The following is a 115,343-nucleotide window of genomic DNA, read 5'->3' on the forward strand; positions in this document are numbered from 1 at the left end:
CGGCCCCCAGCACGTCCCCTCCGCGGTGCGCGCGCAGCTCGCGATGCTGCACTTCACGGACTCCGCGCTGCCCACCGGTGGCTTCAGCCACTCCTACGGCATGGAGACCTACCTGCAGCGCGATGATGTCCACGACCCGGAGACCTTCGCGACCTGGTTGCGGGCCTACCTCCGCCAGGCCGCGTATAACGACGGCCTGATCTGCCGCTACGCCGCAGAGGTCGGCGCGCAGGTCAAGACCAAGGACATCGACGAGGACACCGCCTACGCGCGCCTGGCTGAGCTGGACCAGCTCGCGCACGTCTCCCTCGTGCCACGCCAGGTCCGCGACGCGAACTCCTCGATGGGCACGCGCATGGCCAAGATCGGCCCCGTCGCGGTGCCGGAGTCCCCGATCCTGCAGCGCTACTGCAAGGACGTCCGCGAGGGTGAGCTGCACGGCAGTCCCGCCACCGTGCACGGGCTTGCGCTCGGTGTACTGGGTCTGGACATCGTCGAGGCGGTGCGCAGCTACCTCATGCAGCTGACCGTCTCGCTGACGCAGAACGGCATCCGTGGCATCCCGATCGGTCAGGACGCCGGCCAGCGCGTGCTCTCCGCGATGTACCCGGTGATCAACCGCACTGCGGAGAAGATCCAGACCCTGGGGATGATCGACCTGGGTATGTCCTCCCCCGGGCTGGAGATCGCGCAGATCCAGCACGAGACGCACCGTTCCCGCATGTTTATGTCCTAGCCCTTGGGGCACGTGCCCGCCGGTCGTCCAAGGGCCCTCTGGCGGGACACAAGGGCACCGCGCCCCGCTGCTCCCCTAGCTGGGGAATACCCAAGACCAGCGGCGCGCTGAAAATATTAGAGAAGAAAAGAAGACAAGAAAGAAGGCCTAGACAGTCATGGCACCTATCAAGATTGGTATCGGCGGCCCGGTCGGCTCCGGCAAGACCGAACTCATCGAGCGCATCACCCGCGCCCTCGACGGCGAGATCGAGATGGCCGCGATCACGAACGATATTTACACCCTCGAGGATGCGAAGATCCTGGCCCGCAACTCCGTGCTGGACGAGGACCGCATCATCGGTGTCGAGACCGGTGGCTGCCCACACACCGCTATCCGTGAGGACACGTCCATGAACGACGCGGCCTACGAGGAGATCGTCAAGCGCCACCCGAACCTGGACATCGTCTTCGTCGAGTCCGGCGGCGATAACCTCTCCGCAACCTTCTCCCCGGAGCTCGTCGACTTCTCCATCTACATCATCGACGTCGCGCAGGGCGAGAAGATCCCGCGCAAGGCTGGTCAGGGCATGATCAAGTCCGACCTCTTCGTCATCAACAAGACGGACCTGGCACCCTACGTCGGCGCCGACCTGTCCGTCATGGAGGCCGACTCCAAGAACTTCCGCGGCGAGAAGCCTTTCGTCATGACCAACCTGAAGACCGACGAGGGCCTGGACGGCGTTCTGCGCTGGATCCGCGAAGACGTCCTGATGAGCGACCTGGCGGAGAGCTAATCCGTGAAAGCCTCCCCGTTCATCGACACCCCACCAAAGCGGTATCACTCGCTGCGCGACCCCATCGGCAGGCTCGACCTGCACATCGCACAGCGGGACGGTAAGTCCTACTCGAAGCGGCAGTACTACCACAACGCCCTGCGCGTCATCCGCCCCCACTACCTCGACGATTCCGGCCAGGTCTACTACCAGATCGTCAACCCGGGTGGCGGCTACCTGCGCGGCGATGACTACCACATCACCGTCCGCGTGGACGAGGGCGCGAGCCTGCTGCTGAGCGACCAGTCCGCGACGAAGATCTACAAGACGCCGGAAGACCGCTCCCTGCAGGACGTCCACGTCGTGCTGGGCGAGGACGCCGTCTTCGAGTACCTGCCCGACCAGCTGATCGCCTACGAGGACGCCTCCTATGCGCAGTTCATGAACGTGCAGATGGACTCCAGCGCCTCCCTGGTCACCGCGGAGATCGTCACACCGGGCTGGTCCCCGGACGGCACCCGTTTTAAGTTCCAGGACGTGCGCCTGCACACCACCGTCGAGGTGGATGGCAAGCTGGCAGTGCTGGATAACCTGCTGATCCTGCCGGGCTCCAGCGAGTTCACCGAGGACTCCATCCTCTACATGGAGGATCAGACCCACGTGGGCTCCCTACTGGCCGTGGACCGTCGCATCGACGCCGCGCTGCTCGACGAGCTGCGGGAATACCTCACGGGCGTGGAGTTCAAGGAGACCGTGCGCTTCGGGATCACCCTCATCGACGGGCCGGGGCTCGCGCTGCGCTCCCTCGGCACGCTCACGGAGGATCTGTACCTGCTGAACACGGAGGTCGCTAACTTCCTCCGCGCGAAGTTCCGCAACCAGCCGCGGCTGCACCTGCGCAAGTACTAGTTAGAGCAGCCGCCGGGCAAACTGCATCTAGAGCACACAAGGCTCTTTGCAATTCAAGTTCCGGCTGCTATCAACGGATTCACAGAGGACTCCACGCCAATGCCGGGGCATTTTGCCCCGGCATTGTGCCATGCTGGACACGTTCCATCACCCACTCAGTTGAAGAACGAGGTCCGCGTTAAACGTGCGCAAAACCCAGCTCCCCTTCCTCCTCGCTGCCGTAACACTCGGGCTCGCCGGATGTGCTTCCAGTGGCGACCCGTCGACTGATACTGCGACGAGCGCCGTCGAAACCCAGAGCCAGGAAAACTCCCAGATGACCCCTGCGGACATCCTCGCCCCATATTCCTTGGAGGATCGCAACGTCGACGATGTGGTCGATGCCCTGGATCAGATGCCGGTAAACGAACGGCCGAAGGACCTCATAGCCTCCGTACGCATCGATCAGCTGGAACTGAGCACCAACGAGGGCAGCGCCGCTATGGATATGCCCAAAGACAAGACGTACGTGTCCTTCGCGCCCTACGTTGATAGCACTCACCCCTGCACGTTCCACAGCCTGACAACGTGCCAGGGGGAAATGCGTAACACACCGATCCACATCAAAATTACGGAATCAGGCTCGAACCGAGTACTGGTCGACGAGCGCGTAAAGACCTTCGATAACGGTTTCTACGGCGTATGGCTGCCGCGGAATATCGAAGGCAAGATTGAGGTCACCCACGAGGGCAAAACCGGCAGCGCCGATTTTTCAACCAAGGCAAACGGCGCCACGTGTGTCACTGATCTCAAGCTGAGCTAACTAGAGCAGCCGCCGGGCGAGCTGCGTGGCCTCATCCGGGGTCAGCACGGCACCGGCGGCCTTACCCATGGCGGGTCGAGTCGATTCATCGGCGCTGACCCGCCATTTTTGCTGCCCGGAATCGGTGCCTGTGGCGGGGTCAGTGGCGGCGTCGGTCGCGACGGGATCCGCGGCATCGGTGGCGCCGTCGGTGACGGTCGCGGCGTCCGTGCCGTCCATGGCGTCGAAGGCCACGTAGACGTGCGTTTCTACCGCGTGCTGCACTTGGATCCACTCCAGGCAGGCCGCCGGGGGCGCCTGAAGCGCGGCAGCCAGCAGCTGGTGCAGCTCCTCGGGATCCCCCACCCGGTGGGCGAAGCCATTAGAGGCGGCGAAGACCCAGTCGGTCTCCCGGCTGGGATTGCCGACGGGCTCGCCGCCGCGTTCTCCCGTAGGAGCCTCTCCCAGCGCGCTGCCCGACCCCTCGCCCGGCTCGTGCTCTCCGTTAGTCCTTGAGGATGTCATTGATCACGATGGTCTGATCGCGACCCGGGCCCACACCGATGTAGGACATACGGCAGCCCGAGAGCTCCTCCAGGCGCTTGACGTAGTCCTGCGCCTTCTCCGGCAGCTCCTCGAAGGTGCGGCAGCCGGTGATGTCCTCGTCCCACGCCGGCATCGTCTCGTAGATCGGGGTGGCGTGGTGGAACTCGGTCTGGGTCATCGGCATCTCGTCGTGGCGGACACCGTCGACGTCGTAGGCCACGCAGATCGGGATCTCACCGATGCCGGTCAGGACGTCCAGCTTCGTCAGGAAGTAGTCCGTGAAGCCGTTGACGCGGGAGGCGTAGCGCGCGATGACGGAGTCGTACCAACCGCAACGGCGCGGGCGGCCGGTGTTCACGCCGACCTCGCCACCGGTGGTCTGCAGGTACTCGCCCCACTTGTCGAAGAGCTCCGTCGGGAACGGGCCGGCACCAACGCGGGTGGTGTAGGCCTTGATGATGCCCAGGGAGCTGGTGATGCGGGTCGGCCCCACGCCCGAGCCCACGCAGGCGCCACCGGTGGTCGGGTTGGAGGAGGTCACGAACGGGTAGGTGCCGTGGTCCACGTCCAGCATGGTGGCCTGGCCACCCTCCATCAGCACGCGCTCGCCGCGATCCAGGGCCTCGTTGAGGACCTTCGAAGAATCGATGAGCATCGGAGCCAGGCGGTCCGCGTAGGACAGGAAGTACTGCACGACCTCCTCCGGCTCAATCGCGCGGCGGTTGTACATCTTCACCAGCATCTGGTTCTTCTTATCCAGCGCGGATTCGATCTTCTGGCGCAGGATGGACTCGTCCAGCAGGTCCTGGGCGCGGATGCCGACGCGGCCGACCTTGTCCTGGTAGGTCGGGCCGATGCCGCGGCCGGTGGTGCCGATGGCGCGCTTGCCGAGGAAACGCTCGGAGACGCGGTCGATCGCCACGTGGTACGGGGCGACGAGCTGAGCGTTGGCGGAAACACGCAGGTGAGAGGTGTCCGCACCGCGGGCCTGAAGGCCGTCGATCTCCTCGAACAGGGCCTCCAGGTTCACCACGCAGCCATTGCCAATGATGGAGGTCGCATTGTCGGAGAGGATGCCGGCTGGCAGGAGCTTCAGCTCATACTTCTCCCCTCCCACGACGACGGTGTGGCCGGCGTTGTTACCGCCGTTGGGCTTCACGACGTAATCGACCTGGCCACCCAGGATGTCCGTCGCCTTACCCTTGCCCTCATCGCCCCACTGGGCACCGACAACGATGATTGCTGCCATTTGACTTCTCTTGTCCTCGCTTATTGGGGGTAGTCCAACTTAAAGATCATACTACGAGGTCGCAGCCCGACTCTTCTTCAGCGCGATGATCGGCGGGATCAGCATCACCAGCCCGGCGATGAGGGCGACTCCGCCGAAGAGCCACACCAGCCCCGCGATGATCGCGATGGGTGCGAGGATCGCCGCAGCGATCTCGAAGGGGGCGAAGCCCACGTAGGCCATACCGAACTCTTCGAGGGTTCCGGAGCGCATCTCCGGGTCGACGATCTTCAGCACGGCAATACCCGTGGCCACCGAGGCGGTGGCCCAGCCCCAGCCGAACACCGCGCGTTCGAACCAGCCGTGGTCGAAGGTGCGGGGTGCAATGTAGAAGAAGAGGAACAGGCAGAACGCCAGCCCCACCAGGAACAGGATGATCAGCGGGACGATGTAGCTCGCAACCACCGCCGGGATGATGGACGCGATACCCACCGCCACCAGGAAGTCCGTCGACGCACCCGAGACTGAGCCCATCAGCTTCGTGTCCAGATAGTGTGGAGCCTTGAGCAGGTGCAGCGCACCCACTCCGGCCAGGCCCACGAGGAAGGCCATCGCGAACAGCGGGAAGCTCAAGGCCGGGAAGGTCTCGTTGACCCAGTTGGTCAGGATATTCGCCAGGAAGATCGTCACGGTCAGCACCGCGATGTGCAGCGCGATCGGCTCAATCGAGGATGGGCTCGTGGTCGCCCGCCCCACGCTCGGTCGCTGACCGGGCAGGGAAATAATGCCGGTGCGCATATCCTCCGGCAGCTGGTCCAGGCGAGGCAGCTCATTGGTGTGGCCCCGCTTCGAACCCCACCGGGCGAAGATCACACCACCAATGATCGCGGAGAACATGCCCACCGCAGCGGCGGTGAAGCCCAGGCTCGTGGCCTCAGTCATGCCCGCGGAGTCCAGCGCGCCACCAACCGCGGCCGCGACGCCGAAACCACCGACGAAGCCGACGGGCAGCATGATGCCGAACCAGTCTGGCGTCCCAAACAGTGGGGCGAACAGCAGCACACCCAACAGTGCGAAGAAGCCCCACTGCGCCAGGTACATGCCCACGGAGTAGGACCACATCGTGCGCGCGCCCTGGCGCACCTTGGCGTCGAAATTCATCGTGAACGGCAGCGCACCGAAGACGACGGCGATGAGGATGGTCGCATAGTCCCCGAAGTGCTCGCTGAACTGGATCAGCCCCAACCCGTTGGGCCCCAGCAGCAGACCCAGCAGACCCGCTGTGATCGGGGCGGGGATCAAGAGTTTCTGGAACCAGGGAATGAAGCGCCGCATGAGGTTGCCTACGATGAGCAGCACCGAAATCCAGCCGATATCCATCACGACGTCGAAGGGTGTGAAGCCATCCACGTGAATAAATCACCTTTCTTCTCTTACGGGTTCTCACGGGCGGCTGTCATCGCGTTTGGCTCACTCTCTCGCGGTGGTGGCCACCCGGGTTAAGCTAAACGCCATGATAGTCGTGTTGCTCACTCCAGAATCCAACTTCACGGACCAGGACGTCCGCGCTGCCGTCGGCGAGAGCCCGGAGAAGCTGGAGTTTCACGAGGTCTCCACGATCCCGACCCGCCGCGAGCTGAAGGTTCTGAACCCGCTGCCGAGCCTGGTCACCGAGCCCACCCCCACGCTCGACGAGATCGCGGCCCAACCGGACGTGCCCCACCAGGGCGAGCCGCAGCCCGCCCCGCACGTGACCAGTGAGCCGGTGCGGGTGGTCGTCATCGGTGAGGACGCCACCGTGGCCGCCGTGGCCTCCAAGCTCATGCGCATCGACGCGCTGTGGGCCCAACTGGCCTTCGTCCCCACCGGCGGGGAGAGCGACATCGCACACAGCTGGGGACTGCCCGAGGAACCGGGCGCAGCACTGGAGTTCGCGCTCACCGCCCCGCCGGTCCCCACGCCCGTCATCCGCGACGACCACTCCATCGTGGTGCTGGGCAGCGCGGAGCTGACCGGGCCGGAGGGCGGGGAGCTTTTCGGGGAGGTCATCGTGGACTCCGACACGCTCTACCACCACGACCGCGGGGCACGCGGGGACTTCACCCACGGGGTCCGGCTGGTGCCGACCCCGTCGGCGCCGGGGATCGCCGCAGTGCAGCTGCCGAGCCCGGAGCAGGTCAAGCACCTGGAAAAGGCCCGTTCGGGTGGCTGGTGGGCGAGGTTTACCGCGGGCTTCCGACCGCCGGCCGAGCCCACGATCTTGAAGGGCCGGGCGCTGCAGGCCGGCGCCCGGGAGATGACGGTCACCCGCGATACGGTCACGCACCCGCGGCCACTGAAGGCCGTGACCTTCTACCGGCACCTGCGCGACGGGCAGTTCATCCGCCGCTAGCAGCGGTGGCGATCAGTCCTCGTCGAAATCTGGGTCCTCGCCCCAGACCTCCGGCGGGTGCCACGGATTCTTCACCGTGGGCGCCAGAGAGGCCATCGCGGAGGGGCGGGAGTAGCCGCAGACCATCAGCGCATCCACGATCGCGGAGCGCACCTGCGCCACGATCACCAGACCTGAGAGCCCCTGGTTTGGAATGATCTCCGGCTTGGCCTCCGAAGCGAGCTTCTGCAGCGCACGGATCACTTCCGGGATCTCCACCAGCTCCTGGCGGCTGCCACGGGTGCCACCCATCGTGTACAGCGCGCCCAGGTGGCCGAGTGCGTCGGAGAGGTCACGGACGACCTCCACGAGCTCCTCCGACACCGGCTCGCCATCCTCCACCATGATCTCCGCCCGGCGGGCGAGAACCCGGATGTTGCGGACCAGGTTATCCACCGGCAGGAGCGCCCGCTGCATGGAGCGGGAGTGGCGCCGGGCGGACCAGTAGAGCGGAGAGATGGTGACGATCTCGTCTCCACCCTTAGACTCCGCCATCAGGGAGTTCACCGTGGATTGGGTGCCGCGCGCGGTCTCTAGCGCCTCAGCGAGGGCGTCGCCGTCGCCGAGCTCCATCGCCGCCGCAACCTCATCGAGGACGAGCGCGGACTTGGAGATCAGGGAGGACAGGTCACGGCGGGCGGCGCGCAGCGGAGAGCGGGGAACGATAGCCATGACGAGCATGCCGATCACCCCGCCGATCAGGGCGTCGACCATGCGGTCGGTAGAACCCCCGGAGCCGGGAGGCAACAAGGTGGCGATCAGCACCCCGGTATTGGCAGCCTGCATCGCGACCATCGGACTGCGGTCGACGAAGCTAGCGATAACGATGCCGGTGAAGACCACCACGGCGATCTGCCAATAACCAGCACCAATCTCCCGGATCACGAGGTCGCCGATGCCCACGCCGAGGCTGACCCCCAGCACCAGTTCGAAGGCGCGGCGCAGGCGCTTGCCCCCGTTGACCCCCAGGGTGATGATGCCCGCCATCGGGGCGAAGAACGGGTTGTGGTGGCCGAAAACCTCGATCGCAATGAAATACGCCAGCGCGGCGGCGAGCGCGCACTGGAAGGCGAAGATGATGGAGACCTGCACGCGCGCTAGGCGCTGCTTCGGTGCAATGTCTCGGATGCTGCGCGCCGCGGCCGCGATGCCCGGCCGGCGGCGGATCAGGGCACGCAGCCGGGCTCGCGCGGGGCGGGACTGGGCCTCCTCTTTATCGAGGATTTCGCCCAGGTCCTCCCCCAGCGGGATATCTTTCGGCCGATGCGTGCTCATGCCCTTCAGTGTGCCACGTCCGCCTGTGGCCCCGGGCACGAAGGGCTGAGAGCTAGAGGGCCCGCCTTACAGCTTGTCGACGTCCTCGAGGTTCATCGCCGGCACGGCTGCGGGGTCGCAGTCGTTGAGCAGGTTGAGGCAGCGGATGACCTCGTCGTCCTCGTTGATGCGCTTCGCGGCGACGACGAGCGCGCCGATCGCGCGGAGAACGCCCTGGTTGGGGACGTGATTCCACGGCACTGGGCCGGTGCCCCGCCAGCCGTTGCCGCGCAGCGCATCCAGGCCCCGGTGGTAGCCGGTGCGGGCGCAGGCGTAGGCGGTGACCGGCTCGTCGGCCTCGATCAGGCGGAAGGCCAGCGCGGCCCACGCACCGGAGTCCTTCGGGTTGGCTTTCGCGATCTTCGCCAGCGAGTCCAGGTCCGCGCCCGCGTCATCGGCGGTGACGGCGCTGGTCAGTTCCTCCGGCAGGCGAACCTCGGGGTGCTCGGCACCGAAGAGATCACGGCCGGTACGCAGTTGTTCAGCCATTGGTCGTTCCTCCTGATCAGTTATTGCATCGGCGCGGGAGCATTCACTACCCGCGCCACCTGAAGCGGGTGTTACTTGCCCAGCGTGTTGCCTGCGGAGCGCAGGTCCTGGCAGGCCTCGACGACGCGCTCGGACATCGCCTGCTCGGCCTTGCGCAGGTAGGAGCGCGGGTCGAAGACCTTCTTGTTGCCGACCTCGCCGTCGATCTTGAACACGCCGTCGTAGTTTTCGAACATGTGGCGCGCGACCGGGTTGGTGAAGGAGTACTGCGTGTCGGTGTCGATGTTCATCTTGATGACGCCGTAGCGCAGGGACTCCTCGATCTTCTCCTTCTCGGAGCCGGAGCCACCGTGGAAGACGAAGTCGAATGGGTTGGCCCCCTCAGCCAGGCCCAGCTTCTTCTCCGCGACCTTCTGGCCCATGTCCAGGACCTCCGGGCGCAGCTTCACGTTGCCCGGCTTGTAGATGCCGTGGACGTTGCCGAAGGTTGCGGCCAGCAGGTAGCGGCCCTTATCCCCCAGGCCGAGGACGTCGATGGTCTTCTCGAAGTCCTCTTCGGTGGTGTAGAGGTTTGCGTTCGGGTCGGCGGAGACACCGTCCTCCTCGCCACCGACGACGCCGATCTCAACCTCGAGGACGATGTTTGCGGCGACGGACTTGTCGAGCAGGTCCTTGGCGATCTGCAGGTTCTCGTCAATCGGGGTGGCAGAGCCGTCCCACATGTGGGACTGGAACAGCGGGTTCTCACCGGCCTCGACGCGCTTGCGGGAGATCTCCAGCAGCGGCAGGACGAAGGTGTCCAGCTTCTCCTTCTGGCAGTGGTCGGTGTGCAGGGCGACGTTCACGCCGTAGTGCTTGGCGGCCTCGTGGGTGAATGCCGCGAGAGCCTCCGCACCGGCCACCATGTTCTTCACATTCAGGCCGGAACCGAACTCCGCGCCACCGATGGAGAACTGGATGATGCCGTCGGACTCGGCATCCGCGAAGCCCTTCAGGGCTGCGTTGATGGTCTCGGAGGAGGTGCAGTTAATCGCCGGGTACGCGAAGCCACCCTCCTTAGCCTTGTCCAGCATGTCGCGGTAGACGTCCGGGGTTGCAATTGCCATTGATGCCTCCTAAGTGCCGCTTCGGGGCGGCATGGGCCACCCGCTCAGCATGATTTACTCACCTGAATTATGCCTGCACTTCATTCTACGCGTCGGCAGCCCCGCCGGTCCCCGCCCGTTTGAGGGGGCAAGCAGCACGGGCAGGTGGCAAAGAACCCTTGCGACCAGGGATTCCCGAAAAGGTGGCGCGCTAGTTCCCCTGCTCGCGCTGGGCGGCCTCCAACCCCGTGATGCGCGCGGCAGCCTCCATCAGCTTCCACCCGGAAAGCTGCACCGAAAGATCGCGCTCGGCGATGTCTGAACTAGCCACCGCCCCGGCGATCGTCGCGCCAACCAGGCCACCGGAATGCGGCAACGTCGCGTCCCGATCCCACCGCGACGGGAACACCGGCAGACCATCGACTTCCAGGCGGTAGCGCCAGGCGGACTCCGCGGAGTGCAGCACGATCCGGCGCGCCTGGGAGCGGGCCTTGCGCGTGCGCGGCCCCAGCTCCGGCAGCTTCTCCGCCGCGAGCGCCAGGTAACGGACGAGGATGCCGTTGAACAGGCCACCGTCGCCACCAGCGGTGGGCGCGGTGATGACGTAGTTGGAGTTGGTCAGGTGCTCGGAGATCGCGTCGATGAGTCCGCAAGCGCGGTAGATATAGTCCATCCCGGCCTCGGAGACCTCATCGTCCCCAACGCGGGCCTGCTCGCGCTCAGCGACCGCCAGCTCGACGCAGGCGCCGAGGGCAACGCCCTGGCAGTAGCTGTGGATCGTGGGCTCCGGGACAGGGCCGTTCATGCGCATCCACAGCCCGTCCATGACCAGGCCGTCCTCGTTGATCATGTTCTCCCAGATCCAGTCGACCAGCTGGCGAGCCAGGTCGAGACGCCCGGTGCGGGCCGCCATGATCGCGACCGGCCCGTTGGTGGGGACGTTGTAGAAAGTCTCGTTGCTGCGCCACGGCAGCACCCCCGTGAGCGAATCCACGCCCTCCAGGATGTTCTCCTCCAAGTCCTTGCGGGCAGAGACGCGCTTGACCTTGGTGTACTGCTCCGCACGCCACAAGGCCAGCGCAAGCCAGGCCTTGTCGTCGTAGTAGTTATTCCGCGTCAGCGGCGCGAGGTTACGCAGCCGCATGCCACGCAGCGTGGCCCGCAGTTCGCGCTGGCGGGCCTTGGATGGGCGACGGCGCGTGGCGTCCACCTGGCAGTCCACGTAGTGGGCCTGCCACCAGTAGTGCCACCGGTAAAAGGCCTTATCCCGCGCCAGGGGCGGCCAGGCGATCACGGCAAGATTGGTCCGCGGCACACCCCATACTTTCGAGGCGTGGCGGTCCGTGATTGCTTGCTGGGCCAGATCGGCCCGGTGATCCCAACGTTCATGCACGCCTTTAAGTCTGCCCAATCCGGGCGATTTTCGCGAAGTTTTGCAGCTTTTACCAGGCCTGGGAGAGGTCCGCGTGCTGCCGGACCCAGGCGTGCATCGCGATCCCCGCCGCCACGCCCGCGTTGATCGAGCGGGTGGATCCGAATTGCGCGATGGAGACGGTCATCCGCGCCCCGCGCTGCGCCTCCTCCGTCACGCCGGGCCCTTCTTGGCCAAACAGCAGCAGGCAGCGGCGCGGTAGCTCGGCAGTTTCCAGGGGCACGGAACCGGGGGTGTTGTCCACGGCGACGACCGCCAGGTCCCGCTCCGCCGCATACTCCAGCACCTCGGCGACGGTCTTGTGGTGTTCGAGGTGCTGGTAGCGGTCGGTGACCATCGCTCCCCGTCGGTTCCAGCGCTTGCGCCCGACGATGTGGACCGTATCCACCGCGAAGGCGTTGGCGGTGCGGACGACGGTGCCGATGTTGGCGTCGTTCTCGAAGTTTTCGATGGCGATGTGCAGCTCGTGGCGGCGGGAGTCGATGTCCGCGACGATGGCGTCCATCGTCCAGTAGCGGTAGGCGTCGACGACGTTGCGGCGGTCACCGTGTGCGAGCAGTTCCGGGTCGAAGTGTTCTTCCGTAGGCAGCGGCACCCCCGGATACTCCTGCTCCCAGGGGCCGACGCCGACGCGGGCCTCGAACCACTCGGTCGGTCCCTTTCCGGAGTGTCCGTTGGTTTCCGATTGCTGGGCCGGCTGATGGCCTGGGTGCATGGTGTCCGGCTTTTCTTCGTGGCTCACTACGCGGTCTTTTCTTTCTTCTGACGCAGGGTGCCATTGATCCCGTCGACGAGCAGCAGCTGCGCAATGACGTAGGTCGCCATGACCGCGCCGTCGGTAAGCGCGTCGATAATCTTGAGGGCCGTTGGCGCGGTGGGGCGCTGCGCGTGCTTCAACAGGGTGAGGCGGTTGAGGATCAGGGCGTCGGAGAGTAGGAAGAGCGTTCCGCCGAGGGCGTGGCCGTAGTCCTCCGGGGTTTCCTCTGGCGTGCTGCGAAGGAGAGACGGGTCCTGGGCCAGCACGTTGGTTGCCCCCAGGAGGGAGCCGTAGCCGCCAGCAGCGGGCAATGCCTTCGGCAGCTTCCAGCTGGCCAGCCCCAGCCCCGTTGCCAGCGCCGGTAGGTGGGCTGCAGCGACCATTGGGGAGGGCCGGGCGCCCCGCTTGGCGAGCAGCCAGATATAGGCCAGCTGGTTGGCGCTGAACCACGCCGCACCCCGGTTGAGGTTTGTGGCCCGCTCACCTGGCTCCGAGCTGCGAGACTGGGTATTCATCAGGGTGATATCCCCCAGCCAACCGCCCACAAGACCTGCGAGTAGAAGCGCCTGGTCCGCGTTGGGTGTGCGGATGGTGCGCCAGGAGCGCGGGCTATCTGCGGTGGCGCCAGGCACGAGCACAGTGCTCGCCAGCAGGGGCATGAGTGTTGGCTTCACGGCACGCGTGATGCGATCCGAGCGCGTGGCCGCGGCGGCGACGGAGACGGCACCGGCCGCCAGGTAGGCAATGCGCCCTGGGTGTGGGTGGCGGGCGGCGGCGCGCAGGGCGTGGGCGCCTTCGGCCGCTCGCTCCAGCACGTGGCTCAGGATTCGGTTCTGTGTCAGGGTGCTGCGCATCGGGGTCTCCTTGTGGGTTCGCGGCGCGGCCATCGCTTCACCGCGGCGGCGGGCAGGCCTAGTTCAGGCCGAGATCAGCCAGGCCGAGCAGCGGGCGGTATTCCAGGCCTTCTGCCTCGATGACGTCGCGGGCGCCGGTGTCGCGGTCCACGACCGTGGCCACGCCGACGACGTTCGCCCCGGCATCGCGGGCGGCAGCCACGGCGGTGAGTGGGGAGTTGCCGGTGGTCGTGGTGTCCTCGACGATGAGCACGTTCTTGCCTGCGATGTCCGGGCCTTCGATGCGGCGCTGCATGCCATGCTTCTTAGCTTCCTTGCGGACGACGAAGGAATCGACCCCCTCGCCGGCGTGCATGATCGCGGTGGCGACCGGATCGGCGCCGAGGGTCAGCCCGCCGACGTTGGTGTACTCCCAGTCGCTGGTCAGCTGGCGCAGGAGCTGGCCGATGAGTTTCGAGGCCTCCGCGTGAAGGGTGGCGCGGCGCAGGTCGACGTAGTAGTCAGCCTCCTTGCCGGAGGAGAGGGTGACTTTACCGTGGACGACGGCGAGCTCCTTGACGAGCTCTGCGAGTCGCGCAGCGGCGGCGCGGTCGACGGAGGGGGTTTCCTGTGCCATGGGATGCGTTCCTTCCGAAGGAGGGGATGAAAGCTTTGCTGTTCTTTAAGTTACCGCAGGAAAAACAAAACCCACCCAGTGGGCCTCGCGTTCAGCGAGGGCTCATTGGGTGGGTTGCCGCGTGGAAGGGTCAGACCACGCTAGCTTTTCGTGGTCACACTTCCGATTGAAGCGGAATCACAGTCTTCTTTTAGTCCCGGGAGGGGCTTGTTTTAGTCCCGCAGGGGCTTGGCCTCATCTGGATCGTGCCCCGGAGCGAGGCCTTCTCGAACGAGTTCATCTTCGATTGTGTCCTCCGGGTTACCGACATCGCCTGTCTTTTGTTTCTTTCCTAGCCACTTATCGAAGAGGCCATTTTGGTACATCACCGTTCCCAGAATCATGATAATACCCAGGAACTGCAGCAGGGATGGAACCTCACCGAACAGCGGCCAAGCGATGACCACCGAGGAGACCGGGGAGAGCAGCAGGATACCGGCGGACAGCGTCGGATCCAGCCAGACGGAACCCCACTGGACAAAGGTCCACGCGATTGCCTGGCCAAGGGTGGCCAGCATGATCAGCCAGATCCAGTTCATGGTGGTCAGTTCGTCACCCAGAGCGGACTCAGGGTTCACGGCAGGCAGGTGACCATCGACCAGGACACCGTGAGTGAAGTCAAAGCCACCGCGCGGGGAGCCAGTGTATGCCCACAGAGCCGGGGCAACCAGCTGGGAGATAGCCGTGTACATCATGGGCTGGACGTACAGATCCTTACGCGGGGCGGTGGTACCAGCCTTGCGGGAGAAGTACAGGTAGAAGGAGTAGCAGATACCAGAGGTCAGGCCGAGCAGGGTGCCCAGGGTTGCGGTATTGATGCCAGCGATCTGCTCCGGGCCGGTGGACTCGCCACTGCCCTCGAAGACACCACCGGTGAGCATGACACCGACGATCATGATCGGCACGAGCACCAGGAAGACCGGCGGGATCTTGTACTTATCGAAGATCGCCGTCAGCATCGGAACGACGATCACCTGCAGGTTCAGCAGGATGGCCGCGATGCCGGCGCCAACGTAGAAGATCGAGTAGTTCCAACAGGTGAAGTCAACACCCAAGAACAGGCCTGCAACGAGGGACATGATAATGCCCGCCTTGGGCAGGGAGCCCTTACGCTTGATCTCCCAGAAGCCGAATGGCAGCAGAACGAGCAAGCCAATCAACACACGCAGGAATGCCTGCGTTGCGGGATCCATGTTGGAGGCCTTCACCCAGATAGGAGTGAAAGCGAGGAATGCGGTACCCAGTCCGAGAATGAGCACGGCCTTGCCGTGGGACACAGGCTTGACTGGAAGCATGCGTCCGGACGCCGTAGCGCCTTGACCCTTAACAGTGTTCATGGTGTCCATTTTTACATTTCCCGTTAAGGCAATTGCAATGATTTATGCCCAATATCACAAATAACCCAATATGCCCGTATTGTTTCCGCAATTGATCAATCACCTATTTTAGTGGGCATAACGGGAGTTATGTTCTAAAGGGAAGTGAATTCCTTATGCCGAGATATCTCTTTCAACAATTCAGGCTCGAATAATTCGATCATTGTCCTCGCCGTCAGGAAGTTCCGGACACCACCTCGACCTAAAGAATTTAACGCCCCTCCGAACGCCAATCTTCGTCATCACCCGGCTCGACGATTTCCGCTTCTACCAGCTCAATCTCCGCCTCTACTGGCTCAATCGGGGAAGGGAGCGCATGGCGCGCATCCGGGGCGCGGTGACGCCCGCTACGGCGGCGCTGCCCCCGTCGCTCTGCAGCAGTGGCGGACAGCTCGTCGCTAAAGATTGTGGGCGCCCTCTCAATATCCGCACGAATAACTTGGGGGCGCTGGCCGACTGATGCAGATATATGGTCGGGATCCTCCCCAATAAGGGGGATATTCTCTGAATCCATTTCGAGCACCGAGTCACTGAAATCATCAGCCGGGTCCGCCTCACGACCCCGGTCGAAACGGCTCGGGAATTCCACCGGATTAGCCGGCCGCTCAATATGCGGACGATCCGAGAAGGTTGATTCGTCACTTTCTTGGCCGGCATAAACCTCCGCGGCGTCCGATACCGAGCTCGGCGGCACGGCAGCCTCCCCTGATTCCCCCGCCTCCACGGGCGCGGCGGGGGTCTGCCCCACGGGACGCAGGTAGCCCGGCCGTGACTTCCTCTCCCCCGCCGGGCTCGCGTTTTCCTCGCCACGCCCCCGACCGATCTTCTCCTGCAACGCCCCCTCGCCCTGCTGGCAATCAGCAGATTCCGCACCGGCGGGGCTGAGGGAGACCGCAGTACCCGGCAGCGCCCGCGTCTGGTCCGCGTTCTCCAGCTCCAGGACCACACTCATCGTGCGCGGCGGAAGAACCATCGCCGCATGCGCCAGGGAAAGCAGCTCCGGCAGAATCCGCAGCCAGATGCTGAAGTCCAGCTTCCGGCTAATGCTCAAGATGACCCAGTCGCCGCCCCAGATAACGTCGGAGGCGACCTGGCTCAGCGCTGCGAGGCTATCCTCCACCCGGACATCCAGCATGCGGTCGAGCGCCCGCACATCGGAGGTGTAGGCAGCATAAGGCGGCTGATCCAGCAGCTCGGAACGGCGCAGCCCCTCCGTCACCCCCTGCTCGCGGGAGTAGTGCACCGTCACCGGGGACGCGGCCGCCCGGCGCATCGCCATGAGCGTGCCCTCCCCCAGGTCTGCCACGTGGTACTCGTGCCCCTCCCAAAAGCCACTGACCACATCCTTGGCCAGGGCCCGAATGGGAGAAACGCTCACCGCGTGCAGTGCGGCAATCGGCCACTCCTGCGGCAAATCGAGATCCTCACGGGTGAACTCCGCCCCGTTGGCGGCAGCCCACTGGCGGCGCCGGCGGCGGATCGAGACAAACAGCCCACCCTGGGCAGTCTCGGCGGCCACCATATCCGGCCCCTCCTCCGGGGCCTGTGCGTCCTCCGGGGGCAGCTCCGGCGCGTCCTCTGGCTGGGCTTGCTCCCCAACCGGGCTTGCGACAGCACCCTCGCCCGCACGGTCGGCCCGCTCGTCGGCCGACCCGCCGCCATCGGCAGCGCCAGGAACCGCCCCAGCGGTCGACGCCGCGCCGTTCGCGTCACCGTCGTCGTCGGTGGAGTCGGGGTCCGGGAGGGAAGAAGCGGGAGGAACCGACTGCCTAGCTGCCGCAGCACCGCCAGACTCCCCCTGGGAGCTCGCGTGCTTCAGCAACCACACCGCCACAACGAGCAAAATCAGCCCGATGAGCAGGGCAACAATCGATCCACTCATGTCGTTCAGCCTAGTCCGCCTCCCCGTACAGCAACAGAAAGCGGGGAGCGAGCCTGGCAGCCAGCCTCACTCCCCGCCCGATAGGCGCGTCAGCGCCTCTTACTCGTTGGCAGCAGCGTAGTCGGCGCTGTCCATCAGCTCGCCCGGCTCGGAGACGCGGACGTCATAGAGCCAGCCCTCGCCGTACGGATCCTCGTTGATGATCCCGGCGTTATCCTCGAGCTCTTCGTTCACGGCGACGATCTCGCCGGAGACCGGTGCGTAGATGTCGGACACGGACTTGGTGGACTCGACCTCGCCGAATGGCTCACCGGCCTCAACCTCGTCGCCGACCTCCGGGAGCTCGACGAACACGATCTCGCCGAGAGCCTCTGCAGCAATGTGGGTGATGCCGACGCGAACGACCTCACCCTCCGTGATGTCGGTGGTGTTAACCCACTCGTGCTCTTCGGAGTACAGGAAGTCAGTAGGCAAAGCAGTCATGGTCGCTCCTCACGATCATCTTCAAAAACAGTGGGCGTGACATGGGCCTAGGGTGTAATCCCCACCACATCGAACACGGCAAACTGTACTACACAGCCAGCCCGCTGCGACGAATATCACGGGGATACCTTGGCCCGGGGCCGGCTGGGCCACCCCCATTTCATGTTTTGCAGAGTTTGATGCCGCTTTTCTCGGGTTTTCCGACGTCAAACTCTGCAAAACGTGAAATAAACCTGAAATAGGGGTAGGGCGGGGCGGTGAGGCCCCGGCTGCCCTACTTTTCGCGCTGGTAGAAGGGCATCTCCACGACCTGGTACGGGTACTGCTTGCCGCGGATATCGACCTGCACGGTCTGCCCCACGGCCGCTGCCCCGCCTTCCTCGGTCGCGGCCTTATCCACGTAGGCCATCGCGACCGGGTAACCCAGGGTCGGCGAGAGCGCGCCCGAGGTGACCTCTCCGATCGGCTGGGCATCCTCGCCCGCGCCGGCCAGGACCGCGTAGCCACTGCGGGCTGCGCGGCGACCCTCACCCTGCAGGCCGATGAGCACCCGCGCCGCGCCCTTCTCCTTCGCCGTCACGATCGCATCGCGCCCCACGAAGGAATCCTTGGACTTCGTCGCAGCGAGAATGCCCAGGCCCGCGTCGACCGGGGTGAGCTCGTCGTTGAGCTCATTGCCGTAGAGCGGCATGCCCGCCTCCAGGCGCAGGGTGTCGCGGGCAGCCAGACCACAGGGCAGGCCGTCCAGCTCCGTGGCCTTGCCCAGCGCGACGTTCCACACCTGCTCGGCGGCATCGTTGTCCACGATGATCTCGAAGCCGTCCTCGCCGGTGTAGCCCGTGCGAGCGATCAGCGCCGGCTGACCGGCGACGATGCCCTTGAATGCGGCGTAGTAGCCCAGGCCGTCGACCGCGCCCTTGACGTCCTCGGTCGCGCCGGAAGCCTCCGGGGCGTCGGTGACGTTCTCGACGATCGCGTGCATGACCTCGGCAGCCTTCGGACCCTGGATCGCGACGAGGGACTTGTCCGCAGTCTGGTCCACGACGGTGACGTCGAACCCTTCGGCGCGCTGCGCCAGGGCCTCGGCGACGCGCGGGGCGTTGCCGGCATTCGGGACGACGAGGAAGTCGTCCTCCGCGAGACGGTAGGTGATCAGGTCATCCACGATGCCGCCGTCCTCGGTGCACAGCATGGAGTACTTCGCCTTGCCGACCTTGACGGCGGACAGGCGGGAGATCAGGGCGTAGTCGAGGAACTCCGCGGCCTGCGGGCCGGAGACCTCCACCTCACCCATGTGGGAGAGGTCGAAGACGCCGATGGTCTCGCGGACGGCGCGGTGCTCGTCGAGTTCCTTGCCGTACTTCAGGGGCATGTCCCAGCCACCGAAGTCGGTGAAGCGGGCACCGAGCTGCTCGTGCACGTGGTGCAGGGCGGTGTGCTTCGGGATGCTTGCAGAATCAGTCATTGCAAAACCTTCCTTCAAACGTGCTGGGTCTTAGTCCTCGATAGCGAAAGCTTCGAGCGGCGGGCAGGAGCACATGAGGTTGCGGTCGCCGTAGGCGTTGTCGATGCGACGCACCGGCGGGAAGTACTTCGTGTGGCGCAGGCCATCCACCGGGAAGGCAGCCTGCTGACGGGAGAACTTGCCGCCGGAGACGGCCTCCTCGAAGTCGTCGCGGGTCACGCTGAACGCGGTGAACGGCGCGTGGCGCAGCACGGATTCCTCGACGGTGACCTTGCCGTCGATGATCTCCTGGATCTCACCGCGGATGGTGATCATCGCTTCGATGAAGCGGTCCAGCTCCCCCTTGTCCTCAGACTCGGTCGGCTCGACCATCAGGGTGCCCGGCACCGGGAAGGCCAGGGTCGGGGCGTGGAAACCGAAGTCCATCAGGCGCTTGGAGACGTCCTCGGCGGTCACGCCGGAGGCCTTGGTCAGGGCATTGAGGTCCAGGATGCACTCGTGGGCGACCAGGTCGTTCTTGCCCGTGTAGAGCGTCGGGAAGTGGTCGGCGAGCTTGCGGGAGATGTAGTTCGCGTTGACCAGGGCCATGCGGGAGGCCTCGGTCAGCCCCTCGTCACCCATCATCGCGATGTAGGACCAGGTGATCGGCAGGACACCGGCGGAGCCGTAGCGTGCGCCGGACACCGGCAGGCCGGTGTTCGGATCCTCGGACTGTTCGACAGTCGCGTCGGTCGGCAGGAACGGGATGAGGTGCTCGGCCACACAGACCGGCCCCACGCCCGGGCCACCACCGCCGTGCGGGATGGTGAAGGTCTTGTGCAGGTTCAGGTGGGACACATCGCCGCCGAACTGCCCCGGCTGGCCCAGGCCGACCAGCGCGTTGAGGTTCGCGCCGTCGATGTACACCTGGCCGCCCGCGGCGTGGACCTTGTCGCAGACCTCGCGGACGTGCTCCTCGAACACGCCGTGGGTGGACGGGTAGGTGATCATGATGCCGGCGACCTCTGGGCCGTACTTCTCGAGCTTGGCGTCCAGATCATCCAGCAGGATCGAGCCGTCTTCGGCGGACTTCACGGCCACGACCTTCAGGCCGGCCAGTGCCGCGGAGGCGGCGTTGGTGCCGTGCGCGGAGGTCGGGATCAGCACCTTGTCACGCTGGTCATCGCCGCGGGACAGGTGGTAGCGGTGGATCGCCAGCAGACCGGCGAACTCGCCCTGGGAGCCGGCATTCGGCTGAACGGAGACTTTCGCGTAGCCGGTGATCTTGGCCAGGCGCTCCTCCAGGTCATCGATGAGCTCCAGCCAGCCCGCTGCCTGATCGGCCGGGACGTGCGGGTGAATACCCGCGAACTCTGGCCAGGTGATCGGCTCCATGGAGACGGCGGCGTTGAGTTTCATAGTGCAGGAGCCCAGCGGGATCATCGTGCGGTCCAGCGCCAGGTCGCGGTCCGCCAGCTTGCGCATGTAGCGCATCATCTGGGTCTCGGAGGTGATGGCGGTGAAGATCGGGTGGGTCAGGATCTCGTCTTCGCGCAGCACACCGAGGTCGGCGAGCGGGCCGGCGGAAAGCTCGAAGCCGGCGGTATCCGCGGTCGCGCCCTTCTTCTCCGCGACGACGGCCAGCAGCTCGGCGACGTCCTCGTCAGTGGTGGACTCGCCGACGGAAATTCCGACGTGGTCCTCGTCGACCTTCCGCAGGTTGAAGCCCGCGTCCAACGCACGCTGCAGGACGGCGTCCGCGCCACCGACGCTGGACACATCCACGGTCACGGTATCGAAGAAGGAGTCGTGAGCCAGGGTCAGGCCGGCCTCGGACAGACCCACACCCAGAGCGACGGCGCGGCCGTGCACCTGGGTTGCGATCTGGCGCAGGCCAGCCGGGCCGTGCCAGACGGCGTAGAAGCCCGCCACGACGGCCAGCAGGGCCTGGGCGGTACAGATGTTCGAGGTCGCCTTGTCGCGACGAATGTGCTGCTCGCGGGTCTGCAGAGCCAGGCGGTACGCCGGGGTGCCCTCGGCGTCCTTGGACACGCCCACGAGGCGGCCCGGCATCTTGCGCTGCAGGGAATCGACGCAGGCCATGAAGCCGGCGTGCGGGCCGCCGAAGAACAGCGGCACACCGAAACGCTGGGCAGAGCCCACCGCGATGTCCGCACCCAGGGAGCCCGGGGAGGTCACCAGGACCTGGGCCAGCAGGTCGGCGGCGACGGTGACCAGCGCGCCGGCCTCCTTCGCAGCGGAGATCAGACCGCTCAGGTCGCGGATCCGGCCGGTGGACCCCGGGTTGGAGACCACAACACCGACCAGCGGGGTGTCTCCCGCGGCGGCGGCGAAATCAGCGGCGGTGGCGTCCTTAAAATCGACGACCTTGACCGGGATGTCCGCAGCCTCGGCGCGGGCCTCAGTCACGGTGATGGACTGCTGATGGAGGGAGGAGTCCAGCAGCACCACACCACCCTGCTTGGCGGCCTTGGCATTGCCGCGAGCCATGAGCTGCACGGCCTCGGCGACGGCGGTGGCTTCGTCCAGCAGGGATGCGCCCGCAATCGGCAGGCCGGTGAGGTCCTGCACCATGGTCTGGAAGTTCAGCAGCGCCTCCAGGCGACCCTGGGAAATCTCCGGCTGGTACGGGGTGTAGGCGGTGTACCAGCCCGGGTTCTCGACCACGTTGCGGCGGATCACCGCGGGGGTGATCGTGTCGTAGTAACCGTTACCGATGAGCTGCTTCATCGGCTTATTCTTCGACGCCATCGCCTTGAGCGCGGCGAGAGTATCAGTTTCGGTCAGCGCGTCAGGCAGGCCGATCGGCCCCTCCTGAACGATGGAGGAAGGAAGGGCGGCCTCCGCGAGCGCAGCGGAGGAATCATAGCCCAGGAAGTCGAGAATCTCCTGGGTATCGCTGCCGTTGGGCCCGATGTGGCGGTGGACAAAAGCTGCGTGATCAGTAGCCATCAAGCTCAAACTTTCCGGTTTGTGGTGTGCTTATTCCGCCTAAATCCTATCGGAGGCTAAAGACAATAGTGGCCGGGGTCACGTTTTCAGGGGTAAGGTTCCTTTTGTGCCTAAAAAGACTTCTGTGAATTCCCTCAGCTCGTGGCTCCTGCCCCCAGCCCTGCCCCAGGTCCCGGACGGCCGCCTCGCCGTCGTGACCGGGGCGAGCAGCGGGATCGGCAAGGCGGTCGCAGCCCGCTTCGTGGCTTCCGGATTCCGGGTGGTCGGAACCACACGTAACCCGGCCACGCTCACCGACCCGGTACCGAATGTGGAGTACCTAGCCTTAGACCTCGCAGATCCGGCCTCTATTGAGACCTTCGCCGAGGACGTCCTGGCACTTGGCGCGCCGGGTGTGCTCGTTAACAATGCAGGTGAGAGCCAGAACGGCCCATTGGAGGAACTACCCCGGGAGGCGCTGGAGCGGCTGTTCCAGGTCAATGTCATCGGGCACGTGGAGCTCACCCAGAAGTTCCTGCCGGCGATGCGCGAGCAGGGTTTCGGCCGCATCGTCATGATCGGCTCCATGCTGGGCAGTTTCCCGCTGAGCTACCGGGGTAGCTACGTGGCCTCGAAGGCAGCGATCCGCAGCTTCGCCGACTCTGCCCGCAGCGAGCTTTCGCCGTTCGGGGTCGGCATTTCCACCGTGGAGCCCGGCGCGATCGCCACGGGGCTCAGTTCGCGGCGCACCATCTACGTCGACGACGCCGGCCCGTACTCGCGGGACTTCCACCGGATGCTCGACACCCTCAACGACAACGAAGCCAAGGGCATCAGCGCTGAGGACGTCGCGGAGCTGGTGGGCACCGTGGTGGCAGAAGCGCGCCCGCGTGCGGTGTACGCCCGGGGCTCCCTGGCGCCGGTGCCGTATATCCTGCAGCGACTCGTGCCGCGGGAGACGATGTTGCGCATCATGCGCGCCAAACACGGCCTCTAAAAGCGGCAGACTAATCTCGGGCCGGCAGGTTAGTCCTCCTCGCCGGGTATCCTGCCGCCTTCGCCCCCAGCGGCCTTCTCCCCAAAAGCCCGCTCCCCAAAATCCCGCTCCCCAAAGGCCCTCTCCCCAAAGGCAGAGTGCAGCTCGGAGCGTGCCTCCGCGCGCACGTCTAAGCGGTGATTCATCCGCTCCAGATATTCGCTCTCACGCTGCTTAAAGGCCCAGTCGCGCCACGGCTGGGCAAAGAGTGCGAGCACCGTCGCGCCCACAACCCCCATGAACAGTAGCGCGCCCGCGAGAATGGTAACCGCCGGGCCGCCGTGCACCACGAACACGATCGCCAGCATCACGCTGCCGACCAGCCCGAGTGAGGCCAGCGCCATATAGGCCACGTTGATCGGGTGGAGCCGGTGGCCGAAGCTGCCGTTGTAGGTCATCACCAACGGGATGATCTGCAGCGCAAACAGCCCCAGGAAGTAATAGGTCGCCACCCGGCGCAGCACGTCGGTGTCCAGCAACTGCGGAAAGCCCGTCAACGCGGTAAGCATCCACAGCATCGCGACGAGATTCAATAGGCGCCGTGCCATGCGTCTAGACCCTAAACAGCTCGTCTTGCGCCGCGCACGGGCCGCTCAGCGCGACGGGAAACTCGATCTCTTCCGCCCCGTGGGACAGCGCCAACACCAGCACGATCGGGTCGTAGCCGAGGCGGCCGACCTCTTTGGGCGCGTAGGTGACCACCGGGGCTCCCGCCTGCACGGTCGAGCCCTCAACCCAGCGGGTAGCGAAGCCCTGCCCGTTGAGCTGATCAGTATCGATGCCCATCTGCACCAACACGCGGGCGCTACCGTCTTCCAGCTCCACGACGAACATGTGGGGCTGCATCCGCACGAGGGTTCCCGCGACCGGGGACTGCACTTCCACAATCTCCTTGTCGGGGTCCGGAATCACGGCAACGCCCGCACCTGCGGAGCCGGAGGCGAACACGGGGTGCGGCACCGCATTCAGCGGCGCGGTCGTTCCGGCGAGTGGCGCGCCCACCGGAGTGCGCTCGGCACCCGGAGCTCCTCCGCGGCCTGTAGCGACGGCATCCACGTCGGCAGCGCCGAAGCCTGCAGCGCCTACATCCCCCTCGCTGCCGAGGTCTTCAAAATCGTGCCCGTCTGTCATGCTTCCCCAGCTTAACCGCGCGCGATCTTGCGGGAGGAGGAGGCGGACCATTGTGACCAACCACCCACGAAGTGCCGCCCGACGGGGAGGCCCGCCTCCTCCATCGCGGCCAGGAACAAGGCGGAGTCCAGCCCGGATCCGGAGTGCACGGTCAGCTCGGTGTCCTCGTCGATGCCGTGGCTGGCGAAAATCTCACGCAGCTGGGCGCCACCCAGGACCTTGCCCTCCTCATCCAGCAGCGAGGCCACGGGGATGTTCACCGCGCTCGGAATGTGACCTGCCTGGTGGTCGAAGGGCTCGCGAACGCCGCGGAAGCGCTCCGGGTCACGGCAGTCGACCAGCATTCGGTCGCGGCACCAGACGTCGATCTCGTCGATATATAGCTCCGGCATGGAGCGGGGTCGGATCTTGAAGTCCCCGCGTCCGCGGAGAGCACCGATTCCGCCAGCGACGTCGCCGCCCGCCTTCTCCCATTGGGAGGTGCCACCGTTCAGGATCTTCACGTTCTCGACGCCAGCCCAGCGCAGGATCCACCAGGCGCGAGCAGCATAAATATTGCGCCCGGCGTCATAGATGACGACGGGGCGGCCCTCCGTGATGCCCCAGTTGTAGAAACTGCGTTGCAGGGCGGCCAGGCCCGGCATGGGGTTGCGGCCCCGTGCGCGGGAGGGGGTGCCGGCCAGGTGTTGGAGGGGGTTGCAGAACATCGCCCCTGGCAGGTGCTGGCCCACGTAGGCTTCCCACGCGCTGTTCTCGGTTTTGGCCCAGTGGGAGTCGATGATGGTCATGCGCTCGCCGAGGCGATAGGCCTCATAAAGATGCTCACCGCTGATGAATGGGCCCGGAATTTTGGAGAAGGTGTCGTGCACGCGCCGGGAAGTTGCTTGGCTCATGGTCACCATCCTAGAGATTGTGCGCGCCGGAGGTTTCCATTGCTCAGCCTCGCCCACACAGGACCCCGTGGAAGCATCTTCTATCGGGGTCTACGCCCCGCTCAGGCGCGCTTTCTTATATGCTTTTTAGGTTAGCTTTCTACCCCTCAAAGACTGGAGCAGTGGATGTCTGAAAACCCGTGGGAGAAGAAGCCGTCTGGTTCCGGCGACGGCCAGCCGGAGAACCCATGGAATCAGCCCTCGGATAATCCGTGGGCGCAGAGCCAACCAGGCACCAACCAGCCGAGCGGCAACCAACCGAGTGCTGGTCAGCCCACGCCGGCGTCCCCCAACGCGCCGCGGGACTCGGGCAAGGAGAGCACCGACCCGGACCTGCGTTCGTCGCACCCGGAGGAGGACTGGGCTGGGCTGGTAAACTCGCCGCAGCCACCGAACTACCAGCGGGGCGCGACCTCGGCAGGGGCGGCGGGCTACGGTCAGGGCTTCCAGCAGGGGCCGCATCAGCAGGGCCCCTATCAGCAAGGTTTCCAGCAGGGGCCGCCGAATGGTCAGGGCTATCAGCAAGCCCCTTACCAGCAAGGTCCTTATCAGCAGGGTGGATACCAGCAGAATTACGCCCAGGGGCCACAACAGCAGGCCCCTTATCAGCAAGCCCCGGAAAAGAAATCGGGCAAGGGCTGGCTGATCGCGCTCATCCTCCTCCTCATCCTCGCGCTGATCGGCGGTGGCCTGTGGTGGTTCCTCGCGGGCTCCAAGGAGGGTGGCTCCAACGATGAGCCCGTCACCGTCTACGAGACGGAGTACGAGGACGAACCCTCCTCGGAGAAGACGACCACAAAGGAGGACGACGAGGACGAAGACGAGGACACCGAGACCTCCGAGCCGGAAGATTCCAACGGCCCGAAGGCGGTCTCGTCGCCGTCCGACTACCCCTCCGGGCTGCGTTCCAACGGCTGGGAGGTCAGCAGTAACGCCCGCTGCAACTCCACCGACGAGTGGGTATACGCGGCGACCAACGGCTCCACCTACGTCTCGATCTGCGAAAACCCGGATAACGGCCGCTACTACTACCGTGGCTACAGCGACGGCATGGGCTACGAGGAGGACGTCGACATGGCCTCCGCGGACGTGGCCCGCGGCAAGTTCCGCGTCCCCGCCGCACCGAACACCATCGTGATCGACGGCAAGACCCTGCGCGTGATCGGGGCTGACGGCGGCGAGCTGGATTCCCAGCGCCTGCCGAAGGCCGTCTATAACCCGAACTACTAAGCCGCTGCGCCCTGCATTAACGCAGCGAGCAGAGGAAAGGCCCGGCGGTACTCAGTAGATGCTGAGTGCCGCCGGGCCTTGGGCTTTGCCGGGGCGAGGATCCCCGCCCACCCCAGGCGAGAGCGCTTACTCGCCGCGGTGGATCCAGAGGCTGTCCACGCCATCGACCTCGTGCGGGTCCACGTCCACGCGGACGGTATCGCCATCCCGGATCGCGCCGGAGAGCAGCTCCTTGGCCAGGGCATCGCCGATGGCCTTCTGGATCAGCCTGCGCAGCGGGCGGGCACCATAGGCCGGGTCGTAGCCGCGCTTGGCGAGCCAGGCCTTCGCCTCCGGGGAGACATCCAGGGTGAGGCGGCGGGAGGCCAGGCGATCCGCCAGCCCGCCGATCTGGATATCCACGATGTGCTCCAGCTGCTCCTCAGACAGCGGGTCGAAGATCAGCACGTCGTCCAGGCGGTTGATGAACTCTGGCTTGAAGTGGGCCTTCACCGCGTCCATGATCTGCTCGTGGTTACCGCCAGCACCCAGGTTGGACGTCAGGATCAGCATCGTATTGCGGAAGTCCACCGTCCGTCCCTGGCCATCAGTCAGGCGGCCCTCGTCGAGAACCTGCAGCAGGATGTCGAAGACGTCCGGGTGGGCCTTCTCCACCTCGTCGAAAAGCACGACCGTGTACGGGCGACGGCGCACCGCCTCGGTCAGCTGACCGCCCTGGTCGTAGCCGACGTATCCCGGAGGGGCACCGACCAGGCGGGCGACGGAGTGCTTCTCGCCGAACTCGGACATGTCGATTCGGACCATCGCGTGCTCGTCGTCGAAGAGGAACTCCGCCAGCGCCTTGGCCAGCTCCGTCTTACCCACGCCCGTGGGGCCGAGGAAGAGGAAGGAGCCGGTCGGACGGTTCGGGTCGGCCACGCCGGCACGCGCGCGGCGCACGGCGTCGGAGACCGCGTTGACTGCATCCTTCTGGCCGACGACGCGACCTGCCAGGACGCTCTCCATCTCCAGCAGCTTCTCGGTTTCTCCCTGCAGCATCTTGCCGGCCGGGATGCCGGTCCACGCGGAGACGACCTCGGCGATGGTGTCCGGGGTGACTTCCTCGGTGAGCATCATCTCCTGATTGCCGGCCTGCGCCTTGGCCTGGGCCTGCTCGGCCTCCTCCAGGCGGCGCTCGACATCCGGGATGCGGCCGTAGCGCAGCTCAGCGACCTTGGCGTAGTCCCCGTCGCGCTCCGCGATCTCGGAGTCTCGGCGCAGGGCGTCGAGCTCCTCCTTGATTCCGCGCAGCGAGTCGATGCTGGACTTCTCGTTCTCCCAGCGGGCGGTCAGGCCGGCGAGCTTTTCCTTCTCATCGGCCAGCTCCGAGCGCAGGCGCTCGAGGCGGTCCTTGGAGGCGGCGTCAGTCTCCTTTGCCAGGGCCATCTCCTCGATCTCGAGGCGACGGACGATGCGCTCGGCGTTGTCGATCTCCTCCGGGCGGGAGTCGATCTCCATGCGCAGGCGCGAGGCGGCCTCGTCGACCAGGTCGATGGCCTTATCCGGCAGGAAGCGGCTGGTGATGTAGCGATCCGAGAGGCTGGCGGCGGCGACCAGGGCGGAGTCCTGGATGCGCACGCCGTGGTGCACCTCGTAGCGCTCCTTGAGCCCGCGGAGGATACCGATGGTGTCCTCCGGGGTCGGCTCGCCGACGTAGACCTGCTGGAAGCGGCGCTCCAGGGCCGGGTCCTTCTCGATGTGCTGGCGGTACTCGTCCAGGGTGGTCGCACCGACGAGGCGCAGCTCACCGCGGGCGAGCAGCGGCTTGATCATGTTGCCGGCATCCATCGCGGAGTCGCCACCGGCACCGGCGCCGACGATGGTGTGCAGCTCGTCGATGAAGGTGACGATCTCGCCGTCGGCTTCCTTGATCTCGTCGAGGACGGCCTTGAGGCGCTCCTCGAACTCGCCGCGGTACTTCGCACCGGCGAGCATCGCGCCCAGGTCCAGGGAGACCAGCTTCTTACCCTTCAGGGACTCGGGGACGTCACCCGCGACGATGCGGCGGGCCAGCCCCTCGACGATCGCGGTCTTACCCACGCCCGGTTCACCGATGAGCACGGGGTTGTTTTTCGTGCGCCTCGATAGCACTTGGACCACGCGGCGAATCTCTTGGTCGCGGCCGATGACCGGGTCGATCTTCCCGGCGCGGGCGGCGGCGGTGAGGTCGGTGGAGTACTTCTCCAGGGCCTGGAACTGGCCTTCCGGCTCTTCGGTGGTGACCTTGCGGTTGCCACGCACGCTTTCGAAAGCACCACGCAGGGCGTCAAAAGTGCCACCCAGGTTGTGCAGGATCGTGGCGGCGTCCGAGCTGCCCTTGGCGATGCCGGCGAGCAGCACCTCGGTGGAGACGTAGGTGTCGCCGAGTTCCCCGGCGAGTTCCTGGGCGGCCGTCATGGCGTTTAGGGCGTCGCGGTTGAACTGCGGATTGGCCATGCCGGAGCCCTGTGCGGTGGGGTAGCCCTCCACGAGGGACTTCGCCTGGGTCCGCACGGCGTCGGCGTTGACGCCAGCTGCGGTGAGGATCGGCTGGGTAATGGAGTCCTGCTGCTCGAGCAGGGCCACCAGCAGGTGGCCGGGACGGATGTCCGGGTTCCCGCGGTTCGAGGCGTCCTGCAGGGCGGTCTGCATTGCTTCGCGGGTCATGGTGGTTGGAGTAAAGGAGCTCATGATGTCGTGACCTTTCTGTGGTGAGGTTTGTTGCTACCTATCCTAATTGAGTTCACTAGACTCAACCACGCCAGCCTTGAGTCTATTCCACTCAACCTAAAATATTTTTTGATCCCCGGCCCACTCTTACCCTTCCCTGCCCCGGCCACGCCGCGCAGCCCCCGATGATGGCCTTGGGCTAAAGAATTATGGGACAATGAGCCCGCATCACAGCTGGCCGCTGCCTCCGCGGCAGCTGCCCAGGAAGGGAGCCCAACACAATGTCACATCACGCAGCACCCAGCGACCGCGGCTCCATTGACCTGCTCTCCCCCATCCTCAACCACCTCGGGCCCCTGAGCGCACGCGTCCGGGACATCCTCGATACCCAGGGCCCCGCGCTCGCTCCCACCGCCCAGCCAGTGCGCACCGGGGGTTTCCCAGACGCTTCCCCGAGCACGTGGTCGGATCTGAAACCAGACCAGTCCCTCCTGGCACGGAGCATCCGGGCACTACTCACCAGCCTCGGGCTAGCTCAGGACCCGGGGGATTACACCGGCGAATACCCCCACCAGGAAGCCGATTTCCTTCTTGCCCTCGGCCACGACCTGCGCAAGCACGGGCTGGAGGCCGAGCACTACGGTGCGCTCGCCCGGGCGCTCGGCCAGGCGGGGGTCGACGTCCTGACCCTGGATGAGCAAGCACAGGCCACGCTGGAGGATGCCGCAGACCTGACCTGCCACCTGCTCGCCCTCGGCGCCCAGCGCAGCACCGCGACCGCGACGCGCACCGCCGAGGTCCTCGACGTAGCGGAAGCCTACCCCGGCGACGACGCCGCCGGACGGCCCGCGATCGGCGTCATTCGCGTGCAGGAAAACTCACCGCAACCCTGGTGGACCGGGCAGTACCTGGACATCCGCACCCCCTACGGCGACACCCAGTGGCAATACCTGCACCCCGCCACGCCCGCGAACCCGGACGGGCTGATCGAGTTCCACGTGCGCGGGGACACCGAGGCCCGGCGCGCAATCCTCGCGCAGGCCCAGGTCGGTGATCAATGGGCGCTCGGGGCGAGCTACGGCTTCCTCAGTGTGGATGCGGAGGACGAGCGCCCGGTGTGCATGATTGCGCAGGACACAGGCCTGGCTCCACTGCGGGCCCTGCTGTTGGAGCTCGCGCAGCGGCCCGAACCACCGGAGACCGCGCTGTATGTCGGAGCGGGTAGCGTCGCCGAATTCTACGAGCTTCCCAGCCTGCTGGGCTTTGCGCGCGCCTGGGACTGGCTGCGGGTGGTGCCCGTGGCGGCGGAGGCGGCTGGGATCGAGGAGCTGACGGGGGCGTCGGCAGAGCTCGACGGACTGCTGCGGGTCGGCCATGCCGTGAACGCCGCCATCCGGGACGGCGCGTGGCAGAGCGCCCGGGTGCTCGTCGCCGGGAGTCACGCGCAGGCCACCGCGAGCGTGGATGCGCTGCTGGCAGCGGGCGCGGATTCCGAGCAGCTCAGCGTGGATAAGGCTTAGCTAGTCCTCTGGCTCGATGTGGATCGTCTCGGTGATCTCGCGGTCGAGGTTGTGGCCGCCGAGGATCGGCAGCCCCTTGCGGACGTGATCCACGGAATTCGGATCGATATCCACCGTCACCACCTGGGCGGCATAACCGGTCTCCGCGAGCTTGGCTCCCTGCGGGCTCACCACCACGGAGTGCCCAATACCGGTGGGACCCTCCGGCTTGCCATAATCCTCGGGGCTTCCGGGGCGAGCCATTCCCGCGGCCACGAGGTAGGAGCTGGAGTCCAGGGCGCGGGCGGAGGTCAGCGCGCGCCACTGATCGAGCTTGCCCGGCCCATCGGCCCAGCTGGTGGGCACGACGATGACCTTCGCACCGGACTGCGCCAGGGCGATGAAGTGGCCAGGGAAGCGGATGTCGTAGCAGGTGGCCAGACCGATCTTCACGCCGTTGAGCTCAAAAGTCACGCGACGGTTGCCAGGGCGCACGGTGGCGGATTCCTGGTGGCCGAAGGCGTCGAAGCAGTGGATCTTGTCGTAGCCCGCGAAGATTCCTGGCCCCGCGACCAGCAGGGTGTTGGTCACGCGGCGGAACTCCTGGATGCCACCGCTATCGTCCGGACGCTCGGTGGATAGCTCCCCATTGGGCAGCCGGAAAACCGTATCCGCCGGGGTGAACATACCAACGACGGCGACGATCCCATGCTCCTCAGCAGTGGCCTTGATGGCCCGGCCGAAGGGACCGTCGAGGGGTTGGGCGACCGTGTCGAGGCGCCCGGAATCGAAGGGGAACATCGCAGCCTCGGGGAAAACCACGAGGTCAGCACCGTTCTGCGCGGAGCCAGCGATGTACTTCCGGATGAGGGCGAGGTTCGCCTCAACATCCGGCTGGGCGCTCATCTGGATCACGGAGATTCGCATGCCACCAGGGTAACGAGAAACCAGCCCCCGCGCTGCCGCTCGGAGGGAATAGGTCTGGGGTACTTCCGCGGCCACTGTGGATATCCCCGACGTGACTATCCACAGAAATCTCTCTTGGGGCCGCAACCCCTATGACTTCCCCGCCGGCGGTGTTTTCCTAAACGCACCGGCCACAGGCGGCAAAGCAGACCCGCCACCAGGCCACCGAACACGAAGGGGGAACAATGCCAGAGACCACCACGCTCGCACCGGGGATCGAGCAGATCCTCGGCCGCATCGGAGACACAGTATCCAGCACGGCAAACCAGACTGCCGAAGATGTTGTGCAGGCGGGGGCCGAACGCGCCCGGTTGGGGCTCACCAACCATGCAGAACTCACGGACCAGGTGGAGGGCAGCCTGCGCGGGCTCACCTCCCCCGACCCCGGTGGCCAGTCCGGCGAGCCACGCGAAGCAGGAAACAACAAGACAGAGCTGAACTACGGCGACGTCCTCAACCTCGACCCCATCGCCCTGGAGCACGTCCTCATGGCTAGCGAGAAACTCCACGCGCAGACTTCCGAGCAGGCCGGAAGGCTCAGCCCAGGGCTGATTCCCGGTCCCGGGCCACGCATGGGCACGGCAGTGGAACTCGCCAACGCCGCCGTCCCCGCCGCCCTGCGTTCCCAGCTGGATCAGTGGCAGCGGATGTGCGCCGATATCTCGTCTTTTAAGGACGCCAACACCGCGGCCGATTCGGTGGCTGCACGGTGCCTAGCTCCCACCGGTGGAGATGAGCTGCCATGAGCGGGGTGACGGTTCCCGCGGTGGAGCACGCCGCCACCGGCGAGATTCTTGAGCAGGCACGTACCTGGTCGGATGCCGGCAATCACATCTCCGAACTCGCCGCGGAGTGCCGGGGTCTGGGGATGACCGAACCGGATGTGTGGCAGGGCGCGGCGGCGGACGCGGCACACCACCGGCTGAGCACCGCGCTCACACAGGCGGACTCCACGGGCTGGGCAGCCGGCCTGTGCGGCACCTCGACCAGCGGCTACGCCCGGACACTGCAGATCGCTCAGGGCATCCTCAAAGCGCTGCGCTGGGTTGAGCCCATGATCCGCATCGACAGTGCTGGTGTGGCACGCACGGAGGTGCCCGCACTTCAGCCCCTGACCGGCGTGCTCACCAGTATCGCGCAGTCCGCGCTCACACTGGTGCGGGCGGTCGACGCTGCGACCGGATCCGCCGTCGATGCACTCGCCTCCCATGTCCACCCGGTACCCGTGGTCGGCTGGGGTGGGGCCGAACCAGGTGGGGCGGCCGTGATGCCCGCCCAGAGCATCAACCTGCCCTACGGCACCGCAACCGTGGTCGGCGATGTGGCCAGCGCAGATCGAGTCATCACCCTCGTCGGCGGGGTGGGGTCCCGCGGGGACGCCGCCAAAGCGAAGCAGGTGCGCTTCGCCCAGCAACTCGCCGGGGAAAAGGTCGCGGTGGTGTCCTGGAACGGCTACCACGCCCCCAGCAATCTGATCAGCGGTGCCAGTGGGGAGCTCGCCACGACGGGTGGCGCCCGGCTGCGGGCCTTCCAGGACAGCCTGCGCCGGATTAACCCCGACGCCACGCTGCACGTCAGTGGCTATAGCTACGGCTCCGTCGTCGTCGGTCAGGGCGCGGCCGACGGCCACCTCGACGCCGACCGCATCACCTTCCTCGGCAGCCCCGGCGTCCCCGTCAACCACGCCAGCGAGCTGCGGCTCAACCCCGGCGCTCGGGTCGAGGCCTACACCGAACCCGGCGACCTCATCGAAAACATCAGCTCCGCCGCCACCGTCGGGAAGCTGGCGTCCGACCCCGCCGCCGTCCTCCCGAAGAACCAGGGCATCCACGGAGCCGATCCCACCTCCCCACTTTTCGGGGCCGATGACCTCCTGAACCCGGGCGGCAACGACGAGCGTGCTGGCATTTCTCAGCTTCTGGAGTACGGGATCGACCGAGTCGACGACGCGCGGCTCGCCCTTAGTGGAGAGACGAGTTCCCACAGCGCTTATTACAACGATCCGGCGGTGGTGGCAGCCCTCCGCGAATAGGCTTCTCACCAGGTAATACCCCCTTTTCGGTTTTATTCGCATCGGTGCTTTCTTCGCTGTAGCCTACGAAAGATGAAGACTAACGCTCAGCCGTCCACCCCGGAGGTCTTGGTCGCCGACGACCCGCGCACCGTCCGGCTTGGCACCCTTGTCAGTTTGATCATTGGCAGCGCTGTGGGCGCCGGCATCTTCGCTATGCCGCAGAACATCGCGCTGGTGGCCTCCCCAGGCGCGGCGATGATCGGCTGGATCATCACCGGCCTCGGCATGCTCTGTGTGGCCTATGTCTTCCAGGCTCTCGCGCAGCGCAAGCCGCACCTCGACTCGGGCGTGTACAGCTACGTGCGCGCCGGGCTGGGCGATTTTATTGGTTTCGCCTCGGCCTGGGGTTATTGGCTGGGCACAATCATCGCGCAGGTGGGGTACGCCACGCTGTTCTTCAGTTCGCTGGGCTTCTTCTTCCCGATCTTCAGTGGCGATCACCCCCTGGTTCAGTCTCTCGCGGTCTCCGCGCTGACCTGGATGATCTTCCTGGTGCTCTCGCGTGGCGTGCGCCAGGCAGCGATCATGAACGTGGTCGCCACGGTCGCGAAGATCCTGCCGATCATCGCCTTCCTCGTGCTGGTGGCCTTCGTGGGCTTCAAGCCGGAGGTCCTCACTGCGGATTTCTGGGGCCAGGCCGCCACCTTCGGTGAGGACGGCAACCAGGTCAGCAGCCTGGCCGACCAGGTCAAGGGCATGATGCTCTTCACCGTCTGGGCGTTCATCGGTGTGGAGGGTGCGTCCACCTATTCCAAGCGGGCGCGCCACCGCAAGGACGTCTCCCTGGCCACCCTGCTGGGCTTCCTCGTTGTCTTCCTGCTGTTGGTGCTCGTCAGCTTCCTATCCTTCGGTGTGGCCAGCCGCGAGGAGCTCGCCGCGATGGGTGATAACTCGATGGCAGAGGTCCTGGAGCTCGTCGTCGGACCGTGGGGCGCGGGCCTGATCTCCATCGGCCTATGCATCAGCGTGCTGGGCGCCTACGTCTCCTGGCAGATGCTGTGCGCCGAGCCGATCATGCTGATGGCCCAGGACGGCCTGCTGCCGAAGTTCGTTGGTAAGACGAACCCGAAGGGCGCCCCGGTCACCGCCCAGCTATTCTCCGCGGTGATCATCCAGGTGTTCATCGTGATCTTCTACCTCAACGAGTCCACCTACTCCACGATGGTGCAGCTGGCGACCTCACTCTACCTGCTACCTTACGTCTTCAGCTCGCTGTACCTGCTGTTCCTGGCCACCCGCGGCGCAGGCATCGCCCACCCAGATGCCGGCCGCCTGTTCAACCTCTCCGGCCCGGAGATCCCGAAGTCCACCAACCGGGTTCACCTGCTGCTCGGCGGGGTGGCCTTCATCTACTCGCTGTGGCTGCTCTACGCCGCCGACCTGCGCTTCGTGCTGCTGGGCACGCTGCTGGTGATGCCGGGCATGATCATCTACATCTTCACCCGGATCTCCGCGAACGAGCGGATCTTCAATGCCTTCGAATGGCTCATCGCTGCCATTGTGACTGTTTCCTCCATCGCGGGGCTCTGGCTCATCCTCACCGGAGAGATCACGCTCTAAACCGCCAATAATGCGCTTCAGGCCCGCTGCCCCAAGCTAGGGAGCGGGCCTGAATAGTCTCACAGGCAGGCTGGCTGGCCACACCGCTAGCGCTTGCGCCGCTGTTCCCACAGCACCACCGCGGTGGAGCGTGGCACGTGCACAATCTCGCCGCGGCTGCGCCCTCGCGATTCGCCACCACGGGCATTGGCGAGCTGCTGGCGCAGCACCGCGTTTTCCTGCTGTACGGCCTGCAGCCGTTCCTCCAGCTCGATGATGCGCTGGATGCCCGCGAGGTTCACGCCCTCCTCGTGGGAGAGCCGCTGGATCTCCAGCAGCTGGGCGATATCCTCCCGGGAGTAGCGCCGCCCGCCGCCGCGGGTCCGCTGTGGGGTGACCAACCCCATGCGGTCGTAGGTGCGCAGGGTTTGGGCGTGCATGCCGGTGATCTCGGCGGCCACGGAGATCACGAAGACCTCCTGCTCCTCCCCCTTGCTTCTGGACCCGGCAGCGCCGGACTCCGGCCCGGCCTGCTCTTTAGGCTCCTGCTTCTTGCTTGCCTCGGACATTGGCTTTCACCTCCACTTCTTCGCTCTTAGTCCCGACCGGCCCAATTGGCGCGAGGGTCGAAGCCGGAACGCTTCTCCTCCTCGGCGTAGCTGCGCAGGGCGCTCATCGCGCCTTCGTCGAGCTTGCTCGGGATCTCGACCTTCACGGTGACCAGCAGGTCGCCGCTGTTGCCGTTGCGCTTGTGGACGCCGCGTCCCCGCACCCGGAGGGTCGTGCCGTCCGCGGTACCCTGTGGGATGCGCACGCGCACCTTCGAGTCCAGGGTCGGGACGGTGACCGCCCCACCGAGGACGAGTTCGGTGTAGCTGACCGGGACGGTGAGCTGCAGGTCGTCGCCGCTGCGGGTGAAGACCTTGTCCGGCTTAACGTGGACGGTGACGAAGAGGTCGCCGGAGGGCTTGCCGCGTTCGCCTGCGGCACCCTGCCCTGCCAGGCGGACCTTCTGCCCGTCGACCACGCCGGCCGGGACGCGGACGGTGATGGTGCGGGGACGGTGCTGCTGGCCGGTGCCGGAGCAGTCCGGGCACGGATCCTCGATGCGGGTGCCGGTGCCGGAGCAGTCCGGGCACGGCCGGGAGAAGCCGAAGGCGCCCCGGTCCTCGGAGACCAGTCCGTTGCCGCTACAGGTCCCGCAGGTGCGCGGGCTGGTGCCGGGCTTCGCGCCGGAGCCGTGGCAGTTGGTGCAGGGGGCCGCGCTGGTGAGCCGGATGGGCACGGTCACGCCCTTGGTGGCTTCCCGGAATTCGAGGGTGATCTCGGTTTCTACGTCCGCGCCCCGGCTGCGCTTGCGTTGGCGCCGTCCGCCACCGCCGCTGAAGCCGCTAAAGCCGCTGCCTCCGCTACTTGCACCGCCGAAGACGTCGCCGAAGATGTCCGAGATATTGAATTCCTCGCCCATCCCGGTGCCACCGCTAAAGCCGCCGAATCGGCCGCCAGCACCGCCGCCGAAGCCGCTAAAGCCACCTGGGGCACCACTAAAGCCGCCACCCATGCCGCCGGAGGCGACCATGGACTTCAGCTCGTCGTATTCCTTGCGCTTCTCCTTATCACCCACGACGGAGTAGGCCTCGGAAGCAGCCTTAAAGCGGTTCTCGGCCGCGGTATCCCCGGGGTGCTTATCCGGGTGATTGTCCCGCGCGATCTTGCGGTAGGCCTTCTTAATCTCCTCAGCGCTGGCGCTGTCGCTCACACCGAGGTCTTTGTAATAATCCTTGTCTATCCATTCACGGTTCATTGTCTTCTGCCTTCGCTCTCATCTGCTGTTTTTCTAAATTTTTTGCGCTATTGCGCGCTGCCGTTCGGCGCTGCTCAGGGCACGCCCCGCAACTCAACCTTGAGTCTACCGCGCTGAACTTTGCGCTTCCATTCTGCCTTAACGCTTCTGCGGGCAAAGTATTCCTTCTTCTGGGGTTTTCCGCCCGAACGGTTAGGCTGGAGGCTATGACCTCTCGGAAGCCCAATTGGTTTGAACGGCTCTTCGGCCAACCCACCGCCGCCAGCGGTGCGGAAAGCGCCCCGGTCCAGCAGCCCGACGCTGCTGCTTTTCCGGACGCCGCGAGCCCGAACGGCGAGGCGGACGGCTCCCCCGCGGCACCGCAGGACGTCACCCCGCAGGCCCCCACCGAGGTCCCGGTCTCCCAGATGCGCGATGCGGATTTTTATGCCGCGATGCGCGTGCGCCTGGCGCCGGTAAAGAAGGAGCTGGGTGTGGCGCCGAAGGGCTCCTTCCAGTTCGATAAGGACTCCCCCGTCCGCCCCTACGCCGATGACCTCATCGTGCGCCTCTGCCTGGACCGCCCCAGCGGGATTCGAGCGCTCACGGAGCGCGACCTCGACGACCGCGGCCTGGTGGAGCACCTCTACCGGATGGGATACCGCAACTTGTGGCAGGACCTCATCGAGTCCGACCTGCGTTTCCGGGAGGTGCGCTCGGATTCGGGCGTTCTGCCCCACGATGGCGAGCAGGACCCGGAGATGGTGTGGTCCATCGAGTCCAGCTCCTATTACGCCGGCTCTTCCCCGCTGTTCTTGGAGGAGCTTTTCGCCCGTCATCGCCCCGATGTGGACTTGAGCTCGGGCATCATTTTCGCCAGCCCGCACCGCCACCTGACCCTGGCGCGCGAGGTCACCAATGGCAACGACCTCATGGGTTCGATTGGGCTGATGGCAACGATGGCGGCGGAGCAATACAGCTCGCAGCCAGGCCAGATCAGCCCACGGCTGCACCTGCTGCACATGGGTGAGGTCACCACGTTCACGGACGTCGTGTGGGGCGATAAGGATCGCCAGGTGGAGATCCAGGTCAAGCCCACCCCGTACCTGATGGGACGCATCAGCGATGGCCTGGACGGCGATGGTGGCTTCGGCGGCTTCGAGAACCCGGGTGGACCGCGCTAGCACCAACCCCACCTTCAGCTCCGCTCGGTTTAGCGCTGCCACGTTCGCATAGCGCCTCGCCCCCGGCTTACGACCCAGGGACCGCACCGACCCGGAGTAGCAAGAAGCCCCAGCACCTGAACTAGCCCCCGAAAGTTGGACTGGTTTAATCCTAGGCCGTGAGGGGTTCAAGGGTCAGCTCCCAAGCCAACCAGCCTTACCCCCGCATTCGGGGCTAGCACTGCTCAGATATGTTCCACCCCATGAAGATCTAAGTGCCAGACATTCTACGAGACACCCCCTAACAGGGGCGTTTTTGCATCTAGAGCCACTGTTTACCCACCCCTTCGCTAAGGTGTATCTAAGTTTTCACTCCGAAATAAATTCGGTTTTCCCTCAAGGAGCAAGGTTGAAGAAAGCCCTCATCGCCACCACGGCAGCTCTCGCCGTGGGACTCTCGAGTGTTGCTGGCATCCCGGAAGCTGTAGCCCAGGATAAGCCTGCAATTTCCGATCTCTATGACCCGATAAGCCCATACACTTATCACAATGTTGGCTTGACTTTCAGCAAAGCCTATATCCCTCTCAAGCTAAGTACGTTTAAGCATCTCGATCCAGAACTAGTAAGACACGTACGGTTTGAGAGCCTCACTCCCGAAGTTGAAGGCCTAAAGTGGAAGCCGATTCAGCAAGATATTTTCGGCAACTACTACACGGAGCTTTCACTTGAGTCACGGTATGGCTACCCGAGGGATTTCAAGGCCGATTATCAGCTGAGGGTTACTTATGTCGATGGGAGCTTCGACCTGATTGATGGCAAAATGACGATCTATACAGGTAGACTCGCAAATCTGAAGGATCCGAACGAGAGCCCCACTGAACCATCCCCCACTGAACCATCTACGTTCGGAGACATCATCGCTGGCATCATTGGAGCCTTAGTCACTTTCGGGGTACTTGGAGGGGTCGCCGCTTTCCTCCTGGGGCTCATTCCAGGTGTCAAGCCTCCATTCCAGAGGTAATTCAGGAAAATTTGCCCCGACACCCAAAGGCTGCTTGCCCTCCTTGGGGCAACAAGAAACCCCAGCACCGTGCGGTGCTGGGGTTTCTTGTGTCTATCTAGCGGTCACGCCGTCGCCCCGGGGGCTAAGTCCCAGAGCCAGCTCCGCTGGCCGGTGCGCCGACCTGCCCGGTTCGGCACTACTTTGCGCCGCTACTGCGGATCCGCGATAACAACCATCGCGTGGCGGAGCACTCGCTCCCCCATGCGGTAACCCTTGCGGAGCACAGTACCGACAGCCTTCTCGTCGCCAGAGGACATGTCCTGCACGGCCTCGTGAAGCTCCGGATCGAAGGCATCGCCCTCGGCGCCGAAGACCTCCACCTTAGCCCCGCGCAGAACCGTGTTCAGCTTGTCGGACATCGCCTTGAGCGGCCCGGTCAGGTCGCCGTGCTCGGCGGCCAGATCCAGGTCGTCCAGGATCGGCAGGAGGTCCGTGGCCAGGCTGGCCTTGGCTGCCTCCACTGCTGCCACCCGGTCGCGCTCAGCGCGGCGACGGTAGTTGGCGTACTCGGCGGTGACCCGCTTCAGATCCTCGGTGAGCTCGGCCAGCTCGGCCTCAGCCGGGCTAGCCGCCGCCTCCGGGTCCACCGAAGGGTCAACCGTGTCGTCGCCGTCGGCCAGGTCGGCCGCAGCGTCGTCGGCTGCCGCCTCGGCGGCGTCGCGCTGGGCGTCCTCCTGGGCCTTCACGGCCGCTTCGGGGGACTCGCCCGGCGCCTCGCCGGCATTGTCGACGGCCGCATCCGCCTCTGGGTCAGTGACCGCCGGATCACCTGGGTTATCCGGCATCTCGCCGGAGGTGTGTGCGTTCGTCATTACTTCTTCTCATCCTCGCTGTCGTCCTCGTCGACAACCTCAGCGTCGACGACGTTCGGATCCTCGGAGCCTGCGTCCTCAGCGTCGCCTGCCTCGCCGGCCTGGGCTGCCTCGGACTCGTAGATGGCCTTGCCCATCTCCTGGGACTCCGCGGAGAGCTTCTCCATGGCGTCCTTGATGGCCTCGATGTCCTCACCCTTCAGGGCCTCGTCGACAGCCTTGGCCGCCTCCTCGACCTTATTCTGGATGTCCTCGGAGACCTTGTCCTTGTTGTCCTCGACGAACTTGCGGGTCTGGTAGACGGTGGACTCTGCGGAGTTGCGGACCTCCTGCTCCTCGCGGCGCTTCTTGTCCTCCTCAGCGTGAGCCTCGGCGTCCTTGATCATCTGGTCGATCTCGTCCTGGGAGAGGCCGGAGCCGTCCTGGATCTTGATCGTGTTCTCCTTGCCGGTGCCCTTGTCCTTCGCGGTGACGTGCACGATGCCGTTGGCGTCGATGTCGAAAGTCACCTCGATCTGCGGGACCCCGCGCGGTGCCGGAGCGATACCACCGAGCTCGAAGGAACCGAGCAGCTTGTTGTGCTGCGCCATCTCGCGCTCACCCTGGAAGACCTGGATCTGCACGGAAGGCTGGTTGTCCTCAGCCGTGGTGAAGGTCTCGGAACGCTTCGTCGGGATGGTGGTGTTGCGCTCGATGAGCTTGGTCATCACGCCACCCTTGGTCTCGATACCGAGGGACAGCGGGGTGACGTCGAGCAGGAGGACGTCCTTAACCTCACCGCGCAGAACACCAGCCTGCAGCGCCGCACCGACAGCGACAACCTCGTCCGGATTCACGCCCTTGTTCGGCTCCTTGCCGCCGGTCAGCTCCTTGACCAGGTCGGTCACGGCTGGCATGCGGGTGGAACCACCGACCAGGACGACGTGCTCGATCTCGTTGATATCGACGTCAGCGTCCTTGAGGACGGCCTGGAAAGGCTTCTTGGTGCGGTCCAGCAGGTCCTGGGTGATGCGCTGGAACTCAGTGCGGGTCAGCGTCTCGTCCAGGAACAGCGGGTTCTTGTCGCCGTCGACGGTGATGTACGGCAGGTTGATGCTTGCCTGCTGGGAGCTGGAGAGCTCGATCTTCGCCTTCTCAGCAGCCTCGCGGAGGCGCTGCAGGGCCATCTTGTCCTTGGTCAGGTCGATGCCGTTGGCGGACTTGAACTTCTCGACCAACCAATCGACGATCGCCTGATCCCAGTCGTCACCGCCGAGCTTGTTGTCACCGGAGGTTGCACGGACCTCGACGACACCGTCGCCGATCTCCAGGAGGGAGACGTCGAAGGTACCGCCACCGAGGTCGAAGACCAGGATGGTCTGTTCCTTGTCGCCCTTCTCCAGGCCGTATGCCAGCGCTGCGGCGGTCGGCTCGTTGACGATGCGCAGGACGTTCAGGCCTGCGATCTGGCCGGCATCCTTGGTTGCCTGGCGCTGGGAGTCGTTGAAGTAAGCCGGCACGGTGATGACCGCGTCGGTGACATCCTCGCCCAGGTAGGACTCGGCGTCGCGCTTCAGCTTCATCAGCGTGCGTGCGGAGATCTCCTGTGCGGTGTACTTCTTGTCGTCGATTTCGACGTTCCAGCTGTCATCGCCGATGTGGCGCTTGACGGAGCTGATGGTGCGGTCAACGTTGGTGACCGCCTGGTTCTTTGCGGACTGACCGACCAGAACCTCGCCGTTCTTAGCGAAGGCTACGACGGAAGGCGTGGTGCGTGCGCCCTCGGAGTTGGCGATAACGGTTGCTTCGCCGCCCTCGAGCACCGACACCACAGAGTTCGTGGTTCCCAGGTCAATACCTACTGCGCGTCCCATTGTCTTTTCTCCTTTTTGTTGTGGGTTTTATGTGCTGGCCCTTGCGAGCCTCTCACTAAGCCTTAGCGCCCTAGACTCAAGTTTTATTCCCAGCGTTCGGAAAATCTTTTAACCATCTCCGAAAGCCAGCGATTTTCAGTTGTTTTGAGCCCTTCGGCAGCCTCGGAGGCCCTTGCATGAGTGCCAGCGCCTCAACTTCTGTAACCAAGTATCCAGAGATTTCATTCCCGGTCAAGCCAAATTGAGTGCAATGCGCTCAGCTTCCACGATTTCCGCAGCGCAGACTAGGCTAAACAGCCATGAGCCTGTCGATGCACATCGCCGCACTCTTTCCGGACCCGCGCGTTCAGCGCGCCAAGAAGCAAACCGGCATTGCCCGGAAGACTGCCATCGTGCCGGATCCACCCCACGAGGTGCGCCAGCACTATGCCGTCTTCGAGCACTGGCACTCAGGCTTTCCCATTTACTCCATCACCCAGATGATCTTCGGAGACTCTCAATCCGCCGAGGCGCAGGAGTATGACCCGAACGCACCAGCCCTCGACGAGCTCACGCCCCAGCAGACCGCCAAACGCGCCGTCCTCTACATTCCGGGCGGCGACTTCTCCGACTACATGCCCACCGCCGCCTGGCGCTTCGTCACCGACCTGGTGGACGCAGGCCTGCGCGTTGACATCCCCCTCTCCGGCCGACTGCCGGACTACACCGCCCGGGAAGCCGTGCCGTTGGTACGCCGGGCCTACCAGGATCTCCTGAAGGAGCACGGGGCGGAGAACATCACGGTCATCGCCGATGGCTCCGGAGCAGCGCTCGCCCTCGGCAGCCTGCTGGCATTCCTGCCGGACGCCAGCCCCGCCAACGTCATCCTCGTCGACCCCTGGTACGACCTCGTCGCGAGCGGCTGGCAGCAGGAACACACGGGAAGGGTGGCGTCCTACTTAAAGGAGGTCTCCCACCGCTGGGCCGGCGGCCAGCTGAATAACGCGAAGGTCAACCCCGGCGTCATGGAACGCCAGGAGTGGCGCCAGTGGGCGGGTTCCGCCTTCCACGTCTTCGTCGGTGGGCACAGCCAGCCGATGCGGGATGCGCGGCGACTCGAGAAGGACCTAAAGAACGCGGAGGTGGCGGTGGAGGTCACACGCGTCGAAGGAACCGTCTACATGTACCACCTGCACCGGACCAGCGAGGGGCGCCGCGACCGCCGTCAGATGATCCGCATCGCACAAGGGCAGGGGAACTAAAGCGCGACCCCGATGGCGATGTGTTCCGCATCACTAGTGGTAGAGCGCCGATTCGTGAGCCAGCACACAATTTAAGCAACATTTCTATTGCTTATTTCGCCCCCGGGGCGAGGCCGAAAAAGTGTATATACCTGCGGTTAAGCTGCTAACGTACCCATGAAGTAACGGAATTATAGGTATCCAGCTCATCCGAGACTGGCTTATAAAGGAGTACTCCATGTACCTGCTTGCAGCAGGGCAGGCGACAAGCACTGACATTCCGTGGAATGTCACGGTCCCCCTGGGGATCATTGGCGCGCTGCTCTCCATCCCAGCCTGGATTTTCTTCATCCGCGGTGCCCTGCAGATCTTCAAGACGATCCGCCTGGGCCAGCCGGCGCTGAAGCGCACGGATAACCCCGGCGCCCGCCTCGGCAACCTGATCAAGGAAATCCTGGGCCACACGAAGATGGCCAAGAAGCCTGGGGTTGCGATCGCCCACTGGTTCGTCATGGTGGGCTTCCTCCTGGGCTCACTGGTCTGGTTCGAGGCCTACATTCAGACTTTCAACCCGGAGGGTGGCTGGCCGATCATCGGCAACTGGGCCGTCTACCACTTCGTTGACGAGATCCTGGGTATCGGCACCACGCTGGGCATCATCGCCCTGATCATCATCCGCCAGAACATCGGCGATAAGGAGCGCAAGGCCCGCTTCTACGGCTCCAACGCCAAGGCCGCGTACTTCGTCGAGATCGTGGTCCTGCTTGAGGGCTTGGGCATGATGTTCGTGAAGGCCGGCAAGATCGCCACCTTCGCCAGCTACGAGGGCGGCCACGCCGCCACCGACTTCCTGACGATGCAGATCGCGAAGATCCTGCCGGAGTCCCCGCTGATGGTCTCCATCTTCGCGCTGATCAAGCTGCTCTCCGGCATGGTCTGGCTGTTCATCGTGGGTCAGAACATCACCTGGGGTGTCGCATGGCACCGCTTCATGGCGTTCTTCAACATCTTCCTGAAGCGCAACTCCGACGGCCGTAACGCGCTCGGCGCGGCGAAGCCGATGACTTCCCAGGGGCGCATCCTGACCATGGAAAACGCCGATCCGGACACGGATAACATCGGCGCGGGCTCCATCGAGGACTTCACCTGGAAGGGCTGGATGGACTTCACCTCCTGTACCGAGTGTGGCCGCTGCCAGGAGCAGTGCCCGGCGTGGAACACGGAGAAGCCGCTGAGCCCGAAGAAGCTCATCATGGACCTGCGCGACCACGCGGTCGCTTCTGCCCCGTACCTGCTGGAGAAGGCCTCCGCCCCTGCCGGTGGCGGCCTGTTCACCGGGGATGCCACCGAGGTGGACCCGGCAGCCGAGGCACACTCCGACATGCCGCTGCTGCAGCTGGTCGCCGAGGGCGAGATGGGTGTTATCGACCCGGACGTCCTGTGGTCCTGCACCAACTGTGGTGCCTGTGTCGAGCAGTGCCCGGTGGACATCGAGCACATCGACCACATCGTCGACATGCGCCGCTACAAGGTGCTGGCTGAGTCCGAGTTCCCGACCGAGCTGGGTGGCCTGTTCAAGAACATGGAGACCAAGGGCAACCCTTGGGGCCAGAACAACAGCCAGCGTTCCGACTGGATCGAGAAGGCAAAGGCCGACGGCATCGAGGTCCCGGTCTTCGGCGAGGACATCGAGAACTTCGACGACACCGAGTACCTGTTCTGGGTCGGTTGCGCCGGTGTCTACGACGACAACGCCACCAAGACGACCCGCGCGGTCGCGGAGCTGCTGTACACCGCTGGTGTGAAGTTCGCCGTCCTGGGTGAGAACGAGGGCTGCACGGGTGACTCCGCCCGCCGCGCCGGTAACGAATTCCTCTTCCAGATGCTGGCTGAGCAGAATATCGAGACCTTGGACAACGCCTTCGAGGGCGTGCCGCCGAAGCAGCGCAAGATCGTTGTTACCTGTGCTCACTGCTTCAACTCCCTGCGCAATGAGTACCCGGAGATGGGCGGTAACTACGAGGTCATCCACCACACCCAGCTGCTGAACAAGCTGGTCCAGAAGGGCTACCTGGAGCCGGTGAACACGCCGAACTCCAGCCGTACCGTGACCTACCACGACCCGTGCTTCCTGGGCCGTCACAACAAGGTCTTCGACGCCCCGCGTGAGCTGATCGGCGCCTCCGGTGCTGAGCTCACCGAGATGCCGCGCAACCGCAACACCGGCTTCTGCTGTGGTGCCGGTGGCGCCCGCATGTGGATGGAAGAGGACCTCGGTTCCCGCATCAACCTGAACCGCACGGACGAGGCGCTGGCCACCGGCGCGGACGCCATCGCGATTGGTTGCCCGTTCTGTAAGACGATGATCAACGACGGCGTGAACAACCGTCAGGCAGACATCGAGGACAAGAGCGAGCGCACCCAGGTTCTGGACATCGCCCAGATGTTCCGCGAGTCCATCCTGGTCGACGGCGAGCTGCCGGCACCACGCTCCCCTGAGTTCCTGGCCGCCCCTGAGCGTGGCTGGGTCGACGAGGAGAAGCTGGCCCGCGAGGAGGCCGAGCGTAAGGCCGCTGAGGAAGAGAAGCGCCGCGCTGAAGAGGAGAAGAAGCGCAAGGCGGAGGCCAAGGCTGCCGAGGACAAGAAGAAGAAGGAGGCTGCCGCTGCCGCCGGTGGTGCCGCAGCAGCTGGCGCCGCGGGTGCCGCTGCCGCCGCTCCGGGCGCGCCTGGTGGCGCTCCGGCTGCTCCTTCTGCTCCAGGTGCTCCTGCTGCTCCGGCCGCACCAGGTGCCCCAGCAGCTCCTGCTGCGGGCGCCCCGGCTGCCCCAGCGGCACCAGGTGCTCCGGCGGCACCGGGTGCTCCGGCGGCGCCGTCTGCAGGCGCTCCAGCAGCTCCGGGTGCCCCAGCGGCTCCGGGTGCTTCCGCCCCGGCTGCACCGAAGGCTCCTGCTGCTCCGGGTGCTCCGGCAGCTCCAGGTGCCCCAGCCGCTCCTGCTGCACCGTCTGCAGGTGCCCCGTCGGCCCCAGCAGCTCCTGCTGCACCGGGCGCTCCTGGTGCTCCAGGCGCCCCGGGTGCTCCGGCGGCTCCGGGCGCTTCCGCCCCAGCTGCGCCAAAGGCTCCTGCCGCTCCGGGTGCTCCAGGCGCACCGGCAGCCCCGGGTGCCTCCGCTCCAGCGGCTCCGGCTGCTCCAGCAGCTCCGGCAAGCGAGGGCTCCGCTGCAGCTGAGAAGCCAGCAGCAGCACCGGCTGCGGAGAAGACCGAGTCCGGCGCTATCAAGCTGGGCAGCACCACTCCGGGCGCACCAGGAGCTCCGGGTGCACCGGCTGCGCCGGCAGCTGCCCCTGCAGCAGCTCCAGCGGCTGAACCAGCTGAGGCTCCGACCGCCCCAGCAGCCGAGCAGAGCGAGCAGGCAGAGGCGCCAGCCGAGGCTCCTGCCGCACCGGCAGCTGAGGCACCGCAGTCTGCTACACCAGCATCGGGCGCAACCGAAGAGGGTGGCGTGATTAAGCTCGCTGCCTCCACCCCGGGCGCTCCGGGTGCACCGGGCGCTCCCGCGGCTCCTGCCGCACCGGCTGCTGCCCCGCAGTCTGCTGCACCAGCTGCCCCGGCGGAGCCAGCAGCGCCACAGGCCCCGGCCGAAGAGCAGGCCGAGGCTCCAGCCGAGGAGGCTGGCGCTGAAGAGACCCCAGCCGAGGAAGCACCGAAGGCCGCTGAGGCTCCCGCCACTCCGGCGGCGGATAAGCCGGCCGGTGGCGCGACCACCGAGGGTGGGGTCATCAAGCTGACCCGCAACACCCCGGGCGCGCCGGGCGCCCCAGGCACTCCTAACGCCTAAGGGCCGGGCCAAGAGGCACCGCCTCTGAACTGAAGAACCGCACCTGCTACCGAAGCAGGTGCGGTTCTTTTTATACGGCACCCCGCAGCAATCCCCTTCGATAAATAGCGCCCCATCACATTGCACGCCCCTGCCGCCGTTTCCAACCACTATCCTCGGGTTGACCTAGCCGGATACACCCGGTGCGAAACTCCCATTTCGCCATCTCCACAGTGTCGGAAAATGTAATATCTACGGCGCAAGCAGGAAGCCTGAAACATGTGATCCGCGGGTAATCACATGACTATATGGAGGAGCACCATTGGAACCTTCCAACCCCTGGGCCGAAGAAAACCCATGGAAGCAACCGAGCCCGTCCCCCAATCAAGGCACCAGCTCTTGGGGTAACAACCCGCCCCCGACGCCCGGCGGATCCGACGGCCCTGAAACACCACAAGGTTCCTCGAAGAAGCCGGTCATCATTACTCTCATCGTGCTCCTCGCCCTCGCGGTCGTCGGCGGGGGTGGCTGGTACCTCAAGCAACGCAGCTCATCGGAGGAAACTTCGACGGCACAGGAAGCACCGTCCTCCACTGCGTCGACGGAGGCCACCGCAACGCCCACCACCGAAACATCGGAGTCACCGACCAGCACCCCAGAGGACACCACCCCGAGCAAGGGCTCCTGCGATGAAGCAATCTCTGGATCCGGAATGCGCCGCCCGACCAGCTCCTTTTGCGATGGCACATGGGCCCTCGTTGGTGACACCGGCACCGACCACACCAAGCTGTTCTATTGGACGGGCGATGCCTGGCGCACCTACGAAAACCATGGCCGCCACTCTAGCGGAGCCCTCAGCCCGTGCTACGAGCGCGACACCCTGGTTGAGGACAAGGTGCCGCCGCGGCTGGTGAACAAGATGTATCAGGGACACCTGCTGTGCGATGACACTCCGTCATCTTCCAGCGACGATTCCGCCTCCGGCTCCCAGCACAACAGCGCGCTGCCCTCGGACGACCTCCCGCCGGGCGGTGACTGGCTGCCGTACCCGCCCTGCGACGGTAGCTACGCGCTGATCGTCGATTCCGTCGTGGTGCCCCCGGGCCAGGATCCAAAGCCATTGGTCCGCAAGAGCCTCGCGGCCCATCCCGGCGCAGAGGCTACTTACCCCGACCAATGCGCGGCTTTCCGTGGCCGCGTCGACGGCGCGTACGTCTATCCCGTCTACATCAAATACGGCAACGACCTGGCTGGCGTGTGTGCCGCCGAAAACCGCGGCGAGGGCAACGCCCGCAAGCTCCAGCGCGTCGCGGACTACTCCAGCCCCTGCTAGAAACCTTGTTCGCAGCCCAGCGCCCCACCCAGCGGTAAAGCGCTGGACTAACGCCGCGGCCGGCCGCGCGGGGAGGTGACCGTCCGATCCCCCGGGATCCAGAAGCGCAGCGGGGCGGCCACATTCTTCGAAATCCCGATACGCGGCCCAGCGACAAACTCCGCCCGCTCCGCCGGCGGTTGCAGGTACAGCACCCCCTCCTCGGGGTCAGCCACGCCCAGCGCGTCGTCGACCTGGATCACCCGCGAACCGTCGAGGTGCAGGTCGAAGCCCATAGCCTGGCCGAGGTTTCCGGGGCCGCGGGCCAGGTTCTCCTCGGCATGCTTCTCCCCGCGCCGCTGCCGCACCAGCTCCCTGCCCGCAATCACCTCACCGGCGCGCAGCAGGATTCCGCCCGCCTCGCCTTCCGGGTGACACACCAAGTTCCCGGCGCGGTGGATCCCGTAGCTGGCGTAGACGTAGAGCCGCTGCGGTGGGCCGAACATCGTTTCACACCGGGGCGTGGGGCCGTTGTAGGCGTGCGATGCGGGATCATTGCGCCCCACGTAGGCCTCCACCTCGGTGAGGCGTACGGCCACTTGCCCAAAACGAAGCACCCCTCCCAACAGGAGGGGTGCGGTGCGTTCGGCAGATTGATGGAAGTCGAGGCGGAAGGTCATGCCCACCACCCTAGGCGGGCGTCTTCCGGCTCGCCCCCCCCGGTCGCTGACCTAGAGGCGCTGGCGCTTCAGGAAGTTCCAGACTTCCTGGCTGGCATCCGGAACGCGGTTCCAGGTGTGGTTCTGCGGGTTGGTGATCAGCTGCGTCTCAGCGCGGGCGCAGCGGTAGACGTGGCGCTTGCCGCCCGGGACGTTGTGGATCGCTGGCTGCGGTGCGCAACCATTGCGGGCCTTGTAGCTGTTCATCAGGCGCGGGACGCTCAGGTACGGGCGCCCGCCGTGGCGGGTGCCGCCGTGGTAGCGCATCATCGTGTCGCCGGTACCGTGCATCACGAGGATCGGGATCGGCAGGTTCTTGCAGCCGGAGTTCACCGGGTTGTAGTAGGCACCGCCCACGGACGCGACACCCGCGAAGACGTGAGGCAGGTGGCACGCGACGACGGCGGTCATGCCGCCACCGTTGGAGTGACCGGTCGCGTAGATGCGGCGACGGTCGACGTTGTAGGTGCGGTCAACCTCGTCGATGATCTGGGTGACGAAGCGCAGGTCCTCGCCGCCACGGACGGTGGCGTACGGTGCGCCTTCCCAGCCGTGGTTGATGGACTCCGGGTAAATGCGGATCGCCTCGCGGGCCGCACCCGTCTCGTGCAGGCGGGAGTAGCGGCGGAAGTTCTCCGGGCTATCGCGCCAGCCGTCGAAGCCGAAGATCACCGGGGTGGGGCGGCTCGGGTTGTAGTGAGTCGGGACGTGCATGATATACCGGCGGTTGCGGCCGGTGGACTTGGTGTACACGTTGATGGATTTGCCATTGCCGATGCGCGGCGCTGGCTTCGCGTTATTCGGGCGACCCTTCGGCGCCGGTGCTGGCGCGCCCGGCAGGCTGGAGCCCGGTGGGAGGGCGTCCTGCACCCGCTGGCCGTTCGGCAGGCGGATGTCCCCGAGGTTCGGCAGCTGAACCTGCGGGAGCTGGAAGTCGGAAGACTGTGGGACGGCTGGCAGCGGTGGCAGCTGCGCCTCAGCCTTTGGTGTGGTGGGCAGTTCCCCCAGGCCCAAGCCCAGCGCCAGCAGTCCGCTGAAAGCCACGGCGGCGGCACGCTTGAACCCACGGCGATTTTTAAGGTTTTTCAGCATTCTCGCATCTTACATCAAGCAGGAAAGAAGTCACACGAGTAACACCAGTAACATTTGGAATTTTTCGCCAGCCCTCCGATAAGCGACCTACCTGCACGATTGTCGGCACTGAATCGAAGAACATAAACTTCAGTCCTAACCCCCGCCGCCCCCCCCACGTAAGAAGGCGAGCTAATGACGACCCCCGGCAACTCTGAGCGAGACGTCGCACGGTCAAGCACGCCCGCAACCGACGCGGAGATGTCCGAGGCCACGACCGACGGCGCCACCCCAGCACCGCATGAGCCAACGGAAAACACCCCGCAGGACAGCACGCAGGGCGATGCCGACACCGACCCGAACAACGGCACCACTGTCGAGCGCGAGGACGCGAACGCCGATACCGCAGCCTCCCCCGACGCAGGCGACTCCCCCGAGGCAACGGACGAGGATGGCACCGAGGCCGACCAGAACCCCGAGGAACTGGATGAGGACGACCGCCCCTGGCGCGAAAACCTCGCCTCGGACATGAAGTCCCCCATGGGCAAGCTCCCCACCTGGGGCTGGATGGCAATCATCCTGACCGTGGCGGTGATCGCTGCCATCGCCTTCGGGATCCTCTTCATGGGCAAGGCGAAGACCACCGCGGAGGCTAACGAGTCCCCCACCGGCGCGATCACCCCGTCCCGCCCAGCGGCGACCACCACCAGCAAGTACGAGCGCGACCCGAACGCCGGCGCACCCAACGGTGGCTACGTGGACCCGGGGTATGTCGACCCCGGTTACTACGAGCCCGCCCCGGAGCCGGAGGAGACCACCACGGAACCCTCCGAGGAAACCACGAGCAAAGCCCCAAGCTCGAAGCGCAAGCCCTCCTCGAACACACCAAAGCCACCAGCCCAGGGAAATAACGGCAACACCGAGCCGAAACCGAACCCCGGCACCGGCAACAACGGCGGGGACGAGGGCATCATCCCTAACCCCGGCGACGTCATCGACCGACTCACGGGCGGCGACGGCGGCACCGGCGGCGGTCACCGCGGTGGCGGGAACAACGGCGGCGCGGAAACCGGAAACGGCGGACGGAACTAGCCGAAATTCTGGCGAAACGCTTGCCACCCTGGCAAGGTTTGAAGAATGAGTAAGCCCCTACGCCCCAGCCAATTGCGCCACCTGAACCAGTCCTCGAAGCTGGCTAACGTTCTCTACGAGATCCGCGGCCCAGTCAACGCGGAGGCCGAGCGCATGGCCGCCGACGGCCACCGGATCCTCAAGCTGAACACCGGAAACCCCGCCGAGTTCGGCTTCGAGGCCCCGGATGTGATCATGCGCGACATGATCTCCGCTCTGCCGCACGCGCAGGGTTACTCCACCTCCAAGGGCATCATCTCCGCCCGCCGCGCGATCGTCGCCCGCTACGAGGTCATCCCGGGCTTCCCGGAGTTCGACGTCGAGGACGTCTTCCTGGGTAACGGTGTGTCCGAGCTGATCACGATGACGATGCAGGCCCTGCTCGACGACGGCGACGAGGTCCTCATCCCGTCCCCGGACTACCCGCTGTGGACGGCGTCGACGTCCCTGTCCGGCGGTAAGCCGGTGCACTACCTGTGCGACGAGGAGGACAACTGGAACCCCTCCATCGAGGACATCCGTTCCAAGGTCACCGAGCGCACCAAGGCCATCGTGGTGATCAACCCGAATAACCCGACCGGCGCGGTGTACTCCAAGGAGATCCTGCAGCAGATCGTGGACGTGGCCCGCGAGCACTCCCTGCTCATCCTGGCTGACGAGATCTACGACAAGATCCTTTACGACGACGCCGAGCACATCAACATCGCGAGCCTGTGCCCGGACCTGCTGTGCCTGACCTTCAACGGCCTCTCCAAGGCCTACCGGGTCGCTGGCTACCGCTCCGGTTGGCTGGTCATCACCGGCCCGAAGGGGCATGCGGAGGGCTTCCTGGAAGGCCTGACGCTGCTCGCCGGGACGCGGCTATGCCCGAATGTTCCGGCCCAGCACGCCATCCAGGTGGCGATCTCCGGCCGCCAGTCCATCGACGACCTCGTGCTGCCGGGTGGCCGCCTGCTGGAGCAGCGCAACATGGCGTGGGAGAAGCTCAACGAGATCCCCGGCGTGAGCTGCGTGAAGCCGATGGGCGCACTGTACGCCTTCCCGAAGCTGGACCCGAACGTCCACGAGATCCACGACGACGAGAAGCTGATGTTCGACCTGCTCCGCGCGGAGAAGATCCACCTGGTGCAGGGCACGGGCTTCAACTGGCCGACCCCGGATCACTTCCGCATGGTCACGCTGCCGTGGGCCCGCGATATCGAGAACGCCATCGAGCGGCTGGGGAACTTCCTGGCCAGCTACCGCCAGTAGCACCCTGGGGCCGCCCGCGCCCCGCTGCGGCTCTAGGCGAGCGTGCGGCTGCGGCCGAGCGCCAGCACCCGCCAGCCGGCGTCCTCCCAGGCCTGCTGGTCCAGGCAATTGCGCCCATCGATGACGGTGGGCGCCTTCTTTTTCTTCTTCTCCCCCGGCGCTACTCCCGCCCCGGGGGCGGGGCCGGCCTGCACGGCGGCCAGCGCCTCGGCCGGCTTCAACCGGCGGAACTTCGGCCACTCGGTGGCCACGATCACCAGCTCCGTGCCCTGCAGAGCCTCGGGCAGCGTGGGGGCGTGCTGCAGCTCGGGGGCCGCCAGGCGGGCAGTCTTCTTCGCCTTCGGGTCGTAGATGCGCACGTGCGCCCCGGCCTGGTAGAGCCGCATCGCGATATCCACTCCCGGCGCCTCGCGCACATCATCACTGCGGGGTTTAAAGGCTGCGCCCAGCACGGTGATGCTCCGGCCGGTGACGTCCCCGCCGAAGACCTCGTGGGCCATGTGCTCCACCTTGTCGCGACGGGAGTTGTTGATCGCGTCCACCTGGCTCAGCAGGCCGCTGGCCCCGGTCGCGCCGAGCTCCTCGGCGGTGGTCATGAACGCACGAACGTCCTTGGGGAGGCAACCACCGCCGAATCCGAGACCAGCGTGGAGGAAGGACTTTCCGATGCGACGGTCGGCCCCCAGGGCGGCGGCGAGCGCCGTGACGTCCCCGCCGGAGGCATCGCAGAGATCGGCGACCGCATTGATGAAACTGATCTTGGTGGCGAGGAAGGAGTTCGCGCTCGTCTTCACCAGCTCCACCGTGGCGGGGTCCATCATCATCAGTGGCGCCCCTTCGGCCAGGGGTTCGGCATAGATCTCCCGGACGAGCTTTTCGACCTTCCCGCGGTCCTCGTCCCGCGCCCCGACGACGATGCGGTCGGGGTGCAGGGTGTCGTCCACCGCCGTGGATTCCCGGAGGAACTCGGGGTTCCACGCGACGGTGCAGCTCGCGGCCGGGGCGGGATTCTTCTTTCCCTTCGAGCCCTTCTTGCTGCCTGCTTTCTTGGCTGCTGCCTGCGCCGCCGCGCCCTGGATGAGCCGGTCCATCCGTTCCTGCAGCACCGGGGTGGTCCCGACGGGGACGGTGGACTTACCCAGAAGGACGTGATCGCCGCGCAGCAGCGGGGCCAGGGCGTCGACGACGGCGTAGATCTGGCTCAGATCAGCACCCGCACCGCCGGCCTGCTGCGGGGTTCCGACGCAGAGGAAGTGAGTCTTCGCGAACTCGGCGGCTTCCGCCGGGTCGGTGGTGAAGCGCAGTTTTCCTGCGCTGACCCCCCGTTTCAAAAGTTTCTTTAATCCCGGTTCATAGAACGGGGATTTGCCAGCGTTGAGCCTTTCGACTTTCGCTGGATCGGTATCCACCCCCAGCACGTCATGGCCGAGCTCGGCCATGCACGCTGCGTGTGTTGCTCCCAAGTAGCCGGTGCCGACAACAGTCATCCGCATGCCCCACACAATACGCACGGATTCGGTTGCGTGACGGGCAGCGCGTCAGCGACGCCGGATCGGGGCCGCTACTTGCGGAAGTTCAGATAAGCCTTCGACGGGGTCGGACCACGCTGGCCCTGGTACTTCGAGCCCACCGCACCCGAACCATAGGGGTTCTCGGCGGGGCTGGAGAGCTTGAAAATCGCCAGCTGACCGACCTTCATCCCCGGATACAGGGCGATCGGCAGGTTCGAGGTATTGGAAAGCTCCAGGGTGATGTGACCGGAGAAACCCGGGTCGATGAAGCCCGCCGTGGAGTGGGTCAGCAGCCCCAGGCGCCCCAGCGAGGACTTGCCCTCCAGGCGGCCGGCCAGGTGATTGGGGATCGTGAACTTCTCAAGCGTCGCGCCGAGCACGAACTCCCCCGGGTGCAGGATGAAGGGTTCCTCGCCTTCCACCTCCACGAGGGTGGTGAGCTCCTCCTGCGGCAGCTTCGGGTCGATGTGGGTGTACCGGGAGTTATTGAACACCCGGAACAGGCTATCCAGCCGCACATCCACAGAGGAGGGCTGCACCATCGAGGCATCAAAAGGCTCGATGCCGAGCTGACCGGCGGCGATTTCTGAACGGAGGTCACGATCTGAAAGAAGCACGTCTCCCAGTCTAACCGAGCAACCCGCGCCGAACCCCCACACCACTGAGCGGGGCTCTGATTGGGCCACCGCGTGACACTCGACATTGACCACCGTGCAGCGACGGACGCGACGCTAACGGCCTGGCCTTTTGGCTGCTCCCCGGCGCGTGCCCTATACTTAATCGCTAGTGTCCAGGACACATTTGCCGATGTAATTCAATGGTAGAATGTCAGCTTCCCAAGCTGAATACGCGGGTTCGATTCCCGTCATCGGCTCATTTCCCCCGGTGCGCGCGCAAGCGCACCGGGGTTTTCGCTATCCCGAACCGGATAATCCACCCCTCCCCGCTACACTCATATCCACCATCACCCTGCCGAATCCCTACCGGCAGGCCGGGCGCCAGGGCGAGGTTGACGTCCTAAAACTAAGAGCGCCCCGGGGACAGAAGGAAGGACCACAAAGATGGCGCAGCAGCAGGCCAGCCAGCAGGAAAAAGAGCAGGCAGGCGAGCAAAAGCTGACGCGGATCAGCGACCAGGAGAACCCCTACCCGGTACCGGAGGAGTACCCGGAGTATCAGCCGAAAAACGATACGACGAAGGGGCAGCGCAAACTCTCCGTCTACACCGCCATCGACGCTTTCTTCATTATCGTCACCCTAGCCCTGACCGCCTGGTACCTGGCGCTGATGATCCTCAACGGCTTCAACATGGAAACCAAGAGCCTGATCTGGGTGATCTGGTGGTTCCTCGTGCTCGCGTACCTTTCGCTGCCGCGCATGCACCAGCTATTCACCTTCGTCTACGTGCCGGACTACTTCGTCGCCCGCGCCCGCACCTCGGATGGGCTGCTCGGTGATCCGGTGAATATTGCGCTGCACGGCTCGGAGGAGGATATCCACGCGGTGCTGCTCGCCGCCGGTTGGACGAAGGCGGACAAGATCACGCTGCGCTCCAGTTGGAAGATTGCCGTATCCAGCGTGTTCCGGAAGTCCTACCCGGCAGCCCCGGTCAGCCCGCTGGTGATCTTCAAGCGCTCGCAGGCCTTCGCCTATCAGCAGGAGGACTCCGGCAGCGCGTCCAAGCGCCACCACGTGCGGCTGTGGCGCACCCCGGATGATTGGGCGCTGCCGGGCGGCGAGAAGGTCGCTTGGATGGCCGGCGCGACTTACGACCGGGGCGTGGGGCTGTCCAGCTTCACCGGGCAAGTCACCCACAAGATCGACGAGGACACGGACGCCGAGCGCGACTACCTCATCGGCACCCTGCAGTACGTCGACCCGGAGATCACGGTGAATATCCTTCCCGACTTCTCCTCCCCGTACATCTGCCACAACGGCGGCGGGGACAAGATCGTCACGGATGGTGACCTTCCGATTGTCGACGTCACCGGCGCGGCCGAAAGGCTTGCTGACGTTCCCGAGGTGCGCGACGGCGTGCAGGCGCGCAAGGAGGAGGCAGAGGCCAACCGTAAGCGGGACAAGGAGTTGCCTCCGGCCGAGATGAATATCGTCGGTGCACTGACTGCCATCGTGGCGATCTTCACCGCGTGGCGCTCCGGCACCCAGCTGGCGAACATCGGCTGGGTGACTGGCTCGCTGAAGCAGACCTGGGTGCTCTACGGGCACTTCGTCGGGTCGCTAGCGGCACTGCTGCTCCTGGTCCTGACCTTCATGCGCATCCGGTGGGCGCGTGTGCTGCTGATGGTCACGATCACGCTGATCTCCATCGGCGACCTCTTGGCCGCCGCAACCTCCGAGCACCACGTGGCCAGCAACCTCTTCATGGTGGCCGTTGCGCTGGTGCTGGTGATGAGCATCTCCTCCGAGAGCTCCAGGCGCTGGGTCAGCGGCGGCCGGGAGGACAAGGTGGTCAGTTACAACCTGCGCCACCCCAACCGCGGGCTATCCGTGGAGTAGGAAGCGCCACCCGCGCTCGACATTCGAGCAGGAACGCGCCCGGGGAACGCCCCGCACCGGAACGTCTCCGCGACAGAACGCCTCCGCAACGAAGAAAGGTTCAGCATGGCAGACGCACCGTCCCCCGGTTCCCGGGGTGTCCGGAGCACCCAGGGTGCCCGAGCTTCCCAGAGCCCCCGCACGCCGGACGAGACGAACCGGAACTTCGTGGGCTCCCGCCTGCGCCAGCTGCGCAAGGAGCGGGATATCTCGCAGGCCCAGCTCGCCACGACCCTGGGGCTGTCCGCGAGTTACGTGAACCAGATCGAGCACGATCAGCGCCCCCTGACCCTGGCGGTGCTGCAGAAGATCACCAGGGCTTTCGGTGTGGACGCCACCTTCTTCGCCAACGAGGACTCCCTCCGCCTGCTCGCCGAGGTTCAGGATGTCATGGCCGATCGCGATATCTGGCCCACTCCGGTGGACGTCACCGAATTGGCCGAGCTGGTGCGCCACCACCCCGCGATCGCCCGCGCCATGGTGGACATGCACAGCCGCTACCGGAACGTCTCTGACAAGCTCACGCTGGCCACCGAGGAGCGCCTGCAGGGTTCTGCGGTGCTGTCCATTACCCCTCGTGGCGAGCTCTTCGGGCGCGCCTCCGGGCCGGAGGCCTTCTCCATGCCGCACGAGGAGGTCCGGGACTACTTCTACGCCCGGCAGAACTACGTGGACGTCCTGGACGTACAGGCCGAGAAGCTCGCGAAAAAGCTGAACCTCGGGGCCACGCAGATCCGCCACGCGGAAGCGATCCTCGTCGACCGACTCACGGATAAGCACAACGTGACGGTCACCTACTCCCGGGACATGGGCGACACGCAGCACAGCTTCGACCCAGAGACGAAGCGGCTGTACGTCTCCGCCATGATGCGGCCAGGGCAGATCGCGTTCCGCCTGGCCACCGAGCTGGCCTACCTGGAGGCCGGCCCGACCATCCGCTCCCTGGTAGAGCTGGGCAACTTCACCTCTGATGCCTCCCGCAGGCTGGCCTCCCGTGGCTTGGCCACTTACTGGGCTGCGGCCCTGCTGATGCCCTATGGGCAGTTCCACGCCTCCGCGGAGGAATCCCGCTATGACCTGGAATTCCTCATGCGCGAGTACGGGGTGGGCTACGAGACGGTCTGCCACCGCCTGTCCACCCTGCAGCGCCCCAGCCTGCGCGGTGTGCCTTTTACCTTCGTGCGGGTGGACCGGGCTGGGAATATGTCCAAGCGGCAGAGCGCCTCGGGCCTGCACCTCTCCGGCTCGGGCGGTACGTGCCCGCTGTGGAATGTCTATGAGACTTTCAGCTACCCGGGCAAGATTATGCGGCAGATCGCCCAGATGCCCGACGGTCGCACCTACCTGTGGGTCGCCCGGACGGTGAATCACCACCGCTCGGCGTGGGGGAATCCGGGCAAGATGTTCGCTATCGGCCTGGGCTGCGAGCTGCGGCACGCGCAGCGCACCGTGTACGCCGATGGCTTGGACCTGGAGGACACCTCCGCGGCCACCCCGATCGGTTCCGGCTGCCGCCTGTGCCCGAGGATGACCTGCCCGCAGCGCGCGTTCCCGCCGATCGACCGGCAGGTGGATATCGACGCCCACCGTTCCTCGGTCTCGCCGTACTAGCGGTGTTCGGGCGCGAGGGGCGGATGTCGTTGTGCCCAGGACGTTGCCGGAGCAACGCTCGCGCCGCCGCGTGGCTAGTGGCGTCGCTAATGGTGTGACTAGTGGCGCGGTGGCGTGATGTCGAGCGAGGTATCGGTGTTGTAGTAGCCGAAGCCCGGCTCCTCGCGGTCGAACAGCCCGATCTGCGCGCGGCGTTCCAGCTCGCGGCGGTTATAGGTGGCCTGCTGGATCGCCTCCTCCGAGTCGAAGCCGGAGCCAAGTGCACCGGCGATCATGCCGAGCGAGGCGGCGAACCACGCCAAGAGCAGGTAGTTCCACGGCTGAACCGGGTGGCCAATCTGCAGGCTGAAATACTTCACCGGCACGATCGCTGCCGCCAGCATGAGCAGCACCCCGATGAGGAGCAGGTACATCAGCAGCGAGGAGATCGCCACGGTGACAAGGGTGGCGTAGTTATCCCACCGGGCGCGCCACCACCCCACCGAGTCGTAGTGCAACTTCGAGGAGCGGGGGTTCCACAGGCTGTTGTTGTAGATCAGCCAGAAGGTCATCCCACAGATCGCGAGCATGCTGATGAGGATCAGCCGCCAGATCGGCATCAGAGAGCTCATCAGCCAGATCGAACCGAAGAACACGCCGAAGGCGCCACTGGCCACGCCCAGGGCGATGGACCCGGAGAGCGCCCGCAGCAGGGCCACCGGCCGGTTGCAGCGGATCATGCCGAGCAGCAGGCGGAGGGTGCGGCCGCGGCCCTCCAGCACGCGGGTGGTATCCGCTCGGACGTCGCCGCCCGCGATGTCCTCGTATCCGTCGATGTTCTCTTCGGGCACGCCCGCACCGGCCATTTTGCCCTGCACCAGTCGGGTCATCTCTTGCTTCAGGCCGAGCTTCGCGCGCAGCAGTCCGAAGGCGGGGAGGCAGAGCATGGTGGCTTTGCCGTTCTGGATGCACTGGCTGATCACCGGCCGGCGGGTGCTGAGTGGCAGGTCGGTGAGGTAGATCAGCCGGTCCCACTGGTACTTCTCGAGCACGTCGAGGGTGTTGTCGTGCAGCTCCACGGTTCCACGGGAGCTCATCGGGAAGGAGCCGATGCGCAAGTAGAGTTCGGCGGGCTCCCCGGTGCGGTGGTCCTTGGCTGCTGCTTGGAGATCGGCGAAGAGCGCTTTAGCGCGCCGTTCGGGCAGACCGGGGTCTGCCACGATGCCGATGCGGGTGGTCATGGGTGATTCGTTTTTCCTTGTCTCAGGGGGGGATTGTGGACTGCCCGCAGCGCGTCCGGGCTGTGCCAGATCACCGGTATTTGCGCTGGGTGGGGTGGATTTTACGGTCAATGGTCTAAGCACGGCAAAGCGCGCCCCCGAACCGGCGAAAATGACCGGTTCGGGGGCGCGCTGCAGAGATTCTCGGCGGGCGCTGTGGCCCGCCGGTTAGGGCGCGTTCGCGCCCCAGGGACCTGTTAGAGGTTGATCATGTGGCCGCCGATACCGTGGGCGGCTTCCTTCATGGCCTCAGACAGGGTCGGGTGCGTGTGCACGTTGCGGGAGATCTCGTCCGCGGTCAGGTCGAAGCGCTGCGCCAGGGTGAGCTCCGGCAGGAGCTCGGAGACGTCCGGGCCGACCATGTGGCCGCCGAGCAGCTCGCCGAACTCTGCGTCCGCGATGAGCTTCACGAAGCCCACTGCGTTGCCGAGACCCTGCGCCTTGCCGTTGGCGGTGTACGGGAAGGTCGCGACCTTGATTTCACGGCCGTCTTCCTCTGCCTTCTTGCGGGCTGCTTCCTCGGTGTAGCCGAAGGATGCGACCTGCGGGTTGCAGAAGGTGGCGCGCGGCATCATCTGGTAGTCGCCCAGCTCCTGGGTCTCCGCACCAGCGATGGTCTCTGCTGCGACGACGCCCTGCGCCTCAGCGACGTGGGCCAACTGCAGCTTCGCGGTGACGTCGCCGATGGCGTAGATGTTCTTCGCGGAGGTGCGCATGCGCTCGTCGATGACGATCTCGCCGCGCTCGCCCAGCTCGACGCCGGCCTTGTCCAGGCCGAGGCCCTCGGTGCGCGGTGCGAAGCCGATGGAGACCATGACGCGGTCTGCCTTGATGGTCTCGGACTTCTTGCCGTCGGCGGACTCGATGTCCACCTCGACGCCCTTGCCCTCGCCCAGGTCGCGAACCTCGGTGGTCTTGTGACCGGTCTTGAGGTTCACGCCGAGGCGCTTGTACTGCTTCGCGATTTCGCGGGAGACGTCCTTGTCCTCGTTCGGCAGGACGCGGTCCATGAACTCGACGACGGTGATATCCACACCGAAGTTGGAGAGCACGTAGGCGAACTCCATGCCGATGGCGCCGGCGCCAATGATGACCATGGACTTCGGGGCGTTCTCGTCGAGGATCTGCTCCTCGTAGGAGACGATGTTGCCGCCGATCTCCACGCCCGGCAGGGACTTCACGACCGAGCCGGTGGCGATGATGGCGTTATCGAAGGTGATCTTCTTGCCCTCGTCATCCCCCTCGACGATGGAGATCTCCTTGTCGGAGACGAACTCGCCGCGGCCGTGGATCTCCTGGATCTTGTTCTTCTTCATCAGGTAGTGAACACCCTTGACGATGGAAGAAGAGACCTTGCGGGAACGCTTGTGCGCTGCACCGAAGTCCATGGAGATGTTATCGCCGGTAATTCCGTACGTCTTCGCTTCCTTGGTGATGGTGTGCGCCAGCTCTGCGTTACGGATCAGAGCCTTCGAGGGGATACAACCCACGTTGAGGCACACGCCGCCCCAGTACTGCTTCTCGACAACTGCGGTCTTGAGGCCCAGCTGCGCCGCGCGAATTGCGGCGACGTAACCGCCAGGGCCTGCACCGATTACTACTACGTCATAATGTTCAGCCACGGCCCCCACCTTATATTTAAATCGAGCCCAGAGCCAGCTTCAGGCTGGAGAAAGCATCCGCGCTGCCGTGGGCGAATCCGCCCAGGAAGTCGGTGATGATGAGGATGATCTGGTCGATGAACTGCATGTCGGGTTGTCCTTAAAATATCCGAGGGAAAGATCCGAAATTTTTGGCCTTCACGTGCTGCGATGCCAGGGGAATGGGAACAGCCTGTCCACTTCCTGCATTAGTTCTAGCAGCTTTATGGGCAAAAATACTAAGAAAAGCTGGCATTTGCTTTCCCTTAGCTCATAATCATGGCTACTATCTAGCTGGTAGATTCCCAGCCGCTGGTCGGAGTAGGGACAGAGAAACCGCCGATCACCACAGCTGATACGCAAAGGAAATTCGATGAAGAAGTACCTCGCCCGTGGCCTCGCCGCATCCCTCGCGGCTCTCATGCCACTGTCCATGGCCGCCCACACCGCATCCTCTGCCTCGGCTGCGCCGGTGAGCGCCCAGGCCGTCGCTGGCAACGCGAAGGCCGCGGATCTGTACTGGGATGAGCTGCCGGGTACCGTGAACCCGAGCACCAACGGTCGCTGGGTCAACAAGGTTAAGGAGCTGAAGCGCGCGGGCCACAACGTCAGCTATGCCACCGCGACCTCCCCGGCCATGGGTGGCCTGGAGATCCCGCTGGTCGTCATCGGCCCGAAGGGTAAGAAGCTGCGCGAAACCGCTGGCCTGCCAACCCTGTACATGCTCAATGGCGCCGACGGCGGCGAGGGCCGGGCGAACTGGATCAACCAGTCGGACATCATCGATTTCTACGGCAAGAACCTCAACGCCAACATCGTCATCCCGATGTCTGGCGCGTTCAGCTACTACACCGACTGGGTGAACAAGTACAGCAAGGTTGGCTACAAGCCGATGTGGGAGACCTTCCTGACCAAGGAGCTGCCGCAGACCATTGAGAAGGAGCTGAAGGCCAACGGCAAGCGCGCCATCGCGGGCATGTCCATGTCCGCCACCTCCTCGCTGAACCTGGCCGCGCACAACCAGGGTTTCTATGACTCCGTCGGTTCCTTCTCCGGCTGCGCGTCGACCACCAAGGGTCTGGCCCCGGCCTTCATCGGCATCACCCTGGCCCGCGGCGGGACCAACGTCAACGAGATGTGGAACGGCGCCCACTCCCCGGCCGCTCGCCACAACGACGCCCTGATCAATGCGAAGAAGCTGGTCGGCCAGCCGAACCTGTACGTCTCCAACGCCTCTGGGTTGGTTGGCAAGCACGACGTGCTGAGCTCCGAGCGCGTGAACGGCGACCTGTCCGCGGCCACGACCGTGGCTGTTGAGGGTGGCGTCATCGAGGCCGCCACCAATAACTGCACCCACGACCTGGATGTGAAGCTGCGCTCCCTGGGCAAGAAGGACGCCATCTTCAACTTCCGCAACACCGGCACCCACCAGTGGGGCTACTGGCAGGACGACCTGCGTGGCTACCTGCCGGTCCTGAAGAAGGCTTTCGGGAACTAACGCTTTCGGGAACTAAAACCCCACACCGCCCGGCCCTGTTGAGGGGCGGGCTTAACGCGCGGCGGGAGGTGCGGCCATCATGCGCGCACTGAGCATCGCCACCGTTGTTGTCGCCGCCGCGGGCTACCTGGTCATCTGGATCGCCTCCAAGGCCCTTCCGCCCGCAGGCTATGTGGACTTCATGGTCTTCTGGGGGCTATTCTTCGCCCTCACCGGGCTGATCGACGGCCTCATGCAGGAGACCGCCCGCGGTGTGACCGCCGCCCGGCACAACCGCGAGGGCACCGAACCGCAGGAGACGGTCACCGATCGCGGATCTGCCCGCCCCTTTGCTCTGGCGGGCGGCTTCGCCCTCGCCTTCGGGCTACTTTCCCTGGTTTCTGCCCCGCTGTGGGCCACCAGCGTGAGCCCCGCCCACCCCCTGTGGGCTGCCATTCTCACCGCCACGGGGCTCGCGAGCTTCGCCTTCCAGGCCATCCTCTGCGGGCTGATCTCCGCGGCCTCCCGATGGCGCGAATTTGCCTGGCTCATCGGCATCGACTCCGGGATCCGCCTACTACTCGCAGCGCTCGCCTGGTGGCTGGGCTGGGGCGTGGTCTCCTTCTTCATCATCACGGTCATCGGCGCGGGCACCTGGGCCGCATTCGCACTGCTCCCCAGGGTTCGGCCGCTGCTGGGCCACCGCGCGGACATCCCCTCCCGAGCCTTCGTGCAACGCGGGTTGAAGGCCATGCTGGCCTCCGGCGCCAATGCCGTACTCATCACCGGCTTCCCCGTCCTGCTGCGCGCCACCACCGACCTGGACTTCGCTGGCGCCAGCGGCACCGGCGAGGAGCTCAGCTCCGCTGGCGGAGCCGCCGGGGCGGGCGCAGTGCTCGCCGGAACGATCACAGCCGTCACTCTCACCCGCGCCCCGCTGCTGGTCCCCCTGCAGCGCTTCCAGCCGGCACTGATCGTGCACTTCACCAAACGCCGCGAGCAGGTGTTGCGCGCCGCGGCCGCTCCCGCGTTGGCGATCATCGCCATCGGTGCGGTGGGCGGGGTGGCCGCCTACCTCGTGGGCCGACCGATCATGGCGCTGCTCTTCGACGAGGCCTACCTGGTCTCCCCCGCGGCCCTCGGCCTGCTGACCTTCGCCTCCACCGGCACCGCACTGCTCATGGTCACGGGTTCCGCGGCCCTCGCCGCTGGCCGCCACGACCTGTACTGGTTCGGCTGGGCCATCGCCACCGTCGCGGCGGTGGGCCTGCTACTGGTGGACACGACCCCGGAGCTCCGCTCGGTGCTCGCACTCGGGATCGGCCCGCTGGCCGGCGTTGCCCTCCAGCTCTGGCGACTCCAGCACCTACCGACCCGGCCCAGCCGAGCCGAGGCCGGCGAGGGCGACGTCGTGAAAGAAAAGGCCTAGCTCTCCGCCGGGATGAACTTCCGGGAGAACACCGTGATCAGGGCCAGGTTTAGGACCGCAGCCACCACGCCCGCGAGAAGCATGACCGGGTAGCTGAACCACTCGGACAGACGGGTCAGGATCATCGGGAAGAAGAAGCCCACGTAGGTGAACACGTAGTAGATCGCGGTCAGACCACCCAGCTCGTCCGGGCTGGCCAGCCGCTGCACTTCCGTCAGGCCCGTCAGCAGCGTGATGCCGTAGCCCAGCCCCAGGACGACCGCGACGATCAACGCGCCCGCCAGGGAGACGGTCTTTGCGGTCCAGGCAGCGACGAGCATGCCGATGATCACGATGACCAGACCGATCTGCTGGCCGAACGCGGAATTATTACGCCAGTACAGGTCCGGGAACTGCTGAATACCAAAGCCGAAAGCCAGCGCCAGGGCGGTGATACCCGCGGTGATGGCGATCGGATTGCCATAAGAATTCTGGATCAGAGCAGGCATGATCGCATAGGCCACGCCGGTGCAGCCGAAGACCCACGGCGCCAGCGGCAGCACGACCAGCAGGAAGCGCGGGTGCTTCGCGGAGGGGGACGCCAGGTCGCTCAGGAACGAGCCCTTGACCTTCAGGTGTGCGCTCTGGCGGGTCTCCGGCACCGTCATCAGGCCCACGATCGTCACGATCGAGAGGACAACGTGAATCATGTAGGGCAGCTGGCCGGGGATCGGGCCCCACTCGCCGAGCAGGCCGGCGATCAATGCACCCACCGCGAAACCGCCGGTCATGGCCATCGCGGAACGCTTCGCCCCGGAGTTCGGCTTCGCCGTGGGGTCGAAGGCCGGGCTGGAAAGCTCCTTAATCCAGGAGCCACCCGCGGTCATCGCCATGCCCAGCGCCAGGCCGGAAAGCATGCGGCCAGCAAAGATGATCGGCTCGCTGGTCTCGCCCATCGCGATGAGGATGGAACCAATCAGCGCGACGATCGGGGCGGGCAGCATGACGACGCGGCGTCCATAACGGTCAGACAGCGGCCCGGCGACCAGCAGGCCGACCGCGATGCCCACCGCGTAGAACGCCAGCAGGGCGTCCACGAACACCGGGGAGAAGACGTCCTCCCCGCGGTAGAAGACCATCATCGGGGTGAACTCGTTGCCGCCCCACGCGACGATAAATACCGCCAACGCAACCATGAACCACGCTCGCGAGCCCTTGTACTTCGAGCTTCGCGAGTCGATGTTGAGATTGGTTGGGGTATCAGAGCTTTGCGACATGGCTACCCATGGTAATCCTCCGGAGAGTGCGGCCTGACAGGAATGGGGGGTTTAGAAAGTTATCGCGAAATAGCTGTGACGCCCGCCACTTTGCGTAACCTTGGGTCATGGCACAGAACTCACCAAAGACCAAGCAGCTTGGAGCCGACATCGCCCGTCGCTCCAAGGCCCCCAACACCCTGCCGACCACCCCGAACCCGGCGATCCTCCCGGAGCTCACGCGGGCTCTCGACGGTCAGTTCGGCGAGGCACGCGACGCCATCCGCGAGATGCTCAAGGACGATCAGTTCCGGCCCGCGGTGGGGCTGAGCCTGGAAGAAGCCCGCGCCCGCACTACCGCCCAGCTGCAGTCGGTGCTGGACTCCGGCCTGCCGCATGGCGCATTCCGCGAGGAGCAGGGCGGTACCGGGGAGACCGGCGCTACCCTGGCCAGCATCGAGATGCTCGGCATGGCAGATCTCTCGCTGATGGTGAAGTCCGGCGTGCAGTGGGGGCTGTTCGGCGGCGCGGTCGGCAACCTCGGCACCGAACGCCACCACGAGCTGGTCAAGGATCTGATCGAGCTGCGGGCGCTGGGCTGCTTCGCGATGACGGAGCGCGGCCACGGCTCCGACGTCCAGAACCTCGAGACCACCGCGACCTACGACCCGGAGACCCAGGAGTTCGTCATCAACTCCCCCACCGCGTCTTCGGAGAAGTGGTACATCGGCAACGCCGCCCGCGACGGCCGTTTCGCCGCGGTCTTCGCGCAGCTCTACACCCCGGGTGTGGAGGAGTCGCACGGCGTGCACTGCCTCGTCGCCCGCATCCGCGAGGACGACGGCTCCCCGGTCGAGGGCGTGCGCCTGGGCGATCACGGCTACAAGGGCGGGCTGCCTGGCGTGGACAACGGAACCCTGGTCTTCGAGAACTACCGCGTGCCGCGCGAGAATCTGCTCAACCGCTTCGCCGACGTGGACGAGGAAGGCAACTACAGCTCCCCAATCGAGAACCCGAACCGCCGTTTCTTCACGATGCTCGGCGCGCTGGTCCGCGGGCGCGTGACGGTGGGCGCCGCCGCCGGCGCTGCGGCGCGAACCGCCCTGGATATCGGGGTGCGCTACGCCAACCTGCGCAAGCAGTTCGCGCCCAGCGATGAGCTGCCGGAAAATACCCTCATCCAGCACCGCAAGCACCGGCTGCGCCTCATCCCTCGGGTGGCGCGCGCCTACGCACTGCAGCTGGCGACGAACGAGCTGATTTCCGGGCTGCACGACCTCGAGGCACGCGGCGTCGACCCCGTGAACGCCACGAAGGAGGAACAAGCCGACCAGCGCGAGATCGAGGCGCACGCTGCCGCCCTGAAGGCCGCGAATACCGCGCACGCCACCGACACCATCCAGGAGATGCGCGAGGCCTGCGGCGGCTACGGCTACATGGCCGAGAACCTGCTGACCAGTCTGAAGGCAGACTCGGATATCTTCACCACCTTCGAGGGCGACAACGTGGTGATGATGCAGCTGGCTGGGAAGGAGCTGATGACCGGCTTCTCCAAGGAGATCGGCAGCTTCAACCCGCTGGAGATGGTCCGCTTCGGGCTGGATAATTTCTCCACCCTGCTGCGCCGCCGCACCGCCGCGGATGCCCTGGTCCAGAACCTGAAGGACACCTTCTCCGACAGCGAAGAGGCCACCCTCTTCGACCCGGGTAGCCAGCTGCGCTTGGTGTCGGAGCGGGAGCGCCGCCTCATGGTATCCCTGGGCCGCCGCCTGCGCGTGGCCAAGGACATGCCGGTGGAGAAGGCCGCGAAGGTCGTCGACCGGGCACAGGACCACCTGCTGGAGGTCGCGTGGGCCCACGTGGACCGCATCCTCCTCGAGGCCATGCTGGAGGCGGAAGCGACGCTGACCAGTGACACGGCCCGCGATGTGATGGAGCAGGTCCGCGACGTTTACTTCCTGGACCTCATCGTCCGCAACGGCAGCTGGTACCTGGAGCAGAACCTGCTCACAGGCACCCGCACCAAGGCGGCACGTGCCGCGCTCAACGACCTGGTGGACTCCCTGGGCCCCTGGTCGGAACTGCTGGTGGACGCCTTCGGGGTGCCATCGGAGATCACCTCCGTAAACCTCATGCAGCGCTATGAGGACATGGTGACCAAGGCCGAGTCCGACCCGGCGGTCGGCCAGCCAGGCCGCTGGCGGGAGGACTAACCCCAGTGCTGCGGGGAGGCCGCGCGGCTGGGTTCGCACAGCAGGAAAATCGCCCCAGCGGGTAGAAAATACTGGTCGCGCGGCCGCATCCACCCTGCAAACTTCGCGCACAACCCGCGCGCTAGACTCGACTGAGTGACAGTTTCGGGAGATCAGAATAGGCAGGACCCGCCAGCAGCGGGCAAAAGTTCAGTCGACCGTATCTTCGGCACGGATGCCGATTCCTTCGGCGTCCGCGCCCTCCCCGACGCCCCCTCCCCGCCCTCGATGCGGGCGATGCTGCTGACTTTCAACTCCTTCCGCCACCACATTCCCCGCGCCACCCGCGCGGCGCTGGCGATCCTGATCCCGGGCATCATCGGCTACCTTTTGGGTTTCGGCTCCGAGCTACTGCTCGTCTCCGCGGGTGCTGTGCTCCTCATCAACGGTGAGAACAAGCCCTACCGCGAACGCTGGAAGTCCCTGCTGCGCTATGGGCTGCTTTTCACCAGCCTGACCTTGGGCTTCCGCCTGCTCGGCATCTGGAGCCACTCCCACGGCCAGATGGACTTCTCCGAGGGGATCGGCGGGGTCATCGCCAACCCGCGCGGCGCGCTCATCGCCTACCTACCGCTGATGCTCTTCCTCGCCGTCTGCGTGGTCTGCGTCTACGTGACGATGTGTCTACGGCTCACCCCGCCGGGGCCGTATCTGATGCTCTTCGTCACCGGCGGGCTGATGGTCAACAAGATTTCCATCTCCCTCTCCGCCACCCTGATCTGGTCGATCATCGGCGCGGTCTCCGGGTTCATCATCAGCATGTCCGGCTGGCTGGTCGATAAGCACGGCCCGGAACGCAAGGCGGTGGAGGACGCCGAGGCTGCCGTCGCCGACTACCTGGAGGCCCGGACCAAGGAAGCACCAGCCGAGTACGAATCGCTCAAGCTCACCGCCGCCGGCGCGATCCACCGCGCCTGGTCAATGCTCGCCCACGCGGGAGCCATCCACGGCGGCACGATCACCCCGGAAGCTCGGGGCACCAAGAGCGAGGAGCTCGTGCACCGCATGCTCAGCGCACAACACCGCTGGGCCACCGCCGACCCGGACGCCCAGGCGCAGCGCCACTCCCCTTCCGACCGGCGCACCATCCCGCTCGCCTCCCCCGGCGCGTGGGCCAAGCTGAAGCGGCAGTGGCACCGCGACTCCCACCCGATGGTCACCGCCCAGCGCGTCGCGCTCGCGGGCCTGGGCGTGTCCATCCTCTCCACGGTGCTAGGTCTGGGTCGGCCGGACTGGGCGATCACCTCCGTGATGCTGCTGCTCGGCCAGGGCCCCTACCGCATGGCGGGTACGGTGCGTTGCATCCACCGCATCGCGGGCTCCGTCATCGGCATCCTGCTGTACCTGGCCTTCTACCAGCTGCACCCAGGCATCCTGATGGACCTCATCGGCCTGGCGGTGGCCATGGCCTGCACGGAGCTTTTCATCGCCGCGAACTACGGACTGGCGATGGTCTTCACCGCCCCGCTGGGACTCATGATGGCTGGCCTGGGCAGTGCCCCCATCGGCCAGACGGCGATGGACCGCGGTGCGGAGCTGGTGATCGCCTCCCTGCTCTCCGTCCTGGCCATCTGGCTCTTCCGCCCCAATAACCTCCAGAAGACCGCCGAGCTCAACTACGCCTACCTGCTGACGTCGATAAAAAAGATGATCGCCAGCCTACGGACCAGCCCGATCGACGACGCCATCCTGGACCGCCGCGAGCTGCGCTACGAGCTCAACGAGTCGCGTGCCGTGACGAATGCGTGCGCCAACGAGTCCTATGAGTGGCGGCAGGAACAGTGGGATCACCACGCCGCCGCGCAACTGGTCGCCCACGAGGTGCTGCGGGTGGGGGCCACGGCCGCGCACTCCGACCTGGACAAGGTCCCGGGCGGCGACGTCGAGAAGCTGGCCGCGCTGTACGGCAAACTCGCCCCGGCTAGCGTGTAGCGCGCGCCTTCATAATGGCCGTGAGGGTCGCGATCGTGCAGAAGGTCCAGGTGCAGCACAACGCGATGAGGCTGCCGGTGCTCACCACCTGCGGGATCACCTGCCACGGACCGGACATGGTCTCCGCCATCATGGCCGCGCCCAGCGCCACGGTGCCGATCGGGAAGGTCAAGGCCCACCAGCCCGGGGTGAAGTTCATGCGCTCCCGGAAACCGTAGATCGTGCGGATCACCGCGAAAGCCACCACGGGAATGCCGATGACCAGCGCCACCCAGCCATAGGCGTGGGCGAGCCAGGTGACCGCGGGGGTCGCCGAAGGCAGCATCACGAACTCCGCCTGGGCGGCGATGGACTGGGCTGCGGCGATAGACTGGCCGACCACGCCCAGCGGAATCCAGGTGGAGATGGAGGCGTCCACCGGCAGCGGGTGATAGAAGAAGTGGCTGCGATAGGCCAGCGTGAACAGCAACACGGCGAAGAACAGCGCCAGAAAGAAGAACGCGGTCACCGCCAGCACCAGGACCACCGTGAGCTGCTCGGAAGCGACGTCGTCGACAAGGCTCGCGCCCGTCGTGGCGGAGACCATCGGCGGGACGACCGCCAGCCCCCAAGCCGGGACGGGGTGGTTGGCCCCCTTCTCCATGAGCCGCAGTGCGACCCGGAAGGTGGTGAACAGGCCGATGAGGGTGCCGATCAGCCAGAGTGTGGCGGACACGGCGATGACCCAGTCGGCGGGGGCGGAGTCCGTCAACCCGGCGCGGTGAGCAGCCGCAGTCCCGAAGGGCAGCAGCGGGCCGACGTTGTGGATCGCCGAGCCCGTCGCGGTCATGCCCATGGAGACGGTGCCCCAGGTCGGGAGGATTGACATGTCCCGCCAGGTGTTCGCGAACATCCCGGGGTTGCGGCGGGCGTTGACCGCGAAGCCGGCACCCAGGCCGATGAGCAGGACGATCGCGATGCCCATCAGCGCCGTCGCCGGGTACAGGAGCCAGCCATGATCCGGGACCTGGCGACCGAGCAGGGAGGACAGGATGGCCGTACCCATGACCGAGGGGAACCAGACCGGGCTGGCGGGCGGCAGCGCGCTGGGCCAGATGGACGTCATGGGCATAGTGTAGTGGTGAAATGCGAAACGGCCACTACCGCTTGCGCTGGTAGTGACCGTTTTTTGGTGAGCCGCCTGCGAGAATCGAACTCGCGACCTTTTCATTACGAGTGAAACGCTCTGCCGACTGAGCTAAGGCGGCGCGCAAAAACCCAGAGCCTAAAGCTCAAGCATTCTTACGGAGGATCATCGTAGCGGACAGCAGCGCGAAGACACAAAACCTACGCGCTAGCTCACCCGGCACGCTTCCCGCAGCGCACCGCCCAGCGCGTCGAGCGCAACCTCCGGTTTCACATTCATCCCCAGGGTCTCCCGGCAGGCCGACACCGCGTCGATACAGCGGACCAGCGCTTCCGGGGAGTTCCGACGCGCGAGCTCCCCCGAGGTAGCGCGCATATCCGGGTGTTGGAACCCACCCACGGGCTGCAGACCATGGGCCGCGGCCGCGGTGACGTCGGTGCCATCTGCAGCCCCCTCGGCGGCATCAGCCGAAGCACCCACCGGTTCCACCGCACCTGCTGCCTGCAGCATCGCGTCGCGGTACAAACCCACAACGTCGATCAAGGCCAGATCCAGGGCGTCGCGCACCATCCGGGTGCGGCGGTTCTTCTGCTCCCGCTCCAGCTCCTTCATCTGCCCCGCCGAACCACGCTGTGCTTTCGCAGCACCACGGCCCTTCGCCCCCACGCCCAGGGACTCCTCCAGCGCCTCGCGTTCCTTCGCCTCGACCGCCTCCACCTGGGCGGCGACCTCCTCGGTCGCCTTCGCCACCAGCTGGGAGGTGAAGCTGAACAGGCGCGCGCCCTCGTAGACCATCTGCGGCAGCTTCAGCGCCGTCGCCCGCTTCGTCCGGGCTGCCTCGTCACGGGCCAGGTGCCGGGCTCGGCCAATGTGTCCACCGGAAACCCCAGCGGCCCATCGCGCCTGCTCCTGCGTAATGCCCAGGGAGGCGTCCTGAAGAAGAACATCCTCCACCTGCTGCGGCGACGGGGTCGGAATGTAGACGTGGCGGCAGCGGGAACGCAGCGTGATCGAGATGTCCAGCGGGTCGGTGGACGGGGCGCAGAGCACAAACACGGTGTGCGCGGGTGGCTCCTCCACGGACTTCAGCAGCGCATTCGAACCGGCCTCGTTGAGGCGATCGGCGTCCTCGACCACGACGACCCGCCACCGGGAGACGGTGGGCATCGACGCGGCGGAACTGATGACCTCCCGGACGTCCTCGACGGGGATGACGGAGCCGGTCGTCGCGATCCACACGATGTCCGGGTGCGTGCCGGCGGCCGCGGACTGGCACTGTTCGCACACCCCGCAGCCCCCATTCGGGCACACCAACCCCGTGGCGAAGGCTTTGGCCGCGATCGAGCGACCCGAACCGGGCGGGCCGGTGAATAGCCAGGAGTGCGTCATCGCCTGCGGGTTCGCCACCGCACCCGCGAGCAGCTCCCGAACCGGCTGGGCGGTGATCTTGCGCCACACGCCACCGCCGGCCAGGGGGTCGAATCCAGAGCTATCCACGTTCACGAAGCACAGTCTAGCCCCCGCTGTAGACGGGTTCGATAATGTAATAGCCATGCAACAATTCGCGCGCTACTTGAAATGGGTCTGGGGCACCTACTGGCCCTTGTATGCCGCGATGATTCTGATGACGAACGTGGTCGGCGCGATCGCCGTCGCGACCTTCCTGCGCTTCCTCATCCCCCTGCGCGGTGCACGCGAGCTGACCAGCCCAAACACCGTCACCTCGATTGCCTATTTGAGTTATTTCATCTTCGCGATCGTGGCCGGCGTGGTGTTCACGCTGATCTTCTTCGCCCCCGTTCTCCGCTGGCAACGCAACCCCGATGCCTATGACCCCAACATGATCCGGCATCTGGTGCTGCGCATCCCCTTCCTGCAGTCCGTGACGGGTGCGGTGCTGTGGGCCATCGGCGTGGTGATCTTCACGACGGTGGCCGCGCAGTTCTCCTCGCGGTGGGCAATTACGGTTGCCGTGACCGCCGTGCTGGGCGGGTTGATGGTGACGTTGATGACGTACATGGAAGCCGAACGGCTGGTCCGCCCCGTCGCCGCCCGCGCCCTCGAGCAGGGTTCCCTGGAGCAGTCCGACCTTTCGCCGATGTCCACCCGCCTCATGGCCACCTGGGTGCTGACCAACGCGGTGCCGGTGCTGGGCATCCTGCTGCTGATTTTCGCGCAGGCCAGAAACTTCTTCGACGGCTCGATGGAGGACCTGATCCCCGCGCTCGTGGCCCTGGCAGTCACCGCCCTGGTCACCGGTTTCCTGGGTGCGCGCTTGAGCGCGATGAGCGTGGTGGACCCGGTGCGCGAGCTGCAGTTCGCCATCAACCAGGTGCGCCGCGGGAACCTGGAAACCACGGTGCGTATCTACGACTCCTCCGAGATTGGCGTGGTGCAGGCCGGGTTCAACGAGATGATGCGCGGCCTGCAGGAGCGCCAGCAGGTCTCGGACCTCTTCGGCCGCTACGTCGGCACGGAGGTCGCCCGCCGCGCGCTGGAGGAGGACCCGGAGCTGGGCGGCGAGTCCCGCGACGTCGCGGTGCTTTTCGTGGACGTCATCGGTTCCACCGGCTTCGCCACGCAGCGCTCCCCGGAGCACGTGGTCTCCGCGCTCAACGAGTTCTTCGACCGCGTCGTGGAGGTCGTCCACGAGCACAAGGGAATCATTAATAAGTTCCAGGGCGACGCCGCGCTCGCCGTCTTCGGTGCCCCGCTGCCCCTTGAGGACGCCGCTGGCCACGCGCTGGCTGCCGCCCGGGAGATGCACTCGAAGCTCACGGATCTGGAATTCGAGGCGGGCGTTGGCGTGGCTGCGGGCTCGGTCGTCGCCGGTCACATCGGCGCGAAGGACCGCTTCGAGTACACCGTCATCGGCGACGCCGTGAACCAGGCCTCCCGCCTGACCGACCTGGCGAAGGACACCCCGGGGCGGGTGCTGACGAGCGCAACGACGGTGCGGCTCGCCAATGAGGCGGAGCAGCGCCGCTGGACCATGCTGAAGTCCGTGGAGCTGCGCGGCCGTCGCCAGATGACACAGCTGGCCCGCCCGGTGCGCGCCACCCTCGCGGACCGCCACTAGGCAGCAGGCACTGTTCGGTGGCGCTTCTTAGATCTGCTTGACTGCCACTCAGGGCATCTTCTCACTCATCTTCGTACTTACTTCTCACTGTACGAAGATGAGTACGAAGTTAAGTGAGAAGTACATGCCGGAGCCAGCAAACACAACACACAACTAAAGCCCGGGCAGCAGCCCCCTTACTGGGAGCCACCACCCGGGCCTAGCACTACTTCAGTGCTCTAGCACCATAAGGCTTAAGCCTTCTTGGCTGCCTTCTTCGCGGTCTTTTTGGTGCTGCGCTTCGTGGCCTTCTTGGCCGCCTTCTTCGCAGTCTTCTTCGCGGTCTTCTTCGTGCTCTTGCGGGTGGACTTTGCCGGTCCGGCGGCAGCCTTCTCGGCGTCCTTCGCACGGCGCTCGGAGAGCAGCTCGTTGGCCCGCGCGTCCGTCAGGGTCTCCGGGGTGTCCCCGCGGCGCAGCGACGCATTGGTCGTGCCATCGGTGACATAAGGCCCGAATCGACCCTCCTTGACGGACATTGGCTTGCCGGAGACGTCGTTGTCCCCCAGGCGCTTCAACGGCGGCTTCGCGGCAGCGCGGCCGCGACGCTTCGGCTCCGCGTAGATGCGACGCGCCTCGTCGAGCGTGATGGTGAACAGCTCCTCCTCGCTGCCCAGGGAGCGCGAGTCCGAGCCCTTCTTCAGGTACGGGCCATAGCGACCGTTCTGCGCGGTGATGACCTCCCCGTCGGCGGGGTCCACGCCCACCTCGCGCGGCAGGCTCATCAGCTTCAGCGCATCCTCCAGGGTGACGGTGGCCGGCTCCATGCTGGCGAACAGCGAGGCCGTCTTCGGCTTCAGCGTCTCGTCGAGGATCTCCTTGATCCGCTTGGCCTTCTTAATCGCGAAGGTCTTGGTCTCGCGCGACAGGGGCTTCTTGCCCTCCTTCGCGCGCTCGGCGTCCTCCTCATCGCGCTCGGCGAGGAAGACCTTCTCCGCCTTCGCGGTGACCTCGGCCTCCTCGTCCTCGCCCAGCACCTCGGTGACGTACGGGCCGAAGCGACCCTCGCGGGCCACGATCATGCGCCCGTTCTCCGGGTTGCGGCCCAGCTCGCGGCCGGACTGCGGGGTGGCGAAGAGCTTCTCGGCGACCTCCAGGGTCAGCTCATCCGGGGTCATGGACTCCGGGAGGTTGGCGCGCTGCGCTTCCTCCTCGCCCTTATCGTTTTTCACCATGCGCTCGAGGTAAGGGCCGTAACGGCCGACGCGGACGACGATCGGCACGCCGTTGGCGTCGTCGAAGAGGTGGAGGGAGTTCACGCGGCGGGCGTCGATGCTCTCCAGGTTCTGGGCGACCACATTCTTCAGGCCGTAGTTCTGGGAGCTGGTGCCGCCGCCGAAGTAGAAGCCCTCCAGCCACTTCGTGCGGTCCTCGTTGCCCTCGGCGATGGCGTCCAGCTGGTCCTCCATCGCGGAGGTGAAGTCATAGTCCACCAGCGCGCCGAAGTTCTGCTCCAGCAGGCCAACGACCGCGAAGGCCACCCAGCTGGGGACCAGCGCATTGCCACGGGGCAGGACGTAACCACGGTCCTGGATGGTGCGGATGATCGACGCGTAGGTCGACGGGCGCCCGATGCCGAGCTCCTCCATCTTCCGCACGAGGCTGGCCTCGGTGTAACGGGCCGGCGGGGTCGTCGTGTGACCATCGGCGGTGACGTCCTCCGCAGTGAGGAACACGCCCTCGGTGACCTGCGGGAGGCGCTTCTCCGCGTTATCGGCGACGTCCTTACCTTCCGCGGTGCGGGAGACCTCGACGTAGGCCTTCAAAAAGCCCGGGAAGGTGACGGTGCGGCCGGTGGCGGTGAACTCCACCTCGGTGCCCGCCTCCGGCTCGCCGGACGTGCCCGCGATCGTGACCTTCATGGAGGTGCCGCGGGCGTCAGCCATCTGGGAGGCGACGGTGCGCTGCCAGATCAGCTCGTAGAGCTTGAACTCCTCGGCATCCAGCTTCTGCGCGAGCTGGCCAGGGGTCTGGAAGCGCTCGCCAGCTGGGCGGATCGCCTCGTGGGCCTCCTGGGAGTTCTTCACCTTGCGGGTGTACTGGCGCGGGCCGTCCGCGACGAACTGCTGGCCATACAGCTGGGCGGCCTGCGCGCGGGCGGCGTTGATACCAGCGGTGGACAGCGTCGTGGAGTCCGTACGCATATAGGTGATGTAGCCGTTTTCGTACAGGCGCTGCGCGATGCGCATCGTGCGCTCCGAGGTGAAGCGCAGCTTCCGGCCGGCCTCCTGCTGCAGCGTGGAGGTCATGAACGGCGGGTACGGGCGGCGAGTGTAGGGCTTTTCCTCCACGTTCGCGACGTGCAGTTCCTCGCCCTTAATTCCGGACGCCAACTGCTTCGCGCGCTGCTCGTCCAGGACCAGCGGGGTGCCGGACTTGCTGGACTTGAGGGTGGCGTCGTCCTTAAAGTCGCGGCCCTGCGCGATGCGCTGGCCGCCCACGGTGGCGAGCTTGGCCTGGAAGGATGCCGGATCACCGTCCAGCCGGGCGGCGGGGTCGATCGAGAGCTCGGCGGTCAGGTCCCAGTAGTCGGCGGCGCGGAAGGCCATGCGCTCGCGCTCGCGCTCGACGATCACGCGGGTGGCGACGGACTGCACACGCCCTGCGGACAGGCGCGGCATGACCTTCTTCCACAGCACCGGGGAGACCTCGTAGCCGTACAGGCGGTCGAGCACACGGCGGGATTCCTGAGCATCAACGAGGTTGTAATCCAGCTCGCGGGTATTTTCTACGGCCTCGAGGATCGCGGACTTGGTGATCTCGTGGAAGACCATGCGACGGACCGGGACCTTGGGCTTCAGGACCTCCAGCAGGTGCCAGGCGATGGCCTCGCCCTCACGGTCGGGGTCTGTTGCGAGCAGCAGCTCGTCGACCTGCTTAAGCTTGGCGCGCAGGTCGGCGACGCGCTTCTTCTTATCCGGGGAGACCACATAGAGGGCCTCGAAGCCCTTGTCCACGTTCACGCCGAGGCGCGCCCACGGCTCCTTCTTATACTTCGCCGGAACGTCCGCAGCACCGCGTGGGAGGTCACGAATATGTCCAACTGAAGCCTCGACGATGTAATCGGACCCCAGCATTGGGGCGATCTTCTTGGCCTTAGTTGCAGACTCGACAATGACTAAACGCTTCACGTGACCTCCGCATGGATTTGCTCCTTAGATTGCCACAATAGGCAAGTGATACCTGCTTAGTGGAAATCGGGCGGTGTGTTATCCCCACCTTTTAGGCAGTTCCCCACCCCTGTTGCAACCCCACCGGATGGTGCGGCAAGCCCGAGACAGGTTCTTGCTGCCGTTGGGGACTGAGGTTAGCGGTTGGTGCAGACACGGGGGTGGAGAAAAGCAAAAGGGACGGTGGAAACCACCGCCCCGGGGCGTTTGCTCTTCGCTGTGCCTACTGCCTAGTTGGCAGCCGGCTGCAGCTCATACTCGCTGCTTACAGCGGCTGAACGTTCTGAGCCTGCGGGCCCTTCGCGCCTTCGCCGACCTCGAACTCGACCTTCTGATCCTCCTCGAGAGTGCGGAAGCCGCTGCTCTGGATTTCGGAGTAGTGGACGAAAAGGTCCGCGGAGCCATCTTCTGGGGCAATGAATCCATAGCCCTTCTCCGCGTTAAACCACTTCACAGTTCCCTGCGCCATTTTCAAACAACCTATCTTTCTTGGCGTACCAGCCCCGCCAACTTTCGGCGGAGCAGGGCCTTCACCGCCACATCAACGGTTGACACCGCGCATGGGATTGGGACCACACACCAGTGTGCCATGTTTCTTTCGCCACCGATAGGGGTTAAAGATGAACAATCGGTCGAACGCTTAATGCAGCGCCCCGAGACTGCTTCCGGCTCGCTCCCGGGCAGCCGACGCAATCGCCCCAAGCCGCACCACCCGGTCGCGACGCACCGCCCCATCAGGCCACCTCGTCAATCCACCCCGCGGTGTGTCTGGTGCTCGGGCTAGACTGCCCTCATCATGGCTGAGCAGTCCTCCACCCCCTCCTCCGGCGCTGGCAGTGCGCCTGATTCCCACAGCGCTGGCAGTGCGCCCAATTCACCCAGCGCCGACCATGCGCCCAATTCCCTCGGCGCCGAACTCATCGAGGATCTGCGCGCGGCCATGCCGGACTCCACCGTCACGCACGTCCGCCACGTCCCGGCGCGCTTGTCCACCCCCGCGGACTGGCCCGAATGGTCGCTCCCCTCGCTCAGGGAGACGCTGCGCCGAGGTGGCGTCGTAAAACCTTGGTCCCACCAGGCCGAAACGGCACAGCACGCGTGGGAGGGCAGGGACGTCATCGTCGCGACCGGAACCGCTTCCGGTAAGTCGCTGGGCTACCAGCTGCCGATCCTCACCGCGCTGGCCGAGGATCCGACCGCCACGGCACTGTACCTGGCCCCGACGAAGGCGCTGGCGCAGGACCAGATGCAGGCCCTGGCCCGACTGTGCGCGGCGACCCCAGAGCTCGCGGACGTCATGGTCGCCACCTACGACGGCGACACCCCGCCCGAGGCCCGGCGCGCGATCCGGGAGCAGGCGCGGATCATCGTGACGAATCCGGACATGCTGCACGCCTCGATCCTCGGCAATCCGAAGCGGTGGACACGGCTGCTGAAAACCCTGCGCTACCTGGTGGTTGACGAGTGCCACGTCTACCGCGGGGTCTTCGGTGCACACGTGGCGATGGTGCTGCGGCGGCTGCTGCGGCTCGCCCCGGGGGCTGGTTCTTCCGGTTCGGGGCTGGCTGGGCCGTCGTCGGTGGGTGGCGCGGAATTGGGGACGTCAGGCCCCACCGTCATCATGGCCTCCGCGACCAGTGTGGATCCCGCGGCTCATGCGCGTCGGCTGACCGGGCGGGTCGAAGTCGTGGCGGTGACAGAGGACGGCTCGCCGGCGGGTGAGCGCACGATCGCGTTGTGGGAACCCGGATTCCTGGAAGGCGTGGAGGGCGAGCACGGCGCGCCGGTGCGGCGCAGCGCTAACTCGGAAGCTGCGGAGGTCATGGCCCGGGTCATCGCCGCAGGCGCGCGAACCTTGAGCTTCGTCCGCTCCCGTCGCGGGGCGGAGATCGTGGCCCTGGCGGCCGCAGAGGAGCTCGGCGGGATGGGCCGGGCGGAGGATGCCGCGCGGGTGGCCGCCTACCGGGCCGGATACACCCCAGAAGACCGCCGCTACCTGGAAAAGGCCCTGGACGAAGGCGAGCTGCTGGGCGTGGCCGCAACCAACGCACTGGAGCTCGGAATCGACGTGGGCGGGCTGGACGCCGTCGTCGCCGCTGGATTCCCCGGCACCATCGCGAGCTTCCGGCAGCAGGCTGGGCGTGCGGGGCGGCGCGGGCAGGGGGCGCTGGTGGTGCTGGTCGGCGCGGATGATCCGATGGATACCTACCTCATCCACCACCCGTCGGACCTGCTGGACCGGGAGGTGGAAAACACGGTCTTCGACCCGCACAATCCCTATGTGCTGGCCGATCACCTGGTGTGCGCGGCTGCGGAGCGCTCGCTGAACGATGCGGAGATCGCAGCCTGGCACGGCGAGGCGGTGGCCGAGCACCTGATCTCGCGCGGGGTGCTGCGGCGGCGGCCGCACGGGGTGTTCGCGGACCTGCAGGCAGCAGAGCAGATCCACGGGCAGGTGGCGATCCGCGGCGGGGCGGCGGGCCAGGTGGCGATCGTGGAGTCGGAGTCGGGGCGCATGCTCGGCACGGTGGATGAGGCCCGCGCAGTGTCGGACGTGCACCCCGGCGCGGTGTATGTGCACCAGGGCGAGACCTACCTGGTGGATGACCTAGATCTTTCCGCGGGTGTGGCGTGGCTGCACCAGGCGAGCCCGGAGTACAGCACGCGGGTGAAGCGGGATACGGATATCCAGATTCTGCGCACCCGGGGTACCCGCCAGCTGGCGGACGGTGTGTGGCTGGCGGACCTGAATGTGGAGGTTTCGCACACGGTGACCGGGTTTACCAAGCGGCTGCCGGGTGGGGAGATCATCGATAACGTGCCGCTGGATTACCCGCCGGAGCGGCTGCGCACCCGGGCGGTGGCGTACACGATCGCGCCAGATGTATTGCTTGACCTGGGCCTTCCGGAGCCAACGTGGCCGGGAACTTTGCATGCGGCGGAGCACGCAGCGATCGGATTGTTGCCGCTGATCGCGACGTGCGACCGGTGGGATATCGGTGGAGTGTCGATCGTGCAGCACCCGGATACGGGGCTGCCCACGGTGTTCGTCTACGACGGCTATACCGGCGGGGCGGGGTTCGCAGAGAAGGGCTTCGCGGATTTCGGCCGATGGATGGCCGCGACTGCGGAGGCCGTGGGGGCGTGCGAGTGCGAGGCTGGGTGCCCGTCGTGCGTGCAGTCCCCGAAGTGCGGGAATGGCAATGACCCGCTGTTCAAGACGGGCGCGCTGGAGCTGCTGCGTTTCCTGGCCGCCGCGACTGCGCAGGACTAGCGGGGCAGGACTAGCCGGGCAGGACTAGCGGGGCGGGACTAGCCGGCGCGGGACTAGCCGGCCCGCTGAACGCCCCATCGATACGTTTTGCAGAGTTTGATGCCGCTTTTCACCCGATTTCCGGCATCAAACTCTGCAAAACACGCTGAGGGAAGCCGGGGAGAAGCGAGGGGAAGCCGGGGAGAAGCCGCAGACAGGCCTAGCGGGACGGCGCGGCCTACGCCAATCCCCACAATTCCCTCTGCGACCTGCCCAGCGCCCACGATGCACGGCGCCAGCGCTCCAGACCAGAGCGCGAGGGCGCAGCGCAATGACACAGCGCGAAACCACCGGACATCGCGAACCTTTCAGCGAAACCGGCGAAGCAGACAGACCGGGGCAGCTACTGTGATGATCACCAAGTATTTTTGCGCCCGAAGCTAATGATCTGGAAGGAACGCCGATGCCCGCCTTTCCTCGCTCACTGAACACTCGCACCCGCCGAACCACCGCCGCGCTGAGTGCCGCCACCCTGGCATTTGGGGTTCTTGCCGCTGGTAGCGGCGCTGCCACTGCTGCCCCTGGCTCCTCCACTGGCGGAGGCGGAAACCCGAACGCAGGCTCCTCCCAGGTCTTCGGTTCCATCGCGGACACGACTCCTCGCCCGCTGGTTAACCTCGGCGATCCGATGCGCGACCCAGCCCCGTACACCAAGCCCACCGCAGACTCCGGCCTCAAGTGGGACTCGGTTCCGGCAACCCCGGGCGAGCACATCGCCCAGGTCCCGCTCGATGAGTCGCTGCGCCTGGCCAATGCGGGCGCCCAGTACCGCGTCGCGCACTCCACAACTGACCAGCACGGAAAGGTCGTCGCCTCCACGGGCGCGATCTTCCTCCCCAAGGGCACCCCACCGGAGGGCGGCTGGCCGGTGCTCGCCTGGGCGCACGGCACGGTGGGCATGGATGACGTCTGCGCACCCAGCATCAACGACCGCGGCGAGCGCGATAGCGCCTACCTCAACCACTGGCTCTCCCAGGGCTATGCCATCGTCGCCACGGACTATGCGGGGCTCGGCACCCCGGGGCTCATGAGCTATCTCAACTCCCAGGCCACCGCGGATTCCGTCGTGGATTCCGTGATCGCCGCCCACAAGGCCGACCTCTCGGCGGCACTCCCCGCAGAGAGCAAGGGCCAGCCCGTGCTCTCCAAGAAGTGGGCCGTGATCGGCCAGTCCCAGGGCGGGGGCGCGGCACTGAACGTGGCACATGGCGCGACGTCCCGCTCCCAGCCCGCGGGCCTGGACTTCCGGGGCACCGTCGCCACCGGCGCCCCCGCGTATATCGAGGAAATCGTGCTCGCCGGCGGCCCCACCTTCCCGGCTATCCCGCTGCCAGCGGGCCTGAACAGCTACGCGCTGTACATCCTCGCCGGATTCCGCGAGGCCAACCCCGATATCGACGTGGACTCCGCACTCACCGAGGAGGGTCGCAAGATGGTCGACGCCTCCCTGAAGAGCTGCCTCTCGGAAACCGCCGACGCCGTCCGCGGCACCAACCTCGCCCGCGCGTTCAAGAAGCCGCTGCGGGACGTCCCCAGCCTGCCGGAGGCGCTGCGGGCGTACATGGCGACCCCGACCACCGGTTACGACCGGCCGGTCTTCCTCGGCCACGGCCTGGCGGACATGGACGTCCCCACCCCCATCGGCCTCTCCCTGAACACGGAGATGTGGCTCAAGCAGTTCACCGGCAGCCCCCGCAACGCGCGCGTGGAGGTCCGCTGGTACCCGACCGACCACGGAGGCACGGTCCCGGCATCCCAGGTTCACTCCACCCCCTTCCTGAAGTCCATCTTCGACGACGACGCCGCTCAGGGGCCCGTCGGCTCGCTCGGCTCCGCGGATCCGGCGGCCACCCCCGCGAAGTCCTAGCCCGTAGGGTCCCACGGATCACATTGGGCCGGCCACCGCCGAGGCGCGCCGCCCCTTCACCGAGACCTCCACGCCCACCGTGTCCGGCCCCTCCGGACCCACCTGGCAGCCCACCAGCTCCGCGGCGTTGGCCCGCGCGAGGAGCTCAGCAATCCCGCAGGCATCCGCGTCCCCAGCCACGTGCGCCTGCGCAGCAGACAGCGCCACCAAGTCGGCGGCCACCACCGCCCGCTGATGCGCGTCCACCTGCCCGAACCCCAGCACGATCACCCCGCACAGGGCGATGAGCCCCAGGATGGAGCTAACTCCCGCTGCCGTCGGCATTGGGCTCCTCCAGGATCGATTCCTCCACGGTGACGTCGAACAGCGGGGCCTGCTTCGTCAGCCGCACCGTCACCATGGACCACGGTGTATCCCCCACGGGCGAGCGCGTGATCTCCACCGCTTCCCCCTCGCGACCGGTGAGCTCGCCATCGTCCACCCCGAGGGCCGCCATGCGCGCGACATCCCGGGCGCTCGAATGCGCCGCCATACTGGTCGCCAGCGTGCTGAGCCCCGCGACCAGCAGGCCGACGGTCACGGCGATGGCGGTCAGCACGGACGCCCCCTCCACCGTGTTCATCTAATTTCCTTCGCTCAGAGCACGCTCGAAGATGCCGCTCAACGCGCTCTCCACTGCATCCGACGTCACCACCGTGTACAGCAGCGCTCCGAGTGCCGCGGCCGCCACGCACCCGAGCGCATATTCAATCGTGCTCATCCCAGACTCGTCCTCGTACTGCGCCCTCGCCGCACCCCGAATCCACAGCTCAGCGCGCTGAAACAAGCTCAGCCCGCCGGACGTATCCGCCATCGCGATCTCCGTTGTTTGAGTGGCAGTGTTCTTGGTATTCATGGTCATTGTTCTCTCCCTTTCGGTGTCATTTCTTCGGTGTTCTTGTGTCGCGTTTTTCGAATGCCGATTTCCCTCGTGGTCTTGCTTTCCCTCGCTGCGATCCCCCTCCTTTTCTTTTTCGACGTCGCCCCCGCCGGCCTTAGATCCCCGCCAGCCCGATGACCAGTGGCACCAAGCCAATGAGCACGAATGCCGGCAGGAAACACAGGGTCAGCGGCGCGGCGACAGCGATGAGCACGCGCTCCGCACCCGCCTCGACCTGGTTCAGGCTGTGCTGGCGGATGCGCCGAGCCTGGGCCTTCGCACCTTCGGCCAGCCTGGTCCCGGCTCTGGTTTGCTGAACCGCCTGGCGTGCCACGGGGCCGTAGTGCTCGTGGCCTCTCAGTGGCTCCCAGGCCGCGGGGCCTGCCCCCAGCAGGAGCAGCGGCTCGACATCGTGGGCGGGCCCCTCCCCGGGTCCGACCGCCACGCCCCATGCCTTGGCCACCGGTAGCCCTGCAGCCAGGGCCAGCGCAAAGACGTCCAGGTGCCGGGCGACAGCCAGAGCCTGACCGGTGGGCCCGGCGCGCCGGCCCACCCCACCCAGCACCTTGGCGGTCAGCGCCTCGGTCCACAGCACACCGGCGCAAGCGAGCATCGCCCCGACGAGCAGGAGCCCTAGCCCGATCACGCTGCCGAAGAGCGTGCCGCCGGGATCCAGGCCCATGCTTTGGCCGATGCCCACCGCCCCCACGGGCATTGCGAGCAGCAACACTTCCGTGAGCCGGGCTCCGGCCATCGCCGCTGCGGTTTTCTCCTGCTGAGCGGAGTGCGCCTCCAAGTCCGCAACGATGCTGTCCGCCAGTGGTGCGAAACTCATGCCTGTGCGTTCGGCGAGTTCCCAGAGCTCGCAGAACTCCTCAACGTCCTGGGCCACCAGCTCAGCAGGGCTATTCCCCGTTCTTGCCCGAGGTTCGCCACCCTCGCGGCTAGTCGCTCCCTGATCCAGCAGCGCCGCCGCGGGGCTTGCACCCAGGCGCACCTGTGCGGCGATGAGCGCCAGCTGCCCGCCGAGCCGCCCGTCGGCATCTCCGACCTTTCCCTCCGCTTCGGCTTCTTCGTCCTCGCAGTCCACCGCCGCGGACTCCACCGCGTCCGCCACCCGAGCCCCGGCGGCGACCTCCCGAGCGCAGCTGTCCGCGAGATCCCGGAACAGCTCCAGCTGCCGGCGCTGGACCCGCCCGTCGCGGATCCGTACGCCCACCCGATAGCCGGTGAACGCCCCCATTGAGGCCACGGCGGTCAGCGTCAACACGATCAACAAGGTCATGGCAGCCCCTCCCAACCGTCGAGGGGACGCCCGTCCCACACCGGTCGAAGCCGCAGCCCACGGGCCTTGGTTCCCGCCGCCGCTGTTCCCGACGTTCCCGCCGCTAGACCGTCCTTCATCTCCTCCGTTGCTCTCTCCGTGACCGCGATCGTGGCCACACGCCGCCGCCCACCTGCGCGTTCCAGGTGAACGACCACGTCGATCCCGTCGGTGGCCTGCGCCTGCAGCGCCTCCGGACTCATCCCCGCCATCGCCCCGAGCGCGGCCAACCGCCCCGGCACCGCGGCCACCGAGTTGGCGTGCATCGTGCCGGCCGACCCGGCGTGCCCCGTATTCAGTGCAACCAATAAGTCCGCGACCTCGGCGCCACGGACCTCGCCCACGACGATCCGGTCCGGCCTCATGCGCAGGCACTGCCGCAGCAGCAGCTGCATCCCGATCTCGCCAGCCCCATCAGCATTCCCTTCGCGCGCGGCCAAGGCCACGACGTGAGGATGGGTCGGCATGAGCTCCGGGGTGTCCTCCACCAACACGATGCGCTCGCGCTCGGGAACCTCCCCCAGCAGGGCGGCGAGCAGGGTCGTCTTCCCCGTGCCGGTACCACCCGTGACCAGCAGATTCTTGCGCGCGAGCACGAGCCTGCGCAGCATGTCGCGCACCGCCACGGGCATCATCCCCGCCTCGCAGAGATCCTCCAGCCCCAGCCGCCCCCTCGTCAGCGTCCGCAGGCTCACGCACGCCCCACCTCGTGCTGGCGGCGAGAGCATCGCATGCACCCGCAGGGCCGCCGCGGGAATCCCAGGCGGCAGGTCGTCGATGATGCCGTCGGCGAAGGGCCGCGCATCGTCCAGCCGCACCCCACACACCGCGGCGAGGCGAACCGCGAGTTCCCGCACCTCGGGCGGCGCAAGGCTCACCGGGGTGCGCTCGGCACCGCGCCCCCGATCGGCCCACACCGCACCGTCGGGATTGACCACCACGTCGGTCACGCCTGGCTCCGCAAGCACCTCGGCCAACACGCCCAGGCCGGACAGTTCCCGCTGGATATCCCGCAGTTGCCGCACGGTATCCGGGATGTTGTCGTACGACGTCGCCCCGGTCACCGCCTCCATCGCGCTCAGGATCTCAGCCTCGCTGGCCCGCCTGGCACCCCGCACCGCGAGCTCGTGGCGCACCTTATCCAGCAGGGAATTATCGACGGCCACCGCTGTGGCAGCGCCCTGCTCCCCGGCTGCACCTGCTTCGGCCCCGCCCGGGATCAGGCGCAGCTTGTTGAGACCATCAGCAATCCACATCACGAGCCCTCCCCCACTCGCTCGCTCCCGGCAGATACCCCAGGATGCGCAGGCCGAACTGCAGGTCGTTGACGCTCGCCTCGCCTGAACACCCGTCCAGCGGTTCCGCGGCGATCGCCCCGTCCCACGGCCACAGCTCCACCGGTAGCCTGCCCAGCATCTGCCGCAGCGCGATCGGAGTCTCCAGCCCTGCTTCCTCCCGTAGGACGCCCACCGCCGGCACATCCGCTGCGTCCAGTTCCGCCAGACTGCGGCCCAGCGCATGCACCCCCGCGACGGTCGGGCGAGACACGCAGACCACGAGGTCAGCGGCCCGGGCAGCCGGGCTCGGGGTATCCGTAGCCGCGCTGTGTGCTTCGGCCTGCCCTGCAGGTGGCACGCCCCTAACATCAGCCATCGGGTCCACCCGCCCGCGGTCCACCACCACGACCCCTGCTCGGGGATAGTCCGCGATTCCCGGAGCGGGGTAATCCACCACGAGGTCGGCGTTGGGTTCTGGACGACCACCCACAGCATCGAGCCGCCGGGAGCGGAACCTCAGCCCCGTCCCGCCCGGCGCGACCGGCCAGCCCTCCACCGGAATGTCCTCGCCTTCGTGACCGCCGATACCTCGCTCACCCACGCGCCGCCCCGGCACACCTTCCCAGCCACACAGCAGGTCGAGCCCCACCGAATCCGGATCGGCGTCCACGAGGCTCACCGGGGTGGCGTCCTGAGAAAGGCAGTGCGCCAGGGCCAGCGCGAGATGCACCGCGAGGCTGCTCGCACCCGCTCCTCCCTGCACGCCGTGGACGTGGATGCGCGGCGTGTCGATCGCCCCCAGTTCTTCGGCGAGTTCCAGCGCCCCACCAGCGGTGACGGGCTCGCTCAGGCTCGCGAGGAGGGCGTCGTCGACGCGCCGCAACCTGCGGTGGTGACCATTCGGGAACTTAGACTCCGCCTCGTCCTGGCGCAGCTGCTCCCGCCCGGTCGCCGCGACAGCCATGGCCACCGCGTCAGCGCTATCGTGGTCGGCCACGTCCACGATCACCGGCGTGCGCAGCATGTCCCGCAGCGCCCCAGAGTGCCGCGCTCGGTCTGATCGAAGTAGCTTGCTCCCCCATGCATTCATGGCTTCACTTTCACACGCGGGCACGGGGCACCGACAGACCCGCGAGCAGCCTGTGGACAGCCACCCGCCGAGCCCCGTTCACACCCCGCTATGGCCCCCGAATCCTTGTTTTTCTGTGGATAACCCCGCCCCGCCGCGCCACCGGCCACGCCGCCCACCACTCAGCACGCCCCATCACACGCCGCGCCGCCACGCCATTCACCCCATCACCCCCACCACGCCGCCACTCAGCACGCCCCATCACACGCCACGCCGCCACGCCATTCACCCCATCACGCGACCGCCCCCACCCACCGACCCTGTGAAAACTGTGGACTTTTGTGAATATTGATACCTAGAATTGATGCCGTGACGCCTCTACCCAGGATCAGCAACCGCATCGCGAGCCGCCGGACAGCCCCAGGTCGCACGGCCCGGCGCACGCTCGCGGTTTTCGACCTGGATAAAACCATCGTGGATACCAGCGCCTCCATGGCCTACGGCCGCCCGATGGCCAAGCGCGGGATCATCACCACGGGGGAAATGCTGCGCATCGGCGCGATGCTGTTTAGCTACATGCTGACCACCCACACGGACGAGAACCTGGACGCCACCAAGGACGCCCTATCTTCCATGATTCGCAACCGCCCCGCGGCCTCCCTGCGCGCCATCGCGGAGGACGCCCTGCAGGAGGTGCTGATCCCTTACGTCTACGCCGAGGCCCGCGACTTCATCTTCGAGCACCACAAGTTGGGGCACGACGTCGCCATCATCACCGCATCCGCCCGCGTCCTGGTGGACCCCATCGCCCGCGAGCTCCAGGCGGACTACCTGATCGCCACCGAGCTCGAGGAGATCGACGGCACGTACACCGGCAAGGTTCTGCACTTCAACAAGGGCCAGGCGAAGGTGGACAAGCTGATGGAGCTGGTCGGGCGCGGCGGCTACGACCTCTCCCGCAGCTACGCCTACACGGATTCCCACACCGACCTGCCGCTACTTGAGGCGGTCGGCCACCCCTATGCGATCAACCCGGACCGCCAGCTGCGCAAGATCGCCCGCGAGCGGGACTGGCCGATCGAGTACTTCAGCAAGCCCGAGCCCCTCTTCAAGCCGGGGAAGGTCCTGGCAGGCGCGGGGACACTCGCGTTCCTCGGTGCGGCCGCCACCGGCGTAGTCCTGTGGTTGCGCCAACGTGCTCAGGACGTCGGTTCCGCCAGCACCCCGCAGCTCCTGGCGCGTCTCATGCCGCGCCGCGCCTAGTAAAATCAGCGCCCAGCTGACACCGGGGCGGCTACCGCTAACGCTTCTACTGCTTCGCGTCGGCGATGGACTTCGCCTCCAGCGAGCCCTCGGCCAGCCCCTCGGCGTGGAAGATGATCCATTCGGCCATCGCCTCCGAACCACCCTTCGCGAACGCCGCAGCCTTCGCGCGGTACTCATCGCGGTGGCGGTTCCACCACACCTCCGGCACGCCCAGCCCCCGCGGGTCCAGGCCGCCGGTGATGGTCGCCAGCCGGGAGCAGGCGCGGGCGGTGACCCCGTTGGCGTCGGCGAAGGGCTCCAGGGTGAGCAGTTCGCCGTGGATGATGGCGGAGAGCACCACGGAGTTGACCTTCGTACCCCCGGCGATGAGGGAACCGAGCAGCTGCAGGCGGCCATCAGTGGCGCGCTTCGGACGGCCCGGCACGAGGAACTCCGCATTGTGGGCAGCCTTCGCGCGGAAGTTCTCATCCGACATCTGCGGGGAAGCCACCGCGTTGATCTTCGCGATCACCTGCAACGGGGCGCGCTGCCAGGTGGTGCGGGTCTCCGCGATGCCGTCCGGGGCGAGCAGCTCCGCGGCGCGCAGGGAACCAGCCAAGATCGGGTCCTCCACCTGGCCGTCCTCGGGCAGCCGCGGGGTGCCGCCGTCCAGCTGGGCGGAAGCACGCGCCCCGCGCAGCACGGACTCGGAGCCGGTGACGTCCCAGCCGCGCAGGTTGGCGGGGTGGCGGTGCGCGCGGGCGATGAAGTCGGAGGCCCGCTCGACGGCCTCGGGCACCCCAGGCAGCTCGGCGAGTGGGGCGAGGGGATCGGTAGTGAAACGACCTTCTGCAGACATGGCAACCACAATAATTCACCCCACCGCCCCACGCTGACCAATGGTCTGGCAAAATGGTGTGCAGTAATTTCTGCGCAGAATATTGACCGTTAATTGTCAGGAGTATCGATCATGAGCAATAAGAGCGAAGGCCTATTCACCGATAGCGATAGCTTTAACCCTCATGTCAACGCTATCCCGCTGTCCGACGTGGACACCCGCCCGAAGGGGCAGGGGAGCATCGGCGACCTGGTGAAGGACGCCACCGCACAAGCCTCCTCCCTCATCCGCTCCGAGGTGGAGCTCGCAAAGACCGAGATCGCACAGTCCGGCAAGAAGGTCGGCCTGGGCGTGGGCCTGTTCGCCGCGGCCGGCGTGATCATCGCCTACTCCTCCTTCTTCCTCTTCCTCGCCCTGGCGTGGCTGCTGGATCACTTCATGCCGCGCTCCCTGGCCTTCCTCGTGGTCTTCCTGATCATGGCTGTGCTCACCGCGATCCTGGCGCTGGTCGGCGTGAAGCAGCTCAAGGGCGCGAAGAAGCCGGAGAAGACCATCGACTCCCTGGGCGAGCTCAAGCAGCTGACCCCGGATAAGGAGCGCTACACCGAGGGCAACTCCGTGGCCACGAAGGAGCCGGGCCTGTTCACCTAGGCCCCCACACGCGTAGCTTCCCGTGAGCACTCCCTCCCCGCACACCCCGCAACACACGTTCGTGCATTCGCGGGGTGTGCGTTTGCATGTGCTGCTGCAGGGGCCGGTCAAGCCCGAGGGATCCACCGAGCGAAACCCGCTGGTGCTGTTCATCCACGGCTTCGGCGGCGGCTACTTCGACTTCGAACCACTCTTCGCCCAGCTGGAGGGCGCCCCGCTGCGCCTGGCAGCCGTGGATCTTCGGGGTTACGGCCGCTCGGATAAAACGCCCCGCGGCTATGACCTGACGACCGCCGCCTCCGACATGGCCGGCGTGATCCGCCGCCTGGGCTACAGCAGCGCGCACGTCGTGGGCCACGGCTACGGCGGGCTCGTCGCCTGGACGATGGCCGCCCACGAGCCAGAGCGCATCGACCGGCTGGTCACACTCTCTTCCGCCCACCCCACCGAGCAGGCGAAGTTCCTATTCTCCCGCCCGCTGCAACGCTGGCGGCACACGCGGGGCACCCTGTTTGCGCAGCTCCCCCGCCTCCCGGAACGCGCCTTGACCAAGGACGGCGCCGCCACGGCCGAGAAGATCTTCCGCACCGGTGTGGCACCGGGATTCCGCGACACCCCCATCTACCGCGAGTTCGCCATCAAGCGCCGCGAGGCGATGCAGGTGGATAAGGTCGCCCACCTGGCCAGCGAATACCGCCGCTGGGCGTTCCGCTCCCGTTTCCGCCCCGAGGGGCGGATCTTCGACCGCACGATCCCGCGCCGCATCGAGGCCCCGGTGTTGGCGATCGACGGGTCGATGGACCCGAACTACTCCCCCGAGCTCGCGGCCCGCTCACTGGAGCGCGGCGCGGCGGGCTCCCGGGCTGAGCTGATCTACGGCGTCGGCCACTACCCGCACATCGAGGACCCCGTCACAGTCGCAGAACTGCTCCGCGCCGAGCTGCTCACCACCAACTAACCGCGTGGCTCAGCGGCTCAGTAACACTTAAGCAGCTGCGCCCTAGTCCGCCACGCAGCTGCGCGTATCCACCGGCGAGCTCCACCGGGCGGTATCACCCACGCGCTCCAGCACTTCCTTCTTCGTCAGCGCATAGCCGGTGTCCGCCTCATTCGAGTCCGCACCGAAGATCAGCCCCAGCACCTCGCCATTCGGGGCGACCAGCGGCCCACCGGAGTTGCCCTGCACGATCTTGCCGCGCAGCGAATACGCCTCGCGCTCAACCCGCTGGTCAGCGTAGATATTCGGTCCCGCGATCCGCATCTGCTCACGCACGCGCACCGGGGCCGCCTTGAAGGGCCCACCCAGCGGGTAGCCCAGCGCGATGGCGTCGTCCCCGGAGACGGCGGGGCTCTCCGCCCAGCGCAACGGCTGCAGCGGCAGCTCCCCGGTGGCCCGCAGCAGCGCGATATCGTGCTCTGGGTCGTAGAAGACCACGTCCGTGTCCACCGGCCCGTTGACCGTGGACAGGGTGACCTTATTCGTCCCCGCGACGACGTGCGCGTTCGTCATCACCACACCCGGTTCGATGACGAATCCGGTGCCCTGCTGCATCCGGCTGCACTGTTCCGCAACACCCTCGACCTTGACGACGGACGGCCCGATGGCGGCGACGTCCGGAAGGTCCTGCAGTGCGGGGTCCGGCGGCTGGACCTCGCGCTTCGTAACGGAGGCGAAGGGGTCGGTGACCGCGGGGATCTCGCTGCGGTTGATCAGGGCGTTGATGCGTGCGGGCAGGGTGCGCATCCAGTTGGGAGCCACCTCGCCGATGGTGGCAATGATGCGGGAGTCCTGCGCCTCGCGGGAAATGCGGGAGTCCTGGCTGCTGACCACCGGCACCGCGATCATCCACATCACCACCATGGCGGTGACGACGGCGACCAGGGAACCCACGGCGGAATCCGCCTGGTAGAGCCGACGCGTGCGGATGTTATCGCGGAATCGCTGCCCGATGCCGGACCCCAGGAGGTAGCCGATCACCACGCAGCCCGCGAGGGTGAGCAGCGCGATGACCAGGCGGGAGCCTTCCGTGCCCTCGTCCTGCACGAGGCGGACGACCGGCCCCACGGCCTGCAGCCCCAGATAGCCGCCGATCAGCACACCGGCCAGGCTCAGCAGCGCGGCCACCCCGCCTTGCCGCAGCCCTGAGAAGAAGGCAGCGAGGGCGCAGAGCACGAGCGCGATATCAACGATCATGGGTGTGGGTTTCTACTCTCCTGTGTCCTTCTTACTCTCGGCTTCGAAGTGGGCGCGCAGGTCGCGGGCTTCGCCGTTACGGGATTGTTCCAGGGTACGGAAAAGATCGAATTGGGTCTCCTCGTCCCAGTCCTCGTGCCAGCCCGCGAGGCGCAGCAGGGCGTCGAGCACCCCGGCGGTGAAGCCCCACAGCACCATGCCGGAGACGTCGAAAGCGGGGCCGGACCAGCCGGCAAAGCCCAGCTTGAAGCGGTAATCCGGGTGGACGAGCTCGCGGATGGCCACGGGCTGAACCCAGTCGTTTTCCACCGTGGCGGGGTGGACGGGCGAGAACTCGCGCCAGTAGGCGATCACCGGCACGACCGCGAAGTTCGTACGGTCGATGTACACCGGATCCATCACGGCCACGGGCTCCACGCCCTCGGGGTTGAGGCCGGTCTCTTCGACAGCCTCCCGGACGGCGGTGTCGATCGGGGTGGCGTCCTGGGATTCCCACCCGCCGCCAGGGAAGGCCATCTGCCCGGAGTGGTTGCGCATGTCCACCCCGCGGTGGGTCAGGACGACGGTGGCGTCCTCCGGGAAGGGGTGGATCGCGGTGGGTCGGTAGTCGGGGTCCCCGCCGAGCAGGATCAGCACGGCGGAGTAGCGCGGCGGTACGCCGTCCTCGTTGGTCTCCGGGACGTGGCGCGCGGGGTCGTTGAGTGCTGCGTGCACGCTGCCGCTGCGCGCGGCGGTGGCCAGCCTGGTGAGCCATTCGGGCAGGTCAGCGGCGAGTGGCGGTTGGGTGGTGATGGCGGCGCGCCACTCTTCGAAGGGATAGGGCATGGTGTTAATTCTGCCCGCTCAGGGCGGCGTTTACAGCGGCTTCGAGTTCCTCGTAGTCGCGGAACACTTGGGGGTACATCTGCGCGCGGGTGCCGTCGGCCCGGTAAACCACCGTGATGGGGACGACCTTCGGCAGGCTGGTTGCGGTATCGAAGCGGTGGCTGCGGTCGGAGTAGACGGGCATGGTCGTGACGTTCAGCTCGTCCAGGAAGTCCGCCCCGGCCTGGGACTTCTTGTCCAGGTGGATGCCAGCGACATTCCACTCCGGGTGCTGCTTGGCGAGCTTGTCGAAGTGGGGGAGCTCGCGGCGGCAGGGCTCGCACCACCAGGCCCAGACGTTGATGATCGTGGGCTTGCCGACCAGGGCCGCGCCGAGGTCGGCGGTCTCGTTTTTGCCGCTGGTGAGGCAGGGCAGCTCGATGCCGGCGAGCTCCGAGTCCGGGGCGGGCTGGGTGGCGCCTTCCGGAGCGGGGCAGCTGCGGGGGTTTGTGATGCTGACGGGCTGCTCGGGGCCTGGGTCCGCGTCGCCGTCCGCGCCGCGGTCTGACTCGCCTGGAGTGCCGGGCGCCGAGCCGGCGCCACCCACCATGCCCGGTTCGGCTTGCTGCGGTTGCTGGGATTGTGCGCCGGGCTGATCATCACCGCCGCTCATCACGCCCGCGACCAGCGGGATGGCCGCGACAAGCAGGCCGATAACGATGGCGAGAACAAGCAGGAGGACACGCGGGTGCGACGCGCCTGCACCGTCCTCGGAACCGCGGGCGACGTCGACGTCCTCGCAAGTCGCGGTGACCTGGTCGGGGCCGCCGTGGCCGGGCGCAACGCCGTCGCCTGGCGCAGCGTCGTAGTCTGGCCCAGCGTCGTTGGGATGGGAGCCGGGAGGGGTGGTGGCCATGGCGTTAATCCTCTCCGAATCCGGCCAGGGCGAGCAGGTGTTCGCGGTCTGGCGAGGTGATGCGGGCCATCGCTTCCTCCGGGTCGGGTGTGCCCGCCAACCCGAAACTGGGGCACTGCCAGGCCAGGAAGCAGGCGCCACAGGCCGGCTTGCGGGAGTGGCAGACGCGGCGCCCGTGGAAGATGACCCGGTGGCTGAACATGGTCCACTCCTTGGGCTCGATGAGCTCCATGAGTTCCCGCTCCACCTTGACGGGGTCCTCCTGCTCAGTGAGCTTCCAGCGACGCACGAGGCGGCCCAAATGGGTGTCCACGGTGATGCCTGGCACGCCGAAAGCATTGCCGAGCACAACGTTCGCGGTCTTGCGCCCCACCCCCGGCAGGGCGACGAGCTCCTCGAGGGTGCGGGGAACCTCACCGCCGTGCTTCTCAGCGATGGCGGTGCCGAGCCCGATGAGGGAACGGGTCTTGGCCTGGTAAAAACCGGTGGGCCGGATCACCTCGGCGAGCTCCTCCGGGTCCGCGGCCGCGTAATCGGCAGCGGTGGGATATAACGAAAATAGGACCGGCGTCACACTATTGACCCGCACATCGGTACACTGTGCAGATAGGACTGTTGCTACGAGAAGCTCCAGTGGCGTCGAAAAGTCGAGCTCCGCATGAGCATCGGGATAGCCGACCGCGAGAGTGCGGTTGAGTTTCCTCGCCCGGCGCTTGAGCGCCAGCGGGGTTTCCACATGCGAAGGATCTGCGGCGCGATGGCTGCCAGGTTTCGGCAAGCAAGGCGCTGAGGTTTTCGGCATGGCTACTACTGTAGTGTGAGTCCGGTTAAACGTCGTCAAGTGGGAGTGTAAGGAACAGATGGCAGAGAACACCGAGATTCTGTCCCGCGCTGGAATCTTTCAAGGGGTAGACCCCGAGGCCGTGCAGGCTCTGGTTGAGCAGCTGGAGACCGTCGACTTCCCGCGCGGAACCACGATCTTCGAGGAGGGTGAGCAGGGCGACACCCTGTACATCATCACTTCCGGCAAGGTGAAGCTGGCGCGTCACTCCGCGGACGGTCGCGAGAACCTGCTGACCGTCATGGGACCTTCGGACATGTTCGGTGAACTCTCGATCTTCGACCCGGGCCCGCGCACCTCCTCGGCGGTGTGTGTCACGAAGGTCTCCGCTGGCGTGATGACCTCCCAGATGCTGCACGATTGGATCGCCGAGCACCCGGGCATCACGGAGCAGCTACTGCGCGTGCTGGCACGCCGCCTGCGCCGGACGAATAACAGCTTGGCCGACATGATCTTCACGGACGTTCCGGGCCGCGTGGCCAAGTCGCTGCTGCAGCTGGCCAACCGTTTCGGCATCCAGGAAAACGGCATGCTGCGCGTGCACCACGACCTGACCCAGGAAGAGATCGCCCAGCTGGTGGGCGCTTCCCGCGAGACGGTGAACAAGGCGCTGGCAGAGTTCGCCCAGCGCGGCTGGATCCGCCTGGAGGGCAAGTCGGTGCTCATCGCGGACACCGAGCGCCTCGCACGTCGCGCTCGCTAACCGGAATATAAAAAAGACCAGCCCATGGCTGGTCACCCCGCATGAATGCCTAGCGAGTTTTCCACTCGCTAGGCATTGCCGTTTTTACTGCTGCTTCTTCAGGTAGTCGATCGTCACGCGGGTGGACTGTGCAGCGGCATCGCGCAGCACCGGATCCACATCCGTGTAGATCTCGTCGACAACATCCATGACGTCAGCATCCTCGCCGAGCTTGGCCAGGGCCTCCCGGACCTGTTCGAGGCGGTGCTCACGGCGCTCGATGTAGCGCTCGGCGAGCTCGCTGGTGTCCTCGCGGTCCGGACCGTGGCCCGGCAGCAGCGGCACGCCAGCGCCGCGGCGCTTCAGCTCCTTGAGGGACTCGATGTAGAGGCCGAGGTCGCCGTCGGTCTCGGAAATCATGGTGGTGTGGCGGCCGGCGATCGTATCGCCGGTGATAATCGCCTCCACGTCCGAATCATCGGATCCACCCTTGGAGTGGATGAGGAAGCACACGGAGTCGGAGGTGTGCCCCGGGGTGTGCATGACCTCGATCGTCGGGGTGAGCCCCTCGATGCGGATGATCTCGCCATCCTTCAGCGGCTCAGCGGCGATGCAGTTGTGCTCGTCGAAGGCGCGCACCGGGGCGCCGGAGAGCTGACGGAAGCGCTGGGCACCGTTGGAGTGGTCGTTATGACGGTGCGTGAGGAGCACGAGGCCGATGGTGGCCTGCGGGCCGTCCTCGTCGCTGGTGCCGGCGCCGATGCTCTCCCCCACGGCCTTGCTGTGCAGGACGTTGAGGTGTCCCTCGTCCTGCGGGCCCGGATCGATGACGACCGAGACCGGGTCGCCCGGACCGCGAACTACCCAAGAGTTCGTGCCTTCGAGCGCTGCATAGCTGGGGTTTGGCGCCAACACCACACCGACATTCTCGGTGACCGGGCGCAGCTGACTGTACGCGGGATGTTGCATAACTCTAATTCTACGAAAACTCGCGGCTAAAGGCCTATTGACGTACCTGAACGATGATGTCGACCTCCACTGGGGAGCCCAGTGGCAGCTCTGCGACACCGACGGCGGCACGGGCGTGCTGGCCAGCGTCGCCGAAAATCTCACCGAGGATGTCGCTCGCTCCGTTAACGACGCCAGGCTGGCCGCCGAAGCCGGTGGCGGAGGCGACGTAGCCCGTGACCTTCACGATGCGTTCGATGTTCTCCAGGCCGACCTCTGCGGCGGCGGCCGCCACGGCGTTGAGCACGGCGATACGAGCCAGCTCGTAGGCCTCTTCCGGGCTGACCTGGGCTCCCGTGTGGGTGCCGATCTCGCCAACGAGGCCGAGCTTCGGCAACTCACCGTTGACGAAAGGCAGCTGGCCGGAGGTGTAGACGACGTCGCCGCAACGAACGGCGGGGACATAAGACGCGACGGCGGCCGCGACGGGCGGCAGCTCGATGCCGAGCTCGTCGAGCCGGGCTGGAACCTGAGACTTCTCGGCCATTTTTAGTCCAGCTCCCGCTTCATGTAGGCGACGTGCTGCTCGCCGGTCGGACCTGGCAGGACGGAGACGAGCTCCCAACCATCCTGGCCCCAGTTATCGAGGATCTGCTTGGTCGCGTGGGTGAGCAGTGGCACGGTGACATATTCCCATTTCTTCATGTCCTCGAGCATAGCGATCGCGCGCAGGTTATGGAGAGCGGAAGCTGGAGGGCTACGGATAGAAAAATCCCCGGCCGGGGAGGTTTTAGAACCTCTCCCGCCGGGGGAGCTGCAGGCACATCGGTTAGCTACCAGCTACTGCGAAATGATGGGCGGGCCGGGTACGGCCCTACTGAGAGGGCTTAGGCCTGTCCCTCAGCCTCACGCTGCGCGGCGGCAGCCTCGAGCTGGCCGGCGAAGAAGTCGGCCCAGTCGGTGACATCCGGGCGGCGGCGCAGCAGGGCTCGGCGCTGACGCTCCGTCATGCCACCCCAGACGCCGAACTCCACCTTGTTATCAAGGGCGTCGGCGCGGCACTGCAGAACGACGGGGCAGTGACGGCAGATAGCGACAGCCTTGCGCTGCGCGGCACCCTTCACAAAGAGCTCTTCTGGATCCACGTTGCGGCAGTGCGCGTGGGTAATCCATTCACCGCGGTTCTTGAAAGACTCGCGGGACGTCAGCTGCTTCACGGTCTGACGCACGGGCTTTGCTGCTGGTCGGGATTGGGAGCGGGATTCAGCCATTCTTCGCCTCCAAGCTGGATCTAACGTTCTTCGTTGCGATGTTCTTTGGGGAACTGATGTGCTTGCTCTTTCCTCAGCGATCAACAGGATGTGTTGCATAGCCTGCTGAAGCATTGCCCAGAATGTTACGGGGGTCACATTTTGGATGTCTAATGCGTCACAACGCCGGGGGTGCTTAAGTGAGGAAAAACTTTTCATAGGCCGCGCACCGTTAGCACGACTCGCGCAAACAGCCTCGCCAGGACGTGGAAGCACACTCTGCATATGACATGAAATTAGATCGCAGCCGGTTTATGCACGTCAGGACAGAGTTTTCTTTAAATACCTTTAAAATGTGATGCGTCCCACATTTTCTGCCGGGCTTGCCCGCACGTGATAAATGTCCCCCGAAAACCTGGCAAATATCGGCGAATATTTGTTTGCTCAAAACTAGTCCTAGCGGGGGTAGTAAGCTCCCCCCCGCCGCACAAACCCCAGCCGCACCTTGCCATCCCACAGCTCAGCCACGGTCGCTTTAGGCGCAATGAGGGTGTCCGGTACGTCGACTAATGTGTGTCGCGTGGAGAAGAACAACGAGCAGAACACGGCAGCCACCGACCGCACCCGGCCCAGGCCGGCCCTCCAGCTGATCGGCGCGACACTGGGCATCGCCATGCTCCTTGCCCTGGGAATGCTCCCCTTCGCCGGCCTCGGCGGAGCGGTAGTGAACTCCTCCGCGAACACGATGAACGCCAACTTCGCGGATATCGAGACCAACAAGTCCCTCCCGCAGGCCAGCACCGTCCTGGACCGCGAGGGCAACACCATCGCCTGGATCTACGACCAACGGCGCTTCGACGTCCCGGCGGACAAGATCTCCACCGCGATGAAGGAATCCATCGTCGCCATCGAGGACCGGCGCTTCTATGAACACAACGGGGTGGACCTGCGTGGCTCGGCCCGCGCGCTAGCCGCCAACCTCTCCAGCGGCGGGGTGGCTGAAGGAGCTTCCACCCTCAATCAGCAGTACATCAAGAACTACCTGTGGTTGATCAGCGCCAAGAACGACAACGAGCGCGCCGCCGCCACCGAGACCAGCCTGGCCCGCAAGCTGCGGGAAATGAAGCTCGCGGGCGATCTCGATGAGCGCTTCTCCAAGGACGAGATCCTCACCCGCTACCTCAACCTCATCTCCTTCGGCCGCGGCGCCTACGGGGTCGAGGCCGCCGCACGCACCTACTTCGACCACTCCGCCGAGAAGTTGACGGACGCCGAGGCCGCACTCCTGGCTGGGGTCGTCCAGTCCACCTCCGCGCTGGACCCGTGGGATAACCCGGACGCCGCGAAGACCCGCCGCAACCAGGTTCTCCAGGCGCGCGCCGATAACGGTTCCCTCACCCAAGCACAGGCCGATAGCGCGGCCGCCGAGCCGCTGGGAATCGCGGAGAAGCCAGCTGGTGAACCCAATGGCTGCCTCGCGGCCGGGAATGATGGTTTCTTCTGCGACTACGCCCTGAAGTGGCTTGCAGAGAAGGGCTTCGACCACGAAAAGATTGCCCGCGGCGGCTACACCATCACCACCACCCTGGATCCGGCCGCACAGCAGCACGCCGTGCAATCCGCCCAGAGCAATGTGGCCCCCGGCCAGCCCGGGGTGTCTGAAGCCTTGAGCTTCATCGCACCGACTGAGGACTCCCACGAGGTCATCGCCATGGCGTCCTCCCGGAAATACGGGCTGGACCAGGAGAAGCACGAGACTGTCCTGCCGCTGCCGCACTCCCTGCAGGGGCACGGCGCGGGCTCCGTATTCAAGATCTTCGCCGCCGCTGCCGCCATCGAGAAGGGCATGGGGCTGGAGACCAAGCTGGACGTCCCACCGCGGGTGGAGGTCGATGGCCTCGGCAACGGTGGTGCCTCCGGCTGCCCGCCGGGCAAGTACTGCGTCGAAAATGTGGGCCCCTATAAGCCTTCGATGACGTTGAAGGAGGCGCTGGCAACCTCCCCGAACACGCCCTTCATTTCGATGCTGCAGGATGTGGGCCTGGAGCGCACGGTCGACTTGGCCGTGAAACTGGGTCTGCGCAGCTACGCGAAGGAGGGCACCTCCGGGGATAAGTCCATCGCGCAGCGTATTAAGGAGGAACAAACCGGATCCTTCGTGCTCGGCCCCACCCCGGTGGACCCACTGGAGCTAACGAACGTCGGCGCCACGCTCGCGGACCAGGGCCGCTGGTGCGAGCCCTCCCCCATCTCCTCGGTGACGGATGCCTCGGGGAAGAAGGTGGACATCCCCCGCAAGGATTGCGAGAAGGTACTCAACCCGGCCGTCGCCAATGCGCTGGCCAATGGCATGGCGGGCGACGTATCGAATGGCACCGCCGCGGATGCCGCCCGCGCCACCGGCTGGAGCGGTCCGATCTCCGCGAAGACCGGCACCACCGAGACCAGCAACTCCGCAGCATTCCTGGGATTCACCCAGAACGTCGCCGGCAGCAGCTATATCTTCAACGACTCCGGCACCGCCTCGAGCCTGTGCACCTCGCCGGTTCGCCAGTGTGGCTCCGGCAACCTCTACGGCGGCAACGAGCCCGCCCGGAGCTTCTTCACCGCCGCCGGCCCCATTGCGAACTCCTACGGCGGCAAGAAGCTGCCGCCCGTGCGGCAGAAGCAAAAGAAGGGCACCGGCGAGCTCGCCGACGGTGGGGCGGCAGCCGCCCAGCGCTAGCCGAGGCTAAACCAGGCTAGTCCGGGGCTGGCCCCGGGGCCTGACGCTCACCCGGGGACCGAGCGATGCTGGGAGACGGCCGGCTAGAGCGGGCGGGATATCCGGCCCCGACGCACGGTGGATAGACTTAAACCCGTGTTGAAGCGCAAGACCTCGAAGTTCCGTGCCCGACTGCCCCGACTGCCGTGGGTAGCGGGGAAGCCGAACGCCCCGCTGGGGGTTGACGTCCTGAAGAAAAAGGCAGGGAACGCCAACCGCACCGCACCCCGCCTGGTCGGGGCAATCGGCGCTGGGGTGGCGGGGCTCGCCGCGGCGGGGGTCGGCGTGCTGCTCGCAGCGAACCGCGAGATCCGGCAGTTCGAGCTGAAGGAAGTCACCGTCCCGCTGCTGGAGCCGGGCACACTGCCCTCTCACTGGGATTCACTGCGTATCCTGCACGTCTCTGACCTGCACATGCTCGCGGAGCAACGACTCAAGCAATCGTGGGTCGCGGGCCTCATCGAGCTCGACCCGGACCTGGTGGTGAACACGGGCGATAACCTCGGCGAGCACGAGGCAGTGCCGGGCGTGCTGCGCGCACTGGACCCGCTGTTCGAGCGCCCGGGCGTGTTCGTGTTCGGCAGCAATGACTACTTCGCGCCGAAGCCGGTGAACCCGTTCATCTACCTGCTGGGCAAGAAGCGCAAGCCATCGCGCGTGCAGTTGCCGTGGCGCGGGATGCGCGCGGCCTTCATCGAGCACGGTTGGCAGGACGCCACCCACGCCCGCCTGGAGTTCCCGCTGGAGACCGATGCGCCGGTGGGAAGCGGGGAACCAAAGATGATCCGGCTCGCGGTCACGGGCGTGGACGACCCACACCACGACCTGGCGGACTACTCGCAGGTGGCGGGCGCGCCGAATGCGGATGCGGACTTGAGCATCGGGCTATCGCACTCCCCTGAGCCGGCGGTGCTGGATCAGTTCGCGGCCGATGGTTACCAACTGGTGCTCTCCGGGCATACTCACGGCGGGCAGTTGTGCCTGCCGGGAAGCCGGGCGATCGTCACGAATTGCGGCATCGACCGGTCCCGCGCGCAGGGACTGTCCCGGTGGACGGAGCGGACGTGGCTACACGTGACGAACGGCCTGGGGAACTCGAAGTACGTGCCCTTCCGGATTTTCTGCCGCCCATCCGCGACTCTGATCCACGTGGTGGAGCGGGAGGACTAGCGGGTACGACCTGCGTTCTTAGCCCTTAACCCCACCCCGGTTTTTCTCTTCCGGGGATCACGCGTTATAGTAAGGAACCGTTGCGGAGATCTTCCAACCGGATCAACCGGCAGGAAAACCCTCGCAGCCTATGACCGGGATATGGCGCAGTTTGGTAGCGCACCTCGTTCGGGACGAGGGGGTCGCAGGTTCAAATCCTGTTATCCCGACCACGTGATTGAAGCCCTGGCCTTTCGGCCGGGGCTTCCTTCGTATCTGCTGCTCAAGCACCAGTCACCGCAATTCGCTCCGCGGACTACGGCAGACTGCAGTACCACCCACCTTTGGCACGATCTGGCATGGGTCTGGCACGTGCCTGGCACGGCGATGAGGTCAGACCAGGCCGCCGCCAGACCCGTAGACTTGACGCACCTCGACATCACCCTGTTGCCCATGTGGCGAGTGTGACAAAAGTGCCAAAAGGGGCCTCGTGTTGGATCTCACAACCTGGCTGATAGACTGAGAAAGTCGCATAACTGCTATCCGCATCACATTGTGACGCTCGAGCCCCCGGGTTTATCCGCACAGAGCGCCGTCACCACGAGCCGCACCGCGGAAAGCATCCGGCGCCCGCGCGCCACAACCGCCACCGGACAACGCAGGTCTGTGCGTTAGACCTTTGCACGCCGCGCCTCCAGGGTCCGCGACCAGCAGCCGCTGGCTGCGGGTCCCCCGGGGCCGCACACCGAGTCCTTAGTTGGGGTGTTTTTAGCACGTGGCTCTGCTTGCGATCCCAGCCACCGTTGCGGTGGCCCTCGTTTTAGTTCCACTGCTGGTCAAAGTTCTCGACCGAAACGCGGGCTGGCCACTAGCAATCACCTTCGTCGCGCTGGCGGGGTACGTCCTCAAGCACGCGCGCGTCCCGATGGAGGGCGGTGCACACCGCTGGTCAGCAACCTGGATTGAAGGTGCGCTACCCGCCACCTCCGCGCACCCCGTTGGCGGGGATATCACCTTCGGGCTGACAATGGACGCGCTCAGCCTCTTCTTCACGCTGCTCGCGCTGCTCATCGGCGCAGTGGTGTTCATCTACTCCACCCGCTACCTGCACCCGGGCGAGAAGATCCTCAGCTTCTACCTGTTGATGACGGCCTTCATGCTCGCGGTGCTGCTGCTGGTGCTGGCTAGCGACGTCGCCCTGCTGTTCATCGGCTGGGAGCTCGTCTCGCTGGCGTCCTTCTTCCTCATCGCCCGCTCCGGCAGCTCGGGCCAGGCCGGTTCCACCCGAACCCTGATCCTGACCTTCGTGGGAGGCCTGTTCCTCATCGCCGCGCTGGGCATCATGGTCGGCGTGACCGGCTCCACCCAGTTGGCCGATATCCTCGCGAACCCGAGCTGGGGCAATAACGCAGTGCTCACTGGCGTGACCGCCGTGCTGATCGCGATGGCGGGCTTCTCCAAGGCCGCGCAGATCCCCTTCCACTTCTGGCTGCCCGAGGCCATGGCCGCGGACACCCCGGTCTCCGCGTTCCTGCACGCCGCAGCGGTCGTCAAGGCTGGTGTCTACCTGCTGCTGCGCTTCTCGGGAATCTTCCAGGGAACAATGATCTGGCACTACACGCTGATCATCATCGGCATGGTCACGGCACTGATGGCCGCCTTGTTCGCCATGCAGAAGACGGACCTGAAGAAGCTCACCGCGTACTCCACGGTCTCCCAGCTGGGCTGGATCGTGGCCACCATCGGCGTGGGCACCCCCTTCGCCATCACCGCGGCGATCGTGCACACCGCGGCGCACGCGCTCTTCAAGTCCTCCCTGTTCATGCTGGTCGGTGTGGTCGACCACCAGGCAGGCTCCCGCGATACCCGACGCCTGGGCTCGCTGTGGCGCCGCATGCCCTTCACCTTCTGGTCCGCGGTCGTCGCCGCCGGCTCCATGGCTGCGATCCCCCCGACCCTGGGATTTGTTTCCAAGGAGGGCATGCTTACCGCCTTCCAGGAGGCACCGTTCTCCCAGGCCGGTGTCTGGGTGCTGCTGGCGGTCGCTGGCATCGGCGCCCTGGCGACGTTCATGTACTCCGCCCGCTATGTCTTCGGCGCCTTCGTCGACGGCAAGACGGACGAGTCCGAGACCCGCGAGGCCCCGGTCAGTCTCTGGCTGCCCGCCGCCCTGCCGGGTCTGCTCTCCCTGCCCGCCGTGTTCTTCCTGGCCTGGCCGGAAAACTGGCTGGATAACATCGCCGTGGCCACCGGCGTGGGTGAGGCGCAGACCCACCTGACGATGTGGCACGGCGTCAACGCCCCACTCGTGATCTCCGTGATCGTGATGGTGCTGGGTGTGATCGGCATCTTCCAGCGCAAGGCCATCTTCCGCTGGTTCCAGCACCAGCCGCTCGGCCCCTACACCGGCGCGGAAATCATCCACCTGGTCACCGAGTGGATGATCCGCTTCGGCCGCGTGGTCGCCGCCCCGGCCAACTCCATGGCCGCCAACCGCCACGTGTTCTGGATCCTGGCGATGTTCATCACCCTGGGGCTGTTCAGCCTGATCGGACCGGGCCGCCTGCACGGCCTCGGCGATCTGCCGGCCCGCATGGAGGGCGCGGACCGCGTCACCGACCTGATCGGCCTGCTCATCATCGGCGCGGCACTCACCGCCCTGCTCGGCACCCGCTCGCGCCTGGCCTCCGTGGTGCTCGTCGGCATGGTCGGTGTGGGTGTCTCCTTCATGATGCTCACCCTCGGCGCCCCGGACGTCGCCCAGACGAACCTGCTGGTCGAGCTGTGCGTGACCGTCATCATGATGCTGGTGGTCCGCCACCAGCCGCGCCTGTACCTACGCGAGGGCGAGAACCGCGCCCGCTTCGCCACCATGATCGCCACGGTCGTGGGTCTGGTGACCTTCTTCGGCGTCTGGATGCTGCAGAGCCGCCACCCACGCCCGGAGCTGGCGGAGTGGTACCTGGAGAACACCCCGGACGCCACCGGCGCGGACAACGTCGTCGCCGCGATCCTCGTGGAATTCCGTGGCTACGATACGTTGGGCGAGCTGATCGTCCTCGGCATGGCGGGCATCGTCATCGCCGCGATCATCTCCTCCATGCCGCGCTCCCCGAAGCCGGGCTACGGCCCGGGCTCGACCTCCGAGGCTTTCCGCGCACCGGGCCAAACCCGCTTCCCGGATGTCCACAAGGTCCCGGAGCTGGCACCGTTCTACTCCAAGAACCTGCGCTCCACCCACTTGAACTCGATCCTGCCGCGCATGGCACTGTACCCGCTGATCCCGATCGTGGTCATCCTCTCGCTGATCACCTTCTGGCGCGGCCACAACGCCCCGGGCGGTGGCTTCCTCGCGGCCCTCGTCGCGGCCTGTGGCCTGTTCTTCTGGTACCTCGCGCAGTCCCGCGCCCGGAAGCTGGGCTCCGACAACCTGGGCTACACGCTCATTGGTATCGGCATGCTGCTGGCCCTGTGCACCGGCCTGCTGGGCTTCCTGCAGGGCTCCTTCCTGGCGCCGCTGCACGGCACGTTCCTGGGCCAGCACATGACCACCTCGCTGCTCTTCGACGGCGGCATCTACTTCGCGGTCTTCGGGCTCATCGTCGTGGTCATCAACCAGCTCGGCGGGCGTGACCGCCCGGGCAACCAGTACGCCCGGGCCAACCAGGATCGCTACATCCCGGCCAAGACGCACCCGGCCTCCGCACAGCAGGCCAGCGAGTCGGCGAAGCGCACGGTGGCCGAGGCCTTCAGCCAGTCCCCCGTCGCGGTGCGCATCGGTGGGTCCAATATCGTGCTCAACCCCTCCGAGGTCAGCCGCGCCGCCCGCGAAGCGGAAGCCCGGCACCGTTCGGAGCGTGAGTCCGCAAAGCGGCCCGCCGGCTCCGTGAGCCCGATCCCGGAGGCCCGGCCGGCAGACTCCGCGGAACGCGCTACCGAGGCAGAACGCGGTGGCGTCGTTAAGGCAAAGGACGCAGCCCCCGACCACCGGGAAGAAACCGAAGAAGAGTTCAAGGCACGTAAACGCCGAGAACGGCGGCTCACCGGCCACGACGCATTCGACCGAGAACTCGACGAACTGCGCAGCAAACGAGGCCAAGTAAACCCAGCACCCCAGGAAAAGAAGCGGAGAGGAGACGACCAGTGATTCTTGCAGCAATCATCGCAATCCTCGTCGGTGGCGGTGTCTACCTCATCCTCCAGCGAGGCATGCTCCGCCAGATTCTGGGGCTGTCCCTGATCAGCCACGGCGTGAACCTCATGATCCTCGGCGCCGGCGTGCCGGTGTGGCGCAGTGAACCGCTGATGAACCGCACGAGCGCCGCCGAGGCCGGCGACCCGCTCCCCCAGGCCTTCGTGCTGACGGCCATCGTGATCTCCATGGCGGCGACGGCCGTCATGCTCGCGCTGGCTGCCGTGGGGCGGGACGACGACACCGCCTCTGCGGAGGATCCGGAGCGCGCCGCACGCACGTTCCGCGGGCTGTCGACCCTCTCGCGGCACACGGACACCGAGCAGGTGGCCAAGGACGCCGAACAGGCGGCGGCTGCGAAGCACACGCCACAGGCAGACACGCTGGGCGCACCCTACGGTAAGGGCGGCCCCCACGGTGCCGGTAGCGGCGCCGGGAACAGCACTAATAACGGCAAGGAGGAGCGATAATGACGTCCCTGCTCCTTGCGGCTAACAACCCACAGTCCCCGGACGCTTTCGCCGACGGGGCGGTGCTCGCCCTGTTCATCGTGGTGCCACTCATCGCCGCCGGCCTGTGCACCTTCCTGCCCTGGGCGAAGGCCCGGAACCTGCTGGCACTGCTGGTACCAGCCTTCGGGCTGGCGACCTCCGGCTGGCTGCTGGTCCGCTTCGGCGGCGACGAGTCGGTCATCGCCGATAACGTCGGTAACTTCGTGGGCGGCGTGGCGATCCCGCTGGCCGCGGACACGCTGAGCGCCCTGATGATCTTCACCACCGCGCTGGTGGCGCTGGTGGCCAACTGGTTCGCCCTCGTCGTGGGCGAGATGCGCGCCCGCTTCTACCCCGCCCTCGTGCTGATGCTCCTGGGCGGCGCGTGGGGCGCGATCCTCACCGCGGACCTGTTCAACCTCTTCGTGTTCATCGAGGTCATGCTGATGCCGTCCTTCGGGCTGGTAGCGATGACCGGAACCTGGGGTCGCCTGGCCGCAGCCCGCACGTTCATCGTGGTGAACCTGGTGACCTCCCTGCTGCTGGTCTCCGGCGTGGTGATGACCTACGCCGTGGTCGGCACGACGAACCTGGCTGCTCTGGCTGGTGCCGCTGGCCCGCGCGGCGAGGCAGGCTTCGCCGATGGCATCTACGGCACGCAGTGGCAGCTGGTGGTCGCCCTCGGCATGGTGCTGCTGGCCCTGTCCGTTAAGGCCGGTGTCACCCCGACGCACACCTGGCTGCCGCGGGCGTACCCGTTCACTTCCCCGGCCGTGATGGCACTGTTCTCCGGCCTACACACGAAGGTCGCGGTCTACGGCATCCTGCGCGTCTACATGACCGTCTTCGAGGGTGACGCCCGCTACGCGTGGGCGATCCTCGTCATCATGGTCCTGGGCATGTTCATTGGCGGCTTCGCAGGCCTGTCGGAGAACACGATCCGCGGGGTGTTGGCCTACCAGATGGTCAACGGCATCCCGTACATGCTGATCCCGCTGGCCTTCCTCACCGCCCGCCCGACCCTGGTGCTGGGCGCTGGACTGTTCTACATGCTGCACCACATGGTGATCGCCGCCAGCCTCATCATGGCCGGTGGCGCGATCGAGGAGACCTATGGCCACGGCAGGCTCCGCCCGCTGCACGGCCTGATGCGCCGCGACCCCTTCGTGGCGACGGTGTTCGCCGCCGGCGCGCTGGCGATCGTGGGCTTCCCACCCTTCTCCGGCCTGTGGGGCAAGCTGGCGCTGGTCTTCGGCATTGCCGAGGACGGCAGCTGGAAGGCGTGGCTGGCGATCGGCACGATCATCCTGACCTCCATCGGCGCGCTGCTGAGCATGATCTACGTGTGGCGCGAGATCTTCTGGGGCCGTCCGATGAACCGCAACGAGGCGGACCCGGATCTGCGCATCAAGCCGAAGTACGTGCTCCCGTCTGCCGCGATGGCCGTGGTCTCCGTGGTGATCTTCTTCGCCGCGGGCCCAATCTTCTCCATCACCAACCGGGCAGCGGAGGACCTCATCGACACCACCGAGTACGTCAGCACCGTTTTCGGCGCCAACCAGTCCGACGAGCTGGTGGGCGGGCCTGGTCCGATCGGGCAGGTGCTGGACCCGGGTCCGTCCGGACTGGCGCACGTGCCGGGTGCGGATGAGCCGCAGGGCGTGTCCGAGGTTGCCCACGGCGATGCGGACGCCGCCGATAACGCCACCGCCGATAATGCCGGTGGTCAGGAAGGAGCACGCTAATGAAGCCCTGGAAAGTCCCCTTCCACTGCCTGTTCTACGCGGGCTGGCTGGTCGGCCAGGTGATCAAGGAGTCGATCGTGATGATGATCGATACCTTCGGCACCGGCCGCCGCATCGCACCGGTGGTGATCTACTACCCGCTGCGGGTCCGTAAGGAACGCAATATCGCCGCCCTCGCGGCCTCCATCACCATCACCCCGGGCACGCTGGCCCTGGGTATCACGGGCCCGAAGGAGGTTGACTACGACGCGGAGCGCGGCGAGCGCTCCCTCAACGACGCCTTCGAGGTCAAGTCCAGCGAGTACGAGGTGCAGCACCGCGATACCGCACAGCGCTACCTCGCGATCCACGCCATGTACGGCCAGGATCCGCTGGAGCTGATGGAGGGCTTCGCCGAGATGGAGGAGACGCTGGTGCCGTCGGTGAAGGGCATCAAGCAGAACTTCGACGTCGACTCCCTCGTGGAGCGGGGCCGTCCGGGACCTCGCGGTTTCCGTGGTTCCCGCGGTGGCCGTGCCTCCGACGAGACGGTCTTCGACGTGGAGAAGGTGGACTCCACCCCGCACGCCGCGGCCTACGTCGCCGCCGTCCTGAGCGAGGACTCCGAGGACGGTGCGAAGGCGGACGCCCCGAAGCACGAGGACTACGGCTTCCGCGACCCCCTGTACCCGAACAAGTACCGCGACCAGAAGAAGAAAAAGGGAAAGTAGATGGAACCCACAACGCTGCTCTACATCCTGGTCGGCATCGCCGCGGCGATCATCGTCCTTGGCTTGCTGACGGTGCTGTACCGTGCGGTGACCACCAAGAACGACGGGCGCCGCGCGGTGCTGTCCGACATGCTTTTCGCCTGCATGATCGCGCTGTTCCTGTGCTTGAGCATCTTTAACCACACGGCGATTACCTACGAGGTCGCGATGTTCGCCGGGCTGTTTTCCGCCCTGTCGACTGGTGCCGCGGCCCGCATTATCACCCGAGGGAGGCGCTAAACCATGGCTGTTTCTACCGCTGCTACCGCTGCGTCTACGAACGAGCTTCTGTTGGCTGCATCCGAGCAGGTTGAGTACCAGGAGCCGAGCTGGTTCGCGGTCGTGCTGATCGGCATCCTGGCGATCACCGGATCGGTGTTCGTGCTGGTATCCGCCCGCGCGATGTACCTGGCCCCAGATGCGCTGAGCCAGCTGAACATGACCGGCCCCGCAATGGGCGTGGGTATTCCGCTGCTGATCTGCGCGAACCTGGTCTTCCACTTCGCCACCGAGGGCTTCGTGTTGGGCTATCTGATCCGTGCCTGCGTCGCGATCACGGCCTTCCTGGTGATCAGCTCGGTGGGTTCCTTCTTCATGGGTCGCGCGCTGCACGCCACCCACTGGGATCACACGGTGCCGCTGTCCGGTGGTACCCGCCAGCCAGACGCGAAGTAGCGCCGCTGCTCCCCTCCCCCAGATAGCGCGAAGGCCGCCCAGAGGATGTCCTCCGGGCGGCCTTTCGCTGTGCGCTAGTTAGTCAGCGGCTTAGGCGACCTTGGCGACGACCTCCACGTCGGTGTCGCCGCGCATTGCCTTGGAGTACGGGCAGAAGGCGTGGGCCGCCTGCACGAGCTCATCGGCCTGCGCCTGCTCCACACCGAAGAGGGTGGCCTCGATGCGGGAGGTGATGCGGAAACCCTCATCGACGGAGTTCAGGGTGCACTCCACCAGAACCTCGGGAGCCTTGGAAAGATCCACGCCGTTGTCCTTCATCTGCTTCTGCAGCGCACCGTTGAAGCAGGCCGCCCAGCCAGCAGCGACGAGCTGCTCCGGGTTGGTGCCCTCACCGGAGCCACCGAGCTCCTTCGGCGGGCGGACGTCCAGGTCGATCTGGCGGTCCGAGGTGGCGACGTGGCCGTCGCGGCCGCCGCCGGTGGACAGTGCCTTCGCGTTGTACAGCGCCTTGCTCATCGAAAACTCCTTCGCTGGTTGCTTCAAACCTTGCTCTGCTGCCCGAGTGTACTTACTTGCTGGCGGTGAAGACTTCCTTCACGCGAGCGGCGAGGTTCTCGTCCACGTGGCCCCAGTAGGTGTAGCACTGCTGTTCCACCTGCTCGGAGACACCGGCCATCGCGCCAGCGATGTTCTTGGCCAGGCGCTCGCGCTGCTCGTCGTCCATGACCTCGCGGACGAGCTGGCGGGCCTGTGCGAAGTCGTCGTCCTCCGGGTGGCGGTGGTAGGCGCCGAAGGTCAGGTCGCCGCCGTAGTTTTCGTCGAAGAGGCCGAGCTCATCAGCCAGGCCGGTGCCGGACTCCGAGCCGCGGCCGAAGCCGTACTGGGACTCGCCGGCAGCCACGCCCTTCTGGACCACGCCGGAACCGTCGGACGTGTCCTGGGTGCCCTCGCCTCGCTCGAAGCGGTTCGGGGAGTACACCGGGGTGTCGCGCGGCGGGAACTCATAGGCCATCGCGCCGTCCTTGGTGTTGTACCGGTTCAGGTCCTTGCGGATCGGGCGGTTGACCGGCAGCTGGGAGTTATTCGCGCCGAGGCGGTAGCGCTGGACGTCCTGGTAGGCGAAGACGCGGGCGAGCAGCATCTTGTCCGGGGAGAAGCCCACGCCCGGCACGATGTTCGACGGCGCGAAAGCGGCCTGCTCGATCTGTGCGAAGTGGTTCTCCGGGTTCTGGTTCAGCGTGAAGTGGCCGACGTCGATCAGCGGGTAGTCCTTCTGTGACCAGGTCTTGGTCAGGTCGAAGGGGTTCCAGCGGTAGTCCTTGGCCTCCTCGAAGGGCATGATCTGCACCTTGACGTCCCAGGTCGGGTAGTCGCCGCGCTCGATGGCGTCGAAGAGGTCCTGGCGGTTGTGGTCGAAGTCGCCGGAACCGACGATCTTGTTGGCTTCTTCGTCGGTGAGGGTCTTCCAGCCCTGGCGGGTCTTGAAGTGGTACTTCACCCAGAATCGCTCACCGGAGGCGTTGATCCACTGGTAGGTGTGGGAGCCGAAGCCGTCCATGTGGCGGAAGGTGGCCGGGATGCCGCGGTCGCCCATGAGGTAGGTGACCTGGTGGGCGGATTCTGGGGAGCGGGTCCAGAAGTCCCACTGCATGTCCGCAGAGCGCAGGCCATTGTTCAGGCGCTTCTGGGAGCGGATGAAGTCCGGGAATTTCACGCCGTCGCGGAGGAAGAACACCGGGGTGTTGTTGCCCACGATGTCGTAGTTGCCCTCCTGAGTGTAGAACTTCAGGCTGAAGCCACGCACGTCGCGCACGGTGTCCGGGAAGCCGAGCTCGCCGGCGACCGTGGAGAAGCGGGCGAGCATCGGGGTGACGCGCCCCTTCTGGAAGAGGTCTGCCTTCGTGTACTGGGAGACGTCCTCGGTGATGGTCAGTTCACCGAACGCGCCGGAGCCCTTGGCGTGGACGTTGCGCTCCGGGATGCGCTCGCGGTTGAAGGACTGGTGCTTCTCCACCAGCGAGACGTCGTGCAGCGCGATCGGCCCCTGGTCCCCGACGGTGGCGGAGTGCTCCTGGGTGGTAATGGGGGCACCGTTGTTTCGGGTGGCGTGACCGGTGACGGGGCACATGCCCCGGGATGCGATGTCCTTGGCGGTCAGGTTGCCGGTGTTCTTCTGGTTAGTCACGGTGATCCTCCTTAGGGAATGTGGCTTCCATCACCCAGGTTGCCACAGTGGCGAATACGCCGCCACAGCCTTTACCTATCAATCAAGGTCTTTTAAATAGGTTAAATACTATCGATTCGGCGTGCAACCATCGCCCCTACCTATCGATGCGCCAACGAGCGCCACGCCCGCATCCCGGCTCGTAGGGGAGCGTGAAAACCGCAGGCCACTGCTAAGCTGGTCTTTAACATGAGCAACTTCCCTCCCTCCCCCGCTGGCCGCCACGGCCACACCGCCGAGGTCGACGCACACGTCACCGACCTCGCGCTGCGTGCTGCCCGGGGAGATAAGGCAGCTCTCAACGAGTTCATCGCCGCCACCCACGACGACGTCTGGCGCCTGCTCGCACACCTGGCGAACCCGGACCAGGCAGATGACCTCACCCAGGAGACCTACCTGCGGGTACTCTCCGCACTCCCCCGCTTCGCCGCCCGCTCCACGGCCCGCACCTGGATCCTTTCCCTGGCCCGGCGCGTGTGGGTGGACAGCATCCGCCACGACATGGCCCGCCCCCGCAAGTCCGCCGCCGAGTGGGAGGACGCCGCCGGCGATACCCCCGCCGCCGAGACCACGGGTGGCTCCAGCTGGGCGGAGTGGCTGGACACCCAGGACATGCTCAACTCCCTGGAACCGGACCGCAGGGAGGCGCTGATCCTCACCCAGATGCTGGGGTATACCTACGCGGAGGCCGCGAAGATCGCGAACGTGCGCACCGGCACCATCCGCTCCCGCGTTGCTCGGGCGCGGGCCGACCTGGTCGAGATGCAGCAGGCGCAGCAGGCCCGCCAGGAGCGCCAGCAGGCCGAGGCCACCGGGACCACCCGCCTGGGGCGGCGGTTGTGGCAGGCGTAGCGCCCGAGCCTGACGTCCTAAAAATTTAGCGCGCGTACCCTGGGGGGCATGAGCGAGACAGTCTTCGAGCAGACCCTAGATCACCCCATTGACCAGGTGTGGGGCGTGCATGCGACGCCGGGGATCGTCACCCGCCTGACGCCTGGTTTCACGCGTGTGCGGCTGCTGCAGGAGGCTGGGAATCTAAAGAGCGGGCTGACCCGCATGCGTTTCCCCGGCGGCGTGGTGTGGGAGGGCAAGCACGACCCGGGGTTCTACCGCCCGCTCGTCGCGGCCAGCGGTGGGCGACCGGCGCACGTGGACTCCCCGGCGCAGTTTTCGGACGTCTGCGCGACTCCTGGGGTCGGTTCGGCGTTCGGTTGGCGGCATGTCCATTCTTTTCAGGACGTCCCTACCGGCGGCGGGACTATCTTGCGTGATCGGATCACCACGAACGCGCCGAGTTTTCTGGCAGACCAGCTGCTCAAGGGGGTTTTCGGCTACCGGCAAGCGCAGCTGGCGGGGGATCTGAAGCACCTGCAACAGGCCCGGGGCTGGGCCGGGGAGTCCACCGGCGAGATGACGATCGCGGTGACCGGAGCGACGGGCGCGGTGGGCACGCAGCTATGCGCGTTGCTGCAGTTGGCGGGGCACCGGGTGATCCGGCTGAGCCGGAACCCGCGGCCGCTGATCGATGAGGCGAATGCGCGCCCCGGTGGGGCGGCGGTGCATTACCGGCAGTGGGATCCGGAGCACCCGGCCGAGGACCTGCTGGCCGACGTGGATGCGGTGGCGCACCTGGCTGGCAGCCCGATCGCGGGCCGGTTTACGGAAGAGCACCTGGCGACGGTCGCGGGTTCGCGGATCGAGCCAACACGGAAGCTCGCGGAGCTGGCGGCCCGCACGGATCGGGTGCATACCTTCGTGTCCGCGTCGGCGGTGGGTTTCTACGGGGCCGATGCCCCGGAGCCGGTGGATGAGGCCGCCCCGGCGGATGAGTCCTCGACACTGGGCCGGATCGTCCGGGACTGGGAGGCCGCGACGGAACTCGCGGTGGCCGCAGGGCTGCGTGTCGTGCAGGTGCGTACCGGGCTGGTGATGGCCGCGGGCACCGCGCTGCTGGATCTGCTGACCGCGCAGGCCAAGCTGGGCGGTGGGCCGCTCGGCAGCGGGCGCCAGTTCTTCCCGTGGATCGCGATGAATGACCTCGTGGATATCTACCACCGGGCGCTGACCGACCCGATGCTGCACGGCCCGGTCAATGCGGTGGCGCCGGGGATCGTGCGCAACCGGGAGTTCATGGCCACGCTGGCGGAGGTGGGCGGAAACCCGCTGCTCCCGCGGGGCCTGCGGTCTAAGATGCAGCTGCCGGTTCCGGCTGCTGGGCCCCGGCTGCTGCTGGGTGAAGATGGTGCCGCTGAGCTGGCGCTGGCGGACCAGAACGTCCGCCCCGCCGTGCTGACCGATATGGGGCACGACTTCCGCACCCCGGAGCTCGCCGACGCGCTGCGCCACGAGTTGGGGAAGAACCCGGCGCGCGCACTACAGTCTTAGGTTATGAGCGCTACGGATTCTGCTTTCGCTGCCGCACCGGCTGGCCGGTCGGCTCTGCTGTTCCTCTCCTTCGGCGGGCCCGAAAAGTCGGAGGATGTGATCCCGTTCCTGGAGAACGTGACGCGCGGCCGGGGCATCCCCCGCGAGCGGCTGGAGAAGGTCGGGGAGCACTATTACGCCCTGGGTGGGCGTTCCCCCATCAATGATCAGAACAAGCAGGTCATCGCAAATGTTGAGGCCGAGCTTGCCACCCGTGGCGTGGACCTGCCCGTGTACTTCGGCAACCGAAACTGGGAGCCGTATGTCGAGGACACGATGGTGCAGCTGGCTCGCGAGGGCTTCGACACGGTGTACGTGTTCGTCACCAGCGCCTGGGGTGGCTACTCGGGCTGTGGCCAGTACAACGAGGACATCCGCCGCGCCCTCGACGCGGTGCGCGAGGCTGGCTTGGAGGCGCCGCGGGTGCAGCGCCTGCCGCACTTCCACGATCACCCGGCGTTCATCGCAGCCTTCGCCGCTGCGGTCGATGCGGCGCGTGCGGAGCTTCCCGCTTCCGTTCAGGACGACGCCGACCTGGTGTTTACCGCGCACTCCGTGCCCAATAAGGCGGACGATACCGGCGGGCCGCGCAGCTTCGGGGGCAACCTGTACTCGGAGCAGGTACTCAATGCATCCCGCCTGATCCAGCAGGCTTCGAGCTTCGCGGGCCAGCCTGGTTCGGGTGCCTCCCTGGGGTGGACGGGCCAGCTGGCGGCGGGCAAGCCGGTGGGTGGCCGCGGGGACGGCCCGGCGCACACGGGCGAGACCGCTGGCGTGGACCTTGGCGTGGGCACTCCCTATGACGTGGAGCTGGTGTGGCAGTCCCGCTCGGGCTCGCCACACGTGCCGTGGCTGGAGCCGGATGTGTGCGATCACCTCGAGGCCCGCGTGGCGGAGGGTAATAAGCGCCCGATCGTGCTCTGCCCGGTGGGCTTCATCACCGACCACGTGGAGGTCCTGTGGGACCTGGACACGGAGGTCCGGGAAGTCGCGGAGGAGCACGGGGTGCCCTTCGTGCGAGCAGCCACGCCGGGCCTGGATTCCAGCTTCGCCAGCATGATCGTGGACCTGGTCGCGGAGGTCGCTGATGGCGAGCTGCCGGTCGCTGAGTTCACCGAGGCGCAGCGGGCCGCGGCGGAGCTGGTGAAGAAGCTGGGGACGGTGCCGAATTTCGGCGGCACCTGCGACGGCGCGCCGTGCGCACCGGGTTGCTGCGGGGCCCAGCGCTAAACCAACCGCGGCGCGTGAGGCCGAGGCCGCGAAGGCCTCGCAGCAAGCACGGTTCGCCTACTCCCTGTTCGCCGGGTGGCGGGAGGCGCTAGCATCGGGAAGGTCAACCTTCCCCAACCGTCATGAAAGGGTCGTGACGCACGAGATGGCGAATCCCTATAACCAAGACCCCACCGACCCGGCTGAGGGCCCGGACGCAACCGGGCCCGCGAACGCTGATCGCGCCGCGACAACTGACAGCGCCGCCGCAGTCGAGGGCAGCGCAGCGACCGATAACGACGCTGTGGCTCACGGGAACGTCCCGACCGGCGACGACGTCGTCGCGCAGGGCACCGCTGCTGACGGCACCGTCGCCGATGGCGCTACCCCGGTGAACGGTGCGGCTCCTGCGGACGGCACCGCGGAGGGCGTCGTCCCGGGCGAGGAACAGGAACAGAAGAAGCCTGCGGGACCGATGGCGCTGTCCATCGGCACGGCGATCATGTCGATCGCAGCCATCGCGGTGATCTTCCTGACCTTCCTGTGGCCCGCCCAGAATGCCGAACCGCAGAACATCCCGGTGGGCATCGCGGCGTCGGAAAAGACCTTCAATGAGCTCGACAGCCAGATGAAGGAGGTCGCGGAACAGAACCAGCTCGTCATCCCCTTCACGATGGAGCGCTACGAGGACGCCGCCGCCGCGCGCACCGCGGTGAAGAACAACGAGGTTCAGGGCGCGCTGGTGATCTCGGATGAGCCGGGTCAGGTGCGTGCGCTGCTGGCGTCCGCGAATGGCCTGGAGCCCTCCCGGGCGATCGCGGAGTTCGCCCAGGAGGTCAACCAGCTGCCGGCGCAGCGAGCGCAGCTCGAGGGCAA

95 protein-coding genes and 3 tRNA genes (2 of these 98 cut by a window edge) are annotated in these 115,343 nt (G+C 66.1%); 45 read left to right on the forward strand and 53 right to left on the reverse strand.

Annotated features, from left to right (window positions below):
* From HMPREF3097_RS01395 to HMPREF3097_RS01410, 4 genes are all read left to right on the forward strand, one after another.
* On the forward strand, positions 1-736 hold the 3' portion of the coding sequence (locus HMPREF3097_RS01395) for an urease accessory protein UreF (RefSeq protein WP_070760332.1). 59 nt of this gene lie to the left of the window's left edge; 736 of the gene's 795 nt are visible here — the last part of the coding sequence; the start codon falls outside the window, past its left edge; the stop codon is at positions 734-736.
* A gap of 157 nt (positions 737-893) precedes the next feature.
* Complete coding sequence (gene ureG / locus HMPREF3097_RS01400; RefSeq protein WP_012361011.1) at positions 894-1,511, forward strand: urease accessory protein UreG; 618 nt, start codon at positions 894-896, stop codon at positions 1,509-1,511.
* Between the two features lie 3 nt (positions 1,512-1,514).
* The gene (locus HMPREF3097_RS01405; protein ID WP_070760334.1) at positions 1,515-2,399 is read left to right on the forward strand and encodes an urease accessory protein UreD; all 885 of its coding nucleotides are present in this window, start codon (positions 1,515-1,517) and stop codon (positions 2,397-2,399) included.
* A gap of 184 nt (positions 2,400-2,583) precedes the next feature.
* Positions 2,584-3,201: a CueP family metal-binding protein gene (locus tag HMPREF3097_RS01410; RefSeq protein WP_070760336.1), complete on the forward strand. Its 618-nt coding sequence runs from the start codon at positions 2,584-2,586 to the stop codon at positions 3,199-3,201.
* On the opposite strand, the gene HMPREF3097_RS01415 is transcribed toward HMPREF3097_RS01410, so the two are convergent.
* Genes HMPREF3097_RS01415 through HMPREF3097_RS01425 form a run of 3 tightly spaced genes read right to left on the reverse strand, consistent with a single transcriptional unit; the run spans position 3,202 to position 6,364 of the window.
* Positions 3,202-3,705, reverse strand: coding sequence for a hypothetical protein (locus tag HMPREF3097_RS01415; RefSeq protein ID WP_246821169.1), 504 nt, complete (start codon positions 3,703-3,705; stop codon positions 3,202-3,204).
* Positions 3,686-4,975 (reverse strand): adenylosuccinate synthase, encoded by a 1,290-nt coding sequence (locus HMPREF3097_RS01420; protein WP_012361015.1) that lies wholly within the window; start codon positions 4,973-4,975, stop codon positions 3,686-3,688. Before HMPREF3097_RS01420 ends, HMPREF3097_RS01415 begins: the two co-directional genes overlap by 20 nt.
* 51 nt (positions 4,976-5,026) lie before the next feature.
* Positions 5,027-6,364 (reverse strand): sodium/glutamate symporter, encoded by a 1,338-nt coding sequence (locus tag HMPREF3097_RS01425; protein WP_070760338.1) that lies wholly within the window; start codon positions 6,362-6,364, stop codon positions 5,027-5,029.
* Positions 6,365-6,467: 103 nt separating this feature from the next.
* Between HMPREF3097_RS01425 and HMPREF3097_RS01430 the strand changes: the two genes are divergently transcribed.
* Positions 6,468-7,346: a diacylglycerol kinase family protein gene (locus HMPREF3097_RS01430; protein ID WP_070760342.1), complete on the forward strand. Its 879-nt coding sequence runs from the start codon at positions 6,468-6,470 to the stop codon at positions 7,344-7,346.
* A gap of 12 nt (positions 7,347-7,358) precedes the next feature.
* Here the strand turns inward: HMPREF3097_RS01430 and HMPREF3097_RS01435 are convergent, their stop codons facing one another.
* The 12 genes from HMPREF3097_RS01435 to gcvP all read right to left on the reverse strand — a co-directional run bounded on the left by HMPREF3097_RS01435 (position 7,359) and on the right by gcvP (position 22,129).
* Positions 7,359-8,660 (reverse strand): FUSC family protein, encoded by a 1,302-nt coding sequence (locus HMPREF3097_RS01435; protein WP_070760344.1) that lies wholly within the window; start codon positions 8,658-8,660, stop codon positions 7,359-7,361.
* Between the two features lie 66 nt (positions 8,661-8,726).
* Positions 8,727-9,188, reverse strand: a complete 462-nt coding sequence (locus HMPREF3097_RS01440) for a DUF3151 domain-containing protein (protein WP_070760346.1) — start codon at positions 9,186-9,188, stop codon at positions 8,727-8,729.
* Between the two features lie 71 nt (positions 9,189-9,259).
* Positions 9,260-10,294: a class II fructose-bisphosphate aldolase gene (gene fbaA, locus HMPREF3097_RS01445; RefSeq protein ID WP_070760347.1), complete on the reverse strand. Its 1,035-nt coding sequence runs from the start codon at positions 10,292-10,294 to the stop codon at positions 9,260-9,262.
* A gap of 190 nt (positions 10,295-10,484) precedes the next feature.
* Positions 10,485-11,666 carry a glycoside hydrolase family 76 protein gene (locus HMPREF3097_RS01450; RefSeq protein WP_070760348.1) on the reverse strand — a complete coding sequence of 394 codons (1,182 nt, stop codon included), beginning with the start codon at positions 11,664-11,666 and terminating at the stop codon, positions 10,485-10,487.
* A gap of 49 nt (positions 11,667-11,715) precedes the next feature.
* Complete coding sequence (locus HMPREF3097_RS01455) at positions 11,716-12,420, reverse strand: TrmH family RNA methyltransferase (RefSeq protein WP_070760552.1); 705 nt, start codon at positions 12,418-12,420, stop codon at positions 11,716-11,718.
* Between the two features lie 26 nt (positions 12,421-12,446).
* Positions 12,447-13,316, reverse strand: a complete 870-nt coding sequence (locus tag HMPREF3097_RS01460) for a lysoplasmalogenase (RefSeq protein WP_070760554.1) — start codon at positions 13,314-13,316, stop codon at positions 12,447-12,449.
* A 58-nt stretch (positions 13,317-13,374) separates the two neighbouring features.
* Positions 13,375-13,932: an orotate phosphoribosyltransferase gene (pyrE, locus tag HMPREF3097_RS01465; RefSeq protein ID WP_070760350.1), complete on the reverse strand. Its 558-nt coding sequence runs from the start codon at positions 13,930-13,932 to the stop codon at positions 13,375-13,377.
* A 212-nt stretch (positions 13,933-14,144) separates the two neighbouring features.
* On the reverse strand, positions 14,145-15,317 hold the full coding sequence (locus tag HMPREF3097_RS01470; RefSeq protein WP_070759420.1) for a DMT family transporter: 1,173 nt from the start codon (positions 15,315-15,317) through the stop codon (positions 14,145-14,147).
* 241 nt (positions 15,318-15,558) lie between these two features.
* Positions 15,559-17,229: a type III secretion system chaperone family protein gene (locus HMPREF3097_RS01475; RefSeq protein ID WP_070760351.1), complete on the reverse strand. Its 1,671-nt coding sequence runs from the start codon at positions 17,227-17,229 to the stop codon at positions 15,559-15,561.
* A gap of 99 nt (positions 17,230-17,328) precedes the next feature.
* Positions 17,329-17,712 carry a glycine cleavage system protein GcvH gene (gene gcvH, locus HMPREF3097_RS01480; protein ID WP_070759416.1) on the reverse strand — a complete coding sequence of 128 codons (384 nt, stop codon included), beginning with the start codon at positions 17,710-17,712 and terminating at the stop codon, positions 17,329-17,331.
* Positions 17,713-17,986: 274 nt separating this feature from the next.
* Positions 17,987-19,177, reverse strand: coding sequence for a glycine cleavage system aminomethyltransferase GcvT (gcvT, locus tag HMPREF3097_RS01485; RefSeq protein ID WP_070760352.1), 1,191 nt, complete (start codon positions 19,175-19,177; stop codon positions 17,987-17,989).
* A 30-nt stretch (positions 19,178-19,207) separates the two neighbouring features.
* Positions 19,208-22,129 (reverse strand): aminomethyl-transferring glycine dehydrogenase, encoded by a 2,922-nt coding sequence (gcvP, locus tag HMPREF3097_RS01490; protein WP_070760354.1) that lies wholly within the window; start codon positions 22,127-22,129, stop codon positions 19,208-19,210.
* Between the two features lie 124 nt (positions 22,130-22,253).
* On the opposite strand from gcvP, the gene HMPREF3097_RS01495 reads away from it, so the two are divergent.
* The gene (locus HMPREF3097_RS01495; protein WP_246821170.1) at positions 22,254-23,105 is read left to right on the forward strand and encodes an SDR family oxidoreductase; all 852 of its coding nucleotides are present in this window, start codon (positions 22,254-22,256) and stop codon (positions 23,103-23,105) included.
* 29 nt (positions 23,106-23,134) lie between these two features.
* Here the strand turns inward: HMPREF3097_RS01495 and HMPREF3097_RS01500 are convergent, their stop codons facing one another.
* The 3 genes from HMPREF3097_RS01500 to HMPREF3097_RS01510 are packed head-to-tail and all read right to left on the reverse strand — an operon-like array spanning position 23,135 to position 25,168.
* Positions 23,135-23,677 carry a hypothetical protein gene (locus HMPREF3097_RS01500; protein WP_246821172.1) on the reverse strand — a complete coding sequence of 181 codons (543 nt, stop codon included), beginning with the start codon at positions 23,675-23,677 and terminating at the stop codon, positions 23,135-23,137.
* Between the two features lie 19 nt (positions 23,678-23,696).
* The gene (locus HMPREF3097_RS01505; RefSeq protein ID WP_246821174.1) at positions 23,697-24,275 is read right to left on the reverse strand and encodes a PTS sugar transporter subunit IIA; all 579 of its coding nucleotides are present in this window, start codon (positions 24,273-24,275) and stop codon (positions 23,697-23,699) included.
* Positions 24,276-24,286: 11 nt separating this feature from the next.
* Positions 24,287-25,168 (reverse strand): sulfurtransferase, encoded by an 882-nt coding sequence (locus HMPREF3097_RS01510; RefSeq protein WP_070760558.1) that lies wholly within the window; start codon positions 25,166-25,168, stop codon positions 24,287-24,289.
* A 165-nt stretch (positions 25,169-25,333) separates the two neighbouring features.
* On the opposite strand from HMPREF3097_RS01510, the gene HMPREF3097_RS01515 reads away from it, so the two are divergent.
* Entirely contained in the window at positions 25,334-26,437 is a 1,104-nt protein-coding gene (locus tag HMPREF3097_RS01515) for a hypothetical protein (RefSeq protein WP_070760360.1), read from the forward strand.
* A gap of 126 nt (positions 26,438-26,563) precedes the next feature.
* Here HMPREF3097_RS01515 and clpB read toward each other — a convergent pair whose 3' ends face one another.
* Positions 26,564-29,146, reverse strand: coding sequence for an ATP-dependent chaperone ClpB (clpB, locus tag HMPREF3097_RS01520; protein WP_070760362.1), 2,583 nt, complete (start codon positions 29,144-29,146; stop codon positions 26,564-26,566).
* A 260-nt stretch (positions 29,147-29,406) separates the two neighbouring features.
* On the opposite strand from clpB, the gene HMPREF3097_RS01525 reads away from it, so the two are divergent.
* Positions 29,407-30,645, forward strand: a complete 1,239-nt coding sequence (locus tag HMPREF3097_RS01525; protein WP_070760364.1) for a ferredoxin reductase domain-containing protein — start codon at positions 29,407-29,409, stop codon at positions 30,643-30,645.
* Here the strand turns inward: HMPREF3097_RS01525 and HMPREF3097_RS01530 are convergent, their stop codons facing one another.
* The gene (locus HMPREF3097_RS01530) at positions 30,646-31,551 is read right to left on the reverse strand and encodes a carbon-nitrogen hydrolase family protein (protein WP_070760366.1); all 906 of its coding nucleotides are present in this window, start codon (positions 31,549-31,551) and stop codon (positions 30,646-30,648) included.
* A 224-nt stretch (positions 31,552-31,775) separates the two neighbouring features.
* Between HMPREF3097_RS01530 and HMPREF3097_RS01535 the strand changes: the two genes are divergently transcribed.
* The 3 genes from HMPREF3097_RS01535 (at position 31,776) to HMPREF3097_RS01545 (ending at position 35,224) form a co-directional block, all read left to right on the forward strand.
* Positions 31,776-32,336, forward strand: a complete 561-nt coding sequence (locus tag HMPREF3097_RS01535; RefSeq protein ID WP_070760368.1) for a hypothetical protein — start codon at positions 31,776-31,778, stop codon at positions 32,334-32,336.
* The gene (locus HMPREF3097_RS01540) at positions 32,333-33,622 is read left to right on the forward strand and encodes an alpha/beta hydrolase (protein ID WP_070760369.1); all 1,290 of its coding nucleotides are present in this window, start codon (positions 32,333-32,335) and stop codon (positions 33,620-33,622) included. Before HMPREF3097_RS01535 ends, HMPREF3097_RS01540 begins: the two co-directional genes overlap by 4 nt.
* A gap of 72 nt (positions 33,623-33,694) precedes the next feature.
* Positions 33,695-35,224, forward strand: coding sequence for a basic amino acid/polyamine antiporter (locus HMPREF3097_RS01545; protein ID WP_070760370.1), 1,530 nt, complete (start codon positions 33,695-33,697; stop codon positions 35,222-35,224).
* Positions 35,225-35,310: 86 nt separating this feature from the next.
* Here the strand turns inward: HMPREF3097_RS01545 and HMPREF3097_RS01550 are convergent, their stop codons facing one another.
* Together HMPREF3097_RS01550 and dnaJ are read right to left on the reverse strand one after the other, a co-directional pair.
* Positions 35,311-35,772, reverse strand: a complete 462-nt coding sequence (locus tag HMPREF3097_RS01550) for a heat shock protein transcriptional repressor HspR (protein ID WP_070760371.1) — start codon at positions 35,770-35,772, stop codon at positions 35,311-35,313.
* A gap of 26 nt (positions 35,773-35,798) precedes the next feature.
* Entirely contained in the window at positions 35,799-37,007 is a 1,209-nt protein-coding gene (dnaJ, locus tag HMPREF3097_RS01555; RefSeq protein WP_070760372.1) for a molecular chaperone DnaJ, read from the reverse strand.
* 206 nt (positions 37,008-37,213) lie between these two features.
* On the opposite strand from dnaJ, the gene HMPREF3097_RS01560 reads away from it, so the two are divergent.
* Both HMPREF3097_RS01560 and HMPREF3097_RS01565 read left to right on the forward strand, forming a co-directional pair.
* The gene (locus HMPREF3097_RS01560; protein WP_246821175.1) at positions 37,214-38,170 is read left to right on the forward strand and encodes a hypothetical protein; all 957 of its coding nucleotides are present in this window, start codon (positions 37,214-37,216) and stop codon (positions 38,168-38,170) included.
* 388 nt (positions 38,171-38,558) lie between these two features.
* On the forward strand, positions 38,559-39,170 hold the full coding sequence (locus HMPREF3097_RS01565) for a PDGLE domain-containing protein (RefSeq protein ID WP_070760376.1): 612 nt from the start codon (positions 38,559-38,561) through the stop codon (positions 39,168-39,170).
* Positions 39,171-39,361: 191 nt separating this feature from the next.
* On the opposite strand, the gene grpE is transcribed toward HMPREF3097_RS01565, so the two are convergent.
* A complete protein-coding gene (gene grpE, locus HMPREF3097_RS01570; RefSeq protein WP_070760378.1) occupies positions 39,362-40,024 on the reverse strand; it encodes a nucleotide exchange factor GrpE in 663 nt (220 codons plus the stop codon).
* Positions 40,024-41,877 (reverse strand): molecular chaperone DnaK, encoded by a 1,854-nt coding sequence (gene dnaK, locus HMPREF3097_RS01575; protein WP_070760380.1) that lies wholly within the window; start codon positions 41,875-41,877, stop codon positions 40,024-40,026. Before dnaK ends, grpE begins: the two co-directional genes overlap by 1 nt.
* Positions 41,878-42,176: 299 nt before the next feature.
* Here dnaK and HMPREF3097_RS01580 point away from each other — a divergent pair, with 299 nt between their 5' ends.
* The 3 genes from HMPREF3097_RS01580 (at position 42,177) to HMPREF3097_RS01590 (ending at position 48,244) form a co-directional block, all read left to right on the forward strand.
* Entirely contained in the window at positions 42,177-43,118 is a 942-nt protein-coding gene (locus tag HMPREF3097_RS01580) for an alpha/beta hydrolase fold domain-containing protein (RefSeq protein WP_070760382.1), read from the forward strand.
* 217 nt (positions 43,119-43,335) lie between these two features.
* The gene (locus HMPREF3097_RS01585; RefSeq protein WP_070760384.1) at positions 43,336-46,932 is read left to right on the forward strand and encodes a (Fe-S)-binding protein; all 3,597 of its coding nucleotides are present in this window, start codon (positions 43,336-43,338) and stop codon (positions 46,930-46,932) included.
* A 301-nt stretch (positions 46,933-47,233) separates the two neighbouring features.
* Positions 47,234-48,244 (forward strand): hypothetical protein, encoded by a 1,011-nt coding sequence (locus tag HMPREF3097_RS01590; protein ID WP_141759477.1) that lies wholly within the window; start codon positions 47,234-47,236, stop codon positions 48,242-48,244.
* A 47-nt stretch (positions 48,245-48,291) separates the two neighbouring features.
* Here the strand turns inward: HMPREF3097_RS01590 and HMPREF3097_RS01595 are convergent, their stop codons facing one another.
* Positions 48,292-48,903 (reverse strand): DNA-3-methyladenine glycosylase, encoded by a 612-nt coding sequence (locus HMPREF3097_RS01595; protein ID WP_070760560.1) that lies wholly within the window; start codon positions 48,901-48,903, stop codon positions 48,292-48,294.
* A 51-nt stretch (positions 48,904-48,954) separates the two neighbouring features.
* Positions 48,955-50,034 (reverse strand): CE1 family esterase, encoded by a 1,080-nt coding sequence (locus HMPREF3097_RS01600; RefSeq protein ID WP_246821177.1) that lies wholly within the window; start codon positions 50,032-50,034, stop codon positions 48,955-48,957.
* Between the two features lie 174 nt (positions 50,035-50,208).
* Here HMPREF3097_RS01600 and HMPREF3097_RS01605 point away from each other — a divergent pair, with 174 nt between their 5' ends.
* Both HMPREF3097_RS01605 and HMPREF3097_RS01610 read left to right on the forward strand, forming a co-directional pair.
* On the forward strand, positions 50,209-51,105 hold the full coding sequence (locus HMPREF3097_RS01605; RefSeq protein WP_070760388.1) for a hypothetical protein: 897 nt from the start codon (positions 50,209-50,211) through the stop codon (positions 51,103-51,105).
* A 45-nt stretch (positions 51,106-51,150) separates the two neighbouring features.
* Positions 51,151-52,395, forward strand: a complete 1,245-nt coding sequence (locus tag HMPREF3097_RS01610) for a pyridoxal phosphate-dependent aminotransferase (protein WP_070760390.1) — start codon at positions 51,151-51,153, stop codon at positions 52,393-52,395.
* A 32-nt stretch (positions 52,396-52,427) separates the two neighbouring features.
* On the opposite strand, the gene HMPREF3097_RS01615 is transcribed toward HMPREF3097_RS01610, so the two are convergent.
* Complete coding sequence (locus tag HMPREF3097_RS01615; RefSeq protein ID WP_070760392.1) at positions 52,428-53,882, reverse strand: UDP-glucose dehydrogenase family protein; 1,455 nt, start codon at positions 53,880-53,882, stop codon at positions 52,428-52,430.
* A gap of 74 nt (positions 53,883-53,956) precedes the next feature.
* Positions 53,957-54,523: a dCTP deaminase gene (gene dcd / locus HMPREF3097_RS01620; RefSeq protein WP_043951940.1), complete on the reverse strand. Its 567-nt coding sequence runs from the start codon at positions 54,521-54,523 to the stop codon at positions 53,957-53,959.
* 186 nt (positions 54,524-54,709) lie between these two features.
* Here dcd and HMPREF3097_RS01625 point away from each other — a divergent pair.
* The 3 genes from HMPREF3097_RS01625 (at position 54,710) to ramB (ending at position 58,072) form a co-directional block, all read left to right on the forward strand.
* Positions 54,710-54,780 (forward strand) — tRNA-Gly (locus HMPREF3097_RS01625).
* Positions 54,781-54,967: 187 nt separating this feature from the next.
* Complete coding sequence (locus tag HMPREF3097_RS01630) at positions 54,968-56,422, forward strand: LssY C-terminal domain-containing protein (RefSeq protein WP_070760394.1); 1,455 nt, start codon at positions 54,968-54,970, stop codon at positions 56,420-56,422.
* Between the two features lie 105 nt (positions 56,423-56,527).
* Positions 56,528-58,072 (forward strand): acetate metabolism transcriptional regulator RamB, encoded by a 1,545-nt coding sequence (gene ramB, locus HMPREF3097_RS01635; protein ID WP_246817958.1) that lies wholly within the window; start codon positions 56,528-56,530, stop codon positions 58,070-58,072.
* Between the two features lie 98 nt (positions 58,073-58,170).
* Here ramB and HMPREF3097_RS01640 read toward each other — a convergent pair whose 3' ends face one another.
* Positions 58,171-59,292 carry a hypothetical protein gene (locus tag HMPREF3097_RS01640; RefSeq protein ID WP_246821178.1) on the reverse strand — a complete coding sequence of 374 codons (1,122 nt, stop codon included), beginning with the start codon at positions 59,290-59,292 and terminating at the stop codon, positions 58,171-58,173.
* 236 nt (positions 59,293-59,528) lie between these two features.
* Positions 59,529-60,953, reverse strand: a complete 1,425-nt coding sequence (lpdA, locus tag HMPREF3097_RS01645; RefSeq protein ID WP_070760399.1) for a dihydrolipoyl dehydrogenase — start codon at positions 60,951-60,953, stop codon at positions 59,529-59,531.
* A 391-nt stretch (positions 60,954-61,344) separates the two neighbouring features.
* Between lpdA and HMPREF3097_RS01650 the strand changes: the two genes are divergently transcribed.
* A complete protein-coding gene (locus tag HMPREF3097_RS01650; RefSeq protein WP_070760401.1) occupies positions 61,345-62,469 on the forward strand; it encodes an alpha/beta hydrolase in 1,125 nt (374 codons plus the stop codon).
* Between the two features lie 79 nt (positions 62,470-62,548).
* Positions 62,549-63,877: a hypothetical protein gene (locus HMPREF3097_RS01655; RefSeq protein ID WP_070760403.1), complete on the forward strand. Its 1,329-nt coding sequence runs from the start codon at positions 62,549-62,551 to the stop codon at positions 63,875-63,877.
* Here HMPREF3097_RS01655 and HMPREF3097_RS01660 read toward each other — a convergent pair.
* Entirely contained in the window at positions 63,874-65,133 is a 1,260-nt protein-coding gene (locus HMPREF3097_RS01660; RefSeq protein ID WP_070760404.1) for an MFS transporter, read from the reverse strand. The genes HMPREF3097_RS01655 and HMPREF3097_RS01660 overlap by 4 nt on opposite strands.
* A gap of 107 nt (positions 65,134-65,240) precedes the next feature.
* Between HMPREF3097_RS01660 and HMPREF3097_RS01665 the strand changes: the two genes are divergently transcribed.
* Positions 65,241-67,325, forward strand: coding sequence for an acyl-CoA dehydrogenase family protein (locus HMPREF3097_RS01665; protein ID WP_070760406.1), 2,085 nt, complete (start codon positions 65,241-65,243; stop codon positions 67,323-67,325).
* Positions 67,326-67,460: 135 nt separating this feature from the next.
* Entirely contained in the window at positions 67,461-69,296 is a 1,836-nt protein-coding gene (locus tag HMPREF3097_RS01670) for an FUSC family protein (RefSeq protein ID WP_070760407.1), read from the forward strand.
* On the opposite strand, the gene HMPREF3097_RS01675 is transcribed toward HMPREF3097_RS01670, so the two are convergent.
* The 3 genes from HMPREF3097_RS01675 to HMPREF3097_RS09450 form a co-directional block, all read right to left on the reverse strand.
* Positions 69,286-70,401 (reverse strand): SLAC1 family transporter, encoded by a 1,116-nt coding sequence (locus HMPREF3097_RS01675; protein WP_168167005.1) that lies wholly within the window; start codon positions 70,399-70,401, stop codon positions 69,286-69,288. The two genes, HMPREF3097_RS01670 and HMPREF3097_RS01675, sit on opposite strands and share 11 nt — an antisense overlap.
* Before the next feature lie 69 nt (positions 70,402-70,470).
* Positions 70,471-70,543 (reverse strand) — tRNA-Thr (locus tag HMPREF3097_RS01680).
* Between the two features lie 86 nt (positions 70,544-70,629).
* Positions 70,630-71,976 (reverse strand): DNA polymerase III subunit delta', encoded by a 1,347-nt coding sequence (locus HMPREF3097_RS09450; RefSeq protein ID WP_141759478.1) that lies wholly within the window; start codon positions 71,974-71,976, stop codon positions 70,630-70,632.
* Here HMPREF3097_RS09450 and HMPREF3097_RS01690 point away from each other — a divergent pair.
* Positions 71,975-73,501 (forward strand): adenylate/guanylate cyclase domain-containing protein, encoded by a 1,527-nt coding sequence (locus tag HMPREF3097_RS01690; RefSeq protein ID WP_083317920.1) that lies wholly within the window; start codon positions 71,975-71,977, stop codon positions 73,499-73,501. The two genes, HMPREF3097_RS09450 and HMPREF3097_RS01690, sit on opposite strands and share 2 nt — an antisense overlap.
* A gap of 233 nt (positions 73,502-73,734) precedes the next feature.
* On the opposite strand, the gene topA is transcribed toward HMPREF3097_RS01690, so the two are convergent.
* Together topA and HMPREF3097_RS01700 are read right to left on the reverse strand one after the other, a co-directional pair.
* Positions 73,735-76,668: a type I DNA topoisomerase gene (gene topA / locus HMPREF3097_RS01695; protein WP_070760414.1), complete on the reverse strand. Its 2,934-nt coding sequence runs from the start codon at positions 76,666-76,668 to the stop codon at positions 73,735-73,737.
* Between the two features lie 304 nt (positions 76,669-76,972).
* Positions 76,973-77,176, reverse strand: coding sequence for a cold-shock protein (locus HMPREF3097_RS01700; protein ID WP_012361084.1), 204 nt, complete (start codon positions 77,174-77,176; stop codon positions 76,973-76,975).
* Between the two features lie 327 nt (positions 77,177-77,503).
* On the opposite strand from HMPREF3097_RS01700, the gene HMPREF3097_RS01705 reads away from it, so the two are divergent.
* Together HMPREF3097_RS01705 and HMPREF3097_RS01710 are read left to right on the forward strand one after the other, a co-directional pair.
* The gene (locus HMPREF3097_RS01705; protein ID WP_070760417.1) at positions 77,504-79,981 is read left to right on the forward strand and encodes a DEAD/DEAH box helicase; all 2,478 of its coding nucleotides are present in this window, start codon (positions 77,504-77,506) and stop codon (positions 79,979-79,981) included.
* Positions 79,982-80,423: 442 nt separating this feature from the next.
* The gene (locus tag HMPREF3097_RS01710) at positions 80,424-81,887 is read left to right on the forward strand and encodes a lipase family protein (RefSeq protein ID WP_070760420.1); all 1,464 of its coding nucleotides are present in this window, start codon (positions 80,424-80,426) and stop codon (positions 81,885-81,887) included.
* Positions 81,888-81,905: 18 nt separating this feature from the next.
* On the opposite strand, the gene HMPREF3097_RS01715 is transcribed toward HMPREF3097_RS01710, so the two are convergent.
* The 6 genes from HMPREF3097_RS01715 to HMPREF3097_RS01740 form a co-directional block, all read right to left on the reverse strand.
* Positions 81,906-82,211, reverse strand: a complete 306-nt coding sequence (locus HMPREF3097_RS01715; protein ID WP_070760423.1) for an Rv3654c family TadE-like protein — start codon at positions 82,209-82,211, stop codon at positions 81,906-81,908.
* On the reverse strand, positions 82,189-82,509 hold the full coding sequence (locus tag HMPREF3097_RS01720; protein WP_070760426.1) for a hypothetical protein: 321 nt from the start codon (positions 82,507-82,509) through the stop codon (positions 82,189-82,191). Before HMPREF3097_RS01720 ends, HMPREF3097_RS01715 begins: the two co-directional genes overlap by 23 nt.
* Positions 82,510-82,740 carry a DUF4244 domain-containing protein gene (locus HMPREF3097_RS10005; protein ID WP_256374177.1) on the reverse strand — a complete coding sequence of 77 codons (231 nt, stop codon included), beginning with the start codon at positions 82,738-82,740 and terminating at the stop codon, positions 82,510-82,512.
* A gap of 181 nt (positions 82,741-82,921) precedes the next feature.
* Positions 82,922-84,091, reverse strand: a complete 1,170-nt coding sequence (locus HMPREF3097_RS01730; protein WP_070760429.1) for a type II secretion system F family protein — start codon at positions 84,089-84,091, stop codon at positions 82,922-82,924.
* Positions 84,088-85,386, reverse strand: a complete 1,299-nt coding sequence (locus tag HMPREF3097_RS01735) for a TadA family conjugal transfer-associated ATPase (RefSeq protein WP_070760431.1) — start codon at positions 85,384-85,386, stop codon at positions 84,088-84,090. Before HMPREF3097_RS01735 ends, HMPREF3097_RS01730 begins: the two co-directional genes overlap by 4 nt.
* Positions 85,373-86,431, reverse strand: a complete 1,059-nt coding sequence (locus HMPREF3097_RS01740) for a hypothetical protein (protein WP_246821180.1) — start codon at positions 86,429-86,431, stop codon at positions 85,373-85,375. Before HMPREF3097_RS01740 ends, HMPREF3097_RS01735 begins: the two co-directional genes overlap by 14 nt.
* Before the next feature lie 414 nt (positions 86,432-86,845).
* On the opposite strand from HMPREF3097_RS01740, the gene HMPREF3097_RS01745 reads away from it, so the two are divergent.
* The gene (locus tag HMPREF3097_RS01745; RefSeq protein ID WP_070760438.1) at positions 86,846-87,739 is read left to right on the forward strand and encodes an HAD family hydrolase; all 894 of its coding nucleotides are present in this window, start codon (positions 86,846-86,848) and stop codon (positions 87,737-87,739) included.
* A gap of 46 nt (positions 87,740-87,785) precedes the next feature.
* Here HMPREF3097_RS01745 and HMPREF3097_RS01750 read toward each other — a convergent pair whose 3' ends face one another.
* The gene (locus tag HMPREF3097_RS01750; protein ID WP_187440748.1) at positions 87,786-88,580 is read right to left on the reverse strand and encodes a Fic family protein; all 795 of its coding nucleotides are present in this window, start codon (positions 88,578-88,580) and stop codon (positions 87,786-87,788) included.
* A 111-nt stretch (positions 88,581-88,691) separates the two neighbouring features.
* On the opposite strand from HMPREF3097_RS01750, the gene HMPREF3097_RS01755 reads away from it, so the two are divergent.
* Together HMPREF3097_RS01755 and HMPREF3097_RS01760 are read left to right on the forward strand one after the other, a co-directional pair.
* Entirely contained in the window at positions 88,692-89,210 is a 519-nt protein-coding gene (locus tag HMPREF3097_RS01755; RefSeq protein ID WP_070760444.1) for a phage holin family protein, read from the forward strand.
* 88 nt (positions 89,211-89,298) lie between these two features.
* A complete protein-coding gene (locus HMPREF3097_RS01760; protein WP_070760447.1) occupies positions 89,299-90,168 on the forward strand; it encodes an alpha/beta fold hydrolase in 870 nt (289 codons plus the stop codon).
* Between the two features lie 42 nt (positions 90,169-90,210).
* Here HMPREF3097_RS01760 and HMPREF3097_RS01765 read toward each other — a convergent pair whose 3' ends face one another.
* From HMPREF3097_RS01765 to nth, 4 genes are read right to left on the reverse strand one after another with little or no spacing between them, the layout of a single operon-like run.
* A complete protein-coding gene (locus HMPREF3097_RS01765) occupies positions 90,211-91,404 on the reverse strand; it encodes a MarP family serine protease (RefSeq protein WP_070760451.1) in 1,194 nt (397 codons plus the stop codon).
* Positions 91,405-91,416: 12 nt separating this feature from the next.
* Positions 91,417-92,229 carry an NUDIX hydrolase gene (locus HMPREF3097_RS01770; RefSeq protein WP_070760454.1) on the reverse strand — a complete coding sequence of 271 codons (813 nt, stop codon included), beginning with the start codon at positions 92,227-92,229 and terminating at the stop codon, positions 91,417-91,419.
* A gap of 4 nt (positions 92,230-92,233) precedes the next feature.
* Positions 92,234-93,124, reverse strand: coding sequence for a TlpA family protein disulfide reductase (locus tag HMPREF3097_RS01775; RefSeq protein ID WP_246821182.1), 891 nt, complete (start codon positions 93,122-93,124; stop codon positions 92,234-92,236).
* Positions 93,125-93,128: 4 nt separating this feature from the next.
* Positions 93,129-93,926 (reverse strand): endonuclease III, encoded by a 798-nt coding sequence (gene nth, locus HMPREF3097_RS01780; protein ID WP_371260058.1) that lies wholly within the window; start codon positions 93,924-93,926, stop codon positions 93,129-93,131.
* A gap of 58 nt (positions 93,927-93,984) precedes the next feature.
* Here nth and glxR point away from each other — a divergent pair, with 58 nt between their 5' ends.
* Positions 93,985-94,668 (forward strand): CRP-like cAMP-activated global transcriptional regulator GlxR, encoded by a 684-nt coding sequence (glxR, locus tag HMPREF3097_RS01785; RefSeq protein WP_070760459.1) that lies wholly within the window; start codon positions 93,985-93,987, stop codon positions 94,666-94,668.
* A gap of 84 nt (positions 94,669-94,752) precedes the next feature.
* On the opposite strand, the gene HMPREF3097_RS01790 is transcribed toward glxR, so the two are convergent.
* From HMPREF3097_RS01790 to HMPREF3097_RS01800, 4 genes are all read right to left on the reverse strand, one after another.
* Positions 94,753-95,616 carry an MBL fold metallo-hydrolase gene (locus HMPREF3097_RS01790; RefSeq protein WP_070760462.1) on the reverse strand — a complete coding sequence of 288 codons (864 nt, stop codon included), beginning with the start codon at positions 95,614-95,616 and terminating at the stop codon, positions 94,753-94,755.
* 34 nt (positions 95,617-95,650) lie between these two features.
* Positions 95,651-96,142, reverse strand: coding sequence for a RidA family protein (locus HMPREF3097_RS01795; RefSeq protein WP_070760464.1), 492 nt, complete (start codon positions 96,140-96,142; stop codon positions 95,651-95,653).
* A 2-nt stretch (positions 96,143-96,144) separates the two neighbouring features.
* The gene (locus tag HMPREF3097_RS09635; protein ID WP_095075344.1) at positions 96,145-96,300 is read right to left on the reverse strand and encodes a Sp36 family protein; all 156 of its coding nucleotides are present in this window, start codon (positions 96,298-96,300) and stop codon (positions 96,145-96,147) included.
* Between the two features lie 182 nt (positions 96,301-96,482).
* Positions 96,483-96,866: a WhiB family transcriptional regulator gene (locus HMPREF3097_RS01800; RefSeq protein WP_070760467.1), complete on the reverse strand. Its 384-nt coding sequence runs from the start codon at positions 96,864-96,866 to the stop codon at positions 96,483-96,485.
* Between the two features lie 523 nt (positions 96,867-97,389).
* Here HMPREF3097_RS01800 and HMPREF3097_RS01805 point away from each other — a divergent pair.
* From HMPREF3097_RS01805 to HMPREF3097_RS01845, 9 genes are all read left to right on the forward strand, one after another.
* On the forward strand, positions 97,390-99,570 hold the full coding sequence (locus tag HMPREF3097_RS01805) for a transglycosylase domain-containing protein (protein WP_070760470.1): 2,181 nt from the start codon (positions 97,390-97,392) through the stop codon (positions 99,568-99,570).
* Between the two features lie 270 nt (positions 99,571-99,840).
* Entirely contained in the window at positions 99,841-100,779 is a 939-nt protein-coding gene (locus HMPREF3097_RS01810; protein WP_070760568.1) for a metallophosphoesterase, read from the forward strand.
* A 135-nt stretch (positions 100,780-100,914) separates the two neighbouring features.
* Positions 100,915-100,991: transfer RNA gene (locus HMPREF3097_RS01815), tRNA-Pro, on the forward strand.
* 542 nt (positions 100,992-101,533) lie between these two features.
* Entirely contained in the window at positions 101,534-104,905 is a 3,372-nt protein-coding gene (locus HMPREF3097_RS01820) for a DUF4040 family protein (protein ID WP_070760473.1), read from the forward strand.
* Entirely contained in the window at positions 104,902-105,420 is a 519-nt protein-coding gene (locus HMPREF3097_RS01825) for a cation:proton antiporter subunit C (RefSeq protein ID WP_070760476.1), read from the forward strand. The genes HMPREF3097_RS01820 and HMPREF3097_RS01825 overlap by 4 nt, the downstream gene beginning before the upstream one ends.
* Positions 105,420-107,186, forward strand: a complete 1,767-nt coding sequence (locus HMPREF3097_RS01830) for a monovalent cation/H+ antiporter subunit D family protein (RefSeq protein ID WP_070760479.1) — start codon at positions 105,420-105,422, stop codon at positions 107,184-107,186. Before HMPREF3097_RS01825 ends, HMPREF3097_RS01830 begins: the two co-directional genes overlap by 1 nt.
* Positions 107,186-107,896 (forward strand): Na+/H+ antiporter subunit E, encoded by a 711-nt coding sequence (locus HMPREF3097_RS01835; RefSeq protein WP_070760482.1) that lies wholly within the window; start codon positions 107,186-107,188, stop codon positions 107,894-107,896. Before HMPREF3097_RS01830 ends, HMPREF3097_RS01835 begins: the two co-directional genes overlap by 1 nt.
* Positions 107,897-108,175, forward strand: a complete 279-nt coding sequence (locus tag HMPREF3097_RS01840) for a cation:proton antiporter (protein WP_070759227.1) — start codon at positions 107,897-107,899, stop codon at positions 108,173-108,175.
* Between the two features lie 3 nt (positions 108,176-108,178).
* Positions 108,179-108,610 (forward strand): Na+/H+ antiporter subunit G, encoded by a 432-nt coding sequence (locus HMPREF3097_RS01845; RefSeq protein ID WP_070759225.1) that lies wholly within the window; start codon positions 108,179-108,181, stop codon positions 108,608-108,610.
* A 90-nt stretch (positions 108,611-108,700) separates the two neighbouring features.
* On the opposite strand, the gene HMPREF3097_RS01850 is transcribed toward HMPREF3097_RS01845, so the two are convergent.
* Positions 108,701-109,126, reverse strand: coding sequence for an organic hydroperoxide resistance protein (locus HMPREF3097_RS01850; protein ID WP_012361116.1), 426 nt, complete (start codon positions 109,124-109,126; stop codon positions 108,701-108,703).
* A 52-nt stretch (positions 109,127-109,178) separates the two neighbouring features.
* Complete coding sequence (locus tag HMPREF3097_RS01855) at positions 109,179-110,795, reverse strand: catalase (protein ID WP_070760484.1); 1,617 nt, start codon at positions 110,793-110,795, stop codon at positions 109,179-109,181.
* Positions 110,796-111,023: 228 nt separating this feature from the next.
* Between HMPREF3097_RS01855 and HMPREF3097_RS01860 the strand changes: the two genes are divergently transcribed.
* The 4 genes from HMPREF3097_RS01860 to HMPREF3097_RS01875 all read left to right on the forward strand — a co-directional run.
* The gene (locus HMPREF3097_RS01860) at positions 111,024-111,686 is read left to right on the forward strand and encodes an RNA polymerase sigma factor (RefSeq protein ID WP_070760486.1); all 663 of its coding nucleotides are present in this window, start codon (positions 111,024-111,026) and stop codon (positions 111,684-111,686) included.
* Positions 111,687-111,734: 48 nt separating this feature from the next.
* Positions 111,735-113,219, forward strand: coding sequence for a TIGR01777 family oxidoreductase (locus tag HMPREF3097_RS01865; RefSeq protein ID WP_070760489.1), 1,485 nt, complete (start codon positions 111,735-111,737; stop codon positions 113,217-113,219).
* A gap of 3 nt (positions 113,220-113,222) precedes the next feature.
* Positions 113,223-114,488, forward strand: coding sequence for a ferrochelatase (locus HMPREF3097_RS01870; protein WP_070760492.1), 1,266 nt, complete (start codon positions 113,223-113,225; stop codon positions 114,486-114,488).
* A gap of 145 nt (positions 114,489-114,633) precedes the next feature.
* Positions 114,634-115,343, forward strand: the 5' end (the start) of a protein-coding gene (locus HMPREF3097_RS01875; protein WP_070760570.1) for an ABC transporter permease. 826 nt of this gene lie beyond the right edge of the window; the window shows 710 of its 1,536 coding nt (coding positions 1-710); it begins with the start codon at positions 114,634-114,636; its stop codon lies off the right edge, out of view.

It is taken from the genome of Corynebacterium sp. HMSC27B11 (assembly GCF_001815985.1).
Taxonomy (GTDB): domain Bacteria; phylum Actinomycetota; class Actinomycetes; order Mycobacteriales; family Mycobacteriaceae; genus Corynebacterium.

Coding starts and splice junctions, on each gene's coding strand:
- HMPREF3097_RS01835 (WP_070760482.1), top strand. CDS start 107,186: ATGAAGCCCTGGAAAGTCCCCTTCCACTGCCTGTTCTACGCGGGCTGG.
- HMPREF3097_RS01755 (WP_070760444.1), top strand. CDS start 88,692: ATGAGCAATAAGAGCGAAGGCCTATTCACCGATAGCGATAGCTTTAAC.
- HMPREF3097_RS01865 (WP_070760489.1), top strand. CDS start 111,735: ATGAGCGAGACAGTCTTCGAGCAGACCCTAGATCACCCCATTGACCAG.
- HMPREF3097_RS01515 (WP_070760360.1), top strand. CDS start 25,334: ATGTCTGAAAACCCGTGGGAGAAGAAGCCGTCTGGTTCCGGCGACGGC.
- HMPREF3097_RS01705 (WP_070760417.1), top strand. CDS start 77,504: ATGGCTGAGCAGTCCTCCACCCCCTCCTCCGGCGCTGGCAGTGCGCCT.
- clpB (WP_070760362.1), bottom strand. CDS start 29,146: ATGAGCTCCTTTACTCCAACCACCATGACCCGCGAAGCAATGCAGACC.
- HMPREF3097_RS01740 (WP_246821180.1), bottom strand. CDS start 86,431: ATGCTGCGCACGCCGGTGATCGTGGACGTGGCCGACCACGATAGCGCT.
- HMPREF3097_RS01720 (WP_070760426.1), bottom strand. CDS start 82,509: ATGAACACGGTGGAGGGGGCGTCCGTGCTGACCGCCATCGCCGTGACC.
- HMPREF3097_RS01615 (WP_070760392.1), bottom strand. CDS start 53,882: ATGACTGTTGTCGGCACCGGCTACTTGGGAGCAACACACGCAGCGTGC.
- HMPREF3097_RS01510 (WP_070760558.1), bottom strand. CDS start 25,168: ATGAGCCAAGCAACTTCCCGGCGCGTGCACGACACCTTCTCCAAAATT.
- glxR (WP_070760459.1), top strand. CDS start 93,985: ATGGCAGAGAACACCGAGATTCTGTCCCGCGCTGGAATCTTTCAAGGG.
- HMPREF3097_RS01550 (WP_070760371.1), bottom strand. CDS start 35,772: ATGTCCGAGGCAAGCAAGAAGCAGGAGCCTAAAGAGCAGGCCGGGCCG.
- fbaA (WP_070760347.1), bottom strand. CDS start 10,294: ATGGCAATTGCAACCCCGGACGTCTACCGCGACATGCTGGACAAGGCT.
- gcvH (WP_070759416.1), bottom strand. CDS start 17,712: ATGACTGCTTTGCCTACTGACTTCCTGTACTCCGAAGAGCACGAGTGG.
- HMPREF3097_RS01505 (WP_246821174.1), bottom strand. CDS start 24,275: ATGACAGACGGGCACGATTTTGAAGACCTCGGCAGCGAGGGGGATGTA.
- HMPREF3097_RS01415 (WP_246821169.1), bottom strand. CDS start 3,705: ATGACATCCTCAAGGACTAACGGAGAGCACGAGCCGGGCGAGGGGTCG.
- ramB (WP_246817958.1), top strand. CDS start 56,528: ATGGCAGACGCACCGTCCCCCGGTTCCCGGGGTGTCCGGAGCACCCAG.
- HMPREF3097_RS10005 (WP_256374177.1), bottom strand. CDS start 82,740: ATGGCGGATACGTCCGGCGGGCTGAGCTTGTTTCAGCGCGCTGAGCTG.
- HMPREF3097_RS01580 (WP_070760382.1), top strand. CDS start 42,177: ATGAGCCTGTCGATGCACATCGCCGCACTCTTTCCGGACCCGCGCGTT.
- gcvT (WP_070760352.1), bottom strand. CDS start 19,177: ATGACTGATTCTGCAAGCATCCCGAAGCACACCGCCCTGCACCACGTG.
- pyrE (WP_070760350.1), bottom strand. CDS start 13,932: ATGGCACAGGAAACCCCCTCCGTCGACCGCGCCGCCGCTGCGCGACTC.
- HMPREF3097_RS01430 (WP_070760342.1), top strand. CDS start 6,468: ATGATAGTCGTGTTGCTCACTCCAGAATCCAACTTCACGGACCAGGAC.
- dnaK (WP_070760380.1), bottom strand. CDS start 41,877: ATGGGACGCGCAGTAGGTATTGACCTGGGAACCACGAACTCTGTGGTG.
- HMPREF3097_RS01690 (WP_083317920.1), top strand. CDS start 71,975: ATGCAACAATTCGCGCGCTACTTGAAATGGGTCTGGGGCACCTACTGG.
- HMPREF3097_RS01420 (WP_012361015.1), bottom strand. CDS start 4,975: ATGGCAGCAATCATCGTTGTCGGTGCCCAGTGGGGCGATGAGGGCAAG.
- grpE (WP_070760378.1), bottom strand. CDS start 40,024: ATGACGAACGCACACACCTCCGGCGAGATGCCGGATAACCCAGGTGAT.
- HMPREF3097_RS01700 (WP_012361084.1), bottom strand. CDS start 77,176: ATGGCGCAGGGAACTGTGAAGTGGTTTAACGCGGAGAAGGGCTATGGA.
- HMPREF3097_RS01735 (WP_070760431.1), bottom strand. CDS start 85,386: ATGTGGATTGCTGATGGTCTCAACAAGCTGCGCCTGATCCCGGGCGGG.
- HMPREF3097_RS01475 (WP_070760351.1), bottom strand. CDS start 17,229: ATGAGTGGATCGATTGTTGCCCTGCTCATCGGGCTGATTTTGCTCGTT.
- HMPREF3097_RS01630 (WP_070760394.1), top strand. CDS start 54,968: ATGGCGCAGCAGCAGGCCAGCCAGCAGGAAAAAGAGCAGGCAGGCGAG.
- HMPREF3097_RS01795 (WP_070760464.1), bottom strand. CDS start 96,142: ATGGCCGAGAAGTCTCAGGTTCCAGCCCGGCTCGACGAGCTCGGCATC.
- HMPREF3097_RS01845 (WP_070759225.1), top strand. CDS start 108,179: ATGGCTGTTTCTACCGCTGCTACCGCTGCGTCTACGAACGAGCTTCTG.
- HMPREF3097_RS01850 (WP_012361116.1), bottom strand. CDS start 109,126: ATGAGCAAGGCGCTGTACAACGCGAAGGCACTGTCCACCGGCGGCGGC.
- HMPREF3097_RS01765 (WP_070760451.1), bottom strand. CDS start 91,404: ATGATCGTTGATATCGCGCTCGTGCTCTGCGCCCTCGCTGCCTTCTTC.
- HMPREF3097_RS01650 (WP_070760401.1), top strand. CDS start 61,345: ATGAAGAAGTACCTCGCCCGTGGCCTCGCCGCATCCCTCGCGGCTCTC.
- HMPREF3097_RS01535 (WP_070760368.1), top strand. CDS start 31,776: ATGCCAGAGACCACCACGCTCGCACCGGGGATCGAGCAGATCCTCGGC.
- HMPREF3097_RS01525 (WP_070760364.1), top strand. CDS start 29,407: ATGTCACATCACGCAGCACCCAGCGACCGCGGCTCCATTGACCTGCTC.
- HMPREF3097_RS01540 (WP_070760369.1), top strand. CDS start 32,333: ATGAGCGGGGTGACGGTTCCCGCGGTGGAGCACGCCGCCACCGGCGAG.
- HMPREF3097_RS01790 (WP_070760462.1), bottom strand. CDS start 95,616: ATGCAACATCCCGCGTACAGTCAGCTGCGCCCGGTCACCGAGAATGTC.
- HMPREF3097_RS01605 (WP_070760388.1), top strand. CDS start 50,209: ATGACGACCCCCGGCAACTCTGAGCGAGACGTCGCACGGTCAAGCACG.
- HMPREF3097_RS01640 (WP_246821178.1), bottom strand. CDS start 59,292: ATGACCACCCGCATCGGCATCGTGGCAGACCCCGGTCTGCCCGAACGG.
- HMPREF3097_RS01870 (WP_070760492.1), top strand. CDS start 113,223: ATGAGCGCTACGGATTCTGCTTTCGCTGCCGCACCGGCTGGCCGGTCG.
- dnaJ (WP_070760372.1), bottom strand. CDS start 37,007: ATGAACCGTGAATGGATAGACAAGGATTATTACAAAGACCTCGGTGTG.
- HMPREF3097_RS01600 (WP_246821177.1), bottom strand. CDS start 50,034: ATGCTGAAAAACCTTAAAAATCGCCGTGGGTTCAAGCGTGCCGCCGCC.
- HMPREF3097_RS01805 (WP_070760470.1), top strand. CDS start 97,390: ATGAGGGTGTCCGGTACGTCGACTAATGTGTGTCGCGTGGAGAAGAAC.
- HMPREF3097_RS01860 (WP_070760486.1), top strand. CDS start 111,024: ATGAGCAACTTCCCTCCCTCCCCCGCTGGCCGCCACGGCCACACCGCC.
- HMPREF3097_RS01770 (WP_070760454.1), bottom strand. CDS start 92,229: ATGCCCTATCCCTTCGAAGAGTGGCGCGCCGCCATCACCACCCAACCG.
- HMPREF3097_RS01610 (WP_070760390.1), top strand. CDS start 51,151: ATGAGTAAGCCCCTACGCCCCAGCCAATTGCGCCACCTGAACCAGTCC.
- ureG (WP_012361011.1), top strand. CDS start 894: ATGGCACCTATCAAGATTGGTATCGGCGGCCCGGTCGGCTCCGGCAAG.
- HMPREF3097_RS01730 (WP_070760429.1), bottom strand. CDS start 84,091: ATGACCTTGTTGATCGTGTTGACGCTGACCGCCGTGGCCTCAATGGGG.
- HMPREF3097_RS01750 (WP_187440748.1), bottom strand. CDS start 88,580: ATGTCTGCAGAAGGTCGTTTCACTACCGATCCCCTCGCCCCACTCGCC.
- HMPREF3097_RS01595 (WP_070760560.1), bottom strand. CDS start 48,903: ATGACCTTCCGCCTCGACTTCCATCAATCTGCCGAACGCACCGCACCC.
- HMPREF3097_RS01710 (WP_070760420.1), top strand. CDS start 80,424: ATGCCCGCCTTTCCTCGCTCACTGAACACTCGCACCCGCCGAACCACC.
- HMPREF3097_RS01715 (WP_070760423.1), bottom strand. CDS start 82,211: ATGCCGACGGCAGCGGGAGTTAGCTCCATCCTGGGGCTCATCGCCCTG.
- nth (WP_371260058.1), bottom strand. CDS start 93,926: ATGCCGAAAACCTCAGCGCCTTGCTTGCCGAAACCTGGCAGCCATCGC.
- HMPREF3097_RS01830 (WP_070760479.1), top strand. CDS start 105,420: ATGACGTCCCTGCTCCTTGCGGCTAACAACCCACAGTCCCCGGACGCT.
- HMPREF3097_RS01675 (WP_168167005.1), bottom strand. CDS start 70,401: ATGACGTCCATCTGGCCCAGCGCGCTGCCGCCCGCCAGCCCGGTCTGG.
- HMPREF3097_RS01800 (WP_070760467.1), bottom strand. CDS start 96,866: ATGGCTGAATCCCGCTCCCAATCCCGACCAGCAGCAAAGCCCGTGCGT.
- HMPREF3097_RS01470 (WP_070759420.1), bottom strand. CDS start 15,317: ATGGACACCATGAACACTGTTAAGGGTCAAGGCGCTACGGCGTCCGGA.
- HMPREF3097_RS01530 (WP_070760366.1), bottom strand. CDS start 31,551: ATGCGAATCTCCGTGATCCAGATGAGCGCCCAGCCGGATGTTGAGGCG.
- HMPREF3097_RS01440 (WP_070760346.1), bottom strand. CDS start 9,188: ATGGCTGAACAACTGCGTACCGGCCGTGATCTCTTCGGTGCCGAGCAC.
- HMPREF3097_RS01840 (WP_070759227.1), top strand. CDS start 107,897: ATGGAACCCACAACGCTGCTCTACATCCTGGTCGGCATCGCCGCGGCG.
- HMPREF3097_RS01585 (WP_070760384.1), top strand. CDS start 43,336: ATGTACCTGCTTGCAGCAGGGCAGGCGACAAGCACTGACATTCCGTGG.
- gcvP (WP_070760354.1), bottom strand. CDS start 22,129: ATGGCTACTGATCACGCAGCTTTTGTCCACCGCCACATCGGGCCCAAC.
- HMPREF3097_RS01455 (WP_070760552.1), bottom strand. CDS start 12,420: ATGCACCCAGGCCATCAGCCGGCCCAGCAATCGGAAACCAACGGACAC.
- HMPREF3097_RS01660 (WP_070760404.1), bottom strand. CDS start 65,133: ATGTCGCAAAGCTCTGATACCCCAACCAATCTCAACATCGACTCGCGA.
- HMPREF3097_RS01560 (WP_246821175.1), top strand. CDS start 37,214: ATGACCTCTCGGAAGCCCAATTGGTTTGAACGGCTCTTCGGCCAACCC.
- HMPREF3097_RS01665 (WP_070760406.1), top strand. CDS start 65,241: ATGGCACAGAACTCACCAAAGACCAAGCAGCTTGGAGCCGACATCGCC.
- HMPREF3097_RS01460 (WP_070760554.1), bottom strand. CDS start 13,316: ATGCGCAGCACCCTGACACAGAACCGAATCCTGAGCCACGTGCTGGAG.
- HMPREF3097_RS01545 (WP_070760370.1), top strand. CDS start 33,695: ATGAAGACTAACGCTCAGCCGTCCACCCCGGAGGTCTTGGTCGCCGAC.
- HMPREF3097_RS01775 (WP_246821182.1), bottom strand. CDS start 93,124: ATGGCCACCACCCCTCCCGGCTCCCATCCCAACGACGCTGGGCCAGAC.
- HMPREF3097_RS01435 (WP_070760344.1), bottom strand. CDS start 8,660: ATGAGCACGCATCGGCCGAAAGATATCCCGCTGGGGGAGGACCTGGGC.
- HMPREF3097_RS09450 (WP_141759478.1), bottom strand. CDS start 71,976: ATGGCTATTACATTATCGAACCCGTCTACAGCGGGGGCTAGACTGTGC.
- HMPREF3097_RS01655 (WP_070760403.1), top strand. CDS start 62,549: ATGCGCGCACTGAGCATCGCCACCGTTGTTGTCGCCGCCGCGGGCTAC.
- HMPREF3097_RS09635 (WP_095075344.1), bottom strand. CDS start 96,300: ATGAAGAAATGGGAATATGTCACCGTGCCACTGCTCACCCACGCGACC.